General features: G+C 41.1%; 52 protein-coding genes. 39 read left to right on the top strand and 13 right to left on the bottom strand.

Annotation, left to right across the window (positions count from 1 at the left end; all coding sequences use genetic code 11):
• Positions 1 to 10: 10 nt before the first annotated feature.
• Positions 11 to 868, bottom strand: coding sequence for a DUF4231 domain-containing protein (locus G3T18_RS07120; protein ID WP_224409849.1), 858 nt, complete (start codon positions 866 to 868; stop codon positions 11 to 13).
• Positions 869 to 1,043: 175 nt separating this feature from the next.
• Between G3T18_RS07120 and glcD the strand changes: the two genes are divergently transcribed.
• The 3 genes from glcD to dxs all read left to right on the top strand — a co-directional run bounded on the left by glcD (position 1,044) and on the right by dxs (position 7,021).
• Positions 1,044 to 2,525 carry a glycolate oxidase subunit GlcD gene (gene glcD / locus G3T18_RS07115; protein ID WP_224409848.1) on the top strand — a complete coding sequence of 494 codons (1,482 nt, stop codon included), beginning with the start codon at positions 1,044 to 1,046 and terminating at the stop codon, positions 2,523 to 2,525.
• A 239-nt stretch (positions 2,526 to 2,764) separates the two neighbouring features.
• Entirely contained in the window at positions 2,765 to 4,969 is a 2,205-nt protein-coding gene (locus G3T18_RS07110) for an ATP-binding protein (RefSeq protein ID WP_224409847.1), read from the top strand.
• 144 nt (positions 4,970 to 5,113) lie between these two features.
• The gene (dxs, locus tag G3T18_RS07105) at positions 5,114 to 7,021 is read left to right on the top strand and encodes a 1-deoxy-D-xylulose-5-phosphate synthase (protein WP_224409846.1); all 1,908 of its coding nucleotides are present in this window, start codon (positions 5,114 to 5,116) and stop codon (positions 7,019 to 7,021) included.
• A 205-nt stretch (positions 7,022 to 7,226) separates the two neighbouring features.
• Here the strand turns inward: dxs and G3T18_RS07100 are convergent, their stop codons facing one another.
• Entirely contained in the window at positions 7,227 to 7,628 is a 402-nt protein-coding gene (locus tag G3T18_RS07100; protein ID WP_224409845.1) for an ExbD/TolR family protein, read from the bottom strand.
• The gene (locus tag G3T18_RS07095; protein WP_224409851.1) at positions 7,612 to 8,262 is read right to left on the bottom strand and encodes a MotA/TolQ/ExbB proton channel family protein; all 651 of its coding nucleotides are present in this window, start codon (positions 8,260 to 8,262) and stop codon (positions 7,612 to 7,614) included. The genes G3T18_RS07100 and G3T18_RS07095 overlap by 17 nt, the downstream gene beginning before the upstream one ends.
• Before the next feature lie 461 nt (positions 8,263 to 8,723).
• On the opposite strand from G3T18_RS07095, the gene G3T18_RS07090 reads away from it, so the two are divergent.
• The 27 genes from G3T18_RS07090 (at position 8,724) to G3T18_RS06960 (ending at position 59,519) form a co-directional block, all read left to right on the top strand.
• On the top strand, positions 8,724 to 8,984 hold the full coding sequence (locus G3T18_RS07090) for an acyl carrier protein (RefSeq protein ID WP_224409844.1): 261 nt from the start codon (positions 8,724 to 8,726) through the stop codon (positions 8,982 to 8,984).
• On the top strand, positions 8,971 to 9,363 hold the full coding sequence (locus tag G3T18_RS07085) for a holo-ACP synthase (RefSeq protein WP_224409843.1): 393 nt from the start codon (positions 8,971 to 8,973) through the stop codon (positions 9,361 to 9,363). Before G3T18_RS07090 ends, G3T18_RS07085 begins: the two co-directional genes overlap by 14 nt.
• Positions 9,364 to 9,383: 20 nt before the next feature.
• Positions 9,384 to 10,922 carry a benzoate-CoA ligase family protein gene (locus G3T18_RS07080; protein WP_224409842.1) on the top strand — a complete coding sequence of 513 codons (1,539 nt, stop codon included), beginning with the start codon at positions 9,384 to 9,386 and terminating at the stop codon, positions 10,920 to 10,922.
• A 143-nt stretch (positions 10,923 to 11,065) separates the two neighbouring features.
• The gene (locus G3T18_RS07075; RefSeq protein ID WP_224409841.1) at positions 11,066 to 12,433 is read left to right on the top strand and encodes an anthranilate synthase component I family protein; all 1,368 of its coding nucleotides are present in this window, start codon (positions 11,066 to 11,068) and stop codon (positions 12,431 to 12,433) included.
• Positions 12,433 to 12,813, top strand: a complete 381-nt coding sequence (locus tag G3T18_RS07070; protein ID WP_224409840.1) for a holo-ACP synthase — start codon at positions 12,433 to 12,435, stop codon at positions 12,811 to 12,813. Before G3T18_RS07075 ends, G3T18_RS07070 begins: the two co-directional genes overlap by 1 nt.
• 91 nt (positions 12,814 to 12,904) lie before the next feature.
• Positions 12,905 to 14,398 (top strand): 3-oxoacyl-[acyl-carrier-protein] synthase III C-terminal domain-containing protein, encoded by a 1,494-nt coding sequence (locus tag G3T18_RS07065; RefSeq protein ID WP_224409839.1) that lies wholly within the window; start codon positions 12,905 to 12,907, stop codon positions 14,396 to 14,398.
• Positions 14,399 to 14,430: 32 nt separating this feature from the next.
• Positions 14,431 to 17,883 carry a non-ribosomal peptide synthetase gene (locus tag G3T18_RS07060; RefSeq protein ID WP_224409838.1) on the top strand — a complete coding sequence of 1,151 codons (3,453 nt, stop codon included), beginning with the start codon at positions 14,431 to 14,433 and terminating at the stop codon, positions 17,881 to 17,883.
• A 98-nt stretch (positions 17,884 to 17,981) separates the two neighbouring features.
• A complete protein-coding gene (locus G3T18_RS07055) occupies positions 17,982 to 22,496 on the top strand; it encodes a type I polyketide synthase (protein WP_224409837.1) in 4,515 nt (1,504 codons plus the stop codon).
• Between the two features lie 42 nt (positions 22,497 to 22,538).
• The gene (locus tag G3T18_RS07050; protein ID WP_224409836.1) at positions 22,539 to 23,393 is read left to right on the top strand and encodes a 3-hydroxyacyl-CoA dehydrogenase family protein; all 855 of its coding nucleotides are present in this window, start codon (positions 22,539 to 22,541) and stop codon (positions 23,391 to 23,393) included.
• Between the two features lie 20 nt (positions 23,394 to 23,413).
• Entirely contained in the window at positions 23,414 to 23,662 is a 249-nt protein-coding gene (locus G3T18_RS07045; RefSeq protein WP_224409835.1) for an acyl carrier protein, read from the top strand.
• A gap of 18 nt (positions 23,663 to 23,680) precedes the next feature.
• The gene (locus tag G3T18_RS07040) at positions 23,681 to 24,865 is read left to right on the top strand and encodes an acyl-CoA dehydrogenase family protein (RefSeq protein ID WP_224409834.1); all 1,185 of its coding nucleotides are present in this window, start codon (positions 23,681 to 23,683) and stop codon (positions 24,863 to 24,865) included.
• 4 nt (positions 24,866 to 24,869) lie between these two features.
• Complete coding sequence (locus G3T18_RS07035) at positions 24,870 to 25,937, top strand: HAD-IIIC family phosphatase (protein WP_224409833.1); 1,068 nt, start codon at positions 24,870 to 24,872, stop codon at positions 25,935 to 25,937.
• 44 nt (positions 25,938 to 25,981) lie between these two features.
• Positions 25,982 to 29,371 carry a non-ribosomal peptide synthetase gene (locus tag G3T18_RS07030; protein ID WP_224409832.1) on the top strand — a complete coding sequence of 1,130 codons (3,390 nt, stop codon included), beginning with the start codon at positions 25,982 to 25,984 and terminating at the stop codon, positions 29,369 to 29,371.
• A gap of 17 nt (positions 29,372 to 29,388) precedes the next feature.
• Positions 29,389 to 32,346 carry a type I polyketide synthase gene (locus G3T18_RS07025; RefSeq protein WP_224409831.1) on the top strand — a complete coding sequence of 986 codons (2,958 nt, stop codon included), beginning with the start codon at positions 29,389 to 29,391 and terminating at the stop codon, positions 32,344 to 32,346.
• A gap of 46 nt (positions 32,347 to 32,392) precedes the next feature.
• The gene (locus G3T18_RS07020) at positions 32,393 to 37,798 is read left to right on the top strand and encodes a non-ribosomal peptide synthetase (protein ID WP_224409830.1); all 5,406 of its coding nucleotides are present in this window, start codon (positions 32,393 to 32,395) and stop codon (positions 37,796 to 37,798) included.
• 39 nt (positions 37,799 to 37,837) lie between these two features.
• Positions 37,838 to 39,490 (top strand): pyridoxal-dependent aspartate 1-decarboxylase PanP, encoded by a 1,653-nt coding sequence (gene panP / locus G3T18_RS07015; RefSeq protein ID WP_224409829.1) that lies wholly within the window; start codon positions 37,838 to 37,840, stop codon positions 39,488 to 39,490.
• Positions 39,491 to 39,530: 40 nt separating this feature from the next.
• On the top strand, positions 39,531 to 40,295 hold the full coding sequence (locus G3T18_RS07010) for a class I SAM-dependent DNA methyltransferase (RefSeq protein WP_224409828.1): 765 nt from the start codon (positions 39,531 to 39,533) through the stop codon (positions 40,293 to 40,295).
• A 52-nt stretch (positions 40,296 to 40,347) separates the two neighbouring features.
• On the top strand, positions 40,348 to 41,118 hold the full coding sequence (locus tag G3T18_RS07005; RefSeq protein WP_224409827.1) for a class I SAM-dependent DNA methyltransferase: 771 nt from the start codon (positions 40,348 to 40,350) through the stop codon (positions 41,116 to 41,118).
• 52 nt (positions 41,119 to 41,170) lie between these two features.
• The gene (locus G3T18_RS07000) at positions 41,171 to 44,500 is read left to right on the top strand and encodes a type I polyketide synthase (protein WP_224409826.1); all 3,330 of its coding nucleotides are present in this window, start codon (positions 41,171 to 41,173) and stop codon (positions 44,498 to 44,500) included.
• 29 nt (positions 44,501 to 44,529) lie between these two features.
• On the top strand, positions 44,530 to 48,624 hold the full coding sequence (locus tag G3T18_RS06995; protein ID WP_224409825.1) for a non-ribosomal peptide synthetase: 4,095 nt from the start codon (positions 44,530 to 44,532) through the stop codon (positions 48,622 to 48,624).
• An 84-nt stretch (positions 48,625 to 48,708) separates the two neighbouring features.
• Positions 48,709 to 51,183, top strand: a complete 2,475-nt coding sequence (locus tag G3T18_RS06990; protein WP_224409824.1) for a TonB-dependent receptor domain-containing protein — start codon at positions 48,709 to 48,711, stop codon at positions 51,181 to 51,183.
• Positions 51,184 to 51,506: 323 nt separating this feature from the next.
• Positions 51,507 to 52,832 carry an MFS transporter gene (locus tag G3T18_RS06985; protein ID WP_224409823.1) on the top strand — a complete coding sequence of 442 codons (1,326 nt, stop codon included), beginning with the start codon at positions 51,507 to 51,509 and terminating at the stop codon, positions 52,830 to 52,832.
• A gap of 58 nt (positions 52,833 to 52,890) precedes the next feature.
• Positions 52,891 to 54,300, top strand: coding sequence for a cytochrome P450 (locus G3T18_RS06980; RefSeq protein ID WP_224409822.1), 1,410 nt, complete (start codon positions 52,891 to 52,893; stop codon positions 54,298 to 54,300).
• Between the two features lie 9 nt (positions 54,301 to 54,309).
• The gene (locus G3T18_RS06975; RefSeq protein WP_224409821.1) at positions 54,310 to 55,065 is read left to right on the top strand and encodes a thioesterase II family protein; all 756 of its coding nucleotides are present in this window, start codon (positions 54,310 to 54,312) and stop codon (positions 55,063 to 55,065) included.
• Positions 55,066 to 55,111: 46 nt separating this feature from the next.
• Entirely contained in the window at positions 55,112 to 56,470 is a 1,359-nt protein-coding gene (locus tag G3T18_RS06970; protein WP_224409820.1) for an MATE family efflux transporter, read from the top strand.
• A gap of 451 nt (positions 56,471 to 56,921) precedes the next feature.
• A complete protein-coding gene (locus tag G3T18_RS06965) occupies positions 56,922 to 58,436 on the top strand; it encodes a TonB family protein (RefSeq protein ID WP_224409819.1) in 1,515 nt (504 codons plus the stop codon).
• A 30-nt stretch (positions 58,437 to 58,466) separates the two neighbouring features.
• Entirely contained in the window at positions 58,467 to 59,519 is a 1,053-nt protein-coding gene (locus G3T18_RS06960) for an MORN repeat-containing protein (RefSeq protein ID WP_224409818.1), read from the top strand.
• 483 nt (positions 59,520 to 60,002) lie between these two features.
• Here G3T18_RS06960 and dprA read toward each other — a convergent pair whose 3' ends face one another.
• On the bottom strand, positions 60,003 to 61,106 hold the full coding sequence (dprA, locus tag G3T18_RS06955) for a DNA-processing protein DprA (RefSeq protein ID WP_224409817.1): 1,104 nt from the start codon (positions 61,104 to 61,106) through the stop codon (positions 60,003 to 60,005).
• 123 nt (positions 61,107 to 61,229) lie between these two features.
• Here dprA and G3T18_RS06950 point away from each other — a divergent pair, with 123 nt between their 5' ends.
• The 3 genes from G3T18_RS06950 (at position 61,230) to G3T18_RS06940 (ending at position 63,475) form a co-directional block, all read left to right on the top strand.
• Entirely contained in the window at positions 61,230 to 62,306 is a 1,077-nt protein-coding gene (locus G3T18_RS06950) for a Fe(3+) ABC transporter substrate-binding protein (protein ID WP_224409816.1), read from the top strand.
• 129 nt (positions 62,307 to 62,435) lie between these two features.
• Complete coding sequence (locus G3T18_RS06945) at positions 62,436 to 62,651, top strand: hypothetical protein (protein ID WP_224409815.1); 216 nt, start codon at positions 62,436 to 62,438, stop codon at positions 62,649 to 62,651.
• A gap of 80 nt (positions 62,652 to 62,731) precedes the next feature.
• Positions 62,732 to 63,475, top strand: coding sequence for a DUF6920 family protein (locus G3T18_RS06940; RefSeq protein ID WP_224409814.1), 744 nt, complete (start codon positions 62,732 to 62,734; stop codon positions 63,473 to 63,475).
• Positions 63,476 to 63,516: 41 nt separating this feature from the next.
• Here the strand turns inward: G3T18_RS06940 and G3T18_RS06935 are convergent, their stop codons facing one another.
• Together G3T18_RS06935 and G3T18_RS06930 are read right to left on the bottom strand one after the other, a co-directional pair.
• Positions 63,517 to 63,798 (bottom strand): CopG family antitoxin, encoded by a 282-nt coding sequence (locus G3T18_RS06935; protein ID WP_224409813.1) that lies wholly within the window; start codon positions 63,796 to 63,798, stop codon positions 63,517 to 63,519.
• A 153-nt stretch (positions 63,799 to 63,951) separates the two neighbouring features.
• The gene (locus G3T18_RS06930) at positions 63,952 to 65,187 is read right to left on the bottom strand and encodes an LL-diaminopimelate aminotransferase (protein ID WP_224409812.1); all 1,236 of its coding nucleotides are present in this window, start codon (positions 65,185 to 65,187) and stop codon (positions 63,952 to 63,954) included.
• A gap of 522 nt (positions 65,188 to 65,709) precedes the next feature.
• Between G3T18_RS06930 and G3T18_RS06925 the strand changes: the two genes are divergently transcribed.
• Positions 65,710 to 69,909, top strand: a complete 4,200-nt coding sequence (locus G3T18_RS06925) for a PAS domain-containing protein (protein WP_224409811.1) — start codon at positions 65,710 to 65,712, stop codon at positions 69,907 to 69,909.
• Positions 69,910 to 69,972: 63 nt separating this feature from the next.
• Complete coding sequence (locus G3T18_RS06920) at positions 69,973 to 70,743, top strand: hypothetical protein (protein WP_224409810.1); 771 nt, start codon at positions 69,973 to 69,975, stop codon at positions 70,741 to 70,743.
• 289 nt (positions 70,744 to 71,032) lie between these two features.
• On the opposite strand, the gene G3T18_RS06915 is transcribed toward G3T18_RS06920, so the two are convergent.
• On the bottom strand, positions 71,033 to 73,333 hold the full coding sequence (locus G3T18_RS06915; RefSeq protein WP_224409809.1) for a nitric-oxide reductase large subunit: 2,301 nt from the start codon (positions 73,331 to 73,333) through the stop codon (positions 71,033 to 71,035).
• A 117-nt stretch (positions 73,334 to 73,450) separates the two neighbouring features.
• Positions 73,451 to 74,017, bottom strand: coding sequence for a hypothetical protein (locus tag G3T18_RS06910; protein ID WP_224409808.1), 567 nt, complete (start codon positions 74,015 to 74,017; stop codon positions 73,451 to 73,453).
• Positions 74,018 to 74,082: 65 nt separating this feature from the next.
• Between G3T18_RS06910 and G3T18_RS06905 the strand changes: the two genes are divergently transcribed.
• On the top strand, positions 74,083 to 74,793 hold the full coding sequence (locus tag G3T18_RS06905) for a Crp/Fnr family transcriptional regulator (protein ID WP_224409807.1): 711 nt from the start codon (positions 74,083 to 74,085) through the stop codon (positions 74,791 to 74,793).
• On the opposite strand, the gene G3T18_RS06900 is transcribed toward G3T18_RS06905, so the two are convergent.
• The 3 genes from G3T18_RS06900 to G3T18_RS06890 all read right to left on the bottom strand — a co-directional run bounded on the left by G3T18_RS06900 (position 74,786) and on the right by G3T18_RS06890 (position 76,436).
• The gene (locus G3T18_RS06900; RefSeq protein ID WP_224409806.1) at positions 74,786 to 75,133 is read right to left on the bottom strand and encodes a cupin domain-containing protein; all 348 of its coding nucleotides are present in this window, start codon (positions 75,131 to 75,133) and stop codon (positions 74,786 to 74,788) included. The two genes, G3T18_RS06905 and G3T18_RS06900, sit on opposite strands and share 8 nt — an antisense overlap.
• A gap of 47 nt (positions 75,134 to 75,180) precedes the next feature.
• Complete coding sequence (locus G3T18_RS06895; protein ID WP_224409805.1) at positions 75,181 to 75,978, bottom strand: SAM-dependent methyltransferase; 798 nt, start codon at positions 75,976 to 75,978, stop codon at positions 75,181 to 75,183.
• A gap of 155 nt (positions 75,979 to 76,133) precedes the next feature.
• Positions 76,134 to 76,436: a hypothetical protein gene (locus G3T18_RS06890; RefSeq protein ID WP_224409804.1), complete on the bottom strand. Its 303-nt coding sequence runs from the start codon at positions 76,434 to 76,436 to the stop codon at positions 76,134 to 76,136.
• Positions 76,437 to 76,517: 81 nt separating this feature from the next.
• On the opposite strand from G3T18_RS06890, the gene trpS reads away from it, so the two are divergent.
• The 3 genes from trpS to G3T18_RS06875 all read left to right on the top strand — a co-directional run bounded on the left by trpS (position 76,518) and on the right by G3T18_RS06875 (position 79,972).
• A complete protein-coding gene (gene trpS / locus G3T18_RS06885) occupies positions 76,518 to 77,528 on the top strand; it encodes a tryptophan--tRNA ligase (RefSeq protein WP_224409803.1) in 1,011 nt (336 codons plus the stop codon).
• Positions 77,529 to 77,595: 67 nt separating this feature from the next.
• The gene (locus G3T18_RS06880) at positions 77,596 to 78,486 is read left to right on the top strand and encodes a methylenetetrahydrofolate reductase (protein ID WP_224409802.1); all 891 of its coding nucleotides are present in this window, start codon (positions 77,596 to 77,598) and stop codon (positions 78,484 to 78,486) included.
• 298 nt (positions 78,487 to 78,784) lie between these two features.
• Complete coding sequence (locus tag G3T18_RS06875; RefSeq protein ID WP_224409801.1) at positions 78,785 to 79,972, top strand: family 10 glycosylhydrolase; 1,188 nt, start codon at positions 78,785 to 78,787, stop codon at positions 79,970 to 79,972.
• A gap of 47 nt (positions 79,973 to 80,019) precedes the next feature.
• Here G3T18_RS06875 and G3T18_RS06870 read toward each other — a convergent pair whose 3' ends face one another.
• Positions 80,020 to 80,166, bottom strand: coding sequence for an element excision factor XisI family protein (locus tag G3T18_RS06870; RefSeq protein ID WP_224409850.1), 147 nt, complete (start codon positions 80,164 to 80,166; stop codon positions 80,020 to 80,022).
• A 170-nt stretch (positions 80,167 to 80,336) separates the two neighbouring features.
• Complete coding sequence (locus G3T18_RS06865) at positions 80,337 to 81,170, bottom strand: slipin family protein (RefSeq protein WP_224409800.1); 834 nt, start codon at positions 81,168 to 81,170, stop codon at positions 80,337 to 80,339.
• Positions 81,171 to 81,452 lie beyond the last annotated feature (282 nt).

Here is an 81,452-nt window from a genome sequence, read left to right as displayed (position 1 = left end):
TTACTCTTGTCTAAGCTGGCTGTTTTTGTGGGTTTGACTCGCTAGATTCTTTATTTTCTTCCCCAGATTGTACATTATTTGCTGCTTCTTGTACTTGCTTCAAATGAATACTATTCACTTGGGAAATAAAGTTTTCTATCGCTTGTTTCGCCTTTTTTTGACGTTGAGTTTCGTCTTCTAAATCGTAACAACGATAAGCTTGCGACACACCCAAAATGAATTTTTCTTGTTCAGCTTCCAACAATTCTACAGTTGTATTCGCTGCAATCCAAGTTTCTTGAAAAGGAAAAGAAGTAACAATACTAGCAATAATTGCCGCCAATGCAGGACAAATTACTGGCAGCCATTTTAGCCATTCAATACCAGCTTCGAGTTTATCTACTAAGACCAAAATTGGCGTTACCCCCGATAAAACTACAGTCGAAATTTGCGAAATATAATAAATATTCCGCGAATCTCGCCGCGTTTTTTTGTAATCCTGAATTAACTCTTGACAATAGGATAAAGCCTTTTCCCTCGCCCGAATTATTGAAGTTTGTTGCGGAGAACTATCGCTAGCCATTAAATTAGCATATAGTTCCGCTTTTTTAATTATTTCTGCTTGTTTACTTGTTTGGCGATAATCGTTGAATAATTGACGATTAATTAAGAACAAAAGCAGAAAAATCGCAATCGCAGCCGCCCCAGCAATTGTTACTTGTTTATTACCTGGAAGTAGCAGACTGTAAATAACTGCATAAACAAAACCTGCTAAAAAGAAATACTCAATTAACTTGAGATAAAACCATCCCTTTGGCGTTGATGAAGGCAGACTTTCTGTTACTAGTTGTGAAGTCTCTGTTGCAATTGTACTTTCAGAATTAGTCATTGGCTTAGATTCACTGAAAAGTTTGTGCTATTTTACCATAATTTTGAAATGACCTTGCTTTTACCAAATACTCAGGTTATCGAGATTCTCAAGAATTGCCAAACTTAGACAGAAAAATTCACCAAAATAGGAATTTCTGTTAAAATTATTAGAGAAAAATCTCACTATAGTTAAAATGGTACTTAAAAATATTTTCTCAGATAGCAAAACCAAGTGGACACCAATCGTCAAACAACTGGAAAAAGCGGTTGGCAAAAATGCTGTAGTTCGACGCAAAGAAGAACTACTTACTTATGAATGCGATGGACTAGCTAGCTATCGTCAACGTCCCGCAATTGTTGTCCTTCCTCGCACTACTGAAGAAGTCGCTGCGGCGGTGAAAATTTGCCACGAGAATGATATTCCTTGGGTAGCTAGAGGTGCAGGAACGGGTTTATCTGGTGGTGCGTTACCTGTGAAAGATTGCGTTTTAATTGTCACCGCGAAGATGAACAAAATCCTTAATATTGATTTAGCAAATCAGCAGATTATTGTCCAACCAGGGGTAATTAATAATTGGGTAACGCAAGCAGTTAGCGGTGCAGGCTTTTATTACGCACCCGACCCTTCTAGTCAAATTATTTGCTCGATTGGTGGTAATGTCGCTGAAAATTCTGGCGGCGTTCATTGTCTCAAATATGGGGTAACGACTAATCATGTTTTAGGCTTAAAAATTGTTACTCCTGATGGTGCAATTGTGGACATTGGTGGTGCAGTTCCGGAAATGCCCGGATACGATTTAACTGGTTTATTTGTGGGTTCTGAAGGGACGTTAGGTGTAGCTACAGAAATTAGATTGCGAATCTTAAAAACTCCCGAATCAATTTGTGTGGTTTTAGCTGATTTTAACAGCATTGAAGAAGCAGGAAAAGCCGTAACAGATATTATCTCGGCTGGAGTGATTCCTGCGGGGATGGAAATGATGGATAATCTGAGTATTAATGCTGTAGAAGATGTGGTGGCTACGGGTTGTTATCCTCGTGATGCGGGCGCAATTTTGTTAGTAGAATTGGATGGCTTACAAGTAGAAGTAGCAACAAATAAAGAAAAAGTTGCGGAAATTTGTCGCCAAAATGGGGCGCGAAATATTACTTCGGCAAACGACCAAGAAACTCGTTTAAAATTGTGGAAAGGACGCAAGGCTGCTTTTGCGGCGGCGGGTAAGATGAGTCCGGATTATTTTGTGCAAGATGGGGTGGTTCCGCGAACAAAATTAGCAGAAGTTTTGCGGGAAATTGAGCAGTTAAGTAAAGAATCTGGTTATCAAATTGCGAATGTTTTTCATGCGGGAGATGGCAATCTTCATCCGTTAATTTTATATGATGATTCGGTAGAAGGAGCATTCGCGCAAGTTGAAGAAATTGGCGGGAAAATTTTGCAACTTTGCGTAGAAGCTGGTGGGAGTATCTCAGGAGAACATGGTATTGGGGCGGATAAAAATTGTTATATGCCGGATATGTTTAGTGAGGTAGATTTGGAGACGATGCAGTATGTGCGACAAGTTTTTAATACTAAAGGTTTAGCAAATCCAGGTAAATTATTTCCGACACCTCGCACTTGTGGGGAAGCAGCAAATGCGAAGAAGATGGAACAGTTTAAGGAGGCAGAATTGTTTTAGTTAGGGATTTTTAACCTAAGCCTTTACCTCCTTCTCTGCGAGGGAAGGGGGTGTAAACGATCGCCGAAAATTGCTTGACTGAAAATGTCTTTACTTAATTCGGTAAATTGGTACTTGCAATTTTGAGCAAATTATTTACAGTTAGAAATAGTTGAGAGGATTGTTTTTTATTGTCAAGCTACAAATAATTAACTCTGCCAATTGCATAACAATCTTAAAGTGTGGGAGGAGTAAGTTTGATGGAAGAACCTCAAAAAGAAAACATTACTCTAAACGATATTTTAATTACTGAAAAGCTATCTGGGCGATCGCCGCGTCCTCAGAATTTGCAGGCAGAAGTCCAAGCAATGCAAATCTTAGCACGGCAGAGGTTGAAAAATTCCGCAACTATGCTCCAAAGCCTGGTAGAAATAGCTTTAGAGTTATGTCAGGCAGGAAGCGCAGGCGTGAGTTTGTTAACGATCGGCCCGGAAGGAGAAAAAATCTTTCGCTGGGATGCCTTAGCCGGAACCTTAGCAGAGTACGTCGGCAACGCTGCACCCCGTAATTTTAGCCCTTGTGGAGTCTGTCTCGATCGCGGCACTCCCCAACTTTATCAGCATCCTGAAGAGTATTTTACCTATCTTGAGACTACAAACACACCGATCGCGGAAGGTTTGGTGTTACCTTTAATTGCGGAAAATCAAGCTTTAGGGACAATTTGGATTATGTCCCACGATGAACAGCGACATTTTGACTCGGAAGATGTACGAGTGATGACCAGTCTAGCAGGCTTTACTGCTGCCGCCCTAATTCTCAATCAGCGACAAACCGAGCAATTACAGGCAAAAAATAGTCAACTAGAAGCGGAAATTGTCGAACGTCAACGAGCCGAGTCAGTAGCGAATGAGATGGAAACCTATTTTCGGGCGATCGCCAATCTCGTTCCCGATTTACTCTGGTGTAACGATCTCAAAGGTAACACTTTTTGGTATAATCAGCGCTGGCTCGACTACACTGGGCAAACAATGGCAGAAGCGCAAGGCTATGGCTGGCTTGAGGTTATCCATCCCGAAGATCGTAGCCAATCTCGAACCAACTTTCAACGAGCGGTAGATAAGGGCTATCCCCTACAACAAGAACATCGCATTCGGGACGCAGATGGTAACTATCGCTGGTTTTTAGTCCGGGCTGAACCCCAGCGAGACGAGCAAAATCAGATTGTACGCTGGTTTGGGACAGCCACAGATATTGACAATCTTAAACAAGCTGAAGCCGAACGCGAACAGCTATTGCAACGAGAACAAGCTGCGAGGAAAGAAGCCGAACAAGCTAACTGTGTCAAAGATGAGTTTTTGGCTATTCTCTCCCACGAGTTGCGAACGCCCCTCACCCTGATGCTAGGTTGGGCGAGACTGTTGCAAACTCGTAATTTAACTCAAAGCCAAATAGCTGAAGCTTTGACTGCGATTGAACGAAATGCAATCTTACAAACTCAACTGATTGATGATTTGCTCGACCTGGCGAAAATTTTGCGTGGTAAACTGAGTCTCCAGACGACCTCAGTTAAGCTGACTTCCGTAATTGAAGAGGCTCTCAAAACAGTCACGACCGCAGCGACGAATAAATCGATCTCACTCGATGTTAGTTTACCCAAAATTGGACAAGTATCGGGCGATCGCGCGCGACTCCAGCAAATTTTCTGGAATTTGTTGTCGAATGCGATTAAATTCACTCCTGATGGTGGACGAGTAGAGATTAGCGGCGAAAAAATCCGCAAGCAAGCAAAAATTACAGTCAAGGATACTGGTAAAGGAATTAGTCCAGATTTTCTCCCTCACATTTTTAACTCGTTCCAACAGGAAGATGCTTCGATCTCGCGTCAACATGGAGGATTAGGATTAGGATTAGCGATCGCTCGTCAGTTGGTTGAGGCTCATGGAGGTACAATTACGGCTGATAGTCCTGGTTTAGGTTTGGGAGCAACTTTTACGGTTTGGTTGCCTTTGTTGAATGGGGAAGCGGAAAGCAAAGCGACTCCAGAGTCCTCCTCCTCTGAACTTGAGCTTACCAATATTCGCGTCCTGGCGGTGGATGATGACCCCGATACCCGCCAACTATTAACAATCTTGCTCAAAGAACACAAAGCATCTGTACTTACTGTAGCTTCGGCGACGGAAGTCCTAGCTAATCTAGAATCTTTTCAACCTGATATCTTAATCTGCGATATTGGGATGCCAGATGTTGATGGCTTGATGCTAATCGAGCAGATTCGTAGTTTACCACCGGAAAAAGGCGGACAAATTCCCGCGATCGCCCTAACAGCTTATGTCAGAATTGAAGATCGTCAGCAAGCTTTAGCCCGTGGCTACCAACTCCACCTCAGCAAGCCCTGTGAACCGAAAAACTTAGTTCAGGCGATCGTCAGATTAACAAAAATTAAACATCTCAACTCTCAAGAATAGATAGCAAGCTCGACCGAGCAAAACCGCAGAAATGACCGATTTCTCTCGCTGTTACGGGTAAACTGCTAGACTACTATGCTATGACCGATTAAATCGTTTAGAGTGAAACAAACGCTCGGATAGGACTTTATAAAAAACGCTCGTATGCACATTAATGAAATTACTCATCCGAATCAGTTGCACGGACTTTCCCTCCGTCAACTAGAAGATATAGCCCGTCAAATTCGGGAAAAGCATCTGCAAACCGTAGCTACTAGCGGCGGTCATTTGGGACCGGGTTTGGGTGTTGTCGAACTGACGATCGCTCTTTACCAAACTCTCGATCTCGACCGAGATAAAGTAATTTGGGATGTGGGACACCAGGCTTACCCGCACAAAATGTTGACTGGACGCTACAGCGAGTTTCATACTCTCCGGCAAAAAGATGGCGTTGCCGGCTATCTTAAGCGTTGCGAAAGCAAATTTGACCATTTTGGCGCTGGACACGCTTCGACGAGCATTTCCGCAGGGTTAGGGATGGCTTTAGCTAGGGATGCTAAGGGCGAAGATTTCAAGGTTGTCTCGGTAATTGGCGATGGCGCTTTGACTGGCGGGATGGCGCTGGAAGCGATTAATCATGCTGGACATTTGCCTCATACTAACTTGATGGTGGTCTTAAATGATAACGAAATGTCGATTTCGCCTAACGTGGGCGCAATTTCTCGCTATCTGAACAAAGTCCGCCTTTCTCCTCCCGTGCAGTTTCTTTCTGATAACTTGGAAGAACAATTTAAACATTTGCCCTTTTTTGGCGAAAGTTTGACCCCAGAAATGGAACGAGTCAAAGAAGGGATGAAACGTCTAGCTGTTCCCAAAGTTGGCGCAGTTATTGAAGAATTGGGCTTTAAATATTTCGGTCCGATTGACGGTCATAATTTACAAGAATTAATTTCCACCTTTAAACAGGCGCATAAAGTACCAGGTCCAGTTTTGGTCCACGTCGCGACAGTTAAAGGAAAAGGTTATGCGATCGCGGAAAAGGATCAAGTTGGCTATCACGCGCAAAAACCCTTTAATCTGGCAACTGGAAAAGCCCATCCTTCTAATAAACCTACTCCTCCTAGTTACTCGAAAGTATTTGCTCATACTCTCACTAAACTGGCGGAAAATAACCCGAAAATTATCGGGATTACCGCCGCAATGGCAACTGGGACGGGTTTAGACAAATTACAAGCGAAATTACCCAAACAATACATCGATGTCGGCATCGCCGAACAACACGCGGTGACTCTCGCTGCTGGTTTAGCTTGCGAAGGAATGCGCCCCGTAGCGGCAATTTACTCAACTTTCCTGCAACGCGCTTACGACCAAATTATCCACGACGTTTGCATTCAAAAACTGCCCGTTTTCTTCTGCATGGATCGTGCGGGGATCGTTGGGGCTGACGGACCTACTCACCAAGGAATGTATGATATCGCTTACTTGCGCTGCATTCCCAATATGGTAATTATGGCACCCAAAGACGAAGCTGAATTGCAACGGATGCTTGTCACCGGAATTAACTACACCGATAGCGCGATCGCGATGCGTTATCCTCGTGGTAACGGTGTTGGCGTACCTTTGATGGAAGAAGGTTGGGAACCGATCGAAATTGGTAAAGGCGAAATCCTCCGTAACGGTGACGATATCTTACTCATCGGTTATGGTGCAATGGTACATTCTACCTTGCAAGTTGCGGAAATCCTTAGCGAACACGGGATTGAAGCTACAGTAGTTAATGCCCGTTTTGTCAAGCCTCTGGATACCGATTTAATCGCACCTTTAGCCAAACGTATTGGTAAGGTGGCTACGTTTGAGGAAGGTTGCTTAATCGGTGGCTTTGGTTCGGCGGTAATCGAAGGATTACAAGATAATAACGTTCTTGTTCCGGTCAAGCGTTTTGGTGTACCAGATCTACTAGTAGATCACGCCAAACCTGACCAATCCAAAGCAGATTTAGGTTTGCTACCTTCACAAATGGCGCAAAAAGTGTTACAAACTTTCTTCCAAAAGCAGCCTTCTGTGGTTAGTTAAAAAATGTTGTTTGGCGAAGCAAATAGTTAAATTTTTGCTTCGCTGCGTAACTTTGTAGAGACGTTTTTGACAACGTCTCTACAGGAGAGATTAAATAACTAAATCGGGTATACCAACCAAATTTTCGGCAGTTAAATCGGCTTCGCTAATACCTTCTATCTATAGCAGCGAACAGGAAACCGCGATCGGAGATGTTTAATTATTATTAAGGTTCTTGGGTAGCGATCGCTAATTTTGCTCCTTCTACGTTCCGCAAACTATCCATCACTGCTATCACCTGTCCGTGGTCTACTTTTTCATCGGCGTTGACAATAACTAATGTTTCTGAATTCGGCTCGACTAAACTACGAACTTTCGTTTCTAATTCTGATAATTCTACTGGTTGACGGTTGAGGGCAATGTTACCATCAGACTCAATGGTAACTGTTACTTTGGTACTTGGTTGACTTTGACCTGTGGAGGCTGAAGGTAAATTTACTGGTAAGCCTTCGGAACGAGTCAAGTATAAGCTGGAAATGATAAAGAAAGCCAAAATTGAGAAAATTACATCGATCATCGGGACGATGTTAATTTCCATTCTGTTTTCTGATTCATCGGGTAGTTGCATAAGTTTGCTCTCCTTGCTCGTACTGACGGCGATAAAGCAATTCTAACTGACCGCCATATTCTTGAATTAAGGCTAATTGACGCTGGTAGAAACCGCGAAAAGTATTTGCAAATAAAAGGGTAAAAATGGCGACGACTAATCCCATGACAGTCGAAACCAGTGCTTCGCCGATACCTCCGGTTACTCCTGCGGTGCTTGTTCCCCCAACATCGCCGAGTTTTAAGGCAGAAAAGGCACGAATTAAACCTAATATAGTTCCTAGCAGTCCCAAAAGCGGCGAAACGCTGATGATTGTCTCGAAAATCGTGTTAAAGCGTTTTAAATTCGGGATTTCTGCCTGGGCGGCACTTTCTAAAGCCAAGCGAAATTCCTCTGGGTTGGGACGATCCAATTCTAATGCTTCGAGGAAAATTTTGGCGATCGGTAAGTCGGCGTTTTGGCGCAGCAGGTTAATTGCGTACTGAGGGCTTTGTTGGTACAGCTTGAGTACGTCTCGGATGACTCGACGTTGCCGACGAGTAATTCGATACCAGAAAAATAAGCGTTCCCCGATTAAGCAGACTGCTACTAAGGAAAACACTAATAAAGGAATGGCGACGATTCCACCCGCGATTAAAAAGTTATCGATTGCCATGTGCGTCGATTTGTAAAAGGCTAACGAGCGATCATTGTACGATAATTTTGACATTCGTTCGCAACAAAGTCAAAATTAGTTACTAAAGCTTCTTGGTTAGCCGGAGAGCGGCTTCTGGGAAATCTAGTTTCCGTTCGAGCTTATTCAGAATAATTTGCAATTAAGTTGATGTTTAAGAATGGCAGCTTGTTGACGAAGAAGAGAAATAGTTGCGGATTTGGCGATCGCTCAATCCGCAACAAAGCTTACCTCTAGCTAACTTAAGCTCAAAAAATCCTTAATACATACTTTTACTTTTTAGTCAAGCCCATTAGGTTAAGTCTACTTAGTTAAAAAACTTTTTCAACATTAAGACTTGCTAAAAGGAAAAAACTATACTAAGCTTACTGAAGAATTATTGAAAAAGAATCTCAACTACTGCAAAAGCGAGGTTTGAACGTGGTGGATTGGTATATAGCTTCATGGATAGTCAAAACGTGATGGATACTCTCAAAGCCATCTTGACTGAGTTAGGTATCCCCAAAGATTTGCTTCATCAAGATACGTTACTGCGTCAAGATTTACAGCTTGACTCGACTGAAACCGTCGAAATTGCCCTCAGCTTAAAACGAGAGTTAGGAGTTAGCGTCAAACTTGGAGGTCGTCAAGATTTGACCCTAGCGCAACTTTGTCAACAGGTTGAAGCAGCGAGACAAGCTAATTCTCCAAATGCTGCAATTTGAATCAAAAATAGCAGTCAAAGGAATCGGTATTGATATCACATCTATCGAGAGAATTAGCCGCTTAATCGAGCGGTATGACCGCCAAACATTAGCCTTATTGTTCGCAGAAAAGGAGATAAATTTCTGTCAATTAACAAGTAATCCTCAACAAGCTTATGCACTTTGCTTTGCTGCTAAAGAAGCTGTAGCTAAAGCATTAGGAACTGGATTAGCTGAGATGGACTGGAATGAAATCGAAGTCCAAATAATGCCCGAAAAATTGACAATTAATCTCTCTGGACAAGCAACAACTCAAGCAGAAAAACGAGGAATAAAAAATTGGCTGGTAACTTGGTTTTCTTGGGATAATCATGTCCTGGTTCACGTCGTTGCTATATAACTTATTAACCAAATTTAAAGATGGATAAAATTGCCGAACAGCTACCCGATATTTTTAACGTCGCCGCTTACTTTTTAGAAATGAATTTAGTTTCTGAAAAAAGTGAAAAAATTGCCTTTTATTACCAAGACAAAAGTTATACCTATTCTCAGTTAAATAGTTTCGTGCGACGCACAGCCAGATTATTTTCTGAGCTAGGTTTAGAACGAGAAAATCGGATAGCTATTCTCTTACCAGATAATCCAGAATTCGTATTTGCATTTTGGGGAGCAATTTGGCTTGGTGCTGTACCAGTTCCCATTAATACAAATTGTAGTCTGGAAGATATTCAATATATTTTGCATAATTCCCGCGCCAAAATTTTGTTAACAACTCAAGAGTGGCAAGAAAAACTAACTTTTACTCAGTCTAAGTTTTTGCGTCATCGTCTGCTAACCAACGGAGAAAAACCATTTTTAAGTTTAGTTTCTCAAGAAGATGAAGAAGTAGCTTGCGCCGAAACTTGTCGAGATGAACCTGCATTTTGGCTTTACACTTCTGGTAGCACGGGACGACCAAAAGGAGCAATTCATTTACATCAAAATATGGTAGTTTGTGCCAACAATTATGGTATAAATACTTTAGGGCTGCAAAGTAACGACCTTACTTATTCAGTTGCCAAAATGCCCTTTGCTTACGGCTTAGGAAATACTCTCTATATGCCAATGGCAGTTGGTGCAGCCAGTGTTTTATCAGATGCGAACAATGTCTTTGATATTATTGCCGACATTGAACGTTATCAACCCACAGTTTTCTTTGGTATTCCTAGCATTTATGCTAATATTCTTGCGGTAGCAGAAATTGCTTCGTTAGATACATCTTGCCTGCGCTTATGTGTATCAGCCGCCGAACAATTACCTAAGAGTGTTTGGCAACAGTGGCTTGATACTTATAACTTAGAAATTTGTGAAGGAATTGGGACAACTGAATTTCTACATATTTTTCTCTCAAATCGAGTGGGAAAATGTAAGCCTGGTAGTTCGGGATTTCCCGTTTCAGGTTATGATGTTCGGGTTGTTAATGACAATGGTTTACCTTGTTCTCCCGGTGAAATTGGCAACCTTCAGGTAAGTGGTGAAAGCTTGATGTTGGGTTATTGGAACCGACTGCAACAGACGAGAAAAGTTATCTGTGGTGAGATGATGAAAACGGGAGATAAGTATCAGCGCGATGCTGATGGTTATTTCTGGTTTATGGGGCGAAAAGATGACCTTTTTAAGGTTAATGGTCAGTGGATATCGCCTTTAGAAATTGAGGATATTTTGCATCAGCATCCGCAAATTTTGGAAGTAGCGGTAGTACCAAGTTCTAATTTTGGCGAACAATTAACTCAAGTTGTGGCTTATGTAACTTTGAAACCACAACAACAAGCTTCATCGGAATTAGAGGATAGCATTCGTCAATTTTCCAAGCAAAAATTACCTCATTTTAAAGCCCCGAAAGTTATTAATTTTGTTGAGAGTTTACCGCGTACATCCACGGGAAAAATTCATCGTCAAAAATTAGGGATTGGGGACTAGGGATTGGGTTCAGTTAACAGTTAACAGTTAACAGTGAACAGTTAACAGTTTATTCGCTAATTGCTTGTTGTCTCCAATCTCTACTGATAACTGGTAATTGATAACTAAGAACTAATAAAAAACTTACACAAAGGAGTTGATTAATGTTAACAGAATTGAAGCCAGCGATTAATTTTTACGAGACATTTGTTTCGGGGAAAAAGAAACCTATTGTAGTTTTGCAGAATCTCTTAAAAGCTGGTATTGTTAATAATTATGTGATGTACCAAGGTAAAAATGAGGTTCGGATTGCGGCTAATGAGTTAATTAAAGTTGCAGTCAGTAAAGATTCGGTTTCTTTACAAGGAATGGGAAAGATTTCTTCTGCACCTGTTAGCGACCCTTGGGAACAAGTAGCAGAATTATTTAATAATTTGCCGATTGAAAATTGGACTGCTTATGGATATGTGGCTTTTGATATTGCTAGATTTTATTCGTCATACTCGAAAGCAATTGAACAAGATATTCTTTATTTTTTCATACCAGAAATTGAACTGCGTTTCACAGAAAGAGGCGTTTATGTGAGAAGTACGCGGTCAGTGGAGCAAATTTGTAGTTTATTGTTTATAGATAGTGAAATTCCTAATTATGTAGCAAATGAGTTAGTTGTTGATTTTGGCGATTGGCGCAGTAGCGCCAGCGCCGTAAACGGCGATCGCGTAAAATATCAACAGCAAATTAATACTCTAATTAAAGCAATTAAAAACTCGGAACTGCATAAGGCAATTATTTCTCGTTCGGTTAAAATTTCTGGCGATTTAGATGTTTTGGGAACTTATGTAGTTGGTTCTCAAGCTAACAATGCACCACGTTCTTATTGCTTAAAAATAGACGATGTTCGTGCGGTTGGTTTTAGTCCAGAAATTTTAATAGATTTGAATAAAGATGGTTTTGTTGTCACAAATCCTTTAGCAGGAACTCGACCTCGTGGTGGAGATTTACCAGAAGATATTCGCTTTAATAGCGAACTTTTTACTGATGCGAAAGAAGTTAAAGAACACGCACTTTCAATTTGGTTAGCACAAAGCGAAATAGCTTCAGTTTCTTTACCAGAAACAGTGCAAATTTTTAACTTTATGGAGGTGAAAAAATATCGCTGCGTCCAACATTTATCTTCACGAGTTGGCGGTCAATTGAAACCAGAAAAAACTCTCTGGGATGCGTTGAAAGTTCTATTTCCTGGAATCACAGTTTCGGGAATTGATAAAACAAAAGCCCTCGAATGGATTGACCGTTTAGAAACTGAACCGAGGGGAATTTATGCTGGAGGGATAGGTTGGGTTAATAGTCAGGGAATGGCAGATTTAGCGATCGCTATTCGCTCAGTATACCAATATGGTGATTCTATCTACTTAAATGCGGGAGCGGGAATTGTGGCTGAGTCTATTCCGGAAAATGAGTATATCGAGTCAGTTAATAAGATGAATACGATGTTAACTAATTTGGTTTTGCAGTCGGGAAAGTCTAATTAATGAATAAAGTAATTATTGGTCATCAATTAGAAGTTATTTCGACAAATTATCTCAAAGAAAGTATTGAGAAAATAGGTGAAGATTTTGCGATGAAGTATTTCACAACCAGAGAAAGAAATACACCAAATTTAGGTTCGACGCGCAATGAATATTTTGCAGGGCGTTTGGCTGCTAAACAAGCGGTGTTGAAAATTCTTGGTGCTGAAAATATTCCCTGGACTGACATTGAAGTGGAACGATTGTTAACAGGTGAACCTGCAATTGTTTTGTACCGCGAAGCTAAATTTTGGGAGCGTCAATTGGGTATTATTCAATGGTTTGTGAGTATTAGTCATACATCATCTTATGCTGCTGCTAGTGTGTTGGCTGTTGGGGGTTAGAGATTGGTGATTGGGAATTGGTGATTGGGGATTGGTGATTGGGGACTGGGGATTGGGAAAGAGAGAAAAAGTTGAGAAAAAATTTGAAGTTATGCTCAAAATACCCGTAGGAATTAGTTCACTTGCAATTAGTTTTCCTAGCTTAATTCGTACTAATGATTATTGGCAAAAAAAGCCGACTGCACAGCCGAAATTAAGACGAGTTAGGAGGACAAAAACTACTGAATATACAAATAGTAATTCGGGGCTAGATATTTGGTCGCAAGCAGTCGCACCTTATTTGGCTGACCCTTTTCGGGGTTCTGTGGAACGACGGGTGTTGAGTTCGGGTGAGTCTTCGCTGAAATTGGAGTGTCAAGCTGCACGAGATGCACTTAACGCGGCACAGCTTGCACCGGATAAGGTAGAATTGGCGATCGCGGCTGCTATTTTCCCCGATTCGCCCGGTTTCGGCATTGCCCCTTATCTCGCCCGTGAACTGGATTTGCGTTGTCCGGCTTGGAATCTCGAATCTACTTGTTCGAGTGCCTTAATCGCGCTACAAAGTGCCTCTGCGTTGATCCAAACAGGGGTATACCAGAATGCCCTAGTTGTGGTTTCTCATTTTGGTTCCCAGGCTGTGGATGAGGAAGATTCTCTTTCGTCGTCGATGGGTGATGCAGCCGGAGCATTTTTGGTTACTTCTGTCAAGGCTAATCAAGGAATTCTCGCTTGTGAAGTTGTCCACACGGCTGCAACTATAGAAGCATATTCTCACGAAATTGAGCGCGATCGCCAGGGTAAACCTCGCTTGCGGACTCGCACAGGTGAAAATCCGAGTATCCTTGCCGAAACTGCGGTAGAATTTGTGCGGAGTTGTTGCGATCGCGCACTGGCTGCCGCCAATGTTACTCTTGACCAAATTGCGTTTTTTGTCTTTAATACTCCTACGGCTTGGTATGCTAGCGTTTGTGCGCGATCGCTGAATATCGATCCCGAACGCACGATTAATCTTTATCCTCGATACGCAAATATCGGTCCCGTCTTTCCCCTCGCTGGTTTGTACCATGCAGCCGCAGCCGGTAAAATTCGCGAAAATGACTTAATTCTCGTCTATACTAACGGTGCAGCCGCGACAGCCGCAGCGACGGTGATGCGTTGGGGAAATGTTGCTTTGGGTTGTCCTCCAAAACCACCCATTAATGTTACTTTAGCACAAGAAAAAATTCAGCTTCCGGTAGTTATTAATTCTCCCAAAGCAGCGAGAATCAACCGAGAAAAATTACTTAATCTTTCATTAAATGAGCAACAAGAAAAGTTAGAAATTTATCTACAAGAAATCATCGCAAGTTTACTTCAACGTTCCTCATCCGAGTTGAATTCCGATCTCATTCTTGCTGACTGTCTCGACTCATTAACAGCAATCATGCTGAAAAATCAACTCGAAACAGACTTACAAATTAGTTTTGCGATCGCCGAATTCTTCGGAACAACTACAATCGCCAGTTTAGCGCAAAAATTAGTTCAGCAACTAACTATCTTTAACTTAACCACTTCTCACTCGAATTCGATTCCAAACGAAGAACGAGAAATTTTAACTATCTAAATTTCATTATGTCTAACTTAGTAAACAAAAAAATGAAATTACCTTCACTTTTAACTTATCTTGCTCAACAAAATGTCAAACTAGCGACTCAGGGAAATTCCCTCGATATTGATGCACCCAAAGGTATAATTACCGCCGAAATTCGCCAAGCATTAATCGAACATAAAAGCGAAATTATCTCCTTACTTCAGCAAAACCAAACCAACACATCTAAATCCGTTTCTCCCGAATTACCGACAATCAAACCAGCACCAGAACTGCGTTACGAACCATTTCCCTTAACCGATATGCAGTACGCTTTCTGGGTAGGAAGAAGCGGAGTCTTAGAACTAGGTAACGTTGCTAATCATGGCTACTACGAAATAGAAACTAAAAACTTAAATCTAGACCGCTTAAATAAAGCCTTACAAAAATTGATCGCGCGACATGATATGCTCAGAGCAATTGTGTTACCCGACGGTCAACAAAAAATCCTGCGTGATGTACCTCCTTATCAAATGAAAGTCTTAGATTTGCGAGGACAAAATCAGGAAACCATCGCAGAAAAAATCAGCGAAGTTCGCGCTCATTTATCTCATCAAGTGCTACCTGCTGACCAATTTCCCCTCTTTGATTTTCGCGTCACCTGTTTAACTGAAGAAACTTTTCGCTTACATATTAGTTACGACTTGCAAGTCTTTGATGCTTGGAGTTTATTTCGTCTTTTTGATGAATGGTTTCTCCTCTATGAAAATCCCGAAACTGCTTTACCAGATTTAGAAATTTCCTTTCGCGATTATGTCTTAGCAGAACAAGAATTACAAAAAATTCAATTGTATCAAGCTTCGAGAAACTATTGGTTGTCTCGCTTAGACAAGTTACCCCCAGCCCCAGACTTACCTTTAGCGAAGACACCACAAGAAGTAACTCAACCACAGAATAAACGCTATCAAGCACGACTCAACCAAACTGACTGGAAACAGTTGCAACAACGAGCAAAAATAGCAGGTTTGACAGGTTCGGGAGTGTTACTCGCTGCTTTTGCAGAAGTTTTGACACTTTGGAGTAAGAGTCCGGAATTTACGCTGAATCTGGCTTTATTCAACCGTCTACCCTTGCATTCCCAAGTAAATGACATTTTAGGGGATTTTACTTCAGTGACGCTGCTAGCGGTACATAATAAAGGTCAGGAATCATTTACCGAACGAGCAGTTCGACTTCAGCAACAATTGTGGCAAGATTTAGAACATCGCTATTTTAATGGTGTTCGGGTAATTAGAGAATGGAATCGTTCTCAAAAAAATGCCCCGAATACTATACCTATCGTCTTTACTAGCACCTTGGGTTTTCGTTCTCTGGGTCAGGAAACCTCAACTTTCAGTCATTTTGGCGAATTAGTCTATGGTATCACCCAAGCGTCTCAAGCTTGGATGGATGTACAAGTTTGGGAGGAAAAGGGAGAGTTAACTTTTAACTGGGATGTGGTTGAGGAACTCTTCCCAGAAGGTTTAATTGAAGATATGTTTGCGAGTTATGAGCGTTTCCTGAAAGAGTTGGCTACTTCCGAGTCGGTTTGGGTGGAGAAGCAAAGACAAATTTTACCGAAGTCTCAGTTAGTGCAAATAAATGCTGTTAATGCGACAGATGCACCGATTTCCGAGAAACTCTTACAGGAGTTATTTACGGCTCAAATTCAGCAACGAGGAGAGTCAATTGCCGTAATTTCGCCCCAGTATAAATTAAGTTATCGCGAATTAGGCGATCGCGTAAATCAAGTTGCTCATAAACTTCGTTCCTTAAATGTCACTCCTAACCAATTAGTCGCGGTTGTCATGGAGAAAGGTTGGGAACAAATCGTTGCTGTCATGGGTATTTTAACTGCTGGGGCTGCTTACGTTCCCATCGACCCTAGTTTACCGAAAGAACGCCTCGACTATCTCCTCGAAAATAGTCAAGCACAAATCATTCTTACTCAATCTTGGCTACAACCAACCTTACCTGCAACTTCTTTCTGTCTCGATAACGAAGACTTAACCCAAGAAAGTACCGAACCTCTACAACCCCTTCAAACCCCAGATGATTTAGCTTATCTCATCTATACCTCCGGTTCCACAGGTACTCCCAAGGGAGTCATGATAAACCACAAAGGCGTTGTCAATACAATTCTCGACATTAACCAACGTTTTCAAATTCGTCCAAATGACCGAGTATTGGCTTTATCTGCCCTCAATTTTGACTTATCGGTTTACGATATTTTTGGGACTTTAGCGGCTGGGGGAACAATTGTCATTCCCGAAGCATCTCTGGAACGCGAACCTGCTCATTGGGCGGAATTAATTCTCCAGCAGCAAGTAACTATTTGGAATTCCGTTCCAGCTTTGATGCAGATGATGGTAGACTACGCCCAAAGTAACGGGGAAGTTTTGCCAAGTTTGCGATTGGTTTTACTCAGTGGCGACTGGCTTCCTTTAACTTTACCAACTCAAATCAAATCTTTGTCCCCAGATAGCCAAATTATTAGCTTAGGTGGTGCTACCGAGGCTTCAATTTGGTCTATTCTTTATCCTATTGACATCATTGACCCAATTTGGAAGAGTATTCCTTATGGTCGTCCGATGGTTAATCAGCGTTTCTATGTCTTCAATGAAGAGTTAGAATTATCTCCAGTTTGGGTTCCCGGACAACTTTATATTGGTGGAATTGGGCTAGCTTTGGGTTACTGGCGAAATCATGCAAAAACAGCCGCTAGCTTTATTATTCATCCTCGCACAGGTGAACGACTTTACCGCACGGGCGATTTAGGGCGTTATCTCCCGGATGGTACGATTGAATTTCTCGGACGAGAGGATTTTCAAGTCAAAATTCGCGGATATCGCATTGAATTAGGGGAAATTGAGGCAGCGTTGAGAGAACATTCGGCTGTGGAGAAAGCGGTTGTTACCGTTGCGACTAATCAAGTTTTGGTAGCTTATGTGGTTGCTAATGAGGCGGTTTCAAGTGAGGAATTGCGTAGTTTTCTCCGTCGGAAGCTACCAGAGTATATGTTACCATCGGCGATCGCGTTTCTCAACTCTTTACCTCTCTCAGCAAATGGAAAAGTAGACCGTCGCGCACTTCCTCATCCTGACAGTTTCCTACAAGATTTTCAAGCTACTTATGTCGCACCTCAGAATCATCTCGAACAAACAATTACTGCTGTTTGGCAAGAAGTTTTAAACTTAGAAAAAATTGGCGTTAACGATCATTTCTTTGAAATTGGTGGCAATTCTTTATCGATCGCCAAAGTTTACAATAATTTGCAGAAAATATTACCAGATGAGGTAAAATATATTTCATTAGTCGATTTATTTAAGTATCCGAAAATTAAGGCTTTAGCTAAATATTTAAGTGAAGCTTCTCAAGCAAAAACTGAGCCACAAAAAAGTCCTGAATTGGTGAAAAAAATCTCGGCGGGTAAAAGTCGCTTGCAGCAAAGATTGCAAAAATCGCGGGCGGCTCAAGGGTAAATTTATTAGCCAAGCTTTAGTTAGCAAAATATCAAACCTAAGTTTAGTTAAATCTCCAAATTTATTAGCAAATTCTCAGCTTAAATAACCAAAGTAAGATGAATAATGAAACAAACGATTTAGAAGTAGCAGTAATTGGGTTGGCTGGGCGTTTCCCCGGTAGCAAAAATATCGCAGAATTTTGGGATAACTTGACAAATGGACGCGAATATGTTTCAAAGTTTGATAACTCAGAAACCGCCGAACGAGAAATTAAAGCGGCGGGATTATTAGCAGATATTGACTTATTTGATGCGGCATTTTTTGGCTTTTCTCCTAAAGAAGCCGAAATCGTCGATCCCCAACATCGAATCTTATTAGAATGCGCTTGGACAGCATTAGAAAACGCTGGATATGACTCAGAAAGAGAAGAAAGACCCATAGGAGTTTATGCGGGAATAGGAACCAGCACTTATTTGCTTTACAATCTTTTCCCCAACAACGTGAGAGAAACTCTCGGCTATTTTCCTACTTTACTCGCGCACGACAAAGATTATGCAGCTACCAGAGTTTCTTATAAATTAAATCTCAGTGGACCAAGCGTTAGTGTGGGAACTGCTTGTTCGAGTTCCTTAGTTGCAGTTCACTTAGCTTATCAAAGTTTATTAAGTGGCGAATGTGACCTAGCTTTAGCGGCTGGAGTATCAATTAAAGCACCGCAAAATGAAATAACTCTTTGTCCCGAAGGAATTTCTCCCGACGGTCATTGTCGCGCATTTGATGCGAAAGCTCAAGGTACAGTTGGGGGTAATGGAGTCGGGGTAGTTGTCCTCAAAAGACTCGAAGACGCGATCGCAGACAGAGATTATATTTATGCAGTAATTAAAGGTTCGGCAATTAATAACGATGGTGCGGGAAAAGTTAGTTATACAGCACCAAGTGAATCAGCCCAAGCCAAGGTGATTCGTGCCGCGCAAATTATGGCGGAAGTTGAACCAGAAACGATTAGTTATATTGAAACTCATGGAACCGGAACTGCGCTGGGAGATCCGATTGAAGTTGCGGCGTTAAAACAAGCTTTTGCAACGGAGAAAAAAGGTTTTTGCGCCCTTGGTTCGGTGAAAACAAATATTGGACATTTAGACGCAGCCGCCGGAATTGCGGGCTTCATTAAGACGGTTTTAGCTTTAGAAAAAAAGTGTCTCCCTCCGATAATTAATTTCGAGACACCAAATCCTCAAATAGATTTTGTTAATAGTCCTTTTTATGTCAATACAAAGTTAACTGAGTGGAAAGCTAACGGAAGTCCCCGTCGGGCTGGGGTGAGTTCGTTTGGTTTTGGCGGTACGAATGCTCATGTTATTCTCGAAGAATCTACTAATGGTAGAGACGTTGCAGACAACGTTTCTACACCTCAGTTGTTGATATTATCGGCGAAAACGCGATCGGCTTTAGATACAGCGACAGAAAATTTAGCTGCATATTTGCAACAAAATCCGCAACTGAATTTAGCTGATGTGGCTTATACTTTACAGATGGGTCGCCGAGAATTTGAGTATCGACGAGTTGTAGTTGGGAAAGATATCGAAGATGCAACTGCGTCGCTGCGAGATCCTCAAAGATTTCTGACTTCTCAAGCGGAAACCAGCGAAATTCCCGTAGTTTTCCTGTTTACCGGGTTGGGAACTCAATATGTCAATATGGCGAAGGAACTGTATCAAAATGAAGCAGTATTTCAAAATGCGATCGCGCGTTGTTGCGAATTCCTCAAACCTTTGCTTGGAATCGATTTAAGAGAGATAATTTATCCTGGTGATTGGGTAACTTCCTCTAATCCAACTACATCTAAGATCGATTTACGACAAATGTTAAATCGTACCTCCGCATCTCTCGACGAAAATAGCCAAAAACTCAACCAAACTCAGATTACCCAACCTGCGATTTTTGTCATCGAGTACGCATTAGCCCAATTATGGCTGTCTTGGGGAATATATCCCACAGCAGCGATCGGTTACAGTATTGGTGAATACGTTGCGGCAACCATAGCCGGAGTTTTATCCTTAGAAGATGCCTTAACTTTGGTCGCGAAAAGGGCGCAAATGATTGCTAAACTACCAGGTGGAGCGATGTTAGCAATTCCTCTGGCTGAGGCTGAAGTACGTCCCTTCCTCAACTCAGAATTGTCCTTATCTGCGGTTAACGGAAGCAAACTTTGCGTCGTTGCGGGAACAAAGGAAGCAGTAGCAAAATTAGCTAACCAATTAGCTGAAAACGGACAAGCTTATCGACACTTACAGACATCCCACGCTTTCCATTCTCAGATGATGGAGGCGATCGCGCAACCTTTCACGGAATTAGTCAAAACAATCAACCTCAAACCACCGCAAATTCCTTATATCTCCAATGTTACCGGAACTTGGATAACTGCCGCAGAAGCGACAAATCCCGAATATTGGACTAAGCATCTGTGTCAACCTGTACGTTTTGCAGACGGAATTAAAGAATTAGCGCAACAACAACCAATTTTCTTAGAAGTGGGACCCGGACAAACCTTGAGTAGCTTAACTGTACAGTGTTTAGAAGAGGAAGGAAATGTTTTTAGTTCCCTACGCGATGCTTACACCCAACAGTCAGATGAGGAATTTTTACTTCATACTTTAGGTCAGTTGTGGTTATCGGGAGTTAAAATCGATTGGTCAAAATTTGCGGCTGAGAAGCAACTTTATCGCATTCCCTTACCAACTTATCCTTTTGAACGTCAGCGTTACTGGTTGGAACCGCCAAAATCTGCCACTATTTTACCTAGTTCTACCAGAAAGTCAGATCCCGCCGATTGGTTCTATGTTCCCACCTGGAAGCAATCAATCTTACCGGAAATCAAAGTAGCGCAAAAGTGTAGTTATTTGGTGTTTGCAGAGGAAACTCAGCTAAGTTCGCAAATTTTACAGCGATTAACATCAGAAAACGAAGCAGTTGTCACTGTCAGGATGGGAGAGAAATTCGTCCGAGTTAGCGAGATCGAATATACCATTAACCCTGACTCGAAAAATGACTATCAGCAACTTCTGCAAAGTCTGCAAGCAAATAAGCAAATTCCTCATCGGATTTTACATCTATGGAGTCTCAAGCTAAATCAAGAAAAGGAAGATTTTAGCCAAACCCAAGCTTACAACTTTTATAGTCTTTTGTTTCTCACTCAAGCAATTAGCGAACAACTAATTAACGATGCGATTGACATTTGGGTAATATCTAGGGGAATGCACGCAATTGAAAGCATTGATGTCTGTCATCCCGAAAAAGCGACTTTGTTAGGATTATGCAAAGTTATTCCCCAAGAATACAGCAATCTTACCTGTCATAGTCTGGATTTAGCCGCAAATCTTACCTCACCGGAAATAGATTTGCTGCTGAGTGAATTCGCAACTCAAACTGATGATTTGATTATCGCTTACCGAGGAAAGCAACGATGGTTGCAAACTTTTACCCCAGTCAAACTCGACAAAATCGTGGAATTACCTCAACGCTTGCGTCCGGAAGGAGTATATCTGATTACCGGAGGATTGGGAAGAATTGGCTTAACAATTGCTGAATATCTCGCCAGAACTGTCAGCGCCAAGTTAGTATTAGTAGGACGTTCCGGACTACCACCGGAAGCTAGCACAAAGATCGAGAAAGTGCGACAATTAGAAGAATTAGGAGCAGAAGTGGCGATCGCAACAGCAGATGTCGCTGACGAAACTCAAATGCAGCAAGTATTTTCCCAAGCAGAAAAGCGCTTCGGTAAAGTTAATGGGGTAATTCATGCAGCCGCTTTTATTGGTGAAGAAATCGTCCGCACCATTCAAGAAACCACCCCCAAAGAATGTGAATTACAGTTTCGCGCTAAAGTCTACGGACTCTACACTTTAGAGAAAATTTTGTCAGACAAAGAAGTTGATTTTTGTTTCTTAATTTCCTCAATTGGTGCAGTCTTAGGTGGAGTAGGCTTTGCTGCTTATACAGCGACAAATAACTTTGTCGATGCTTTTGCTAGCCGACAAAATCAACTCGGAAAAACTCACTGGTGCAGTGCAAATTGGTTTCACGCCGAAAATACCAACTTACTGCGAAATTCCTTAGCTGAAACAACTGCAAACTCAAACGAAACCGCCGTTTTCCAACAAGAAACAATCGATGCTTTGCAGCGAATATTTTCTTATCGCTTAGTTCCCCAAATTGCAATTTGGCGTACCGATTTAACTGCGGAAATTGACAAATGGCTGAAACGTCAATCTCTTCCTAATCCAACAGCAGTAACTAAATCAGAGCAAAATAAGGAAAATTCGCGCCGACGCACTGCTTATATTGCACCGCGCAACGAAACTGAGCGCCAAATTGCCGAACTCTATCAAGAATTTTTAGGAATCGAATTAGTCAGCATTCATGACAATTTCTTTGCTTTAGGAGGACATTCTTTATTAGCCACCCAATTAATTCATCGTCTGCGACAAACTTTTCAGTTAGAAGTTCCCTTGCGAGCGTTTATCGAAGCTCCTTCAATTGCCGAATTTGCCGTCTTAATTGAAGAAATGGTCTTGGCGGAAATCGAAAATTTAACTGAAGAGGAAGCAGCAGAATTGATTGTCAATAGCTGATTTTAGCTAAAAACAGTTACATAATTGAGGAAAAGAGCAAAAATGGAAATTAAAACAGTTGGCGTAATCGGGGCTGGTGTCATGGGTGTCGGGGTAGCGCAAAACCTCGCTCAAACCAATCATCAAGTCATCCTCATAGATGTTACAGAGGAAATTCTCGAACAAGCGAAACAACAAGTTAAAAATAATCTCCGCTTTCAAGGATTTTTCAAACAAAAGCAGCCAGCAGAAAATCCAGACGAAGTTCTCAGTCGCATCAAATTCACAACAAATTACCAATTTCTCAAAGCGGCGGAATTTGTCATCGAAAATACCACCGAAAAATGGGAGATTAAGCAAAAAGTTTATGCACAAATTGACGAAAGCTGTCCGCCAAATTGTGTATTTGCTGCCAACACTTCTGCCATTTCCATTACAAAAATTGGCTCAGTAACTAAACGTCCCGAAAAAGTTATTGGGATTCATTTCATGAACCCAGTACCAATGAAAGAAATGGTCGAAATGATTCGCGGCTATCACACCTCCGAGGAAACAATTGAGACAGCCAAAAAAATGTTGTCTCAAATGAACAAAGACTGTATTATAGTTAATGACTCACCCGGTTTTGTTTCTAACCGCGTGTTAATGTTGACAATCAATGAAGCCATTTATCTAGTCCAAGAAAACGTAGCTTCAGCTTCAGAAATCGATCGCCTATTCAAAACCTGTTTTGGTCACAAAATGGGACCTTTAGAAACAGCCGACTTAATTGGCTTAGATACAATTCTTTATTCAATCGAAGTTTTGTTTGAAAGTTTTAACGATAGTAAATATCGACCTTGCAATTTACTCAAAAAAATGGTAGATGCTAAATTGTACGGTCGGAAAAGTGGACAAGGTTTCTATACTTATAGCTAAAATTTAGGGCAAATTTTAACATGAATGAAATTAAAACAAAAATCAAGAATTTCCTCTCACCATACTTTGGAACTCGCGAAATCAAAGACGATGAAGATATCTTTGCTGCGGGCTTCGTTAATTCAATGTTCGCGATGCAATTAGTCTTATTTATCGAGCAAGAATTTCAAATTTCAATCGAGAACGAAGACCTAGAATTTGACAATTTCCGCACGATAGAAGCCATGACTCGTTTAGTAGAAGCCAAAACCACCGTGTTAGCAAACTAACAATTGAGTTCACGAAAAATGCAACTAGAATTAACTCCTCAGCAAAAAGAAAAGCAAATAGCATATAGAAGCTTCGTAGACAGCGAAATCATGGATATCGCCGATCGCTGCGATCGCCAAGAACACACGCCAAAAGACCTGATTGACAAATTAGCCCAAAAAGGTTATTTAGGGGCAGTGCTGCCGCAGGAATGGGGCGGTGGTGGCATCGACGCGATCGCCTATGGTCTTCTTTGTGAAGAAATTGGGCGAGGTTGTTCTTCCCTGCGGAGTTTGCTAACTGTTCACAACATGGTTGCTTATGCTTTGCTGAAATGGGGAAGTAAATCTCAAAAAGAATATTGGTTGCCGAAATTAGCCACTGGAGAAGTATTAGGTGCGTTTGCTTTAAGCGAACCAAATATCGGTAGCGATGCGAAAAATGTCGAAACTACTGCTACAAATTCCGGTAACTCTTATATCTTAAACGGGCAGAAAAAATGGATTACCTACGGTCAAATTGCCGATGTCTTTTTAGTCTTTGCACAATGGGACAATCAACCCTCAGCTTTTTTAGTTCCTAAAAATAGCCCAGGACTAACAATTAAACCCATTTCCGGAATGTTAGGCGTGCGAGCTTCCATGTTAGCAGAATTGCACCTCAACGATTGTCAAATTCCTCAAGAAAATTTGGTCGGTAGACGAGGTTTTGGTTTCTCTTGTGTGGCTAATTCCGCACTAGATTATGGGAGATATAGTGTAGCTTGGGGTTGTGTTGGTATTGCTCAAGCTTGTTTAGAAGCTTGCTTGCAATATACCAGTCAGCGACAGCAATTTGGTGTAGCTTTGAAAGAGCATCAATTAATCCGCCAAATGATTACAGAAATGGTCGTCAATGTGAAAGCAGCGAGGCTACTTTGTTATCAAGCAGGCTACCTCAAAGATAAAGGAGATCCTCGCTCAATTATGGAAACTTCCATTGCGAAATATTTCGCCTCGACAACAGCAACAAAAATCGCTAATGATGCGGTGCAAATTCATGGTGGAAATGGTTGTAGCGGTGACTACCCCGTCCAAAGATATTGGCGAGATGCAAAAATAATGGAAATCATCGAAGGTAGCACCCAAATTCAACAAATTGCGATCGCCGATTATGGTTATCAACAACATAGTTTAGCGGCTTTTTCTCGCGATTTATCAGCAAAGGTATTGACAAATAGTTAGAATTATGATTGTTAAATCTGAACAAAAACAGCATCAGCAAACAACTAAAAAAACAATTAAATGTTTAGTTTGGGATTTAGATAATACCCTCTGGAAAGGTGTCTTGCTGGAGGACGAGCGAGTTGAATTAGCTAATCGGGTAGTTGAGATTATCAAGACTTTAGACAGTCGAGGGATTTTACAATCGATCGCTAGTAAAAACGATCGCGCAAAAGCGATGGAGAAATTGCAAGAATTTGGCTTGCAAGACTATTTTCTCTATCCGCAAATTAACTGGAACTCCAAAGCTCATTCTCTGCAACAAATTGCTGAAAAAATTAATATTGGGATTGACGCGATCGCGTTTATCGACGATCGGATGTTTGAACTGGAAGAAGTACAGTTTTCTCTTCCAGAAGTCTTATGTATCAATGCTTGTAACCTATATAAGCTATTAACAATGCCCGAATTTAATCCTCGTTTTATTACTGAGGATTCGCAAAAACGAAGGTTGATGTACCTCAGCGATTTAGAGCGCAAGCAAGCCGAGTCAGAATTTATTGGTACTCAAGAAGCATTTTTAGCTACCCTCAAAATGCACTTGACTATTTCCACTGCAAAAGAAGAAGATTTACAAAGAGCAGAAGAATTAACAGTCAGAACCAATCAACTCAACACCACAGGCTATACTTATTCCTACGAACAACTCGATCGATTTCGCCAATCAAAGCAGCATAAATTATTAATCGCTAGTTTAACCGATAAGTATGGAGACTATGGGAAAATTGGCTTAGTTTTAGTTGAATGTCTCGACAATTGTTGGACAATAAAGCTTTTCCTCATGTCCTGTCGGGTTATGTCTAGAGGAGTAGGGACAGTGATGCTGAATTATTTGCTTAATTTAGCTCAAGAAAAAAACGTTCCCCTCCGTGCCGAATTTGTCGCCAACAATCGCAACCGGATGATGTATATTACTTATAAATTTGCTGGCTTTAAAGAGATTGACAAGCAAGATAACTTAGTAATTCTCGAAAATAATTTCCAGCAAATTCAGCCTTTCCCAGATTATCTAAAAATTGACATAACTGATTAATCTTTAATTATTATTTTTACAACTACTTTTCGGAACTTAAAATAATGTCATTATCAGCAAAATCGCAGCTATCACCAGCCAAACAAGCCCTTTTAGAAAAACGCTTACGAGGTAAAAAAGTCAAGTCTCAAGATAGCGAACTACCAACAATAATTCCTCAACCAGAAGCACAAAATGAACCCTTTCCCCTCACTGATATTCAACAAGCTTATTGGATTGGTCGTCAAGGAGCTTTTGAATTAGGAAATGTTGCCACTCATTTGTATTTAGAAATCGATACATTTGACTTAAATTTAGAACATTTTAGCCACGCATGGCAGCAAATAATCGAACGTCATGGTATGCTACGAGCAATCGTCCAAAATAATGGCGAACAGCGAATTTTAGAGCAAGTTCCCGCTTATCAAATTAAAGTTTGGGACTTGCGAGAAGAAACCCCAGAAACAGCAAAAAATCGCTTGGCTGAAATTCGGGAAAGATTAGACCACCAAATTTTTGCTGCTGAAAAGTGGCCCCTCTTTGAAATTCAAGCATCTCTGCTAAATAATCAACGAGTGAGGCTACATTTTAGCTTTGATATCTTAATTTGTGATGCTTGGAGTTTGGGAATTATTAGTCGAGAATTGGCTCAACTAATGGAAAACCCAAAAGCATCTCTTCCTCGTTTAGAACTATCATTTCGAGACTATGTTTTAGCAGAAATTGAGTTTCGTAAATCGGAAACCTACCGTCGTTCGCTAAATTATTGGCAAAATCTTCTTCCTAGTTTACCACCATCGCCCGAACTACCTTTAGAAAAAAGTTTAGCCACAATTAAACAACCGCGCATTATGCGCCGAAGCGGAAAATTAGCCTCAACCACCTGGCAAAAAATTAAACAACAAGCAACAAAATTAGGTGTAACTCCTACGGGATTATTGTTAACAGCATTTACGGAAATTCTTACGCTTTGGAGTAAAAATCCTCGCTTTACGCTCACGTTAACTTTGTTTAATACTTTGCCCATCCATTCCCAAGTAAATGATCTTGTCGGAGACTTCACTTCCTTAACTTTATTAGCAGTAGATAACTCCGAACCAGACTCGTTTGTAGAGCGAGTTAAACGTATCCAAAAACAATTTTGGGATGCCCTCGACCATCGTTATGTTAGTGGCGTACATATTTTGCGAGAATTAGCCCGGAGACAAGAAAGAAATTCGGGTGCAATAATGCCTGTGGTATTTACAAGTACCTTAATGGGTGATACAAGCAGCAGAGACTCTTTACCGATGTCATGGTTAGGAGACATTGTTTATAGCGTCAGCCAAACACCACAAGTTTATTTAGATCATCAAGTTTATGAAGACAATAATGCTTTAATTTTCTATTGGGATGCAGTAGAAGAACTATTTCCCGCCGGACTTTTAGATGATATGTTTAATGCTTACAGTGACTTTCTTGAACGTCTGGCGAATGAAGAGAAAATTTGGCAAACGAAGACAAGAAAACTGTTACCAATAACACAAAAAAAACAGATTGCCGCGATTAATTGTACTGACAAACCAATTCCGGAAAAAGTTTTACTGCATAGTGGTTTTTTCGAGCAAGCTTTGTTGCATCCCCAGCAAACAGCCATAGTCAGTAGCGATCGTATTTTAACTTATCGAGAATTACGCGATCGCGCAAATTACCTCGCAACTCAACTCCAACAACTCGGCGCAACTCCTAACCAATTAATTGCTATTCTGATGGAGAAAGGATGGGAACAAATTGTCGCTGTTTTGGGGGTTTTAGCTTCTGGGGCTGCTTATTTACCCATTGACCCCAAACTACCCACCGAGCGACAATGGTATTTGTTAGAGTCAGGAAAAGTTCAATGGGTACTTACTCAATCCCATCTTGACACTTTAAAATTACCTGAAAATGTCCAACGCCTTAATCTAGATACTAGCGAAGTTTCTGACTCTAATATTACCCTAAAATATGTCACCCAACCCACCGATTTAGCTTATGTAATCTACACTTCCGGTTCCACTGGAAAACCCAAAGGAGTCACAATCGATCATCGAGGTGCAGTTAATACCATTCTCGACATCAATCAACGCTTTCAGGTAAACTCAAAAGACCGCATATTTGCCTTATCATCTCTCAGTTTCGATCTCTCAGTTTATGACACTTTTGGCACTTTAAGCGCCGGAGGAACCATTGTTATTCCTGATGCCGATGGTACTAAAAATCCTGCTCATTGGCTACAATTAATAACTGAAAACCAAGTTACAGTTTGGAACTCCGTACCCCAACTAATGCAAATGTTAGTTGAATATACAACAGGTTCCTCCACACAATTACTTCCCTCACTCAGGTTAGTAATGTTAAGTGGAGACTGGCTACCTTTAAGCTTACCCGAACAAATTCGCGCCTTATCTCCAAAAGTGCAGCTAATTAGCTTAGGAGGAGCCACAGAAGCTTCAATTTGGTCGATTCTTTATCCGATTGAAAAAGTTGACTCAACTTGGAAAAGTATACCCTACGGTCGTCCAATGGCTAACCAGCATTTTTATGTTTTGAATGAAGCAATGTCACCTTGTCCAATTTGGGTTCCCGGACAGCTTTATATCGGTGGAATTGGATTAGCTAAAGGCTATTGGGATAATCCAGAAAAAACTAATGCTAGCTTTATTATTCATCCTCAAACTCAAGAAAGATTGTATAAAACTGGCGATTTAGGACGTTATTTACCGAATGGTAATATTGAGTTTCTCGGACGAGAAGATTTCCAAGTAAAAATTAATGGTCATCGTATTGAACTTGGTGAGATTGAATCAACATTAAAACTTCATCCTTTGATTAGAGAAGTAGTTCTGACTACTGTTGCTGAAACTGAGGAAAGTCAGCAGTTAGTAGCTTATTTAGTTCTGAAATCAAATCAAAATAATCCTGAAAATTTATCTGCAAATGAATGGCGTAATTTCCTAGAACAAAAACTGCCTGAATACATGATTCCGGCTCACTTTATCATTCTCGAAACTTTGCCTTTAACAGTTAATGGAAAAATCGATCGCCGCGCTTTACCCGTACCGAAAAATATTCGTACTCCTGAAAAATTCGCCTTTGTCAAACCCCAAACTGAAATTCAACAAAGTATTGCTGCAATTTGGCGAGAAATTCTCCAATTAGAAGAGGTAGGAATTCATGATAACTTCTTTGAATTAGGAGGCAATTCCCTACTTTTAATTAAAACCCAAGTTAGATTACAAGAAATTTTTGCTCAAGAATTATCAGTTGTGGAGATGATTAAATCTCCAACTATTGATGCTCTTGCCAAATTTTTCACATCGGGAGAAGCAATAGAAACTGCTGCCAAACAAGGTCAAACTCGTGCAGAATATCGCGAGTCACTCAAGAATTTAAGACAACAACGAACAAATTTTAGAAAAAAATTAAAGCAAAATTAAGTTATTTTTATTTAGTTATGAGTAACGATTCAGCAATAGCAATTATTGGTATGTCGGGTCGCTTTCCGAAAGCGAAGAATCTGGATGAATTCTGGCAAAATCTGCGAGATGGTAGAGAATGTATTGAATTTTTTAGCGATGAGGAACTACTAGCTAACGGTGTAGATATTTCTTTATTAAATAACCCCAATTACGTGAAAGCCAATAGTGTGCTTGCTGATATCGATTTATTTGATGCTGCCTTTTTTGATTACAGTACCAAGGAAGCAGAAATGATGGACCCGCAACATCGTATTTTCCTAGAAGAAGCTTGGTCAGCCATTGAAAATGCAGGTTATAATACTCAAACTTATCCAGGTTCAATTGGGGTTTATGCGGGTACAGATTTAAGTATTTATCTTTTAAATAACCTGGATTATACTTTAGAAGCTCAGTCATTTTTTCCCACACTTATTACTAACGATAAAGATTATTTACCCACACGAGTTTCTTATAAATTGAACCTCAGAGGACCTTCTTTGAGCGTCCAAACTGCTTGTTCCACCTCACTTGTAGCAGTTCATCTCGCTTGTCAAAGCTTGCTTAATGGTGAATGCGATTTAGCATTAGCAGGTGGCGTTTCGATTAAAGTTCCCCAAATTGGAGGATACTTATATCAAGACGGTTCAGTAGTATCAATTGACGGACATTGCCGAACTTTTGACGCTCAAGCGCAAGGAACAGTTTTTGGTAGCGGTGTAGGGATTGTAATTCTGAAAAGATTAGAAAACGCGATCGCCGACCGAGATCGTATCCATGCAATAATTAAAGGCTCGGCGATTAACAACGACGGTGGTTTCAAACTTAGTTATACCGCTCCTAGCATCGATGGTCAAACCGCAGTCATCTCCGAAGCTCAATTTATCGCCGGAATTGACCCTGAAACTATAACTTACATCGAAGCTCATGGAACCGCAACCGATTTAGGCGACCCCATCGAAGTCTCAGCCCTCACCCAAGCTTTTCGTAATAGCACCGAGGCGAAAAATTTCTGTGCTATCGGTTCAGTAAAAAGCAATTTTGGACATTTAGGTGCGGCGGCGGGAATTGCTGGTTTAATTAAGACAGTATTAGCCCTCAAACATCAATTAATTCCACCAAGTTTACATTTCCAACAACCCAATCCAAAAATTGATTTTGCTAACAGTCCCTTTTATGTTAATACTAAACTCTCCCAATGGAAAACTAACGGTACACCTCGCCGCGCTGGAGTTAGTTCGTTTGGAATTGGCGGCACAAATGTTCACGCAGTTTTAGAAGAAGCGCCTATTTCAGTTAACAGTGACCAATTATCAGTTACTAATTCCCAATCCCCAATCCCTAATCCCCAATCCCTAATCCCCAATTCCCAATCTCCAAACAGTCGCCCTTGGCTGTTGTTTGTCTTATCAGCTAAAACTAACTCTGCTTTAGAAAAATCCACAGCGAATTTAGCAGATTACCTCCAACAAAATCCCGAAATTAATTTAGCTGATGTAGCTTATACTCTCCAAATTGGTCGTCGTACTTTTGCTCATCGTCGCATTATCGTTTGTCCCAATTATCAGCTACTCGAAAAATCTAGGGAAAAATTAAGCCAAAATGTGGTACAAAAATTAACCAATCTCGATCCCCAACAAGTATTTACTCATTACCACAAAATTGAAGAACCCACTGTCATTTTTATGTTTTCTGGACAAGGTTCGCAGTATATAAATATGGCGCGAGAACTTTATCAAGTTGAGCCAATCTTTCGCAAACAAGTAGATAATTGTTTGGAAATACTTAAACCTCATTTAGGCTTAGACTTGCGCGATTTACTTTATCCAGAACAAAATGAAGAAACAGCACCAGAAAAGTCTTTACAACAAACCAAATTTGCCCAACCTGCGTTATTTGTAATTGAGTACGCTTTAGCTCAATTATGGATAGAATGGGGAGTGCAGCCAAAAGCGCTAATTGGTCATAGTATTGGTGAATATGTAGCCGCTACTCTTGCTGGTGTCTTCTCTTTATCCGATGCTTTAAGTTTGGTAGCTTCGCGAGGACAATTAATGCAAAGTTTGCCTGGGGGAAGTATGCTTGCTGTTTCACTTTCAGCAAGCGAAATCGAACCTTTTCTGCGGGAAGATTCTCTCTCTTTGGCGGTAATTAATAGTCCATCTGCTTGTGTAATTTCTGGTTCGACAAAAGCCGTAGAACTACTAGAAAAGCAGTTAATTTCTCAAGGAATAAACTGTCGTATTCTGCACGTTTCCCATGCTTTTCATTCTCCAATGATGGAACCAATTTTAGCAGCTTTTACCGAGCAAGTTAAACGAGTTAATCTTCATCCTCCCCAAATTCCTTATCTTTCTAACTTAACGGGTGATTGGATTACTGCGGAACAAGCGACAAATCCTTTTTATTGGGCGAAACATCTTCGAGAAACGGTTAATTTTGCTCAAGGTTTGCAAGTGTTACTACAACAAGCTGACTCAATTATGTTAGAAGTAGGACCCGGAAGAACTTTAAGTAAATTAGCTAAACTTAATGCTGGCGAAAATTCGCAGCCAATTATTTTGAACTCGCTACGTCATCCTCAAGAAAAAGCCTCAGATGTAGAGTTTTTCTTGAAAACATTAGGACGACTTTGGCTAGCCGGAGTTGAGGTAAATTGGGCTAATTTTTACCAAAATGAAAAACACCAACGTCTTCCTTTACCGACTTATCCTTTTGAACGAAAACGATATTGGTTAGAAAAAAATAAAGAACAAAAATCAGAGACAAATCTCTCTAACAGCAATTCTGGGAAAAAAGCTTCTTTTGCTAATCAAAAAACTGACAATTACCAGTTGGAAACTTATCCAGAAAGTAATCGCCAGCCAGCAAAGAGAGAAGATTCACTCGAAGAAATCATGTCTCGGCAAGTTGAAATTATGGCTCAACAAATAGATTTATTGAGTCAAGAAAATTAAATCAATCTTTAGCATAAACTTTTTCAAAAAGCAACTATTTAAAACAATGTCTCAAGCAAACGTTAACTTAACTGAAAAAAATCCGCAGTTCGAGCTAGTTTTATCGAGCTTAAAAGATATTTTTGCCAAAGTGCTTGGCGTTAGTAAGACGGAAATAGACGTTCATACCAATTTTTTTGAACTTGGTTTAGAATCTTTATTATTTATCCAAGTAAAAGCCCCAATTAAAGAAAAATTTGGACTAGATTTATCTTTTCGCTTATTGCTAGAAAACTGCACAACAATTAACGAATTAGCGATTTATATCGCCGAGCAAATCCCCGCAGAAATCCCAGAAAATATCTCTATCGATGCTCCCAAAATAGTTAAAGAAAAACCTCAATTTCCTGTAGAGAAGCGCCAGAGCAAACATCCAGAGAAAGCAGATCTCGCGCGACTGGTTGCCCAGCAACTCGAATTGATGTCGAAACAGTTAGAATTATTAAGCAGCAATACTAACGTAACCCAAGGAAACCACAAGGTAGAGACGTTCAATCCAACTCCTCCACAGCCACAGCCCAAGCCAAAAATTCCACCCAAAGCAAAAACCTCAACCCTTAATTCTCAACAGCAAAAACATCTCGATTCACTAATTGCAAGTATCGTCAAACGTACCCCCAAATCAAAACAACTCACCCAAGAAGATCGCCCTTATCATGCTAATGTTAGAGCCGCAATGGGTTTTCGACCTTCTTTGAAAGAAATGCGCTACCCAATCTATCCCCAACGTGGAGAAAGTGCCAGAATTTGGGATATTGACGGCAACGAATATGTAGACATGATTATGGGGTTTGGCGCACTTTTATTTGGTCATTCACCCTCATTTATCATCGAACCTATTCAAAACTATCTTCAGCAAGGAATTCAACACGGTCCTCAATCAATTCTTGCAGGTAAAGTTGCCAAATTAATTTGTGAATTAACCGACCAAGAAAGAGTCGCTTTTTGTAACGATGGCACAGAAGCCGTAATGGGTGCAATCCGCACCGCACGAACCGTAACTGGACGCAGCAAAATCGCTTACTTTGCAGGTTCATATCACGGAACCTTAGATGATGTTTTGATGATGGGTGTACCCAATGAAGATGAAACCCTAGATCCGATGGCGATCGCTCCAGGAATTCCTCAGTACAAAGTTGAACAAACTCTCATCCTCGATTATGGTAATCCCAAATCCCTGGAAATCGTCAAAAATCATGCTCATGAATTAGCTGCTATTTTAGTTGAACCAATACAAAGCACTCGACCCGATTTACAACCAAAAGAATTTCTCCACGAACTGAGGCGAATTACGGCAGAAACAGGAGTTGTATTAATCTTTGATGAAATTATTACTGGCTTTCGGATGCACCCCGGTGGTATCCAAGCTTTGTGGAATATTCGAGCAGATTTAACTACTTACGGCAAGGCTGTAGGAGCAGGAATGCCAATTGGAATTTTAGCTGGCAAAGCTGCTTTTATGGATGTATTAGATGGTGGCTTTTGGCAATATGGCGATGATTCTTCTCCTCATGTCGAAACAACTCATTTTAAAGGAACATTTTTCAAACATCCTCTGGTTATGACTGCGGCTTGGGCATCGCTTAATTACTTAAAAGAACAAGGAGGAAAGCTTCAGGAAGAATTAACCGCCAAAACAAGCCAATTAGCAGCTACACTTAACAGTTATTTTGAGGAAAAACAACTGCCAATTCAAGTTGTGCATTTTGGTTCGCTGTTCCGTTTTACCTATTCACCCGTTCTCAATTGGATAGATTTGTTCTTCTATCACTTGCTTGATAAGGGGATTTATGCTTTAGATAACCGGAGGTTTTTCCTTTCTACTGCTCATACTGAAGAAGATATTGAGCGATTTATTCGGGCGGTGAAGGAAAGCATTGTGGAGATGCAAGCAGGAGGATTTTTACCATCATCAGAAAATGATTTGGCTAACAAAAATGGTGATTCGGAAAATTCAGCTAATTTAAACACAATCGTCGCAGAAATTACCTCGAAATTTGAGCATCCAAAATCGCGTACTATTCCTTTAGGAGCAGCACAAAAGGAAATTTGGTTTATGGCGCAAATGGGAGAGGAAGTTTCCCGCGCTTATAACCAATCAGCAACGATTCATTTGCGCGGTTCGTTTAATTTTTCAGCGATGCAGAAAGCGATTCAAGAAGTTGTGAATCGTCATGAAGCACTGCGAACTACTTTTAGCCCCGAAGGAGATTATCAGCGCATTCATTCTACTTGGGAAATAGAGTTACCTTTAATCGATTTCTCGAATTTAGGTAATAGTGAAATTTCTCCAAAGTTAGCTGAATTTCTCGCCCAAGAAGCTCAACAAACCTTTGATTTTCAAATAGGAAATAGTCAGGAAAAAGCCACGGGGGAAGCCGGGGTAGCCACGGGGGAAGCCGGGGTAGCCACGGGGGAAGCCGGGGTAGCCACGGGGGAAGCCGGGGTAGCCACGGGGGAAGCCGGGGTAGCCACGGGGGAAGCCGGGGTAGCCACGGGGGGACTACCCCTACTGCGTACGAAAATTGTTAAATTGGCGGAACAACATCATTTGCTAGTTTTGACAATTCATCACATTATTGCTGATGGTTGGTCGTTTGGTGTTTTGCAACAAGAATTAGCTGAAATTTACACTGCCGAATGTCAAAGTATTTCTCATAATCTCCCCCAACCAATGCAATTGAGTGATTATATTCACTGGGAATTACAACAGCAAAATAGTCCAGAAATGGCAAAAGCTGAGGCTTATTGGACTAATCAATTTGCCGATCGCGTTCCGGTGTTAGAGTTGCCTACAGATCGTCCTCGTCCGGCAATCAATCTGCACGTCGGCACTCGACAAAGTATAACTTTAAATACGTCATTATTCCAAGCATTAAAAAGCTTAAGTGTCAAGCAAAAAAGCACTTTCTTTACAACTCTTTTTGCAAGTTTTGTGACTTTGTTACATCGATTGAGCGACCAAGAAGATCTTGTGGTTGGGATTACTTCCGCAGGACAATCTACTGTGCAAGGTGAATATTTGGTTGGTCATTACGTGAATCTGTTGCCAATTCGCAGTAAAGTAAGTGAAAATTTGACATTTACTGAGTATCTGAATTCAGTTAAAGGGTTGTTATCAGATGCTTACGATCGGCAAATTTATCCGTTTATCAACTTAGTAAAAAAATTAAATTTACCTCGCGATCCGAGTCGTTCTCCCTTGGTGACAGCGATTTTTAATTTAGACCGACCGCTATCAAAGTCAACGTTTGCCGGGGGCGAAATTGACTTTGAACGCAATCCGACGGGGGCAACAATTACCGATATTTTCTTTGATGTTCGTCAAACCAATGAGCAACTTTTAGTTGAGTGTGAATATAACAGCGATCTATTTAATGCTGAAACGATTTCTCGCTGGCTAAAACATTGGCAAACTTTACTAGAGAGTATTGTAGATAATCCAGAACAGCAGATTTGGAATTTACCTTTGCTTGCTACCGACGAACAAAAAAAGTTATTATTGGAGTGGAATAATACCAAAACTGATTATCAGCAAAATCGGTGTATTCATGAGTTATTTGCTGCCCAAGTAGAACGTACGCCCGATGAAGTTGCGGTTATTTTTGGCGAAGAAAAATTAACTTATCGAGAACTGAATTCAAAAGTCAATCAGTTAGCAAATTATTTGCAAAAGTTGGGTGTCAAACCAGAAGTATTAGTAGGAATTTGTTTGGAGAGATCCGAGTTAAGCGCCATCGCCATTTTAGCGATTCTCAAAGCTGGGGGAGCGTATGTACCTCTAGATCCCGCTTATCCCCAAGAACGGTTAGAATTCATGTTAGAGGATGCTCAAGCACCAATTTTGTTGACTCAACAACATTTGCTGGATAAAATTTCCACCACCAACGCACAGGTAATTTGTCTCGATACCGACGAAACTATTGCTCAAGAAAGCTCAGAAAATCCTGTTAGCAATGCTACAATTGATAATCTAGCTTACGTTATCTATACCTCCGGTTCCACAGGTAAACCTAAAGGGGTTCTCGGTCTTCACAAAGGTGCTGTCAATCGATTTAATTGGATGTGGGAGACTTATCCTTTCACTCCAGGAGAAGTTTGTTGTCAGAAAACATCCTTAAATTTTGTTGACTCAATTTGGGAAATATTCGGACCATTATTACAAGGAATTCCCACAGTTGTAATTAGCGATCGCGTCATCAAAAATCCGCAGCAATTCGTTGAAACTCTTGCTCATCATAATGTTACCAGATTGGTACTTGTTCCCTCTTTGCTGCGCGTACTTTTAGACACTTATCCCAATCTGCAACAAATCCTACCAAAATTGCAACTTTGGATTAGCAGTGGAGAAGCACTCAGTCTCGATTTATTAAGCAAATTTCGGCAAATCTTGCCACAAAGTACGCTTTTGAACCTATACGGTTCCTCAGAAGTTTCTGCTGATGTCACTTGCTACGAATTTACTCCCCAAAATTCAGCAACTTTATCTGTAGCGATCGGTCGTCCTCTAACCAATACCCAAATTTATTTGTTAGATCGACATTTACAACCCGTTCCTATTGGCGTACCTGGTGAATTATATATTGGTGGTACTGGACTAGCAAGAGGTTATTTAAACCGACCTGAACTAACAGCAGAAAGGTTTATTTCTAACCCTTTTCTTAATCTGGAAACTAACTCTCAATTCAGCGAACAAAAACTTTATAAAACTGGAGATTTAGCCCGCTATCTTCCCGATGGAAACCTCGAATTAGTTGGACGGATTGACAACCAAGTAAAACTGCGTGGTTTCCGAATTGAACTAGGAGAAATTGAAGCGGTACTCACTAATAATGAAAACGTTGACGAAGCAGTAGTTATCGCCAGAACAGATGAACCGCAATTAGTAGCTTATGTGGTTAGCGAACTCACCATTAGCGAACTTCAGTACTGGTTGAAAAAACATTTACCCGACTATATGATTCCGGCAATATTTGTCATTCTCGACTCTTTACCTTTACTGCCAAATGGTAAAATAAATCGTCAAGCGCTACCAGTTCCCGATCGCCTGCGTCCTGAATTAGAAGCCGTTTATCAAGCACCCCAAACCGAATTAGAGCAAACTATTGCTACTATTTGGCAAGAAGCACTGCAAGTTGAAGAAGTAGGTATTTATGACAACTTCTTCGATCTCGGCGGTCATTCATTACTGTTGGTGCAAGTACATAGTAGACTAGCAAAAACATTCCAGCTAAATTTACCATTAGTAGTAATGTTTCAATATCCAACGATTAGCCACTTGGCTGAATATTTAAGTCAGCAGCAAAAGAAAAAAGATGATTTACTCCCAACTGATAACCGCCCATTACATCGTCAAAATTCAATCAAACGCCGCAAAAAAATCAGACAAAAACATCGAGCTATTAACAGTTAACATTCCCCAGTTCACCATCACCTCTAAATAGGAGTTAAAATGACCTTAAGCCAACCAAAAATCACTTTTAAAAGTGCTTTAGAAAGTAAACCGGAAATTGAAAAAAAAATAATGCAGCTATTTGCTATGAGCGAGCAATTAGCCTCTGAAAGAAAAGAAATAAATGAAAAATTTACCAACTTAACCGAGGATTTTTTAGCAGAAGATCGTCCAACTACGACAATTGAATTTAATTCGTTGTTAGAAAAATTTTCTGATGTAAATATTCCCGTCGAACCTACTAATTTTGAAAGCTATCTTGACTACTTAGCTAATAACGTCATTGCCCATTCAGTACATACGGGATCGCCAAAATTCATCGGTCACATGACCTCAGCATTGCCTTATTTTGTGCAACCTTTGGCGAAATTAATGATGGCAATGAATCAAAACGTAGTCAAAATAGAAACATCGAAAGCCTTAAGCCCCTATGAGCGTCAGGCTTTAGCAATGATACACCGACTAATTTACAACTTTAGCGATCGCTTCTACGCTCAACACATCCAAAATAGCCAAAGTACCCTCGGTATCTTGGTTTCCGGCGGCACGGCAGCGAATATTACCGCACTTTGGTGCGCCCGCAACACTTCCCTCGGACCAAAAGATGACTTTCCCGGTATCGAAAGCGAAGGTTTAGTCGCCGCCCTCAACTACTACGGTTACAAAGAAGCGGTAGTCATTGGTTCCGACTTGATGCACTACTCATTTGATAAAGCCGCAGACTTATTAGGCATTGGGGCGCGTGGCTTAATTAAAGTCAAGAGTAACAGCAATAATCGCATCGATATCCCAGCTTTACAGCAAACTGTTGCCGATTGTCAAGCCCAGAATAAACATATTATCGCGATCGTTGGTGTTGCTGGAACTACCGACTCCGGTGGCGTAGATTCCCTAACAGAAATTGCCGCCATTGCACGAGAAGCTAATGTCCATTTTCATGTCGATGCAGCTTGGGGTGGGGCGCTAATTTTTTCCCAACAATACCAACATAAACTTGCGGGTATCGAACAAGCTGATTCGGTAACAATTGACGGACATAAACAACTCTATTTACCAATGAATTTAGGGATGCTTTTTCTCCGCAATCCCCACATAGCAAAAGTAATCGAAAAAAATGCCACTTATACCATTCGTAAAGGCTCATTCGATCTAGGTAAACGAGCTTTAGAAGGTTCGCGATCGGGTATGGCATTGTTCCTACACGCTGGGTTAAATTTAATCGGCATTAAAGGCTATGAATTTTTAATTGATGAAGGAATTCATAAAACTCAATATCTCGCTAATCGAATTCGCGAATTGCCAGAATTTGAGTTACTAGCTGAACCAGAAATCAACTTGCTTATTTATCGTTACATTCCCGAAAATTTAAGAGCAAGAGCGGCGCAAAAACAGTTGACCGAAATCGACAATCAGCGCATCAATCAATTTAACGAAATTCTTCAGAAAAAACAGCGCCAAGCAGGTCGAACTTTTATTTCCCGCACTACAAAAACCAACCTGGAACGAACGATTCCTATTGTTGCTCTTAGGGCAGTAATTGCTAACCCTCTAACTACTGAAAAGGATATTGATGAAGTCTTAAATGACCAAATCCAAATTGCCCTAGAAATAGCAAATTCAACCTCTCTAGAATCTGCCGATCATGTCGCTTAAAAAAGCAATCGAGACAAATTAATTTAGGAGTAATTTTTTGATGTATACAGCAAAACGAGAATCCGAAAAAAATGCTCGCTCATTCTACAATGATTGGGCTTTTGCTTACCAAGACGAACGGAGTAGTCAACTTTGGTTAGAATTTGTCGGTAAATATTTCTTAGCAAATTTATCACCAAGCTCTCGCATTTTAGATGTTGGTTGTGGCAAAGGAGAATTAGTCAACGAACTCATCAATAAAGGCTATCAAGCTAGTGGAATCGATCTCTCTGAGGAGATGTTACATTTCGCTCGTCAAAATGCTCCTAGGGGAGAGTTTATTCTTGGTGATATTTGCTCTTTAGAAATGCCACCAACATATCAAGCAATTATTTCCTCAAGCACCGTTTTTAACTATATTTTGAGTCTTGAGGATTTAGAAAAAGCTTTCCGCAATGTCTATAATGCTTTATTAGCAAAAGGTTGGTTTGGTTTTGATTTAAGTGAGGGAGAAATAGTCAGCGAAAATGATAGTTCAATTGCCGAAGAATTCTCAGGAGATTTTGCTGATGATTATGCTTGGTTACAACGAACAATTTATACTCCAGCCAACAAGTTATGGCAAATTAAACACATTACATTTCGCTTGCTAGGTGGCAGTTGGCAACGAAAAGATGTAGATTGTCAAGCCAAGGGATATTCTCGTACAGAAGTTCAAGCGATATTAGAAAATATTGGCTTTGAAAAAGTTGTCCTTCATGATGTCAGCCAAGATGTTCCTTTGTTAACTGACTCAAGAATAGTCTACGTTTTTCGTAAACCTTAATCTTGAATACTTTTCCGTTGAAAAAAATAATTAGGAGTAGTTGATTATTTATATGGATTCAGTCAATAATGCAACCGAAAATGAAAATGCTCGCGCTCTTTTTAATGAGTGGGCTTTTGCTTATCCAGACGATCGCAGCAGCGAACTTTGGTTAGAATTTGTCGGCAAATATTTCCTGGAATATTTACCGACAGAATCTCGCATTCTAGATGTTGGTTGCGGGAGAGGAGAATTAGTTAGCGAACTAATTGCTAAAGGTTATCAAGTTACCGGGCTTGATTTATCGGAGAGAATGTTACATTTTGCTTGCAAAAATGTTCCCGAAGGTAAATTTATGGTAGGTGATATTTGTTCTTTAGAATTGCCGCCAACTTTCCATGCTGTTGTCGCAGCAAGTTGTGTTTTTAACTATATTTTGAGTCTTGAGGATCTGAAAAAAGCTTTTCGCAATGTCTATTCTGCACTATTAGAAAATGGTTGGTTTGCTTTTGATTTAAGTGAAGGAGAAATAGTCTCTGATGAGAATACTGTAGTTGAGGAAATGTTAGGTGATTTTAGCGACGATTATGCGTGGCTAAAACGTTCGATTTATGACTTAGAAAGTAAATCATGGCAAACTCAGCACGTCACTTTTCAATTAAGTAAAGGAAAATGGCAACGAAAAGTTGTTGATTGCGAAATTAAAGCTTATTCTCGTACAGAAATTGAGTCAGCTTTGAAAGAGATCGGCTTCGAGAAAGTTATCATTCATGATGTAACGGAAGATGTTCCTATTTCGGAATTAAGGGATACAAGAATAGTTTATATTTTTCGCAAACCTTAGTTTTTAACCAAAATCAGTCAGTTTTTCTACTCTATTAGCAAAATTTAAACTTATGATTAATCCAAATCAAATTGATAGCTTGTCAGAGAAAGATGAAATCGCTATTATCGGTATAGCAGGACGTTTTCCCGGAGCGCCAAACGTAGATATTTTTTGGCAAAATCTGCGAGATGGCGTGGAATCAATTAATTTTTTTACTGATGAAGAACTAAAAGCCGCAGGTATAAATCCAGTAGTGTTTAATGACCCAAATTATGTAAAAGCAGGGAGTATTCTCGAAGATATCGAGTTATTCGATGCTGCATTTTTTGGTTTTACACCCAGAGAAGCAGAAATAGCAGATCCCCAACATCGTCTCTTTTTAGAATGTGTTTGGGAAGCATTAGAAAATGCTGGCTACAATCCGGAAAATTATTCAGGACAAATTGGAATTTATGCAGGTGCAGCGCTGAGTAGTTACTTATTTTTAAATTTGTATCCGAATCGGGAATTTATGGCATCGGTGGACTTGTTTCAAACCTTAATTGGTAATGATAAAGACCATTTACCGACCCAAATTTCTTATAAGTTAAATTTGCGCGGACCGAGTGTTAATGTGCAAACTACTTGTTCGACATCATTAGTTGCGGTTCACTTAGCTTGTCAAAGTTTGCTCAACGGAGAAAGCGATATTACCTTAGCTGGAGGTGTTTCGATTAATGCTTCCCAAAAAACAGGTTATGCTTATCAAGAAGGAGGAATTCTTTCTCCTGATGGTCATTGTCGAGCTTTTGATGCGAATGCTCAAGGAACTATTTTTGGTAATGGTTTGGGTGTGGTAGTTTTAAAACGCCTTGAAGACGCTTTAGTTGATGGTGATTTTATTCACGCGATTATCAAAGGTTCAGCAATTAATAATGATGGTTCCTTAAAAGTTGGTTATACTGCTCCTAGCGTCGAGGGTCAAAAAGAAGTAATTTTAGAGGCGATCGCGTTAGCGCAAGTTGAACCAGAGACGATTACCTACGTCGAAACACATGGTACTGGAACCAGTTTAGGAGATCCGATTGAAATAGAAGCTCTTACCCAAGCGTTTCGTAGCCACACCGAGGAAAAAGGCTTTTGCGCGATCGCGTCAGTAAAATCTAATGTCGGACATTTGAATACGGCTGCGGGGATTACTGGTTTAATCAAAACTGTTCAAGCTTTAAAACATCAACAAATACCCCCCAGTTTACATTTTTTCCAACCAAATCCTCAGATTGATTTTGCCAATAGTCCCTTTTATGTCAACACCAAACTTGCGGAATGGAAAACTAAGAAAACTCCTCGTCGCGCTGGAGTTAGTTCTTTTGGAATTGGCGGAACTAATGCTCATCTAATCCTTGAAGAAGCACCAGTTTCAGTTAACAGTAATCAGTTATCAGTTATCAATTCCCAATCCCCAATCCCCAGTCCCCAATCCCCAATCACCAATCGCCCTTGGCAATTATTATTACTTTCAGCTAAGACTAATTCCGCTTTAGAAACAGCAACGGCAAATCTCGCAGCACATTTACAAAATAATCCTAATTTGAATCTCGCTGATGTAGCTTATACACTGCAAGTTGGTCGTCAAAATTTCGACTATCGCCGCATGGTAGTTTGTCCTTTTTCCGATAATTTAGAAGACGCGATCGCAGCCTTAACTACTCTCGCACCCGCAAGCGTTTTTACCCAATACCAAAAACCTGGCAATCGTTCAGTAATATTTATGTTTTCTGGACAAGGAGCGCAATACATCAATATGGCGCGAGAATTGTACGAATTTGAGCCAACATTCCGCCAACAAGTAAATATTTGTGCAGAAATTCTCCAACCTCATTTAAAATTAGATTTACGTCAGCTTCTCTACCCGCGTGAAACCTGCGAAATAAACTCTTTAGACCAGACAAAATTTGCCCAACCTGCCTTATTTGTCATCGAGTATTCTCTCGCCAAATTATGGCTCGAATGGGGCGTACATCCTAAAGCCTTAATTGGTCATAGTATTGGCGAATATGTAGCAGCTACTCTGGCTGGTGTTTTTTCTTTAGAAGATGCTTTAACTTTAGTCGCAGCAAGGGGTCAACTGATGCAGAAATTGCCGTCAGGAAGTATGCTGGCTGTGCCACTTTCCTCAACTGAAATCCAATCTTTACTCGATTTAGAGATATTTTCCGAAATATCTTTAGCAGCAATTAACAGTCCATCCTCCTGCGTTGTTTCCGGTGAAACTAACCTCATAAAAGCATTACAAAATAAATTAGCTACGCAAGGTGTAGAATGTCGAATTTTACATACATCTCACGCTTTCCATTCTGAGATGATGCAGCCAATTTTAGAACCTTTCCGGTTGATAATCGAAAAGCTCAATTTGCAGCCACCGCAAATTCCTTTTATTTCTAATGTTACTGGTACTTGGATTACCGATCGGGAAGCTACAAATCCCAATTATTGGGCTAAACATTTGCGCCAAACTGTCAAATTCTCTCCGGGAATTTCTGAATTATTGCGACAAGCTGAAGCAATTTTCTTAGAAGTGGGACCGGGACGAACTTTAAGCACCTTAACCAAACGCCATTTAAGACCGGAAACTAAGCAAATTGTCTTAACTTCTTTACGCCACCCGCAAGAGAGAACTTCCGATCTCGCCTTTTTATTAAATACTGTAGGTAAACTTTTTCTGGCAGGTGTAGAAATAGATTGGGCGGGATTTTATCAGCATGAAAAACGTTATCGCGTTCCCTTACCAACCTATCCTTTTGAACGTCAGCGTTACTGGATTGAGGCGAAATCAAATTCTTTTTCTGGACAAAATGATTCAGTCAGTTTGGATAAAAAAGAGCGCTGTTTTGTGTTTGTAGATGAAAATGGCAAGGGTTCTCAATTAATTAATAAATTAGCAGAAAAAGGTAAAAATGTAGTTACGGTAAAAGTTGGCGAACAGTTTAGCAAATTAAGTGAAAATCTTTATACTTTTAACCCAGAAAATGCTGAAGATTTTGAGACTTTGTTTGACGAACTAAACTTAAACGATCGCTCTTCAATTCAAGAAAAACACTCAAGACCCACGAATTTAAATAGTTCTTATTTTGCTCCAACTAACGAACTAGAAACGGAAATTGCCGAAATGTGGCAAGAAGTTCTTGGTATTAAGCAAGTGGGAATTTATGATAACTTTTTTGAGTTAGGAGGAGACTCGTTAGTTGCTACTCAGTTAATTTCTCGTTTGCGGGCAAAGTTTCCTAGTTCTTTACCTCTCCGTGACTTGTTAATTCAAGCTTCGACTGTAGCTAAACAAGCAGAAATGATTGAGCAACTTTTGCTCGAAAAAATTGCCGAATTATCAGATGAAGAAGTAGAAGCTTTTTTGGCTAAATAGATACTCAAGTTCTAAGTTTAATAATTATCATGGATAGCAAATACTCTGATTTATCACCTGCAAAACAAGCTTTATTCGCTAAATGGAAAAAAGGAAAATTCAATTCTGAAACGATTCCTAAGCGTTCAAATACAGAGTTAATTCCTTTATCATTTCCTCAGCAACGACTTTGGTTTATTGACCAACTTTATCAAGGAAGTTCCTTCTACAATATTGTCGGTGTCCTTCATTTAAAAGGCGCATTGAATGTAATAGCATTGAAGCAAAGTCTCAACGAAATTATGAGACGACATGAAATTTGGCGGACGAGTTTTGTCCTTGTAGATCGACAACCTGTACAAGCGATCGCGTCTCCGTCGGAATTAACTTGGGAACTACCCATCATCGATCTTCAGCATTTAGGTAACGACTGGGAGGCGAAAGTTGAATGTATCGCCAGAGAGGAAGGGCAAAAACCCTTCGATTTAAGCCAAAAACCACTGATACGAGCCAAATTACTGCGTTTAAATCAAGAAGAATACGTTTTGTTGCTAACTATGCACCATATCGTCACTGATGGCTGGTCAATTGGTGTATTTGAACGAGAGTTAGCAACTTTGTATGCAGCTTTCTCTCAAAATCGACCTTCACCTTTACCGGAACTTCCAATTCAATATGCAGACTTTGCAATTTGGCAAAATTTGCATCTCCCTGGTGAATTATTCAACACCCAACTTAACTACTGGAAACAGCAACTAAGCGGCGATTTACCTGTATTAAAGTTACCTAGTCATCGCCCGCGACCTTCTGTGGCTGCGTTTAAAGGTGCAAAGCAATGTTTTACTTTCTCGCCAACTCTTACCGCAGGATTGCATCAATTAAGTCAGCAAGAACAAGTCACTTTATTTATGACTTTGTTAGCTGCTTTTAGTACCTTGCTTTACCGCTATACAAATCAAGAAGATATCTTAATCGGTTCCTCAATTGCTAACCGCAAACGCCCAGAATTAGAACCGATGTTAGGCTTATTTGTTAATACTTTAGTCTTTCGTAATGACCTAAGTGGCAATCCTACTTTTCGCGAACTTTTGAGTCGAGTTCGAGAAGTAACTCTCAATGCTTATGCTCATCAAGACTTGCCTTTCGAGCAATTAGTCGAAACCTTACAACCCGAACGAGACTTAAGCCGAAATCCTTTGTTTCAGGTGATGTTTGTTCTCCAAAATACACCTCAAACTGTTCAAGAAATTCCTGGATTAACTTTGCGTAGTTTAGAAATGGATAGCGGTACGGCTCAGTTCGATCTTTTCCTTTCAATTACTAAATCTAAGCAAAATTTAACTGGCTTTTTGGAATACAGCACCGATTTGTTTGATGCGGAAACCATTACTTGCTTGATTGAGAACTTCCAGACTTTATTAACAGGTATTGTTGCTAATCCAGAGCGAAAAATTTCTCAACTACCCTTACTAACTAGCCAACAACAACAAATTTTAACTCAGTGGAATAACACTCAAGCAGACTATCCCCAAACAACCTCTCTCGATCGATTATTTAACCAACAAGTTGAGCAAACACCAGACAATATAGCTTTAATCAGCCCAACAGAAAAACTAACTTATCAACAACTGAATCAAAAAGTCAATCAATTAGCTAATTATCTCCAAAAACTAGGTGTTACTCAAGAAACTATTGTCGCCATTTGTTTAGAACGTTCCGTCGAAATAGTCATCGCAATTTTGGCAATTCTCAAAGCTGGTGGTGCTTATCTTCCTCTTGACCCAAATTATCCAGTTGAGCGCCTTAATTTTATGCTCTCTGACTCAAAATCAACCTTGATTATTAGTCATTCATCTTTGCTTACTCAAGTAGACAAAATAACTGACAATTTAGCCGAAATTGCAGTTATAAATTTAGACCAAGAATGGCAAAATATTCAACAAAAAAGTAACCTCAACCCTAGCCAAATTTCCACAGCAGAAAATACTGCTTATATAATCTATACTTCCGGCTCAACGGGAACTCCTAAAGGTGTTCTTGGTACTCATAAAGGTACTGTTAATGGCTTACACTGGCTGTGGCAAAAATACCCTTTTTCAACAGAGGAAATTTGTTGTCAGAAAACCGCAATTAGCTTTGTTGATTCAGTTTGGGAAATTTTTGCTCCTTTGCTTCAAGGAATACCTACTGTTATTTTTGCTGATTCAATTGTTAGAAATCCGCAATTATTTCTCGAATCTCTTGCTGAAAATAGGGTAACGCGAGTTGTTTTGGTTCCTTCTTTGCTGCGGGTAATTTTAGAAAGTTACGGTCATTTAACTACTAATTTAACTGAGTTAAAGGTTTGGATAACCAGTGGCGAAGCTATCTCTCTTGAGTTAGTTAACAAGTTTCGCGAATTGATGCCGAATGCGAAATTAATTAACCTTTATGGTTCTTCGGAAGTTTCGGCTAATGTTACTTATTACGATACTAATTTGTTGTCTGAAAAGGCGACTAGCGTGCCAATCGGTCGCCCGATTAATAATACCCAAATTTATGTTTTAGATGGTTATTTGCAACCAACTCCGGTAGGAATTGTTGGCGAATTATATGTTGGTGGTGATGGCTTGGCTAAGGAATATTGGCAGCGTCCTAATTTAACTCAAGAGAGATTTATTGATAATCCCTTTTTTCCTGGAAGTAAGTTGTTTAAAACTGGCGATTTAGGGCGTTATTTACCTGATGGCAATTTGGAATATTTAGGGCGGATTGATGAGCAAATAAAAATTCGCGGTTTCCGGGTTGAATTAGGAGAAGTTAAGCAGGTTATTGTTCAATATCCAGCTATTCAAGATGCGGTTGCGATTGCGACTAAATTTAATTCGGATACCGCGATCGCAGCTTATTTGGTGACAGATGAACCGGATGTTTTGCCGCAATTAAATGATTATTTGCGCGAAAAATTACCTGAGTATATGATTCCCTCGGCTTTTACGATTTTGGAGGAAATTCCTTTAACACCAAATGGGAAAGTAGACAAGCAAGCTTTACCTAAAAATAATTTACTTCGCCTTAGTTCTCATCAATCTTTTGTTGCTCCGAGAACTTTTACTGAGTTAGCCTTGGCGAAAATTTGGTCAAAGCTTTTAAATGTTAAGTCTGTTGGCGTTAAAGATAACTTTTTTGCATTAGGCGGTCACTCGTTTTTAACAGTACGCTTAATGGCACAAATTTATGAGGTTTTTGGACACAATCTTCCTCTGTCTACTCTGTTCGAGAATCCGACTATTGAACAATTAGCAAACATACTTAATAATCAACCAGAGGGTTTGGGTTTGGGTTCTCCTTTGGTGGCAATTCAGCCTGCTGGTGACAAGCTTCCTTTTTTCTGCGTTCATGCGGCTGGGGGAGATATTACTGCTTATTTGAATTTGGCACAAAAACTCGACAAAAACCGACCTTTTTATGCTTTGGAACAAACTCCTAATCAATTGCAAGAAAAACCTCAGTCGGTGGAGGAAACAGCCGCTTATTACTTAGAAGAAATTCGTCAGGTGCAGCCGACGGGACCATATTTTTTGGGTGGTTGGTGTTACGGCGGTGTAGTTGCTTTTGAGATGGCGCAACAATTACTTCGTCAGGGTGAAAAAGTGAGTTTGTTGGTCATAATTGATGCTATTTTGCCTCAAATGAGGATTAAACCGAGTAAAGATGACGATGCTAAGTTTTTGCTGCGTCTTGCTGAGTCGATTAAAACTTGGTTTGGAATTGAGTTTGATGTTTCTTATCAAGAATTACGGGATTTGCCGCTAAATGAGCAATTTGCCCTTTTGAATCAAAAGGCGAACTTAACGGCTAGCGATCGCGAACTTGCCCAACATCTACGAAATTACCAGCTTTTTAAGGCTCATGTCCAAGCTATGCGATCTTATCAGCCACAGGTTTACCCTTACCACATTACCTTATTTAAAGCAATAGAGAAAATTACTCATGATTTCGACTCGACCGAATTTGAGAGTAGCGATCGCTATTTTGGTTGGAGTCCATACTCTCAGCAACCGATCCAAACAAAATCTATCCCCGGCAACCATTTTTCCATGTTTACTGAACCTCACGTAGAAGAATTAGCCAAACAGTTGCAAATGACTCTCAATAATGTATAGTCATAAAACAAGTAGTTGCAAAAAATTTGTGTGAGGAGCTTTGTGAGTAAGGGTAATTTATTCAATCCCTTATGGGGGATATCTATGGCAACATCAGCGATTGGCGCTACCGTGCTAATCGCCCAACCTGCTCGAGCGGCAGTACAAGTAACGGGTGTACGAATTAATCCCACTGCAAGCGGCATCGAAATTATCCTGGAAACAGCAGATGGGGAAATACCCCAAATCTATAGCGGGAGTTTTGGGGAGACATTTTTTGCTGACATTATTAACACTCAGTTGCGTTTACCCCAAGACAATCGTTTTCAACAAGCTAACCCCAGCGAAAATATTGCTTCGGTGACAGTGGAACAGCGCACGAACAACACGATTCGGGTAACGGTCGTGGGCAGAACTGATGTCCCTACAGTTCAAGTAAACTCAAGTAGTGGCGGATTAGTTTTAAGCGTCATTGACTCATCAGCCCCAATCTCTCGTCCACCTCAAGGTACAACCGAGCCTACACCGGAAACCACTCAACCGACAACCCAAGAACCCACAGTAGACGAAACCTTCACCCAAACGGAAACCGAAGAGATTTTCATCACAGTCACCGCCCAAAGAACCGAAGAAGACGTTCAAGATGTACCCATCAGCATTACAGTCTTGACAGAAGAACAAGTTGAAGATGCTGATATCGACTCCTTTGAAGGCGTTGCTGACAATACTCCCAACTTCACCTTTTTTTCCGGGGGCGGAAACCGTTCCACGAGTTTCTACAGCATTCGCGGCATTTCCAACTTTAATTTATCGACTAGAGATGCAGTCGGCTTCTTCGTCGATGATGTCCCTTACGGATTTGCTGGATTCATCGATGTCGAACTAAACGACATCGAACGCATCGAAGTGTTACGCGGTCCGCAAAACACCCTCTACGGGAGAAGTTCTCTCGGAGGTGTGGTTAACGTAATTACCCGCCGACCAACTAACGAATTTGAATTCAGAAATTCACTCAGTTACGCTAACTATGACCATTTTGAATCTCAACTAAGCGTCAGTGGTCCAATCGTAGAAGACGAATTATTCTTTCGCTTATCGGGGCTTTACTACACGAGAGACGGCTATGTAGAAAACACCTTGCTCGATGAGGATATTAATGATGGTTTCGGCTACAACATCCGAGGAAAATTACTCTGGACACCTTCAGAAGAATGGGAAATTACGTTTAATACCTCCTTTGATGATTATCGAGAAGGTGCTGTAGCTTATGTTCCCGACGATGACGATCCTTTTGATGCCGAGCTAGATTTCAATGGCTTTAACGACCTCATTTCTAACGCTCAATCACTGAGAATTGCTTACACCGATCCAGATTTCCGCGCCACTTTGATTACCACTCGCCGTTTTTCTAACCAAAATGGACAGTTAGACGCAGATTATTCTCCAGCCGATATCCTCATTAATACCACTGACTTCGACTCGACAACCTGGACTCAAGAAATCCGCTTACAGTCTCCTGAAGACGCGGAACAATTTCAGTGGATACTAGGCGGCTATTTTGAAACTTCTAATTTTACTGAAGATCGTCCCTTCATTAATGGCATAGATTCAGCACTTCCGGGAATCGAACAAATTGATGGTGAGTTCGACAACAGAACCTTAGCGGTTTTTGGTCAAGTTAGCTATCAACCAATCGAGCAAGTAAATTTGATTGCGGGATTACGATATGAGTCCACTAACAGCGAGATCGAACTATTTGAAAATACGTTTATCCCGACAGTGGGCGAACCTTTAACCACTTTATCCTTAAGAAATCTCGAAACCGACGGTAGCGAAGTGTTGCCTCGCTTTGTCGTGGAATATAACTTTAACGAAGATGTGATGGCTTATGGCAGCATTAGCAAAGGTTATCGTCCGCCAGGTCCAAATTTCAATCCCTTTAACGAAGCAACGGCAATCTTTGAAGGAGAAAGATCCTGGAACTATGAAATTGGTTTAAAATCGTCGTTATTGAGCGATCGCGTCTTTCTCAATATCGCTGTTTTTCATAGTCCCATCGACAACTTCCAGTTTCCCAGTTTCGGTCCCGATGGCAGTTTCATTATCGATACCGCCGATGCTAAAACCACAGGTGCAGAATTAGAAATCAGAGCAAATCCCATCGACGGACTAGATATCATCGCTGGTTTGGGTATTCTCCAAGCAGAATTTACTGGTGGAATTTCTCCTTTTACCGGGGAAACCCTAGACGGAAATAAACTTCCTTATGCTCCCAATCTCACCTATAACCTAGCGGTACAATACCGTCAGCCTGATGGTGGCTTCTTTGGACGATTGGAATTAGTTGGCTTTGGAACTACCAATTTTGACGACATTAATACAGTTCAACAAGATCCCTATGCACTGGTTAATGCTCGTCTCGGATACGAATTCGATAACTACGGCATTTATTTATTTGCCAATAACATTTTCGATAATACCTACAAAACTCAAGCTTTTGACAGCTTTTCCCCTGTTGGTGTTGTCGGTACTTTTGGCGCACCAGCTACTTTCGGCATTCAATTTAGAAGCGAATGGTGAGGTGGTGAGGTGGGGACTGGGGACTGGTGAGGTGGTGAGGTGGGGACTGGTGAGGTGGGGACTGGGGACTGGTGAGGTGGTGAGGTGGGGACTGGTGAGGTGGTGAGGTGGGGACTGGTGAGGTGGGGACTGGGTTCAGTGAACAGTTATCAGTTATCAGTTATCAGTTTATACTCCTTGTCTCCCTAATCCCTAATCCCTAATCCCTAATCCCTAATCCCTAATACCCAATCCCTAATCCCCAATCCCTAATCCCCAATCCCTAATCCCTAATCCCTAATCCCTAATCCCCAATACCCAATCCCTAATCCCCAAATTTTACCGTGATTACCAGCAAAAGCCTGAAAAAACTTGGATTACTAGGTAGTTTGTACGTCTCTCAGTACATTCCGATTATCTTTTTCCTCGAAGCCTTACCAGTGTTTATGCGTCAGCAAGGAATGTCTTTAGAAGGGATTGGAATGCTTTCCCTGCTTGCACTTCCACTGACGGTGAACTTTCTTTGGTCGCCTTTAATTGACCGTTATGGCTTTACTCGTTGGGGACATTATCGCTTCTGGATTATTTGCTTGCAACTGATTGTAGTTGGTGCTAGTGCTGCTTGTGCGTGGCTAAGTATCGAAGAGCATTTTACGATTATACTGATTAGTATTTTCTTGCTGTGTTGCTTGTGTTCGACGCAAGATATAGCTACAGATGCTTTAGCGGTAGGACTTTTGTCACCTGATGAGCGAGGTTTAGGAAACGGTGTCCAAAGAGGAGGGGCGTATCTCGGTTCGGTGATTGGTGGCGGTGGGATGTTATTGTTACTAAGTCAGTTTGGATGGACTGCTACGTTACTAGCGATCGCCACAATTATGTTAGTGGCTTTGATTCCTATTTTCCAGCATCACGAGACGTTACCCAGACAAAGAAATCAGCATTCACACTCTCAAAATCTTTCCCAATCTTATCAAATTCCTCAAAGAGGCTCAGATTCTCAATTTTCGGCGCAAGCTGTTGACTCTCGCAATCTCTTTTCGCTGATTATTTCCTATCTCAAAATCTTTACTAGCTTTTTCTCGCGTCCCGGTATCGGACACTGGTTGATAATTTTGGTACTCTACACCGTCGGTTCTTTCATGGCAAGTACGATGTTTCGTCCGATGTTGGTGGATATTGGCTTATCTTTAGCAGAAATCGGTTTTTTGCTAGGAATTGTGAGTTATACGGCGGCAATTTTCGGTGCAGTGACGGCTGGTTTATTGATTGCACCTTTGGGAAGAAAGCGATCGCTGCTTTTGTTTGGTTTACTCGAAACCTTCGCTACCGTAACTTATATTCTCGCAGCTTTTGGAGTCACAAATCGTGTCTTTCTTTATTTTGCCGCAATCTTGGTTCATTTTACTGGCAGTATGGCAAGCACAACAATGTTGACAGTAATGATGGATAAAAGTCAATTAGATCGGGCTGGGACTGATTTTACCATCCAAAATTCCTTTGTTTATCTGGGCGGGATCGGTGCTGCGGCGCTTAGTGGTGTAATTACTGAAGCTATCGACTATCAAGGAACATTTGCGCTGGGAATCGTTATTTCGCTGATTAGTTTGATTCTGATTGCCAAAAGCTTTTCCCAGATAAATCGCGAGATCCTCAATCTCGAAACTTAGAATCTTCTTTCTTGACGAATTCTACAACAATTTCTGGAAAAATTTAGCGAGAGTAGCCATGAAACTACCACCATCTGCCAAAACTCCCCTATTATTGCAGTATCTCAAGTTAATTGTCGATCCGATTAAGTATGTCGATTCACTGGAATCTCGCTATGGAGATATTTTCACGCTTATGTTTGATGGGATACCCACAGTGTTTGTCAGTAACCCAGAAGCAATCAAACAGATTTTCACCAATACCAAACAGATTACTGCTCCCGGAGAGTTAAACCGAGACAGTAGTTTTCTTACAGGTGAACGAGGTTTACTACAACTCGACGGCTTCCAGCACAAACATCGACGTAAGCTATTAATGCCAGCTTTTCACGGTGCGCGTCTGCAAGCTTACGGACAGCGAATTTGTGACATTACCGCCGAAAAATTTGCGAAAATGTCCCTAGAGTCGGAAACTGGTAAAACTGTCTCCATGTTTGAGATTATCGAAGCGATCGCGCTAGAAATAAGCTTAGGGGTAGTCTTAGGCTTGAGTCAAAATAACGAACCGAGAGAAACATCCCTCAGAAAGTTACTTCCGAAGATTATCAAGTATCTGCGATCGCCGTTTTTATCGATCTCTTTTCTACTTCCTTTCTTAGAACCAATTTTAGCTAAAGCTAATCCCGAAGGGAATTTTCTCAGTCTCCGACAAGAACTATTTCAACTAATTTCGGCAGAAGTTGCCGCACGTCGCCAACAACAACCAGATAATAACCACATTAAATCATCTCCAACTAATATCCTCTCTGAACTCATCTCAATTCGCGACGAAACGGGCGAATTCCTCAGCAACGACGAAATTCGCGATCTCCTGCTTTCGCCTCTTTTCGCCGCCCAAGATGCTTCAGCGATCGCCATAACTTGGGCGCTATACTGGATTCACCGTTTCCCCTCAGTCCGCGAAAAATTGCTTCAAGAACTTGATTCCTTGGGTGAGTCCCCAAATCCCACGAACATCGTTGAACTTCCCTATCTCAGCGCTGTCTGTAATGAATCTCTGCGGATTTACCCAACTCAACTATTCACCTTTCCCCGCAGAGTCGAATCACCCCTAAATTTGCTCAGTTACGAATTAAATCAGGATACTGTCCTCAGAGTCAATATTTGTGCAACTCATCGACGCCAAGATTTGTACCCTGAACCCAACCAATTTAAGCCAAAACGCTTTCTCGAAAGGCAATTTTCACCTTGGGAATTTCTCCCCTTTGGTGGCGGTTCTCGCGGTTGCATTGGGGGAGCTTTTGCTTTATATGAAATGAAGTTAGTCTTAGCAACTATTCTTTCTCGCTATCAATGCACACTCGCACAGCAAAAACCCGAACAACCTCGATTTGATGGGCTAATTTGTTATCCCGCTAATGGCGTAAAAATGACAATTCTCGGTCAACGTCAACCCCAAAAAAGCTCACAGTGCTACTCACTAAATTAATTACTCAAAATGAACACAACCTCAACTTTTAACAACTGGGTTACTTGTCCCAAACCTAATCCCCAAGCCAAACTAAGACTTTTCTGTTTTCATTATGCTGGCGGTAGCGCTTTGAGTTTTCGCACCTGGGCAGATCGTCTACCAAATTATATCGAAGTTTGTCCGGTGGAACTTCCCGGACGAGGAATTCGCTTAATGGAACCTCCCTTTACTCGGCTGCAACCTCTACTTCAAGCACTAGAAAAAGCTATCCTTCCCAGTCTCAATAAACCCTTTGCTTTTTTTGGTCACAGTATGGGTGCAGTGCTTAGTTTTGAACTAGCCCAACTACTCGCCAAAAATCATCATTTGAGTCCAGTACAATTGTTTGTTTCTGGTCGCCGTCCGCCGCAAATTCCCGACCCAGACCCACCACTTCATAATTTACCAGAAGCAACGTTCCTCAAAGAACTACGCCGTTATAACGGGACACCGGAAGAGGTGTTAAATAATGCAGAATTGATGGAATTGTTTCTTCCGACACTGCGAGCAGATTTTGCGGTTCTGGAAACTTATGTCTACACTCCCAAACCACGGTTAAATTGTCCAATTAGCGCTTTTGGTGGCTGGGATGATTGGAAAGCTAGTGCGTCAGATTTGCAAGCATGGGAAGAACTAACTAATGCTGATTTTTCCTTAGAAATGTTCCCCGGAGATCATTTCTTTATCTATTTTTCTGAGTCCAGCCTACTACAGTCTCTCGTGCAAAAGGCGATCGGGGATTAGCGATTGGGGATTGGTAACTGATAACTGTTCACTGGTAACTGTTTATATGACTTCATCATCACAAGCTAAGATCGCAGACGCGATCGCTAAAGATAATCTCGTCAAGCTAATGTTAAAGTTAACTCCTCCTGGAATTATCGGAATGCTTTTGATTAGTTTGAATAACTTTATCGATGTATTTTCGGCGGGACGCTTCATTGATAAAAATGCCCTCGCAGCTATATCTCTCGCTCTTCCACTTACTTCTTTAGTAATTGGTTTTGCTCTCTTTGTCGGTGTAGGTTCGGCTTCAGTTCTTAGTCGCTCTCTTGGCTCTGGAGATGTTAATATTCAAGCAAAAATCTTTGGTAATTTCACTTTACTTAGTGTAATTATCTCCTTTTTTCTAACTATCTTGGGTTATATTTTTAGCCAACCATTAATTAACTTTATGGGTGGCTCAGGAGAAATTGCTGACTTGGGAGTTGTCTATTTCCAAACTTATGTTCTTGGTTCGCTATTTTTCATTTTAGCAATTGGTTCCAGTCAACTTATTAAGGCAGAAGGAAAAATCCCTTTGGCAACTATTTTTTCTGCCATTTACGTCTTCACAAATATAACCTTAAATCTTACTTTTGTACTTATTCTTAATTGGGGAGTGCGAGGAATAGCTTTTGCTACAGTTATTTCTGCATTTGTTTACACTTGCGTCAATTGGACTTATTTTCTTTCTGGTAAAAGCTCAATTCAGGTTAATCTAAAAAGGTTAGCTTTTGCTAATAAAAATTTAACAAAGCAAATTATCTCAGTTGGTAGTTCTGTGATCCTAATGCACAGTATCGAAATTGTCCAATTAACTGTTATTTATAAATCAATTGCTCACTATGGTTCCGATAACGATCTTGCTTTTGTTGGAGCAACTTTAGCTATGTATTCTTTAATTACTACTCCGCTATATGGATTTGTGCAAGCTCTCCATCCAGTTATTGGCATAAATTATGGCGGTGGCTTCTATGAAAGGGTGAAGAAAGCTTATTTAACTTTTAGTATCGGTGGGACAATTTTGTCAACTATTCTTTGGCTACCTTTACAATTTTATCCTCAATTTTTTCTCAGTTGGTTACTTCCAAATTTCGATTTTACAGCAACTTCTTTGCTCAACTTTCGGATTGTGATTTTACTCTTACCTTTGATATCTTTTATTTGGTGTAGCATTGCGATGTTTCAGGCTATGGGTAAGGGTAAAATTGCCGGAATTTTAATTGTGAATAGACAATTAATTCTGTTTGTCCCAGTAATTTTATTTGTGCCGATTTGGTTTGGTGTAAATGGGGTTTATTATAGTTTATTTTTGGCAGAATTCTTGGCTGGTTTATTAGTAGTTTATTTGACTTTTAGAGAATTTATAAAGCTGAAAATAGTCTAGATTTTTTAGCAAAAAACTGTTAGTTAGCTAAGTAAACAACTTTATCTCTAAGTTGACAAATAGACTAAAGTGGTGTACTGCTTGCTACACTTATTCCTGTTCGTCACTATTTTATAACTATTTTCAATAAGTAGAAAAGCTATTGGTCGTTATTCTCAGCCGAGTCAATCTACTCTGGAGGAGATTATTTCACAAAATTTATCTAGAAAAACACTTGACAAACAAAGCTTTGTGCTGATTTTTCTCTCTGGCAGATAACTGAGCGAAAATATACTTGACTTATTGGTTGCTATTTGCAACAATTTGATTTACTATAACTAACTTAGTAAGAATTAATTGCAATAATCGAGGAAAAAGAAATCTGTTACCCTCGATTAGCCTAGCGTGCGCGAAATTTCGAGCGATCGCGCCGTGTCGATTGCAAAAACTTTGGGGAAGGGAAGATTGAGCAATGAGTCTGTCTAGCTTTTGTATTGAGCAGCGAAAAAGGGAACAAGAGCAGTTAAAGAAATTCCTTGCCCTGACTTTTGTGGGTTCTGTATTATTTCATGTGGCTCTGGCTTTAATCTTAACCTGGTTGCCCAAACAACCAGCTTATGCCGAAGATCCGATAGAATTTATTCTCGTCGAGGAACCACCAGAGGAAGAAGAAATTCGCGAACCTGAAGAAAAACCAGAGGTTCCCGAACCGACACCGACTCCACCGGAACCGGAAAAACCCAAAATAGAACAACCAAAGCAACCGAAACCAGAAACGAAGGTTCCCGAACCAATTCCAACTCCTGTGGAACCGGAAAAACCCAAAATTGCACAGCCAAAAGAACCTACTCCCCAACCGGAAACGACGGCGACTACTGCGACCACTCCCACAACACAACCGACTGAGTTAGAGGAGGAATCACAAACTGCTGCTCAAACGTCGAGGGAAGCTAGTTCTCAACCCCTAGAATCTAATTCTAACGAGCGACCGTTGCGCGATCGCCTAAGCGGTAGTGACGCACCCTCATCAAATGATAATTTCGCTCCAGTAGACCCTAATCAAGTAGCGAGTAATAACAATCCACCCAGTCAAACGGGAAGCACGTCGAGTCCCTTGTCGAGTTCGAGCGATCGCACTTTTCGCGATAATTTAGACAATAGTTCCCAGACTGCGACTAACAGCGAGAATGATTTTGGTTCCACTAATCCTGGTGCGGTAGCGAGTAATAACAATGCACCCAATCAACCGGGAAGCATTTCCAGTCCCTTATCTGGAGGTGGAAGCGATCGCACTTTTCGCGATAATTTAGACAATAGTTCCCAGACTGCGACTAACAGCGAGAATAATTTTGGTTCCACTAATCCTGGTGCGGTAGCGAGTAATAACAATCCACCCAATCAACCGGGAAGCATTTCCAGTCCCTTATCTGGAAGTGGAAGCGATCGCACTTTTCGCGATAATTTCGGTAGTGGTTCCGCTTCAGGTGTTCCTGGTGGTAGCCAAGGCGAATTCGGTAGCGATTCTCCGGGTAGCATTGCCAGCAATAATAACGCACCAGGTAGACCGGGAAGCATTTCCAGTCCCCTTGACTCCAACTCTGGTGGTGGTTTTTCCGGCGATTTGAGTGGGGGAAATGCACCCAGCAATCCCGGTGGAAGCCAAGGAAGCTTTGACTCCAGCAACCCAGGCTCAGTTGCCGCCAACCGAGGAGCGCCCGCACGCGCTCCATCGGGTTCAGGACAAGGCGGAAGTTGTGCCCAACCAGAACCAGTGTATCCGTCATCTCTTCAGGGTCGCAACATTAAAGATGAAGTCAAAGTTGCTTTTGTGGTTGACCAAAACGGGAATGTAAGTAGCCCACAACTGGTAGAACCAAGCAAATATAACGAACTCAACCAAGCAGCATTAGATGCTGTAGGAAGAATGAGTTGTCAACCGACCACAGGCAGAAACCGTCGAGTGGAAGTGACAATTAGGTTTGATTAGAAAGAATTGGCAGAATTGGCTTTGAGGTTTATGAAAATGATTAAGATTGCTAAATTAGGCATTGTACTTTTAGTTGCTTCTAGCTTTGAGTTTAGTAATCCTCTCCTAGCAACGGCTGGAGTTGTTACCTTACCCGATGGAGGGCGTTGCGAAGGGGAAATTAGCAACGGGAATTTAAATGGTAGAGTTGTGTGTGAATATGCTAATGGCGATCGCTATCAAGGAGCGTTTGTTGATGGCAAAAAACAAGGTCAAGGAGTTTATACTTTTGCCGATGGGGGTACTTACGAAGGGGAATTCCAAGCAGGAACGCCAAGCGGTAGAGGAGTGCGCGTTTATGCCGATGGCGATCGCTACGAAGGCGAGTTTGCAGGAGGTCAAGCTAACGGTCAAGGGGTTTATACTTCTACCGATGGCGGTAGTTACGAAGGTGAATTTAAAGACGGCGCGCCCAACGGTGAAGGAACTTTTACTTATGCTAACGGCAATAAATGTTCTGGTAGTGTTACTAATGGCACAATTTCTGGTCAGGGAACCTGCGAATATACTAATGGCAACCGCTATCAAGGCGAACTGAAAAACGGTCAACCAGAAGGACAGGGAACTTATACCTTTGCCGATGGTGGCAGTTATACCGGAGAATTTAGTAACGGTCAATTTAACGGTGTCGGGGTGCGAAAATTTGCTAACGGCAACCGTTACGAAGGTAGTTTTAGTAATGGAACTCCTGACGGACAAGGAACTTTAACCTTCGCTGATGGGAATAAATACGAAGGTGAATTTAGCGAAGGGAAGTTTAGCGGCAGTGGAACCTATACTTTTACCAACGGCAATCGTTACGAAGGCGAGTTTAGTAACAATCGGTTTAATGGTACGGGAACATATTACTTTGCGAATGGATCTCGCTGTCAGGGAGAATTTAGCGAAGGTCAATTAAACGGTGAAGCAGTTTGCACCTATGAAAACGGCGATCGCTACGAAGGAGAATTTAGCAACGGAGACAAAAACGGTGAGGGTGTTTACATCTTCTCCGATGGTACTCGCGTTCAAGGAACCTGGGAAAATGGTGAATTGAAAAATTGATCGGCGAGTCATTGCTCGTAATACAATCCAAATACATTAAATATAAAATTAAATCGAGCCAGACTAAGATTGTGAATCAATCTTAGTCTGCTTTTACAAGGAGATTTAGGGATTTTGGAGAAGCATACTTTCAGCCCAAGACCCAGAAACCATGATTAGTATGTAGAAACCTGAATTCGATATAAGCAAATTGGCGAGAAAGCCGTTTCAGTCGGTATTTCCAAGAGCGCTACGGCAAGGATACGGAGGCTTACGCTAAGGCTTTTCACCGTTTAGAAAGTTGTTGTCGGGACGAGTCACCGTTTGCACATCCTTACTGGTGGGCTGGTTTTCTTTTTCAAGGTTTGGCGTAGTTTCTGACAGTAATTGGAGAAATTTTCTCTTAGAAAATACCCGATGTTTGCTAAATATCATTACCTGGTGGAGAGGTAGCAATGCTACGTCTCTACAGGAAATTTGTCGCCTTTTCTGGGATATTTCATCTTAATTGCGGCGATATCTCATGCCTGGTAATTGACTGATTAATCCCATTAATTCTAACTCTAATAAAGCTGCGGAAACGGCACTGGAATCCATGTTTACAGCTTGAACAATTAAATCAAAAGGCATGGCTTCCGAGGCAATTGTTGACAAAACTTTTGCTAAACTAAGTTCCAATTCGGGGATTGGTTGCTGAGGTTCGACAATCACATCTAATTGAGGAATTGTGCCTAACATTTCCAATAATTCTGCTTCGCCTTCGATGCCAAAAGCACCGCGATTTAAAAGTTTCAAACAACCTCGATATTCTTCGCGGTCGGGAGAGTTAGGTAAAACATAAATATCTCGACCAAATTCATTAGCATATCTCGCAGTAATTAATGCGCCTGATTTTTGTGGCGCTTCCATTACTAAAACTGCCCGACATAAACCCGCAATAATTCGATTTCGCGGCGGAAAATTCCTCGCATTTGGTGTAGTTCCTGCGACATATTCACTTACAATCAAACCTTTGTTTTGGATTTGTTCGTAGAGTTTTCTGTTACTAGAAGGATAGATAATATCTACACCAGTTCCTAATACCGCGATGGTTCGTCCTCCTGCTTCTAAACAGCCTTGATGGGCTTCGGTGTCTATTCCCGCAGCCATCCCGGAAACGACGGTAAAGCCGTGTTTAGCTAAGGCGGCGCTGATTTTGCGCGTCCATCTGCGTCCATGTTCGGTGGGGTAGCGAGTTCCGACAATACCCACCATTGGCGTAATGCCTTGATTTTCTTGGCGGTTGACCTCCCCTCGGTAGTATAATAAACCGGGTGGACTAGGAATCTCTCGCAATAAATAAGGGTAATCTTGGTCTGCTGGTGTCCAAAAATTGGGGTTCTTGACGAGGTGTTGGCTGAGGAGTTGTTCTGGGTTGAGGCTATTTCGCTTGGCGACGATGATGCTAAGAGTCTTTCCACCTAAGCCCTCAACCGCCCGTAATTCGTACTCGGAAGCCAGCCAAGCTTTTTGCAAGGTTCCGAAATGCTGGTACAAGCGTTGCAGTAAGACAGATCCTACTTTCGGCACTTGTGACCATGCTAGCCAATATGCTCTTTCTTCAACCAAGAATCCTACTCCCTGAGAAAAATTTTAGCAAAAATGTTTCTTGACAACTAAGAATTAATCTCATTAGTTGTAAAATACTTTATGACAACTAATCGATAATCCACTGAAAAAAGTAAAAACAAGATGATCGACACTAGAAGTAGATTAGCAGGGATTTTAACCGGATTAGCGATCGCCGCGATCGCTGGATGCACAAACAACACCCCCGAAGCTAACACCACCGACACGGAAACCACCGCAGCCAATGCTGGTGAAATAAATTTGTACTCATCCAGACATTACGACAGCGATCGACAATTGTATGACAACTTTACCGAAGAAACAGGTATCGAAGTTAATTTAATCGAAGGAAACGCCGAAGAATTAATCGAAAGAATTAAAAACGAAGGCGAAAATAGTCCCGCAGATGTTTTAATTACCGTCGATGTTGGTAATCTTTGGCGGGCGCAACAAGAAGGAATTTTACAACCCGTAGAATCAGAAACAATTACTTCAGCAATTCCGGCAAATGTTCGTAGTCCCGAAGGATATTGGTTTGGTTTAACTAAACGGGCAAGAATTATAGTTTACAACCAAGATAACGTTAATCCCGACGAATTAAGCACCTACGAAGCTTTAGCCGAACCTGAGTGGCAAGATCGAGTTTGTGTGAGAAGTTCGAGCAATATTTACAACCAATCTTTAGTAGCTTCCAAAATAGAAGAAAAAGGCGTTGAAGAAACCGAAACATGGGCAAAAGGTTTAGTCGAAAATTTTGCCCGCGAACCCGAAGGTAACGACACCGACCAAATCAAAGCCGTAGCAGCCGGGGAATGCGACGTAGCGATCGTCAATCACTATTATATCGCCCGACTTAAGCAAGCTGATGACCCCCAAAGCCAACAAATTGTTGAAAATATTGGCGTATTTTTCCCTAATCAAAATGAAGGCGGAACCCATGTTAATATTAGTGGCGCTGCGGTAGCTGCCAATGCTCCAAATCAAGAAAATGCGGTTAAATTTATCGAATATTTGACTACTCCTGAAGCTCAAGAAATTTTTGCTAATCAAAATAATGAATTCCCCGCGATTAGCAATTTAGAACCTAACGAGACAGTTGCGAGTTTTGGCGAATTCAAAGAGTCAGAATTAAATGTTTCTGGCTATGGTGAAAAGAACTCAGAAGCGGTACAATTAATGGATCGTTCTGGCTGGAAATAATCGGGGTGGGGCGGGCATCCTGCCCGCTCAATTATTTAAATTTAAATAAATTAATTTCCAAAAATATCTCAATTTGTGATAATATAATTACAGGATATGCTGAAATAATCTAAGAATTTAACTAAATTTATGTCTCTGGATAAGCAAGAAACAAAACAGTTATTAGAACGTTTAATTTTTGATGACGAACGTCCCCAAGATTGGGTACAAGATGTTTGGGGAATGAGTCCTACTTTGGGAGAAAGTGCGGCGAAATTGCTGGATGCTTTTGAGATGTTAATTGAATGTTGTCCTGAAGAAAAGTTAGAAAATTTGTTGCAAAGTTTGTATCAAGAACAGCTTTGATGATTTTGTCTGAGAAGAAAGTATTTTTAGAGAAATTGTTGGCAGATGCAATAAACTGTGAGTAGACATTGGAGGAATCCATGACTAAACAGGTTTCACTTAATGCTTTGTGGGAGTCAGCCAAATCTAACCAAGATACTTTCCCATCAAAGCAACTTTCTCAGCTTCCCCAAGCAGCGCAAAGATATCTGGAACACGCGATCGCACCGGGAACAAAACTTGCATCAGCGGTTCGCTTAAAAATGCACGGAGAGATTAAACTACAAAATTGGCTTCCCTTCACCGCAGAACAAGTTATTTCTCGATCTCGCGGCACGATTTGGAGTGCTAAAGTAAGTATGAATGGCTTACCGATCCGTGGCTCAGATCGAATTGTAGACGGTGTAGGTGCTATGCAATGGAAGCTATGGGGACTCATCCCAGTTAAGCAAGCTTCAGGACTTGAGATCGCCAAATCTACTTTTGGTCGCTTTCAAGCAGAATTAGTTTGGTTGCCGTCGGTATTCTGTGGTAGTGAAGTATCATGGACGACAAACTCATCGCAGCTACAACTTAGCTTTCCAGCCCTCGATAACCAAGCCGAACTTACCTTAACTACCGAAAATACAGGTCGCCTGAATAGTGTAGAGTTAAGGCGCTGGGGAAATCCAGATAATACTGAATTCCGTTATCTCAACTTCGGGGGTATTGTTGAGCAGGAAGGGACTTTTGGCGGCTACACCATTCCAACACGCTTGCGAGTTGGCTGGTACATGAATAGCGATCGCTTTGAGTCCGAGGGTGAATTTTTCCGAGTTACAGTTGATAACGCAATCTATCGCTAGACTTTTCGTTATTTAATAATAAATATAGCATATTTCCTGATTTAAGTAAATACTTCGTCGGCAAATCTTTCTCGAATAATTTTACTAACTAATTGACTAACTCCTACCCCTTGGTGTTGGGCTTGTTGGGACAAAACTTTCATTAAATCTACTTCTATTTCGATCTCAAAATGTCGCTGTTTCAACTCCACTGCTTCTAGAGTGACATCTTCCAAATCCTCTAAATAGTCAGTGGTGTCATGGTTATCCCAAAACTCTGCTGCTTCTTCATAGTTAGTAAATTCATTTGATATAGGGTCAATTTGCTTTTGTTTATCGTTCATAAAACCTCCGCTCTGAAAGCAATTCCATAATCGAGGTAATATCTTGTGGTTGTGCCTCTCGAATCAAAATTTCTTGACTATTCATCAGATAATTTAAAAGATAAATAAACTTGCAAAATCAAACGAGGATGGGCAGCGCCCACCCCGATCTTTTTAGACTTTAAATTTTTCGCCGATGCGTTTCATAGCTTCTTCAACATTCTCGCGACTATTAAACGCGGAAATGCGGAAATAACCTTCACCAGCAGCACCAAAACCGGAACCAGGAGTTCCCACAACATGACAGGTTTGTAACAGTTTATCGAAGAAATCCCAACTAGATAAACCTGCGGGAGTTTTCAACCAAATATAAGGTGCGTGTACCCCACCGTATACATCGATTCCTGCTTGGGAAAGTTGCTCGCGGATGAGGGTGGCGTTTTCCAAATAAAAGTCAATTAACGACTTAATTTGTGCCTTTCCAGCTTCCGAATAAACTGCTTCTGCACCTCGTTGAACAATGTAAGAAACGCCGTTGAATTTAGTAGATTGACGGCGATTCCACAGCTTCCAAAGTTCGACATCAGAACCATCAGCCGCTTTAGCTGTTAGTTCTTTCGGGACAACAGTAAAAGCGCAACGAATTCCAGTGAAACCTGCATTTTTGGAGAAAGAACGAAACTCGATCGCGCAATTTCTTGCTCCTTCGATTTCGTAAATTGAATGAGGAAGTTCTGGGTTAGTGATGTAAGCTTCATAAGCAGCATCAAAGAAAATAATTGAGTTATTTTCTTGAGCATATTCTACCCATTTTTTCAGTTCGTCTTTGCTAATAACCGCTCCCGTAGGATTATTAGGAAAACACAAATAAATTAAATCAACTTTTGCTGAAGGTAGAGAAGCCTGAAAATCGTTTTCGGCGGTAATCGGGATATAAACTAAGCCTTGAAATTCTCCTTTTTCATTGACTTCGCCAGTATGTCCTGCCATCACATTTGTGTCTACATAAACAGGATAAACTGGGTCAGTAACGGCAATTTTGTTATTTTTGCCAAAGATATCAAGAATGTTACCTGTGTCGCACTTGGCGCCATCAGAAACGAAGATTTCTGAAGCATCAACCTCGCAGCCCCTAGCTTGGAAATCCTCGGCGGCAATTTTCTCTCGTAACCAAGCATAACCTTGTTCAGGACCGTAGCCTTTGAACGTCGCGCGAGATCCCATATCTTCCACAGCTTTAATCATCGCTGTGCGGCAAGCTTCTGGCAAGGGTTCGGTTACGTCACCAATGCCTAACTTGATAATTCTAGCATCAGGATTGGCTTGGGCAAAGGTATTCACCCGTCGCGCAATTTCCGGAAACAGATATCCGGCTTTGAGTTTGAGGTAGTTATCGTTAATCGTTGCCATGAGAGAATCAATACAAACACCGTAAACCAGCTTATCTTTAAAGGGGATTAGTTGGTGATTGGTGATTGGGGATTGGGTTCAGTTATCAGTTATCAGTGAACAGTTATCAGTCAACAGTTGGGATGGGATTGCTAATGGGAGAGATTCAAGAAGGTGGCATTAGAAGAACGACAGATTCGAGGGTAAATTGGTCACTGTTCACTGTTGATTGGGGATTGGGGATTGGGAAATAAGGAGAATAAACTGATAACTGAGTAAAATCTCGAAGCTAGAATCAAGCTTGATTTCCGGGAAAATATTTACTAGTCAATAACTGATAATCGCAATTTTTCTGTGAAAAATTGTTTATCTTGGTCAAATTACGCAAATTTAAAAAATTTGATTTGAGAAATTTTGCCTAAAAACTGATAAGACACAGAAATTAAGTAAAATCCACATTACCGTTGTAAAAATGAAAGCCTAAAATACAAAATTAAGTAAAAAAATTACTTAGAAAACGATCGCGCTGTCAATTCTGGAAATATGCAAGTTATTAAACAATCTGAACTATTCTCACGGTTTTTAGAGCATACACCCCAAAGGATAGCGATGTTCGATCGCCAAATGCGCTACTTGTTCGCTTCAAAACGGTGGCTTAGTGATTATGGTTTAGAGGAAAAAGTAGCGATCGCTACTAAACATGAAGAAATATTTTCAGATTTGAGCCAAGAATGGCAAACTGGTAGCGATCGCTGTTTGTCAGGAAAAGCAAGCGAATCTGACTTAGATAAGCTAACTTTACCAGACGGGAGAGAAATTTGGCATCGCTGGGAAATGCAACCTTGGCGAGACGAAAACGGCGAAATTGGGGGCGCGATCGCGATCGCTTATCCAACAACTCCTCCCACTAACCCTCAAATTACCCTAGAAGGTGTACATATTGAATGGCATCCTCAGCAAGGCTTGTTGTTGGAAAATAAGTCTATATTGATGATGTGGATTAATTCTACTCTTGCTCGTTTAATGGCAGGAATGCAAGCAATGGTGGGTACTGAGCGCTTTAGTTTAGCATTACAAGATCGAGGAAGAAACAGTATCGCTGATGATTGGCAAATAATTTCTCAGTACGATCGCTTTGCAGAAGGTTTTGCGGCTTTAAGTGCGATGGCAAAAGTTGCTGGTTGGGGAAAATGGCAACTGCATGAATTAAACTGGGAACGTCAAGAATGTCGCTTTCGAGTAAAAAATAGTTGGGAAGGACGCTATCAAAAAGCATTAGGAGTTTGTTGGGGTAGCGCCATGTTAGCAGGTAAATTTGCCGGTTTGTCTTCTCGATTATTCGAGACTAACTGTTGGGCGACTCAAACTAAATTTATCGCTAAAGGAGATGAATTTGATGAGTTTCTCGTCCAACCTTCCTCGCAGACGGTGGAAGAAGAAATCGATCGCTTACTTTTAACAGATGAGGCAACTAATGCTGATTTAGCAGTAGCTTTGCAAAAGTTGCAAACAGAAATTAACAAGCGCAAACAAGCACAAACTGAATTAGACAATTTGTTTAACCTTTCTTGGGATTTACTAGGAATTGCTGGCTTTGATGGTTATTTTAAGCAAGTTAATCCAGCTTTTGAGAAAATTCTTGGTTTTTCCACAAAGGAATTGTTAGCAAAACCATTTTGTAGTTTTGTTCATCCAGAAGATGTGGAATCCACCGTTGCTGAGGTAGAAAAACTGACAACAGGGGGAATAACAATTGGTTTTGAAAATCGCTATCGCTGCCAAGACGGTTCTTATAAATGGCTTGCTTGGAGTGCTGTACCCGCCGACGGATGTTTGCACGTGGTTGCGCGCGATATTACAGAAAATAAACAAGTCCAAACACAATTACAGCAGTATCAAGAAAAGTTAGAGAAATTAGTAGAAGAGCGAACGGCTCAATTAAGTGCAGAAATTAGCGATCGCCAAAAAACTTTTCAGGAACTCAAAAAAAGCCAAAAGCGCTTGCAGTTAATTAATAGTATCTCCACTGGCATTAATGTGGAAATGTCAGTTGAGGAAGTTATCGCTCGCACACTACAACTGGTAAGTGAATCTTTCCCCCAAATTAAAGTTGCTTATTCAACCGTTGACAAACAAGGTAACTTAAAAGTGATTCGCTCAGTTGAACCGCCAGGAATACCTGCATCGAGAGGATTAGAAATTAACTTAAATTCGGCACCTGAATATCTAAATAGTTTGCGGAACCAAAAATCGATCGCGATCGCCGATGTTACCACCGACACTCGTATTGCACCCCTAGCAGCAACAATTTTAGCAGGTAATACCCGTGCTTTACTCAATGTATCTTTGCCCCATTCCCAAAATTTACTTGGTTTGCTCGGTTTTGACTCACCTGTAGCCAGAAAATGGAGTCAAAACGAAATTGCCACCCTTACCGAAGTTGCCGAATATTTATCCATTTTGCTCAAAGAACGTTTGGCACGAGAACAACGTCAACAAGCACAAACAGCACTACACGAAAGTGAAATCCGTTTTCAACGAGTTGTAGCTAATATACCAGGAATAATTTATCAGTTTTGTCTGAGTTCCGATAATTCGCAAAAATTCACCTACGTCAGTTCTGGTTGTCGGGAGTTATACGAAGTAAATTCAGAAGAGATCCAGGAAAATCCGGCTTTAATGTATGAAATTGTCCATCCGGACGATCTCCCAGGAGTCAAAAATTCGATTGCAATTTCCGGAGAAACTTTACAGCCTTGGAATCACGAATATCGAGTCATTACCCCATCCGGGAAAATAAAGTGGTCCCAAGCTCGTTCGCGTCCGACAAAACAAGCTAACGGTGATATTGTTTGGGATGGATTCATTTTCGATATTAGCGATCGCATCCTCGCCGAACAACAGCGAGATAACTTTTTCTACCTTTCGATTGAAATGCTCGCTATTGCTAATCGAGATGGCTATTTCACGCAACTTAACCCCGCTTGGGAAAACACTCTCGGTTGGACGCGAGAACAACTAACAGCTAAACCTTTTCTTGATTTTATACATCCAGAAGACCGAGAAACTTCTCTGCGAGAAACGATGAAAGTTCTTGGAGGTAATCGGACAATTTCTTTTGAAAATCGTTATCTTTGCCAAGATGGTTCTTATAAATGGTTGGCGTGGAACTCCACCTTTTCTGTCGAGCAACAAATGTTTTACACTGTTGCTCGCGATATTAGCGATCGCAAAGCCGCAGAAGCTGCTTTAATCGAAAGTGAAGCTAAATATCGCGCTTTAGCTGAACGAGAAGCGTTAATTAACCGCCTCGCAAATTTAATTCGTCTCTCTCTGGATTTAGAAACAATTTTAGCTACTACTGTCATGGAAGTGCGCAACTTATTACAGTGCGATCGCTGTATGTTTGCGTGGTACAAAAATGAAGCAAATTTACCTGTTTGGGAAATTATTAAAGAAGCTAAAAATCCTGAATTAGCAACTATGCTTGGTATTTATCCTGCTAGTTTACCCGACTCTACCGAGATCGATCCGATTACAGAAAAGCTTTTATGCGCGGAAGTTTTGCGTGTCGATGACGTTTCTCAATATCCTCATTTTATTTTCCAGAAAACCCCAGAAGATTGCGATAGTAAAGCTTTGCTCATTCTCCCAGTTCGGACTCTCAATGGAGAAATAGGGGCTTTAAGTTGCATTCATAGTACCAAAGAACGAGCTTGGCAAGATTGCGAGGTAGAATTGCTGGAAATAGTAGTCGATCAATTAGCGATCGCTCTTAACCAAGCTGAACTTTATCAACAAACACAGCAAGCTGCTGAAACCGCTCAAAAACAAGCACAAGAGCTACAATTTACCTTAACCCAACTCCAACGCACCCAACTCCAACTCATCCAAAGTGAGAAAATGTCCAGTTTAGGGCAAATGGTAGCAGGTATCGCTCACGAAATTAATAATCCGGTTAACTTTATTCATGGTAATCTGATTCATGCCGAGGAATACACTCAAGATTTACTCAGTTTATTAGAGCTATATGAACAAGAATATCCCGAACCTAGCTCGGAAATTGCTGACGAAATCGAAGCTATTGACCTAGAATTTTTACTCAAAGACTTGCCTAAACTAATTTCTAGCATGAAAGTTGGCTCCGAACGCATTCGGGAAATCGTCAAATCCTTGCGCGTTTTCTCTCGTCTCGACGAAGCCGAAATGAAATCAGTCAACATCCACGAATGTATTGACTCCACACTGATGATTCTCCACAACCGCTTGAAAGCTAAGTCAGATAGTCCCGGTATAGAAGTTATCAAAGACTACGGAAATCTACCATTAGTAGAATGTTTCCCCGGTCAACTTAATCAAGTTTTAATGAATATTATCGCTAATGCAATTGATTCCTTAGAAGATTATAACCACAAACGCTCCCTCGAAGAAATCGAAGCCAATCCGAGTCAAATTCGGATTACTACCGAAATTCTCAACAATAGTGAAATTAAAATCGCGATCGCTGATAATGGACAAGGAATGAATGAAACTACCAGAAAGCGCTTATTTGACCCCTTTTTCACCACCAAACCCGTCGGAAAAGGAACGGGTTTAGGTCTAAGCATCAGCTACTCAATCATCACTAAACAACACGGCGGTACGCTAGAATGTTATTCTACACCCGGACAAGGAGCAGAATTCGTAATCCAGATTCCCCTTCACCAACCCGAATTCCGCAATGCTAACTTAAACTGTTTATAGTGGTACTTTCCCCAATTATCGTCGAAAAAAAGGTTATTCCCGCCAAAATTTGGCTTACTAACTATGAAATTCTCTTGGTTGCTTCCTTGCTTACTAATCATCCTCGCAAGCTGCACGCCTGCGACACAAACCGATAACATAGAATCACCTGTTGATTCTCGTGAGGAAACATCTTCAAATCAAGAAACTGACAGCCCTAACGAAATTACTGTTTCTCCAACTGACGAAAACAGCGAAGACGAAATTCCTGACAGTAAAACTCAAGCAACGCAAAAACTTTCTCCTCCTACTTCAGAGACTCAAACTATCTCAGCTAATAGCATTGGTGAAGCTAAAATTGGCATGACTTTGGGTGAATTAAAAGCCCAGTTAAAAGACGAGGCTGAATTTGAAGTTGTCACCCCTTTCATGGTAGACTTAGACGCAATCTCTGTTAGTAAAAATGGCGAAGTTCAGTATTATATCGCCTATTTTAGTTACGAACCAATAACTGATTCCGATCCAATTAAAATTCTCCTCACCGATAACCCTAATTATCGCACTTCCGAAGGAGTGGGACCAACAACTTTAATTAAAGAAGCTGAGTCTGTTTACGGTGACGCCAAACTCCAATATAACAGCGATTACGAATCGAGAGAATACATCGAATTTGCTCAACAACCTGCGGAAAATATCATTTTTCGTTCTAATGGCAGTTTAGCTGCGTCAAAAGGCTTTGCGGGAATTTATGGCAATTCCCAAGACGAATACGGTAGTTATTTTGAAACCACTAAATATCGCGATGATGGCGCTATTTCCTCGATTATGATTGATGGTTCGCGACCTAATTTATAGCTTCTTGTTAAGTAATTTTCAGGTAAATTCAAGAAAAAAAAGCTACAGATGTGATGTAGAGACTAAAATGCAACGTCTCTACACAGTGAAGATGTTTCTTTTCCAGAAAACTTTGACTCTATTTCAACTTAACTGTTATCACTGAAAAATCCCTTACGGGATGATCGGCCGAAGGCTGCTTTGCAAGCCCAACAGATTGCCGACAACTACAAGTGCGGACAATGGCTGTCTAAAACCACTGGGTTTTGTGATAACCATTGTCCATTTTTAGTGAATTAGCTTCTGAAACCTAAGATTCAGCGTCTTGCAATTGTCCCGTTCGTCCCGGCACTGGAAAACGGAAAATCGCTATCACAGCGCGAACGGTAAAGAAAAACATCGTCACAGCACCCAAAGCAAAAATCACATCCCCCGGAATGCGTAACCACACCGTCCACTCCATCCAAGGACTGGTAATCACCTCCGCACTGCGAGCATACCAAGTGCCATGATTGACTGATTCCGTTAACTGATAAAATCCATTGGGAATTAACCCAAAAATCATCATCACTGCCAAGCCAATATTAATCGACCAAAACGAAAAGCGCAGTAACTTCTCATTCCACGCCTGTTCCGGCACAAGCTCCCGCAGCGCAAACAACATCAACGCCAGAGCTAAACAGCCGTAAACCCCAAACAAAGCCGAGTGAGCATGAATCGGCGTAGTATTGAGTCCCTGAGAATAATACAAAACAATGGGCGGATTAATCAAAAATCCAAAAACTCCTGCTCCAATTAAATTCCAGAAACAGGTAGCAATAAAGAACCGTAACGGCCAACGATAAAACCCTTCCGCTTCCCGCGAAATCTTTAGAGCTTTGAGAATCTCAAAACCAATTAAACTCAGAGGAACAACCTCCAAAGCCGAGAAAACCGAGCCTAATGCAGCAATAAACGAAGGTGTACCCGAAAAATAGAGATGGTGTAGCGTCCCTATTACCCCACTCCCTAGATAAAGAATCGTGGTTAAATAAGTCGCCTGTAAAGCCGAAGACTTCTTCAAAAATCCCAACTCACTGCACAGATAAGCAATCACCACCGTTGCAAACACTTCAAAAAAGCCTTCAACCCAGAGGTGAATCACCCACCAACGCCAATACTCCGCAATACTCACAGGGGTATGACTGGTGTACATCAAGCCAACGGAATAAAACAAAGGAATGGTAATCGCACTATATAGGAAAAAGTGACTTAACCCGGTGGGATTTTCTTCCTTTTGCAGGGCAGGGCGAAAAGCGCGGTACAATAACCACAGCCAAAACACCATGCCCCCAATCAAGAACACCTGCCAAACGCGACCTAACTCCACATACTCGTAGCCTTGGTGTCCCCACAAAAAGCTATTCTTCACACTGAGAACGCCAGTCACCGCTTCCCAAGTGCCAATCATTGACCCCACCACAATGCCAGCTAAGGCAATCAGCAGAATCATATTGCCTACCCCTTGATACTTTGGTTCTTTCTGTCCAAAGCGGGGAGCAAAATAAAGTCCGGCGGCAAGCCAACAAGTAGCAATCCAGTAAATCCCTAATTGTAAATGCCAAGTCCGAGAGGCAGCATAGGGTAGAAAGTTGCTCAACGGCAGACCATAAAAGCCTTCCGCTTCCACTGCATAATGGGCGGTAAACATTCCCATGACAATTTGAAACAGAAACAAAGCCATCGCCACGCCAAAAAATAAAGACGTAACCTTTTGACTCGGTGTAGGAATTGCCATTGCTGGACGAGCAGGAACGGGTTGAACTTCTTCCGATTCCTCTTGAGTCAGATAGACAAACAGGAAAATCCCAATTCCTGCAATTAACGTAATCACTGAAACAATTGACCACACCAAAAACTGTCCTGGCGGTTGATTTCCCACCAAATCATCATGGGGCCAGTTGGCAGTATAGGAAAAAGGCGCGTTGGGACGATTTGCCACCGCCGCCCAAGCTGTCCAAGTAAAAAATGCTGTTACATTATGGATTTGAGTATCATTTTTAAACCAGTGGCTGGGAATTGACTGAACGGGAGAACCATTAATTAATAGTTCGTGGTAATCCCGGAAAACTTGTTGTAACCCTTGAGCTTGAGAGGAAGTCAAGATTAACTCTTGGGTTTCGGGGTCATAGCGATTGGTTTTGAAGGTTTGGCGAACCCTTGCTTCTAAACCCGCCCGCTTCTCTGGGGAAAGAACTTCTAAGTCTGCTTGAGAGAAGTCAGGATTCCCGTTGTACAAAACCCCTGCTGTGGCTAAACCCCAGCGATGGAGGACATCGGCTGACCAATCGGGGGCTAAATAGCTTCCATGTCCCCAAATACTTCCTAAATGTTGACCCCCACGAGCGAGATAAGTGACTTGTCCATCTTGAATGTCTGCCTTGGTGATGAGGACTTCTTGTTGGGGAGAGCGTATGGCTTCAGGAATGGGGGGGGCATTTTTCCAAATCACTGCTCCGGCGGTTAAGAGAATGGTAAAGGCAACGAGACAAATGAGAACCAGCCAAGCGGGTAGAGAGAGTCCCTTGCTTTTAGTGGCTGTAGCACTCTGAGGAAGAGTTGAATCCGTCATAATCAAATTGATTGGTTAAATACAGATCATGAAAAGAGTTATCAAAGTTAGGATGTAGCTCCTACTTCTCTTACGCTAGTTTCTTCTTGACAAAATAACTAGCTTCTATTGCGTTTTTTAAAGGGCTTGGGCAACAGTTTCTCGTTGACGAGCATCTATGACTAAGGGGACACAGAGCGCAGCAATCGCTTTTTGCCACTCTTGACGAATTGCCTCATCTTCCACTCCATCAAAGGTGGCTACTAAGCGGGGAACTGATGCTTCTACGGCTGAGGGGGGTACGGGACGGTGGAGTTTCACTAAATGATTGAGGGTTTCGGTGTGGTTAAGGAAGCCAATGACCCAAGTAGTAGTATGGTCTGGGGAATCAGGAACTCGCGCCACTCCTAATTCATTTTTCAGCCAATGGTAGAAAGGGGGTAAGCGTTTTTGTAAGACTGTACCCGCAGTAGGTAAAGTCTCTTGGAGTTTGCGGATATCTAGACTCTCTAATAGTTGTTGGAGTTCAGGGGAGTTGAGACACTCAGCGAGGGACTGAGATAAAATTTCATTGACTTGAGTTTCACTCATGCCTAAATGTTGAGAAAAGACTGATACGGTAGAAGGGGTAGTTGTCATAATCGTCTTTAACGCTACGAGTGGATTATCCTCAAACCGTGTGCTGAGTTCTATGAGGTAGCTCATAAACGTAATTTTTTTTTCGCGATCGCGCCCTTCACAACTCAAAAATTCCTATCGGTAAAGTTAAGATGCCCGCTACCCTTGAGCAACTTTCACAAATTCAGTTGTTTGCCTCCTTAAGTGATGAAGAACGTCAGAAGTTGCAACCTTATACTCAGGTATCCTTCTACCATAAGGGAGAGATTATTCTGCATGAAGGGGATGATTTAGCTCCTCGGTTGTATAGCTTACTGCGAGGTTCGCTACAAGTCACCAAAATTGCTACCACTGGCAAAGAAACTGTCTTACGGAGCTTGACTAAGGGGGAAATCTTTGCTGCTCCTGCCTTGGTGGGAAACCAAATTGCACCAGCGACGGTTACAGCGCAATCAGACTGTGAAATTCTGACTGTAGAGCGATCGGTTTTACTGGCGACCATTCAGGAACATCCCGACATTGCCTTGCAGATGTTGGCAGTGTTTAACGCCCGACTGCAAGAATTGCATAACACTGTACATGGCTTAGTATCTGAACGAGCCATTGTTCGGTTAGCGCGTATGATCTTACATTTTGCTGACCAGTATGGGGTAGAAGTGAATCCAAAGGGTCAAACGCTCAAGATGAAGCTCCCTTACTATCGTTTAGCCCGCAGTATTGGGATTAGCTACGAAGAATGTGTCCGTTTGGTCAAGGGTCTGAAGTCGGTACTGAGTTATCAGCGAGGCGGACAGATTATCATTTTAGATCGAGTCGAGTTGGACGCGATCGCGCAAGGGGAGCATTCTGAAAATCCTAATTAGTTTTTTCGCTTTCCGAGAGGGTGAGCAAAAACGCTAAATTTTCCTCAGCTTTCAGGGCGTGGGGTGCATTGGCTTTCATAAAAACAAACACCCCTGGGGACAGGGCAATCTCTTTTCCTTCTAAGGTTAATGTCCCGTTCCCGGCTAGGATATTAACAGTTGCATTGCGGGTAGAAGTATGCTCAGAAATCTCTGTTTCCGCAGCCAAGCAGAATAGGGTATATTGACAGTTCGAGTCTTTGAGAAGAACGTTGCTAAGAATTCCCTCTTGAGGATATTCAATCTTATCTTGGAGGTTGAGGAAAAACGATTGGGTAGGTTGATTTGTTTGGGTTGTCATTGTTATCTATTTATCGATTGGGTTATAGTAGCTTTGAGAAAGATTCATCACGCTGAAGTTTCTTCCCCTTCTCCGGTTGTTGCACAGAGAATGATGTATCCTAATTCGTGACGGTACTTTTGAAAAACCGCTCGCATCTGCAAAACCCGTTGACGAATCGGGGGATGGGTGAAAATATTCCAGCCAATTTTGAGGGTATTTCCTAGACCTTCATCAATAATCATTTGCCGAGGACTCAGTAATCCCATCGCGCCTATTTTGTGTTGCTGCACCTGTAATCCGGCATTTTCACAAAGTTCTAACCATCCTGATTCGGAAATTGGTGTTGTGTTGCTGCGAATGCTTTGGGCTAAATCTTTATGAATTTGAGCTTCTTTAGCTTGGGCTAAAAGTTCGTGGGACAAAAATTTGCCTCCTGGCTTCAGTTTTTGACGAACTCCCGTCAAAATTTTCGCTTTCCCCGAAGCCGCTTGCATTGAAAGAATCGCTTCTGCAAGGACATAATTAAACTGTCCTGAAATGGCTTCTAAGTGAAAGATATCGCCTTCAATAATTTCAATTTGGTTTTCTAATCCTGCCAGTTGCACATTTCGACGGGCTTTTTGGACGCTTTCGCTATTCTTTTCAACGCCGATGACGTTGACCCCGTAACGTTGGGCTAGGGTAATTGCACTATAGCCGAAACTTGCAGCTAACTCCAAGACCGTTTCATGGGGTTGAAAATCTGCCCACTTTAGAAGTTGTTCTGTCGCACTGCGTCCTCCGGGACGGAGATATTTCTTACCCGTGGCTGCTAAAATCTGGTGTCCGGGGGCTTTCTGAATATCTAGGGTTGTCTGACTCATCTGGCTCACCTTTTCGGGATTAGGGGCTATTGAATGCTACTTTTACTGTGATAAAACTTCCCTGCTTTGTCTTTGAGGTAGCTCAAAGAAGGATAATAACTGTGAAAAAAAAATAATTTTGAGAATAAAGCCCTCATTACGAACTAAAAATAAAGCTACATTTCTTGCATCAAACGAAGATAATTTTGGCGAGATTGAGTTAAATTTTGGAACATTTGATCGGCCATATCTTTCTCAAAATCACTAATTTTATGCCAAAAAGTCTCGGAACGACGCGCAGCAATTAATTCTTGCCAGATTGTATCTAGTAAACTCGCGGCTTGGGGATTTTCTTCAGCCAGTTTTTCATAAAGTTGCTCAAATAATTGTTTCGCTTCCTGGTGTTTTTCGACATCTTGTGCTAAAGCGAGACATTTTTTTAGTTGCGCGAGATCCTGATGAGACGAAGATTGAGTCATAATGAGAAAAATGCTACATAACTACCCCAAACTACTATAATCATTTGGGCAGTGCCAGCACGACTATCTTAAGCTATAGGAATGAGTAAGCAGCGAGTTCTCTCTGGAGTTCAACCAACTGGAAATTTACATCTGGGTAACTATCTAGGTGCAATTCGCAACTGGGTAGAAATTCAGCAACAATACGATAATTTCTTTTGCGTGGTAGATTTACACGCGATTACTGTACCTCACGATCGCGCAACTTTAGCCGATAATACTTACAAGGTAGCTGCTTTGTATTTGGCTTGCGGGATCGATTTAGCCTATTCGACAATTTTCATTCAATCCCACATTCCCGCTCATAGCGAACTTACCTGGTTACTCAACTGTATCACGCCTTTGAATTGGCTGGAGCGGATGATTCAGTTTAAGGAAAAAGCGCTCAAACAAGGGGAAAATGTTGGTGTGGGTTTGTTAGACTATCCTGTCTTGATGGCGGCGGATATTTTGCTCTATGATACCGATAAAGTACCTGTAGGGGAAGACCAAAAGCAACATTTGGAATTGACTCGCGATATTGCTGTTCGAGTTAACGATCAATTTGGTAGCAAAGACAAACCTGTATTAAAGTTACCAGATCCTTTAATTCGGACTGAAGGTGCGCGGGTGATGAGTTTGACTGACGGAACCAGTAAAATGTCTAAGTCAGATCCTTCAGAGATGAGTAGAATTAATTTACTCGATCCTCCAGAGGCGATCGCTAAAAAAATTAAACGTTGTAAAACCGATCCTGTCAAGGGTTTGGAATTTGATAACCCGGAACGTCCTGAGTGTAACAATCTTTTGACGCTTTATGGTCTTTTGTCAGGTAAACCTAAGTCAGAAGTTGCTATTGAGTGTCAAGATATGGGTTGGGGACAGTTTAAACCTCTGCTTACGGAAACTACCATCGAAGCATTGAAGCCAATTCAAGAAAAGTATCAGATGATTATGAGCGATCGCGACTATCTTAAGTCAATTTTACGCGATGGTCGCCAAAAAGCAGAAGCCGTAGCTAATGAAACTCTCGCGAGAGTCAAATCTGCTTTCGGTTATTCTACCCCTCTCTAACAATTAGCTGTAGAGATGTTTTCGATAACGTCTCTACCAATTACCAACTACCCACTACCAATTTTCCATGACTACCCGTTTCCGTCGCGCTATTCAAGCAAAGGAATTTTTGATTACGGCTGAAGTTATGCCTCCCAAAGGCGGAAATCCAGCTAGAATGCTAAAAATGGCAAAAACTCTGCAAGGTAGAGTTCATGCTGTTAATGTAACCGATGGCAGTCGGGCAGTGCTGCGAATGTCATCCGTAGCTGCATCGACAATTTTATTACAACAGGGAATAGAACCAATTTGTCAGATTGCGTGCCGCGATCGCAACTGTATCGGTTTACAAGCTGACTTGATGGGCGCTCACGCTCTCGGAATTCGTAATATATTAGCATTAACAGGCGATCCAGTCAAAGCAGGCGATCATCAAGATGCAAAAAGTGTTTTCGATCTCGAATCTGTGCGTCTACTCAAATTAATTGCTAAACTAAATCAAGGTTTCGATTACAACGATAAACCCCTCACTGACGAACCTTTAAATCTTTTCTGTGGTGCTGCTGTTGACCCTCAGTTAAAAAGTTGGGCTAGTTTACAAAAAAGATTCGAGCGTAAATTGGCAGCAGGGGCGCAATTTTTCCAAAGTCAACTAATCAGTGATTTTGATAAATTGGACAAATTTATGACTCAAGTTGCAGTCAACACAAATAAGCCAATTTTAGCTGGAATTTTCCTCTTAAAATCCGCAAAAAATGCTCAATTTATTAATCGTTGCGTTCCCGGTGTCAATATTCCCGACGAAACTATTAATAGATTAGCAAATGCCGCAGAACCCCTTCAAGAAGGAATGAAAATTGCCGCCGAACAAGTAAAATTAGCGAAGCAAATTTGTCATGGAGTTCACATGATGGCGGTTAAACGAGAAGATTTGATTCCCGAAATTCTCAACTTAGCAGGAATTGCTGCGGTAGATTAATAATGATTTTTTACCACTAGTAAATAATGAGATTATTTCCAGACATTTTTAAGCAACTTGCTTTTCTAAATTCACAAGCTTTAATCACCATTTAATTGATTTATCAGCTCGAAGAAATGACAATTATCGAACATACTTTAACTCATCTAATTCAGAAAAATTTAGTCAGAAAAACTTGGCTAACCCGATTAGTTTGTGTTGCTGTTTTTATTTGAGGCTGCGTTGGACTTTTTCCCTGGTTAATGAAAATTTAGTTATTAATTCTCTCAGTATCGGCTCAATTTCACCTATCTAAACAATGTCAAACCAGAAAAAAAAGCCCAGTGGATGTGGTTGCGCTAATATTCCAATTTCTCTCATTCTAGTTGTCTTAGGTGGTGGTTATTGGTGGTTTAGTCAATATGGAATTCCCAATATTAGCCAACTTTTCTCCAAAGTTCAGCAAATCTCTCTTCCGATATCAACTCCGACTCCCATAGCTTCGACAAAACCTAATTCTAATCCTACTCCTTCAGCTTCTCCTTCTCCTTCTGCAACAGACTTAGAAAAACTTGAACCAGCAACTCAACCAGCTTCACCATTACCAGCAAAACCAAAAACTCCTTGGGAACAAAAAGCAATTCGAGGTGTTTATTTAAGTCGTTACCAAATCACGAATAACGCTAGCGAACAAACCATTCGCGAACGAGTACGCTACTATCGTTCTCAAGGAATTAATACCATTATTCATGGAGTTTGGGGTAATGCTTGTACGATGTATAATAGTCAAGTTATGCAACAAACATTAGGCTACCAAAGCTGTCCTAACGAGTTTCAAGACAAATGGTTAGATTGGTTAATTGATGAAGCTCATAAACAAGGAATGGAAGTTCATGCTTACTTTGAAAAAGGTATTAAAATTGACGAGAATAGTCCCGTATTTGACTTAGCTGTTTCTCGCAAATGGATAGTTCCTGGTGTAGATAAAACGCATCCTGGTGTTGACCATTATGTCCTGGATGTAGAAATACCTGAAGTTGCTGATTTTTTCAAAAATATTCTTGTAGAATTTGTGACTAAATATCCAGAAATTGATGCAGTGCAATGGGATGATTATTTGGGATATCATGCAGAACTTCCTGGGAAAGTTGACCGTACTGCTAATTTAACGAAGTTTGTGCAACTGTTAATTTCTGAGATGAAACAAGCTAACCCTTCCGTTAGTTTCGATCTTTGTCATCATAATCCTTATTGGGCTAAGAGATATTTTGCTGCGGACTGGCAAAAATGGAATGTTGACCGTGTTTTTATTCAAGTTTATAATGAGGAAAATTTTCAAGAAGAATTAAAGTATGTCAAACAAACTGATGGAATTGCTATCACAGAACGACAGTTTCATCATTTAGAAAATTTGGTTAATAATCCAGAAGTTAAGAGTATTTTAATTTTTCCTCTTGATGGTCAACCAGAGTCCACGGTTTCTAAATTAAATAATTTGCTTCAATAATAATTACTTTAAGGAAAAATTTCTTCCTCAAAATCGCGCTTGAGAAATTACGCGATCGCAAATCCTGTATGCTTCCTCACACTAGGGGACTTAAAGGCTAAAACAATACGTTCTTTGGGAATACCTGCATTCAGAAATTCACTAGCAACACCCTCTTCTGTACCATCTCGATGAATCCAAATTTTGCCGTCGATAATTTTCTCGTTCCCTGACTCTGCCGGGGAATGAAACCTCCAGCCTCCATTTTAATCAAGGCAGAGCCTTGGGTGTGCGTCCCCTGGCGGAGCCAAGGGACGAGGATCGAATGTTATTTACTCACCTCAATTCAAATTATGTAGAGACGTTGCATGCAACGTCTCTACAATCAAGTTTCTTCGCTGTTTAATTCCCCATGAGAATCAATTATCTCTTTCGCAGCACCATTGACAGAAACATTTTTATTCTGCTGAAGTGATTCTGTCCATTGCTTTGCCAAAGAAATAAAATCCGACGGCATCATAATTAAAGTAGTGGTATTATTTTCTGCACCAATTTCTGTGAGCATTTGCAAGCGACGTAACTCTAGCGCGGCGGGATTTTCGACAATTTTCTTAGAAGCTTCGGCTAATTTAATCGAGGCTTCTTGTTCGGCGGAAGCTTTAATTAAACGCGCTCTTTTTTCTCGTAAAGCTTCGGCTTCTTTCGCCATTGCGCGTTGCATTGCTAAAGGAATTTCTACGTCTCGAATTTCTACGCGCTCGATTTCTACGCCCCAAGGTTCGGTCATTTCATCAACAATTTCTTGAACTTTGAAGTTAATTTTATCGCGCTTTTGGAGAACGTCGTCAAGATTATTTTGTCCGACTACGTTGCGTAAAGTCGTCATTGCAGCTTGGTAAACTGCGGTTTGATATTTTTCGACGTTATTAATTGCTTTGTTAGCGTCAATAATACGATAATAAAGCACAGCATTAACTTTAATAGTTACGCTGTCGGCGGTGACTGTTTCTTGGGGGGCGATATCAACAGTTTTGGTGCGAATATCTACTTGTGCTTTTTGGTCGATTACGGGCAAAATCCAGTACATACCGGGTCCTTTAGTTTGATGATAGCGACCTAAGCGAAAAATTACGCCCCGCTCGTATTCTCGGTCAATTTTCAGTCCGGAAATACCTGTGATTAAAGTTAGGATGAATAAACTACCTAAGATGGTTTCCATAACAATATTAGGTTAATTTTGTGGTAATTTAATTTTAACTAATTTGCTTGAGCGGGGGCGTTTTTTTTTACAATTTGCAGCAGATTTTAAGTCAATAAAGATTTGAACCTCTCCCCCAGCCCCTCTCCTACGAGGAGAGGGGAGAAGAAGAAGAAAAGGTTTAAAACTATTCTTTACTCCCCCTTCGGTTGTAGGGAAGGGGGTAGGGGGGTTAGGTTCTTAAATTCTTAGTTCGGTTAATGGTGGTAATTGTTAAGTTCAAGATTTGAACCTCTCCCCCAG

The organism is Oscillatoria salina IIICB1 (assembly GCF_020144665.1).
GTDB lineage: Bacteria > Cyanobacteriota > Cyanobacteriia > Cyanobacteriales > SIO1D9 > IIICB1.
This window is presented reverse-complemented; position numbering and strand designations above follow the sequence as displayed.

What these genes read in the sequence shown, in the direction of transcription:
- G3T18_RS07120 (WP_224409849.1), bottom strand. Translation starts at nt 868, where the DNA reads ATGACTAATTCTGAAAGTACAATTGCAACAGAGACTTCACAACTAGTA.
- glcD (WP_224409848.1), top strand. Translation starts at nt 1,044, where the DNA reads ATGGTACTTAAAAATATTTTCTCAGATAGCAAAACCAAGTGGACACCA.
- G3T18_RS07110 (WP_224409847.1), top strand. Translation starts at nt 2,765, where the DNA reads ATGGAAGAACCTCAAAAAGAAAACATTACTCTAAACGATATTTTAATT.
- dxs (WP_224409846.1), top strand. Translation starts at nt 5,114, where the DNA reads ATGCACATTAATGAAATTACTCATCCGAATCAGTTGCACGGACTTTCC.
- G3T18_RS07100 (WP_224409845.1), bottom strand. Translation starts at nt 7,628, where the DNA reads ATGCAACTACCCGATGAATCAGAAAACAGAATGGAAATTAACATCGTC.
- G3T18_RS07095 (WP_224409851.1), bottom strand. Translation starts at nt 8,262, where the DNA reads ATGGCAATCGATAACTTTTTAATCGCGGGTGGAATCGTCGCCATTCCT.
- G3T18_RS07090 (WP_224409844.1), top strand. Translation starts at nt 8,724, where the DNA reads ATGGATAGTCAAAACGTGATGGATACTCTCAAAGCCATCTTGACTGAG.
- G3T18_RS07085 (WP_224409843.1), top strand. Translation starts at nt 8,971, where the DNA reads ATGCTGCAATTTGAATCAAAAATAGCAGTCAAAGGAATCGGTATTGAT.
- G3T18_RS07080 (WP_224409842.1), top strand. Translation starts at nt 9,384, where the DNA reads ATGGATAAAATTGCCGAACAGCTACCCGATATTTTTAACGTCGCCGCT.
- G3T18_RS07075 (WP_224409841.1), top strand. Translation starts at nt 11,066, where the DNA reads ATGTTAACAGAATTGAAGCCAGCGATTAATTTTTACGAGACATTTGTT.
- G3T18_RS07070 (WP_224409840.1), top strand. Translation starts at nt 12,433, where the DNA reads ATGAATAAAGTAATTATTGGTCATCAATTAGAAGTTATTTCGACAAAT.
- G3T18_RS07065 (WP_224409839.1), top strand. Translation starts at nt 12,905, where the DNA reads ATGCTCAAAATACCCGTAGGAATTAGTTCACTTGCAATTAGTTTTCCT.
- G3T18_RS07060 (WP_224409838.1), top strand. Translation starts at nt 14,431, where the DNA reads ATGAAATTACCTTCACTTTTAACTTATCTTGCTCAACAAAATGTCAAA.
- G3T18_RS07055 (WP_224409837.1), top strand. Translation starts at nt 17,982, where the DNA reads ATGAATAATGAAACAAACGATTTAGAAGTAGCAGTAATTGGGTTGGCT.
- G3T18_RS07050 (WP_224409836.1), top strand. Translation starts at nt 22,539, where the DNA reads ATGGAAATTAAAACAGTTGGCGTAATCGGGGCTGGTGTCATGGGTGTC.
- G3T18_RS07045 (WP_224409835.1), top strand. Translation starts at nt 23,414, where the DNA reads ATGAATGAAATTAAAACAAAAATCAAGAATTTCCTCTCACCATACTTT.
- G3T18_RS07040 (WP_224409834.1), top strand. Translation starts at nt 23,681, where the DNA reads ATGCAACTAGAATTAACTCCTCAGCAAAAAGAAAAGCAAATAGCATAT.
- G3T18_RS07035 (WP_224409833.1), top strand. Translation starts at nt 24,870, where the DNA reads ATGATTGTTAAATCTGAACAAAAACAGCATCAGCAAACAACTAAAAAA.
- G3T18_RS07030 (WP_224409832.1), top strand. Translation starts at nt 25,982, where the DNA reads ATGTCATTATCAGCAAAATCGCAGCTATCACCAGCCAAACAAGCCCTT.
- G3T18_RS07025 (WP_224409831.1), top strand. Translation starts at nt 29,389, where the DNA reads ATGAGTAACGATTCAGCAATAGCAATTATTGGTATGTCGGGTCGCTTT.
- G3T18_RS07020 (WP_224409830.1), top strand. Translation starts at nt 32,393, where the DNA reads ATGTCTCAAGCAAACGTTAACTTAACTGAAAAAAATCCGCAGTTCGAG.
- panP (WP_224409829.1), top strand. Translation starts at nt 37,838, where the DNA reads ATGACCTTAAGCCAACCAAAAATCACTTTTAAAAGTGCTTTAGAAAGT.
- G3T18_RS07010 (WP_224409828.1), top strand. Translation starts at nt 39,531, where the DNA reads ATGTATACAGCAAAACGAGAATCCGAAAAAAATGCTCGCTCATTCTAC.
- G3T18_RS07005 (WP_224409827.1), top strand. Translation starts at nt 40,348, where the DNA reads ATGGATTCAGTCAATAATGCAACCGAAAATGAAAATGCTCGCGCTCTT.
- G3T18_RS07000 (WP_224409826.1), top strand. Translation starts at nt 41,171, where the DNA reads ATGATTAATCCAAATCAAATTGATAGCTTGTCAGAGAAAGATGAAATC.
- G3T18_RS06995 (WP_224409825.1), top strand. Translation starts at nt 44,530, where the DNA reads ATGGATAGCAAATACTCTGATTTATCACCTGCAAAACAAGCTTTATTC.
- G3T18_RS06990 (WP_224409824.1), top strand. Translation starts at nt 48,709, where the DNA reads ATGGCAACATCAGCGATTGGCGCTACCGTGCTAATCGCCCAACCTGCT.
- G3T18_RS06980 (WP_224409822.1), top strand. Translation starts at nt 52,891, where the DNA reads ATGAAACTACCACCATCTGCCAAAACTCCCCTATTATTGCAGTATCTC.
- G3T18_RS06975 (WP_224409821.1), top strand. Translation starts at nt 54,310, where the DNA reads ATGAACACAACCTCAACTTTTAACAACTGGGTTACTTGTCCCAAACCT.
- G3T18_RS06970 (WP_224409820.1), top strand. Translation starts at nt 55,112, where the DNA reads ATGACTTCATCATCACAAGCTAAGATCGCAGACGCGATCGCTAAAGAT.
- G3T18_RS06965 (WP_224409819.1), top strand. Translation starts at nt 56,922, where the DNA reads ATGAGTCTGTCTAGCTTTTGTATTGAGCAGCGAAAAAGGGAACAAGAG.
- G3T18_RS06960 (WP_224409818.1), top strand. Translation starts at nt 58,467, where the DNA reads ATGAAAATGATTAAGATTGCTAAATTAGGCATTGTACTTTTAGTTGCT.
- G3T18_RS06950 (WP_224409816.1), top strand. Translation starts at nt 61,230, where the DNA reads ATGATCGACACTAGAAGTAGATTAGCAGGGATTTTAACCGGATTAGCG.
- G3T18_RS06945 (WP_224409815.1), top strand. Translation starts at nt 62,436, where the DNA reads ATGTCTCTGGATAAGCAAGAAACAAAACAGTTATTAGAACGTTTAATT.
- G3T18_RS06940 (WP_224409814.1), top strand. Translation starts at nt 62,732, where the DNA reads ATGACTAAACAGGTTTCACTTAATGCTTTGTGGGAGTCAGCCAAATCT.
- G3T18_RS06935 (WP_224409813.1), bottom strand. Translation starts at nt 63,798, where the DNA reads ATGAACGATAAACAAAAGCAAATTGACCCTATATCAAATGAATTTACT.
- G3T18_RS06930 (WP_224409812.1), bottom strand. Translation starts at nt 65,187, where the DNA reads ATGGCAACGATTAACGATAACTACCTCAAACTCAAAGCCGGATATCTG.
- G3T18_RS06925 (WP_224409811.1), top strand. Translation starts at nt 65,710, where the DNA reads ATGCAAGTTATTAAACAATCTGAACTATTCTCACGGTTTTTAGAGCAT.
- G3T18_RS06920 (WP_224409810.1), top strand. Translation starts at nt 69,973, where the DNA reads ATGAAATTCTCTTGGTTGCTTCCTTGCTTACTAATCATCCTCGCAAGC.
- G3T18_RS06915 (WP_224409809.1), bottom strand. Translation starts at nt 73,333, where the DNA reads ATGACGGATTCAACTCTTCCTCAGAGTGCTACAGCCACTAAAAGCAAG.
- G3T18_RS06910 (WP_224409808.1), bottom strand. Translation starts at nt 74,017, where the DNA reads ATGAGCTACCTCATAGAACTCAGCACACGGTTTGAGGATAATCCACTC.
- G3T18_RS06905 (WP_224409807.1), top strand. Translation starts at nt 74,083, where the DNA reads ATGCCCGCTACCCTTGAGCAACTTTCACAAATTCAGTTGTTTGCCTCC.
- G3T18_RS06900 (WP_224409806.1), bottom strand. Translation starts at nt 75,133, where the DNA reads ATGACAACCCAAACAAATCAACCTACCCAATCGTTTTTCCTCAACCTC.
- G3T18_RS06895 (WP_224409805.1), bottom strand. Translation starts at nt 75,978, where the DNA reads ATGAGTCAGACAACCCTAGATATTCAGAAAGCCCCCGGACACCAGATT.
- G3T18_RS06890 (WP_224409804.1), bottom strand. Translation starts at nt 76,436, where the DNA reads ATGACTCAATCTTCGTCTCATCAGGATCTCGCGCAACTAAAAAAATGT.
- trpS (WP_224409803.1), top strand. Translation starts at nt 76,518, where the DNA reads ATGAGTAAGCAGCGAGTTCTCTCTGGAGTTCAACCAACTGGAAATTTA.
- G3T18_RS06880 (WP_224409802.1), top strand. Translation starts at nt 77,596, where the DNA reads ATGACTACCCGTTTCCGTCGCGCTATTCAAGCAAAGGAATTTTTGATT.
- G3T18_RS06875 (WP_224409801.1), top strand. Translation starts at nt 78,785, where the DNA reads ATGTCAAACCAGAAAAAAAAGCCCAGTGGATGTGGTTGCGCTAATATT.
- G3T18_RS06865 (WP_224409800.1), bottom strand. Translation starts at nt 81,170, where the DNA reads ATGGAAACCATCTTAGGTAGTTTATTCATCCTAACTTTAATCACAGGT.